The following is a 94,830-nucleotide window of genomic DNA, read 5'->3' on the forward strand; positions in this document are numbered from 1 at the left end:
CGACGATGTCGGGTCAGGTCGACTCGACGTTCGACACCGGTTGCGGCGGCGGACCGGGGGGCAGCAACAGTTGGCCGTTCTCGCTCGTGCGATGGTAGCCGCGTGAGACCTATAGGAGTCAGTCGATCATGAGGGCGACGGGCAGCGAGCACCATGGCTGACGCGAAGAAGCCGCCGCACGATTCGGCCACCTCCGACGAGGACGTGAAGGCGTTGCTCGAGGAGGCCGAGGCCGAAGCGGCCGAAGCCGAAGCGCTGGCCGCGGCGGCGCGCGCCCGCGCTCGTGCCGCCCGGCTCCGGCGGGAAGCGCAGGCTCAGGCGGCGAAGGCCGCTGCAGAAACCTCCGAAGCCGACGAGCATGCGGCCGACGACGAGCCGGCGGAGACCGACGATGAGGTCTCCGACAGCGTGGAAGCAACCGACGCCGACGACACGGAGACCACGCAAGCGGAGACCAAGGAGGCGGCCAAGGAAACCGAGCCCAACGAGGAAGCCGCCGAGGAAACCGCCGAGGACGCAGAATCGGAATCCAAGGCCCGCTCCCGGCGCCGCCTGCGGTTGCCGTCGTGGTCCGTGGCGTGGAAGGCGGCCGTCATCGCCCTCATCTGTGCCTTCGTCGCCGCCAGCGGATACATGATGTGGGAGCGCCATCAAACCACCGAGCGCAACCAGCGCATCGCGAACTTCCTGGCGGCTGCCCGGCAAGGGGTGGTCAACATGACGTCCCTGGACTTCAACAAGGCCAAGGAGGACGTCCAGCGGGTGATCGACAGCTCGACCGGCCAGTTCCGCGACGACTTCCAGCAGCGTGCAAAGGATTTCACCACCGTCGTCGAGCAGTCCAAGGTGGTCACCCAGGGCACCGTGAACGCGGCGGCCGTGCAATCCATCGACGGGAATTCCGCATTGGTGCTCGTCGCGGCGACATCACGGATCACCAACGCCGCCGGCGCCAAAGACGAGCCGCGCAACTGGCGGCTCAAGGTGACCGTCACCGACGAGGGCGGACAGTACAAGATGTCCAAACTGGAGTTCGTTCCATGAGCGAGGACAACCGCAGCAGGGACGCCGCCGACGACTCTGCTGACCGGCCCGAACCCGGTCGGCCCCGCGCGCGACGCAACGTGAAAGTTGTTCCGATCGTTCTGATTTCGCTTCTGCTGATTTCCGGCGCCGGGACGGCCTGGCTCTACTTCAAGGAGTACCTGCCGGACAAGCGCACTGACGCCCGGGTCGCGAGCGCGGTGGTCAATGCGGCGTCCGACGGAACGGTCGCGCTGCTGTCCTACTCGCCCGACACGCTCGACAAGGACTTCGCCGCCGCCAAGTCGCACCTGTCCGGAGATTTCCTGTCGTACTACAACCAATTCACCGAGCAGATCGTGGCTCCGGCCGCCAAGCAGAAATCGCTGAAAACCAACGCCCGGGTGTTGGGGGCCGCGGTTTCGGATCTACATCCGGACTCGGCCGTCGTGCTGGTGCTGGTCGACCAGAGCACCACCAGCAAGGACAACCCCGACCCGGCGATGGCGTCCAGCAGCGTGCTGGTGAGTCTGACCAAGGTCAACGGCAAGTGGCTCATCACCAAATTCGACCCGGTCTAGGCGCCCGGTGAATGCCGTTGCGCCGCCGGCGTTCACTGTGCGCTGACGGCGACGACACGCCGACAACGGCCGCCGTGGCGTGACAATCAACGCGGTGACTTCGCGCTGCGGCCCGCGGGCACCCAGACGGCCTCCAAGAATCCGTCAAGGATTCCGCGAGGCCGGCATTCGATCCTCTTCTCAGCCGAACCATCGATGCGCCGAGGAGGAATCGCCATGCCGAGCAACCACATTTCGCTGATGCATGGTTGGCTGCCGGTGGCGATCCAGGCCGTGGCCGGGATAACGCTGAGCCTGGCCGCCGGATGGCGGTCGCGTCGCTGGCGGCTGTTGTGGCTGCCGTCCGCCGCGGTTTTGGGCGTGGCGACGGCCGTCGGGGCGCACCGCTGCATCAGCACGCGGGCCCCGCAGGCGCTGTTCGTCTGGATCGCGTTGGCCGGCATGGCGATCGCGATCCTGCTCCTGGGCTGGCGCGGTGCGCGGTGGTGGCGACGCGGGCTGTCCATCCTGGCCGTGCCGCTGTGTCTGCTCTGCTCGCTGCTGGTGCTCAACCAGTGGGTCGGCTACTTCCAGACCGTGCAGAGTGCGTGGAGCCAGTTCACCTCCGGTCCGCTGCCCGACCAGACCGACAGGGCCACCGTCACCACGCTGGCGGCGCTGGGCGCCAAACCGCCGCACGGCAGCCTGGTGCCGGTGCAGATCCCCGAGGACGCCTCGCATTTCAAGCATCGCGAGGAGCTGGTGTACCTACCGCCGGCGTGGTTCGCGAGCTATCCGCCGCCGCAACTGCCGACGGTGCTGATGATCGGCGGCATGGTCAACACCCCCGCCGACTGGGTGCGCGCCGGCAATGCGGTGGACACCGTCGACGCGTTCGCGGCCGCCCACGGTGGCAACTCGCCGGTGCTGGTGTTCGCGGACCCGGGCGGCGCATTGGACAACGACACCGAATGCGTCAACGGCAGCCGCGGCAACGCCGCCGAGCACCTGACCAAAGATGTTGTGCCCTATATGATTTCGACTTTCGGCGTCAGTAAGGACCCGTCCCGCTGGGGCATCGTCGGCTGGTCCATGGGCGGGACCTGCTCGGTGGACCTGACCGTCATGCATCCGGCGCTGTTCAGCGCGTTCGTCGACATCGACGGCGACCTGACCCCCAACACCGGAACCAGGGAGCAGACCATCGCCGACCTGTTCGACGGCAGTGCCGACGCGTGGGCGACATTCGATCCGACGACGGTGATCGCCCGCCACGGCCGCTACACCGGCGTGTCCGGATGGTTCGCGGTCTCCTCGACCGGCTCGCCGTCACCGCGCCGCGACGTCGACGCCGTCGACACCTCCGCGATGGCGGTCGCGGGCCGGGCCGCCGCCGATCCGGGTGACCAGGCCGCCGCTGCCGCCTCGCTGTGCGCGCTGGGCCGGGCCAACGGCATCGACTGCGCGGTCGTCGCCCAGGGCGGGCACCACGACTGGCCGACCGCCGGCACGGCCTTCGCCACCGCGTTGCCGTGGCTGGCCGGCCAGCTGGGCACTCCGGGGGCGAGCCGGATTTCCTTGCCCGGCAACGCCTCTCGGCAAGCGCTGTGACGGCGCTAACCGCGCGGCAGGCCGAGCACCCGCTGGGCGATGATGTTGCGCTGGATCTCCGAGGTGCCCCCGGCGATGGTCCCGGAGAAGCTGCGCGCGTAGCGCTCGAACCAGCTGGCGAAGTAGTGGTCGAGGTTCATGTGCGCGTACGGCCCGGTCTGCCCGGGGTGCACGAGTCCGTCGGCGCCCGCGGAGGTGAGCGCCAGTTCCATGGCGCGCAGCTCGGCTTCCGAACCGAGCAGCTTGAGCACCGAGATGGCGGCGACGTCGTCTTCGCCGCGGGCGGCGCGGGCCAGCGCCGCCGAGCCGAGCAGCCGCAGCGCCTGTCTGTCCATGATCGTGCTGGCGTACTGGTCGCGCTCCACCTCGGTGCCGGGCTGGAAGTCGGCGAGCATGTTCTCCAGGCGGTCCGCGAACCCCAGCCACATCATGGTGCGCTCGTGACCCAGCGAACCGTTGGCCACCAGCCACCCTTGGTTGAGTTCACCGACCAGGTTCTCGGCCGGCACCCGCACGTCGGTGAAGAACACCTCGTTGAAGTCCTTGTCGTCGATCGAACAGATCGACGGGAACGGCCGACGGACCAGGCCCGGGGTGTCGGTGGGGATCACCAGGGCGCTGATTCCCTTGTGCTTGGGCGCATCTGGATCGGTTCGCACGAAGGTCAGCAGGACGTCGGCGTCATGCGCCCCGGAGGTCCACACCTTTTGCCCGTTGACCACGAAGTGGTCGCCGTCCAGCACCGCGCGGGTGCGCAGCGAGGCGAGATCCGAACCGGCGCTAGGCTCGCTCATGCCCAGCGACGCGGTGATCTCGGCGCGCAGGATCGGCACCGCCCAGCGCTGCTTTTGTTCGTCGCTGCCGAACGACAACAGCGACGCCGCAACGATATTCACGCCCTGCGGGTTGAAGCTGTGGTAGATCCGGCGGCGGCTGAGTTCCTCGAGATAGACGAACTGTTGCAGCACCGTGGCGTTGCGGCCGCCGTACTCCGGCGGCTGGCTGGGCAGCAGCCAGCCGTTGTCGAAGAGCAGCCGTTGCCAGCGGCGCGCCCACTGGGGCATGTGCGAGACCGATCGCGGACGTTCCAGGGTTTCGCTTGCCGGGGGCAGGTTTTCGTCCAGGAACGCCGCGAACTCGGCGCGGAACGCCTCGACGTCGGGATCAAAAGTCAGCTGCACGGTATTCCTCTGCGATCCGCGCCCGGTGCTCCGCCGCGCCGCCCAGCATCAGCTCACCCGCCTTGGCCCGCTTGAGCGCGAACTGCAGGTCGTTCTCCCAGGTGAATCCCATGGCGCCGTGCAGCTGCAGGCCGTGCCGGAAGGCCAGCGACTGGCACTCCCCCGCCGACGCCTTGGCCATTGCGGCGGCCAGCCGGCGCCGGGGATCATCGGCCGCGATCGTCAGCGCGGCGAAATAGGCCAGCGCGCGGGCCCGTTGCACGGCGACGTGCATGTCGGCGGCCTTGTGCTGCACGGCCTGGAACGAGCCGATCGGCACGCCGAACTGCTGACGGCTTTTGACGTGCTCGAGCACCAGATCGAGGATGCGCTGGCAGGCGCCGACCATGGTGATCGCCATGCCGGTCAGCGCCACATGGTGTGCGCGCTCGGGATCGACGCTCAGCCGGGCGCTGTCGGGCACCCGCACCTCGGCGAACGACAGGTCGGCCACGTGCAGCACCGGGTCGAACACCGCCGTGCGCCTTGCCGACACCTGATTGGCCGCCGTGATGAACACCCCGGCGTCGGTCACCACCGCGAGGCGGTCGACGCGGTCGCCGTCGAGCACGTGGCGCGCGGTGCCGTCCAACACCCAACCGTCGGCGTCCCGGTAGGCGCAGACCCCGCCGTATACGGCGGTCCCGGACTGGTGCGGATCGAAGTGCTCGCCCACCAGCGGCGCGAACTGGCTCATCGTCGCCAGGAAGGGTGTGGGGTCGGTGGCGTGGCCCAGCTCTTCGAGAACGATGGCCAGCTCGACGGTGCTCTCCGGGTCGTTGAGCTCCGTCCAGCCCTGGTCCACGTAGGACTTCCACAGCGGGCTGGGGTCGACGCCCTCCTCGGCCACGCTGCGCACCAGCGACGGCGGGCATTGCTTGGTGACGGCATCGCGCACCGTGCTCTGCCACAGCCGCTGATCAGCATCGAATTCCAACAGCATCGGCGCCGCCTCTCGTCGTGACCGTCCCGGCGAGAATAACATTCTCGGTTGCGGAAGTAATAATCTCGGAATCCGGGCATGGACTCACGCGACGGCGGTGGCGGGCCGGAATTCCCGTGCGTTAGAGGCCGCTGAGCAGGCCGTCGGCCGGGGCGTCCCAGCGGTCGAGGTTCACGAACTCGGCGAGCGGACGGCGGCGCAGCGGCCCGTGCTTGCCCTTGGGCCAGCCGACGACGATGTGACCGGCGATCATCCAGCCCTCGGGCACCCCGACGGCCTCACGCAGCAGTTGTTCCCCGCCATAGGACGCCCAGCTGGTCAGGCAGGCGCCGAGCCCCTGGGCGCGGGCGGCGAGCAGGAAGTTCTGCATGGCCGGGAAGATGGACCCGCCGAGCAGCAGCTCCGAGGCCGTCGGGTAGTGCGCCTGGGCGAACAGCACGGAGGTGAATTCGCCTGCGCGGTCGTGTAATTCGTAGGTGGCCCGGTAGGTGCGGGCGCGACGGCTGTGGTCGTCGGGGGCGGGTCGGCTCATTCCGTAGACCGGCTCGATCACTTCCAGCGCCTGGGCCGCGGCTTTGGCCACCACCGCCCGTTGTTCGGGAGAGCGCAGCACCACGAACCGCCAGCCCTGCGCGTTGGCGCCGGAGGGCGCCCACCTGGCGGCTCCGAGGCAGCGCGCCAGCGTCGCATCGTCCACCGGCTCGTCGGTGAAGCGCCGGATGGTGCGGGCGGTCGACATCACTTCCCAGACGTCAGCGGTTGCTTGAGCCACTGCCTCTCCTCACCTTTCCCCGGTCATCCGAAAACGTATTACCGTCCCTCACAAGCCAATTGGCCGTCAATGCGGCCCGGCAGTCCGCCACCGCGGACGGGGACGGTCCGTTTGACCCTCGACTGTAGACCTGCGGACCCGGGGCACGGTGTAAGACTGCGCTCAGGCAATCGGAGCCTCAGCGAAGGACCTCAGCGAAGGAGAAGTGCATTGGATCGCGAAAGATACGAGCGGGGGTTGCGAATTCGCTCCGACGTTCTGGGCGAGCAGTACGTCAACCGGGCGTTGGCCGACGCGGACGAGTTCACCCGGCCCCTGCAAGATCTCGTCACCGAATACTGCTGGGGTGCCGTGTGGGGCCGCGAGGAGCTGCCCCGCAAGACCCGCAGCATGCTCAACCTGGCGATGATCGCGGTGCTCAACCGGCCCCACGAATTGCGGATGCACATCACGGCGGCCCTGACCAACGGTGTGACCCGCGAGGAGATCCGCGAGGTGTTCCTGCAGGTGGCCATCTACGCCGGTGTGCCGGCGGCGGTTGACAGCTTCCGCATCGCCCGCGAGGCGTTCGCCGAACTCGATCGGGAGAACTCATGACGATCGGCTTCATCGGGCTGGGAAACATGGGGTTTCCCATGGCATCTCGGCTCATTCGCGAACAGCACGACGTCGTCGCCTTCGACAGCCGCCGCGAGGCCCTCGAACGCCTCGTCGCCGCCGGGGCGCGCCCCGCCTCGTCGCCAAAAGAGGTGGCCGACGGCGCCGAAACGGTGCTGGCCAGCCTTCCCACCCCGGGCGCGTCACTCGAGGTGGCCACCGGCACCGCGGGCGTGATCGACGGCGCGCGGGTGAAGCGCTATGTCGACCTGTCCACCGTCGGCAGCCGGACGGCGATGCGGATCCACGACCTGCTGGCGCGGCGGAACATCGTGGCCCTCGACAGCCCGGTCAGCGGCGGCGTCGGCGGCGCCGAGCAGGGCACGCTGGCGCTCATGGTGTCCGGCCCGCGCGGCGAATTCGACGTCATACGAACCACACTCGAAGCCCTGGGCCGACCCTTCTACGTCGGCGACAAACCGGGCGCGGCGCAGACGATGAAGCTGGCCAACAACATCCTGGCCGCCAACGTCTTGGCCGCCACGGCCGAGGTCGTCGTGATGGGGGTCAAAGCCGGGCTGGACCCCGCCGTGATGATCGAGGTGCTCAACGCCGGATCCGGCGCGACGAGCGCCAGCCGCGACAAGTTCCCCCGCGCGATCCTGCCGCGCAGCTTCGACTACGGCTTTGCCACCGGCCTGATGGTCAAGGATGTGCGCCTCTATCTCGACGAGGCGAGCGCGCTCGGCGTGCCCGCCGAGGTGGCCGAGACGATCGCGCGGCTGTGGGAGACCACGGCGCGCGAGGAAGGGCCGGAGGCCGATTTCACGACGGTGATCAAACCGCTGGAGCGGGCCGCCGGCGTCACGGTGGGCCGGTCCGCGCGGTAACCGCGACGGCTCGGCCGGCGGCGACGCACCGTTACTAATCCGTGCGAGAATGTTATTATCCTAATTGAAGAACCCAAGTGGCCCAGCCAGCCGATAAATGCCCTCTCACCAGGGAAGATGATTAGACGAAATGCTTACCGGAAACCCATTGATGCGGCGCCGACGAGAATGTTAGATTGCCTATCAGATGATCTTGCCCGGCTCGCTTCGGCTGCCGGAGCCGAAGGGTGGCTCTCGTGATCGAACACGCTGACGGAACACGTACGCCCGTCATCGATGCCAGCGTGCACATCTTCTTCCCGTCCAACAAGGACCTGCGTTCCTTCCTGCGCGAGCCGTTCAAGAGCCGCGGTTTCCCCGACTACGAAATGGACTGGTACGGCGCGCCGGGCAGCGAGTACGCGCCCAACACCGACGGGCCCGACGGCCAGTACCCCGGTTCCGACCCGGAATTCGTTGCCCACGAACTGTTTTCGAAACGCGGCGTCGACGTCGCCGTGCTGCATCCGATGGGGCGCGGCATCATGCCGGACCGGCATCTGGGCAGCGCGCTGCACGCCGCGCACAACGAGATGATGGTGTCGCGCTGGCTGGACTCACCGGAATTCGGCGAGAAGTTCCGCGGCACCATCCGGGTCAACCCCGACGACATCGCCGGCGCGCTGCGCGAGCTGGAGAGATGGCGGTCCCACCCGCGCGTCGTGCAGCTCGGCATCCCGCTGCAGTCGCGGGAACTGTACGGCAAACCGCAGTTCTGGCCGCTCTGGGAGGCCGCCGCCGACGCCAACCTGCCGGTGGCCGTGCACATCGAGACCGGAGAGGGCATCGGGTTTCCGCCCACCCCGTCCGGGCACACCCAGACCTACGAGCAGTACGTCAGCTTCATGGCGCTGAACTACCTGTACCACCTGATGAACATGATCGCCGAGGGTGTGTTCGAGCGGTTCCCCGCACTGAAATTCGTGTGGGCCGACGGCGCCGCCGACTTCCTGACGCCGTTCATGTGGCGGATGGACACCTTCGGCCGGCCGCACCTCGAGCAGACGCCGTGGGCTCCGCGCATTCCCAGCGATTACATCCCCGGGCACGTGTATTTCGTCCAGGGCAGCCTGGACGGGCCCGGCGACGCCGACTTCGCGGCGGAGTGGTTCGGCTTCACCGGCAAGGAAGACATGGTGATGTTCGGCTCCAGCTATCCGCACTGGCAGTGCGCCGACGTGCACAAGCTGCCCCCGGCGCTGTCCGCCGAGCAGCGCGAGAAGCTGTGCTGGCGCACCGCGGCGGATCTGTACGGGATCGACATTTCTGTCGACCTGGCCGCGAGCTAGTCGCAGAATAGGGAAAGGGATACGGAGGAGGTCGCCATGACGCTCACCCACATGCAGGAGCGGGTCCCCGCCGCCGAACGCATCGCCGTCCGGTGCGTGGACTCAGATGTGCACCCGGTGCCCAAGCGGGGCGAGATCACCCCGTACATCCCCGAGCGGTGGCGCAAATTCTTCTTCGAACACCGAGTCGGCGAACTCATCTACTACGACGCCCCCGACTATGCGCACGCCTTCGCGATGCGCACCGACACCTTCCCGCCGGACGGCGAGTTCCCCGGCAGCGACCCGGACATGGCCTTCCGCCAGCTGATCATGGAGGCGGGCTCCGATATCGCCATCCTCGAGCCCGCCGGGCGCACCCCGCGGATCGGCGAGGCGCACCAGGCGTACTGCAGCGCGCTCAACGACTGGCAGGCCAACCACTGGCTGGACAGCCGCAACAACTGGCACGAACGCTGGCGCGGCTCGATCTGCGCCGCCATCGAGGACCCCGAGGGCGCCGTCGAGCAGATCGAGAAGTGGGCCGGCCATCCCTACATGGCGCAGATCCTCATCAAGGCCGAACCGCGGCCGTCCTGGGGACACCCCAAGTACGACCCCATCTGGGCCGCGGCCACCAAGCACGACATCGTGGTCAGCTGCCACCTGTCGCGCAGCAATTACGAGATGCTGCCGACGCCTCCGGTCGGATTCCCCAGCTACAACCACGATTTCATGGTCACCTACTCGCTGCTGGCCGCCAACCAGGTGATGAGCCTGATCTTCGACGGGGTGTTCGACCGGTTCCCGACCCTGCGGATCGTGTTCGTCGAGCACGCGTTCACCTGGATCCTGCCGCTGATGTGGCGGATGGACGCGATCTACGAGGCCCGCAAGTCGCGGGTGGAGATCAAGCGCAAGCCAAGCGAATACGTCAAGGACCACATCAAATTCACCACCCAGCCGCTGGACTACCCCGAGGACAAGACCGAGCTGACCCGGGCGCTGGAATGGATGGAGTGCGACAAGATCCTGCTCTACTCCTCGGACTACCCGCACTGGACGTTCGACGACCCGCGCTGGCTGGTCAAGCACCTTCCCAAGGCGGCCCGCGACGCGGTGATGTACAAGAACGGCATCGCGACCTATCACCTGCCCGAGACGGTGCCGGTGCTCGAGGGTCAGGTCCGGGTGCTCTGAATTGGCATCCGAAACCGAGGGGGCCCAGACCAAGCGGCCCGAACCCCGACTCGCCCAGGGCCGCGAGCACGTCGTCGCCACGGTAGACGAAATCCCGCCGGGCACACACAAACTGGTGCCGATCGGTCGCCACGGCGTCGGCGTGTACAACGTCAACGGAACCTTTTACGCGATCGCGAACTACTGCCCACACCAGGGCGGCCCGCTGTGTTCGGGGCGGCCCCGGGGGCGCACCATCGTCGACGAGACCGCGCCCGGTGACTCGGTCATGGTGCGCGACCTGGAGTACATCTACTGCCCTTGGCACCAATGGGGTTTCGAGCTGGCGACCGGAACCACCGCGGTCAAGCCGGAGTGGAGTATCCGCACCTACCCGGTGCGGGTCGTCGGCAACGACGTCGTGGTGCAGGCCTAGCTACAGGAGAATCGGGTGCCTTCTATCGAGGTCAACGGCGGGAATGTGGTCTACGAAATCCTCGGTGACTCAGGTGATCTCATCGCGCTGACGCCGGGCGGACGGTTCAGCATGCAGATCCCCGGCCTGCGGCCGCTCGCCGATGCGCTGGTCGCCGGCGGCTATCGGGTGCTGCTGTGGGACCGGCCCAATTGCGGCGCTTCCGATGTGCAGTTCTACGGGCAAAGCGAATCGCACATGCGCGCCGAAACGCTGCACAAGCTGGTGACCGGGCTGGGCTTCGAGCGCTGCATCCTGGCCGGAGGCTCCGGTGGGGCAAGGGATTCCATGCTGACCACGATGCTCTACCCCGAGATGGTGACCAAACTTGTGGTGTGGAACATCGTCGGCGGCATCTACGGCACCTTTGTGCTCGGCTCCTTCTACATCATCCCCAGCATCCTCGCGGTGCGGGGCACCGGGATGGACGGCGTGATCAAGGTGCAGGAATGGCGCGAACGCATCGAGGAGAACCCGGCCAACAAGCAGCGGTTCCTCGATTTCGACTCCGGCGAGTTCCTCAAGGTGATGCTGCGCTGGCTCAACGCGTTCGTGTCCAAGCCGGGCCAGACCATCCCGGGCGTCGAGGACGAGATGTTCGACCGAATCACGGTGCCCACCTTGATCATTCGCGGCGGCGAGAACGACATGGATCACCCGAAACGGACGTCGCTGGAAGTCAGCTGCCTGATCAAGGGGTCCAAACTCATCGATCCGCCCTGGCCAGAGGACGCATGGGAGCGCGCGTCCGAGGACCGCGCCGCGGGCCGGGTGCAGCACTTCAACATGTTCGACACCTGGGTGCAGGCCGCACCCGCGATCCTGGAATTTTTGGGGTCGTGATGGCTTTACCGAGTGCGGATGTGGACTTCGCAGTTCAGCGACGCTTCCAGGGCGGTGTGGATGCGGCTTTCCGGAATCCGCTCCAGGTCCTGCTCGCGCAGCGTCACGTAGACGATGTCGAATCCCTCGTCCCCGGCGGTCCTTTCGATGTCCCCGGTGAGCCCGAACCCCGACAGCACCCCGTGCGCGTCGTCGTCGGTTCCCCGGCTGATGAAGGTGACCACCCCCGGCACCGGAGTGGACTGAAACGCTTTGGCGCACAGGGTGACAGCTACGTCCCTGGCCGCATCGCCGTGGTCGGCGGCGATGAGCAACTCCACCTCGCGGCGGCTCGCCGGCATGGCGGCCAGGTCGTTGTCGACGACGTCGGCGCCCGCCGCGCGCGCGAGCCCGAGGAGCGCTGCCATGCCGTCGCGTAGTTGTGCAGCCGTGCACTCACTCTTCGGGTCGACATTGACGCGCACCACCGCAGTTCGCATGTGCGCAAGCCTAACTAACACCTTGGCAGGCCAGCCGTGAACACCACACAGTCCACCACCGTCGTCACCGCAATCGCGCCGGGCTGCCGGCCGCGGTTGCTGACCGGACAGCCCGGGCGTGAAGACCTCGCCGCGTACCGCGGGCTCGGCGGCTATCGCCCGCTCGCTGCCGGCGAGCAGTTGCTCAGCGAGGTCGAGGCCAGTGGCCTGGTCGGACGCGGCGGCGCGGCGTTCCCGCTCGGGGTGAAGTTGCGCACCGTCCGCGACAACGGCCGCGCGGCGGCCGGGGCCGGCGGCACCGTCGTCGTCGCGAATGGCGAAGAGGGAGAACCGGCTTCGATCAAGGACCGTTGGCTGCTGCGCAACCGCCCGCACCTGGTGCTGGACGGGCTGCGGCTGGCGGCCGCGGTGGTCGGCGCCGAGCGTGGCTACGTGTACGTGTCCGACCCGGAAGCCGCGCACAGCGTCGAATCCGCGCTGGGCGAGCTGGATCCCGACACGCTCGGCGGTGTGACGGTCACGCTGTCGACGGTGCCGGCCGGATACGTGGCCGGCGAGGAGACCGCCGCCGTCCGCGCGCTCAACGGCGGTCCGGCCAAGCCGACCGACAAGCCGCCGCGTCCCTTCGAGGCCGGCGTCGGCGACCGGCCCACTCTGGTGAGCAATGTGGAAACCCTGGCCAACGTGCCCTTCCTGCAGTCCCACGGCGCATCCGCGTTCCGCGCGCAAGGCACCCCCCTGTCGCCGGGCACCTTCCTGGCCACCATCAGCGGGGCCGGCCGGCCACCGGTCCTCTACGAGCTCGCCCACGGCACGCCGTTCACCGAACTCCTTGCCCTGCATGGTGTCTCGGCCGACGCAGTGCGCGGCGCGTTGATGGGCGGCTACTTCGCCGGCCTACTGAATCGCTCCGTGCTGCAGACCACGCTGGACCACGAGACGATGCGGCGCTTCGGCAGTGGACTGGGCTGCGGTGCGATCTCGGTCCTCACCGACGACTGCCCCGTCGCGGTCGCGGCGTCGGTGCTGGCCTACTTCGATCGCGAAAACGCCGGCCAGTGCGGGTCGTGCTTCAACGGGACGGCGGCGATGGCCGCCGCCGGCGGTGCGCTGCGCGACGGCGCCGCGACGACCGAAGACGTCGACCGGTTACGGCGCTGGTCGGTGCTGCTGCGGGGCCGCGGCGCCTGCGCGACGCTGGACGCCGCCACCAATGTGGCCGCCAGCCTGCTCGACCAGTTCCCGGACGACGTCACGGCCCATCTCGACGGGTCGTGCCCGGACTGCACCCGCGGCGCGTTCCGCGCCGACCGTCCCTACCAGGCGGAAGTTGCGAGGCAGGCATGAGAATCCGGTTGGACCGCACCGTGTGCGACGGCTTCGGCATCTGCGCCAAGCACGCGCCGGGATACTTCTCGCTGGACGACTGGGGGTACGCGTCGCTGATCGGCGACGGCACGGTGGCCGAGGCGGATCGCGACGCGGTGATGCGCGCCCTGCTGGACTGCCCGGTGCACGCCATCGCCGAGGTCGGTGAGCGCACCGCCCCTTCCCACCGCCCACCGCTGGCCGAGGCGACGGATCCGGCCGAGCACCTGAAAACCGAAGAGAACGAAGCAGAGTGGGGCTTCACCCGCTGAGCCTCACAACGCCGGGCACACCGCCGACAGGAACTCGTGAGTGCGGCGCCGCGATTCGGCCCGCTCGCGCGCGTCGTTGCCCAGCGGCACGATCCGCGCCGCCAGGTCGGTAGCGCCCGCGTCGCGGTACCGCCGCAACCTGCGCAGCACGGCCGACTCGTCGCCGGCCGCCATGGTGTCGCCGACGTCTTCGGCGTCGCCGTGCTGCAGCAGCCGGACGTAATTCGGGGAGAACTCCGCGTGACCGAGCATCTCGCCGGCATAGGCTCGCGCATCGTCGATCTCGCTGTTCGAGCAGACTGCGACCGGAACCCCGGCGACGACTCGAGGCGCCGGCCGTCCGGCACCGCCGGCCGCCGCGGTGATCCGCGGCACCACATGCTCGCCGATCGCCCGCTCGTCGGCCATCCACAGTATGGTGCCGTCGGCGCGCTCGCCCGCCAGTTGCAGCATCGTCGGCCCCAGCGCCGACAACAGGATCGAGACACCGAATGAATCCGTGACGTCGACCGGCGAATGCACGCAATAACTTTCGTTGTCGACGTCGACGCTGCCCGGTCCGGCGAACGCCGCGCCGAGCACCTCCAGGTAGTTCCTCGTCAGGCGTGCCGGACGTTCATAGGGCAGTCCCAGTTGGCCGTTGACGATCCAGTGATGCGAGGGCCCGATGCCCAGCGTGAACCGCCCGCCGCAGGCGACCTGGGTGGTCAATGCCTGCTGCGCCAGGGCCATCGGGTGGCGGGTCTGGATCGGGACCACCGCCGTTCCGATCTCGATGCGCTCGGTGGCCTGCCCGATCAGCGCCACCGCGGTGAGCGCGTCGAGGTAGCCGGGCACCTGGGGCATCCAGAACGCGGTGAAACCGCCGCGTTCGGCGGCGGCCGCGTCGTCGACCAGCCCGGCCAGCCGCTCAGCACGCGAGCGCTCCTTGTCGGAGCCGACCATCAATCCGATTCGCACGCCGCCCCCCGGCTACGGGACATAGCGATCCCATTCGTAGGGCACCACCGCGAAAAACGGTGCGGCAAACAGGGGTTCGACGCCCGCGTCGGCCCAGCGCGCGGTCAGCGCCGGCCGCATCCGCCGGGCGGTCGCGACCGGGTCGTCGTCGACAAAGCAGTAGGTGATCGACTGGGCTTCTTGCGCGTTGCCGGAATCGGCGAAGATCCGCCGGGACGAGGCGGACCACGCCCCGGCGACGCCGTCGACCTCGACCAGCGGATCGACCGGCGCCGATCCCCGCTCGACCAGAAGCACCGCGCCGCGCACCGGCAGCCAGGGCAGCACATCGGCTCCGACCTTGACCCGCGGCGCGGCCACCTTGCGCCCCACGTCGTACACGCCGCGCTGCACCGGGGGCAGCAACGGGACCTTGCGGCCGGCGTCGCCCAGCGCGGTGGACAGTTCGTTGAAGCCGCGCAGCCCGGACGCGTCGGTGAAGAAGTACGTCATCACGTGATCGACCGCGTCCAGCGGCCCGTCGCCGACCGCGCGCGCCGCCCGGCAGGCTGGCGTGGACACCAGGCGCAGCGAGGCCCGCACCGCGGCCAGGCGATGCTGCTCCGGGCGGTGGTCAAGGGTGTGCCAGCGCAGGTAGTCGGCGTCGTTCCCGTCGGGATGGCGAGTCGCCATCGAGACGAACAATGTGGTGATCTCCCCCCGCCCGGTCGCGAGGACCTCGGCGACTTCGTCGGATGGCCTTCCGGAAAGTTGCATCGCAGCAGTCCTCAGGATGTTGCCGGATCGGCTTGGCGCAGTGTGATTTCCGGGTGACGGGCCTCGATCATGCGCCGAAATCCGTCGCGCCAGGGCACTTTCGTCCGGCCCAGCACTGCATGCATCCGGGTGACATCGGGCCACAGCGGCGTGTGCGCCCGCTCGGTGTACTCGAATCTCGGCTCCACACCGATCAATTGGCCCATGAATGTGCAGTACTCCTCCACGCTGACCGTTTCGCTTCCCGCCCAGTTCACCACGACCGGTGGCGTGGCGGCCACCTCCATGGCGCGGATGCCCAGCTCCACGTAGTCGTCTTCATAGATCGGGTTGTAGTTGTTCGGCTTGTCCGGGTGCAACCGAATGGGCTTGCCCGCCAGCATCGCTTCCAGACGATCGGCGGGCGCACCGCCCTGCGGCCCGTAGGTGGAACAGATCCGGATGATGGTCAGCGGAATCTGAAAATGCCGGGCGACCCAGGTGCACACCGCTTCGGCCGCCACCTTGGAGATGCTGTAGTTGGCCCGCAGCGGCACCCCCGGCGGGTCGGATTCGGTCAGCGGCCGGCGCCCCTGATAGGCGTACACCGAGCCGGTGGAGCAGAACACGAAACCCTTGGCGGCGCGGCAGTGGTAGAGCAGCTCGCCCGACCGCTGCGCGTTGGTTTCGAGGCAGCGGTTCCAGTCACCCGCGCCGGTGTCCACCGCGGCGTGCAAGACGTAGCTGAAATCCTCAGGGAGACCGGAGAAGTCGCCCGCGCCGACGTCCAGCGCGACAGGTTTGACACCGGCGGCGACGAGTTTCTCGCGGGCCGCGGGGTCTTTCAGCCGGGCCACGCCCCACACCTCGTTGCCGGCCGCGGCCAGGGCGCGCGCGATCGGAAAGGCGATCTTGCCCGTCGCCCCGGTGATCAGAATCTTCTCCGCCTCGAGCAACGGACCTCCCAATGTGAAGTACTTGATATCGCGGTTGGAGCATAACCCCGGCGCGACACGAAACGCCATGACAGCGCTCGGTGGTCGTGGCGTCGGCGAAACGAACCTGGTCGTCGCGGTGGCACCGGAATAAGCTGAGATTCCCAACGTCGTCGGGACGGCCCCACGGGAGGCCCACCATGAGATGGTTTGTCCGTCGTTCGAGGGTTGTCGTTGCGGTCGCGTTCATCGGTATGGCGGTAGCGGCGACAGCGACGCCGGGAGTCAGCTCCGCGGAGTGCGATCGCAACATGTCGTGGAATCGGACGACGGGTGAGTGCAGGGTGCCACCGGCGCCGCCGGACTGGTACCGGCCCCCGCCGCCATACGCGCCGTCGTTTGCCGGGCAGGACGTGCCGCCCCCGCCGCCGCGGCCCTGGTGGTCACCCAACGAACCCATGTGGAGTGTGCGCTTTCACCAATGGGGCACCTATATCGGCGGTGCCTGGGTGCCATTTTGATCCGGCACCTCGGTGCCGTCTTGACGGTGTCATTCAGCGCGTCCGCAAGTAGTGATAACGTGATTCTCCGAATCGTATAACGGTCCTACCGTGCTACTCGCGGAGGTGACGTGTCAGCATCCGGACGCCCACTGCCCCTGGTCACCGAGGAGAACGAGTTCTTCTGGACGTCGGGCGCCGACGGAAAGCTGCGCCTGCAGGAATGCCGGAGCTGCGCATCGCTGATCCACCCGCCCGCGCCGGTGTGCCGGTACTGCCGGTCCCGCGACATCGGGGTGCGGGCCGTCTCGGGCAGGGCGACGCTGGCCGGATTCACCGTCAACCACCGCTTCAGCCTGCCGGGAATGCCGGCGCCGTACGTGATCGCGCAGGTGGCGATCGCGGAGGACCCGCGGGTCCGGCTGACCACCAACATCGTGGAGTGCGATCCCGACCGGCTCGAGCTCGGCCAGGCCGTCGAGGTCCTCTTCGAACAGGCCGACGACGTGTGGTTCCCCCTGTTTCGGCCTAGCGCGGATGGTGAGCCGGGCCCGTTGCCGGCCGACGAAATCGCCCCCGAGCGGTACGGCGACCACGTCCGGCCCATGCTCACCACCGACAAGTTCGAGGACAAGGTCGCCCTCACCGGGATCGGCATGTCGCCGATCGGGCGCCGGTTGATGCAGCTGCCGCTGGCGCTGACCGTGCAGGCCTGCGAGGCGGCCATCGCCGACGCCGGCCTGACGTACGCCGACATCGACGGCCTGTCCACCTATCCCGGCGCGATCAATGTCGCCGGGATGGGCGAGGGCGGCGTCACCGCCCTGGAGGCCGCGCTGGGCATCCGGCCGACGTGGCACAACGGCGCCATGGAGACGTTCGGGCCCGGCGGCTCGGTGATCGCCGCAATGCTTGCTGTCGCAGGCGGTTTGGCGCGCCACGTGTTGTGCTTCCGCACGCTGTGGGAGGCCACCCACGCCGAGCTGATGAAGCAGGGCAAGATCGCCCCGTCGATGGGCCGGATGCAAGGCTGGCAGATGCCGTTCGGCGCCACCTCGGCGGCGCACACCCTGGCGATGAACGCCCAGCGGCACTTTCACCGCTACGGCACCACCAAGGAGACGCTGGGCTGGATCGCGTTGAACCAGCGGGCCAACGCCGAGCTCAACCCGACCGCGATCTACCGCTCGCCGATGACCATGGAGGACTACCTGGGCGCGCGGCCCATCACCACGCCCTTCGGCCTCTACGACTGCGACGTGCCCTGCGACGGCGCGATCGCCGTCATCGTCTCGGCCGTCGACGCCGCCCGCGATCTGGCCAAGCCGCCGGTGCTGGTGGAGGCGGTGGGCACCCAGATCATCGAGCGAACCGATTGGGACCAAAGCACTCTCACCCACGAGCCGCAGGTGTTGGGCCAGGCGGCACACGTGTGGACGCGCACATCGCTGCGCCCGTCGGACGTCGATGTGGCCGAGTTGTACGACGGGTTCTCGTTCAACTGCCTGTCCTGGATCGAGGCGCTGCGATTCTGCGGAATCGGTGAGGCGAAGGAGTTTTTGGACGGCGGCAAGAACATCGCCCGCGACGGCCAGCTACCGCTCAACACGCACGGCGGTCAGCTTTCGCACGGCCGCACCCACGGCATGGGCCTGCTGCACGAAGCCATCACCCAGCTGCGCGGCGAGGCGGGCGACCGCCAAGTCGCCGACGCCCGCGTCGGCGTCGTCAGCAGCGGCGGCCTGACCCCGAGCGGCGTGATCCTGCTGCGGGCCGACCGGTGAACGGCGCCGCGCCGCGTCCCCGACTCGTCATCGTGGACGGCGTGCCGATGTCGGCACTGGTGGCCGAGGCCGAGGATCCCAAGGCCGTGCTGGTGGCCATCCACGGCGGCGGCACCACCGCGGTCTATTTCGACTGCCCGGGCCACCCGTCGTTCTCGCTGCTGCGGGCCGGCGCCACAGCGGGATTCACCGTGGTGGCGCTCGACCGGCCGGGCTACGGCAGCTCGGCCCCCTATCCGGAGGCGATGACGCGGCCCGGGCAGCGCGTCGAGCTCGCCTACGGTGCGGTGGATCGCATCCTCGGGCAGCGGCCGCGCGGCGCCGGGCTGTTCTTGATGGGCCACTCCGGCGGATGCGAGCTTGTGCTGCGGATGGCGGCCGACGAGCGGGGGCGGACCTGCTCGGCATCGAGCTGGCCGGCACCGGTCGGCACTACCACCCCGCCGCCCGGGAGATCCTCAAGACCGCGACGCGCGAGCGTCGTCCCGCCGGACTGCGCGAACTGTTGTGGCACCCGGAAAACCTTTATCCGCCTGAGGTTCTCGGCGGTGCGACGGTCTCCCCGAGCGCCCCGTCCTACGAGGACCAGATGGTGTCGAACTGGGCCCGCCGGGATTTTCCGGCGCTCGCCCCGGCCGTGCGTGTCCCGGTGCACTTCAGCATCGCCGAACACGAAAAGGTCTGGCAGAACGACGCTTCGGCGATGGACGAGATCGCGGCGCTGTTCACCGGTGCGCCGGAGTTCACCGTGCACCGGCAACCCGGCGCCGGGCACAACATCAGCCTCGGGTACACGGCGGCCGACTATCACGCGACGGTGTTGTCCTTCGCGAACGCCTGCGCGGCGACCGGCCCGGCGCCGAACGTGAAATTAGCTTCACGCTCGGCGTCGAACGTGAAATTAGCTTCACGCTCGGCGGCCGACGGGGAGCCGGCGGCCGACGGGGAGCCGGCGGAGGACGGGGAGCAGGCGGCGCACGAAACGACGGCGGCGCAGGAGGAGGCGGGTTGATGCGCGTCGGATTCATCGGGTTGGGCAGCCAGGGCGGGCCGATGGCGCGCCGGATCGTCGAAGGCGGCTACCCCACCACGCTGTGGGCGCGCCGACCCGCGACGCTCGAGGCATTCGCCGACACCGACGCGAAGGTGGCCGGCTCTCCGGCCGAACTCGCCGCGGCCAGCGACCTGGTCTGCCTGTGCGTCATCGGCGACGCCGACATCGACGAACTCACCGACGGCGAGCATGGACTGCTGTCGGCGATGCAACCCGGCGGGGTCATCGCGGTGCACAGCACGGTGCACCCCGACACCTGCCGAAAACTTGCCAAACGGGCTGCGGCGCTCGGGGTTTCGGTCGTCGATGCGCCGGTCAGCGGCGGCGGTGGCGCGGCGGCCGAGGGCCGGCTGCTGGTGATGGCCGGCGGCGACGCCGACGTGGTCCAGCGCTGCCGTCCGGTGTTCGAAACCTACGCCGATCCGGTGGTTCACCTCGGTGAGCTGGGATCCGGGCAGACCACCAAGCTGCTCAACAACTTGCTGTTCACCGCGAATCTGGCCACCGCGGCCACGGCCCTGTCGCTGGCCGAGCAGCTCGGTGTCCGCCCCGAGCGGCTCACCGAAGTCGTCTCGCGCAGCAGCGGAAACAGCTTCGCGCTCAACGCGCTTGGCGGCATCGGAGGGCTGGATCAGCTGGCCGGCGTGGCCGGAGCGTTACTGCGCAAGGACGTCCGGCTGGTCGTCGACCTCGCCGAGCAGGCTGGGGCGGCCGGCGGCGCCGTGCTCGACGCGGCCGATGCGGCCCTGGCGCTGATGGGCCATCCCCGGTGATTCCCCGGCTGGGCCCGACCAAGCGGTTGACCGGGTGGGGCCGATGATCGCGAACAGGGTTTGAAATACCAGCGTTTTGGTCTTTTCGGTTCGTCATGAAGGTATTACCGTTACCGTTACAGTCAGGGACTCCGCTGTAAAGGTTTCAGCCCGACCTCGCCGCTGAGGAGGATTCAGTGACCAAACCGAAGCTCGTCTTCGATCCGTACTCCGAGGACTACTTCAACAACCCGTACGAGATCTATCGGCGGATGCGCGAGGAAGCGCCCCTGTATTACGACGAAAAAGAGGATTTCTACGCGCTGACCCGCCACGTGGACGTCGCGGCCGCGTTCAAGGACTACGAGACGTACTCCTCGGCACGCGGCTGCGACCTGGCGATGGTGCGCCGCGGCATCTCCCCGGAACAGAAGTCGATCATCTTCATGGACCCGCCCGAGCACCGCCACATGCGCAGCCTGCTCAACAAGGCGTTCACCCCGCGGGCGATCCAGTCGCAGCGCGAGACCATCATCGAGGTGGTCGACAAGTATCTGAGCGCCGCCGACCCCGACAACTTCGACGTGGTGCAGGACTTCTCCGGGCCGTTCCCGGTGGAGGTCATCACCCGGATGGCGGGCGTGCCTGAGGAATACCGCCAGCAGGTCCGCCACTGGATCGACACCAGCCTGCACCACGAGCCGGGGCAAATCGAGGTCAGCGAGGCCGGCATGCAGGCCAACATCGACACGGCGATGTACTACTTCGGCCTGGTCCAGGAGCGCCGCCAGAACCCGCAGGACGACATGATCAGCCGGCTGATCGCCGCCGAAATCCCCGGCGAAAACGGCCAGATGCGCAAGCTCGACGACATCGAGATCACCGGCTTCGCGACCCTGCTGGGCGGCGCGGGCGCCGAGACCGTCACCAAGCTGCTCGGCAACGCGGCGGTGATCTTCGCCCGCCACCCCGACCAGTGGCAGAAGCTGCAAGACGATCGCGACAAGATCCCCGGGGCGGTCGAAGAGCTACTGCGCTACGAGGGCCCGGTGCAATACAACGTCCGCTACACGCTGAAGGAGGCGCACGTCAGCGGGGGCGTGATCCCGGCGGGCAAGCCGGTGTTCCTGTGCGGTGCCGCGGCCAACCGCGACCCGGAGGCCTTCACCGACGCCGACACCTTCGACATCGAGCGGGACCAGACCGAGGCCCAGCACCTCGGCCTGGGATACGGCATCCACAGCTGCCTGGGTGCCGCGCTGGCCCGCCTGGAGAGCCGGATCGCGCTGGAGCGGCTGCTCGACTTCATGCCGCGCTACGAGGTCGACTGGGCGGGCTGCAGACGGGTGACCATGCAAAACGTGGCGGGCTGGAAGAACGTGCCCGTCAAGGTGCTTCGGTAAGGGGGTCACGGTGACGAAGAAGATCGAGGTCGATTGGGGGCTCTGCGAGAGCAACGGCGTCTGCATGGGCATCAACCCGGACATCTTCGAGCTCGGCGATGACGACATGCTGACCGTGCACCAGGAAGAAGTCACCCCGGAGAACGAACACGACGTGCGCGAGGCCGTCCGTCAATGCCCCCGGCAGGCGATCTCCATCGTCGGCGAGTAGCGCTCCGTTAGAAGCCGGCGAGGATGACCGCGTTGCAGTCGGCCGCCGCCTGGCGCAGCTTCGCGGCTTTCTGGTAGCCCTCGGACTCGTACCACGCCCGGGCCGCGTCCACCGATTCGAATTCCAGGACGACGGTCTGGTCGCCGTGCCAGGTGCCCTCGATGACGGTGGGCGCGGTGTCCACGGCAAGCACGGTGGCGCCGCTCATCGCCGACCCGGCGGCCTTCGCGTAGGCCTTCATGCCCTCCGGATCTTTGATGGCCTCGGTGAGGATGACATAGCCTTTTCGCCCGTCGGCCACTCGAATCTCCTTACTCGCGTTTACTTTTCGCTGATCGCCTGCTCGGGACAGCATTCGATGGCCTCTTGGGCGGCCGACTCCAATTCCGTTGGGACATCGGCATCTATCGCTTCGGCGTAGCCGTCGTCGGTCAGGCTGAACACCTCGGGGCACAGCGTCAGGCACATCCCGTGGCCGCGACAGCGCTGGTCGTCTACCCAAACCCTCATGCCAGCGTGAACTCCAGGTGCAATTCGGTCAGGCCGCGCAGGATGTAGGTCGGAACATATTGGTAGCGGCGGTCATTCGCCGGGCCGTGGATGTTCTCGTTGATCCTGATGTCGGTGGTGCGGTCGAGCAGCCGTTCGATGGCCACCCGGGTCTCGGCGCGCGCCAGCGGCGCGCCCGGGCAGCTGTGGATGCCGCGGCCGAAGGAGATGTGCTGGCGGGCGTTCTTGCGGGCCGGGTCGAAGGTGGCGGGGTCGTCGAACCGGCGCGGGTCCCGGTTGGCCGCCGCCTGCACCACCATCACCGTGGTCCCGGCGGGCAGGTCGACGCCGCCGACGGTGACCGGCCTTCGGTTCAACCGGAAGTCGCCCTTGACCGGGCTCTCGTGGCGCAGCGACTCCTCGATGAAGTTGGGAATCAGGCTGCGGTCCTTGCGCAACTGCGCCTGGATGTCCGGGCGCTCGCCGAGCGTCTGCAGCGCCGCCCCCAACAGCCGCACGGTGGTTTCTTGGCCCGCCGAGAAGACGTTGCTGGCGACCCGGGCCACGTCTTCGACCTCCGGGATGGAGCCGTCCGGATAGGTCGCGGTGGCCAGCCCGGTCAGCACGTCCTCGCGCGGTTGCCGACGGCGGTCGCGGACGTAGTCGGAGAACAGGCCGTAGAGGAATTCCAGCGGGCTGTGCGCCAGCGTTTCCTCGCCGGTGCCGCCGACCCCGCCGCCCGAGTGCTGGCGGATGCCCTTGACGAACTTGTCCCGGTCCTCCTCCGGCACACCGAGCAGATCGGCGATCACCAGCAGCGTGAACGGGCCGGCGAAGCCCTTGATGAACTCGCCGTGCCCCGGCGCCAGGAAGGTGTCCAGCGCCTGGTCGGCGAGCACCCACATGGCGTCCTCGTTCTCCTTGAGCCGCTTGGGGGTGATCAGCCGCATCAGCAGGGAGCGGTGGTTGGTGTGGGTGGGCGGGTCGAGGGTGGGCAGCTGGTCACTGAACGGCAGCTCGTCGCGGTGCCGCTCGATCAGCTCGGTGACGTCGTCACCTTCCAGCGGCACCGGAAAGCCGGGAAACGGGCCGGTGACCGAGATGCACGAGGACCACGTCTCGGCGTCGTTGAGCACCGCGCAGGCCTCGTCCCAGCCGGTGATCATGGTGACGTTGTGGTGGCTTTCCTTGGTGACGGGGCACCGCTGGCGCAGCGCCTCGTAGTAGGGGTACGGGTTCTCGATGAGCTCGCTGCCGCGGAAGAAGTCCAACTCGGAGAATTCGTTCGTCATCTCCTGCTCCTTGAATCTCGGCTAGTGAGAACGTGCCTCTCGCGAATGAGCATTACATTTCCATACGCCAAGGTGGTCGTCAACGCGGCCCCCGGCGCGGGAACCGGCCGGCGCCGGTCACAGCCAGGCCCGGCGCCGGATCAGCTGGCGGGCACCAGGTCGGCGGCCACCGACGGCCAGGCCAGCAACCCGCTGCGGAAGATCTCGACGCGATCGACGGCCACCTGCGGCGCCCCGTCGACGCCCGAGGCGGCCGCCAGGGCCTTGGCCTTGAACGTCTGCGCCGCCATGCTCAGCCGGTGCTGCACCAGACCGACGCTGTCGTCGAGTTCGGACGGCCAGGTCTCGCCCCACAGCGTGACTTCGGTGACGCCGTGGTCGAGGGCCTGCAGCACGCCCTGACGCACCCGTGCGTCGCAGCCGAACAGGTCGGCGCCGGCCGCCAGCGCCTGCGGACGGGGACGCGCCTGCACCGACGCGAGCGCCTCTTCCAGGTCGAGTACCTGGGCGCCGACGATCTGCAGCGGCCGGGGGTCGGGTTCCTCGGCGAGGTCCATCAGCAGCACCGTGACGTCCCATCCGGCCATCGACCGGTCAAAGATCCAGCCGCCGGCGAATCGCACCACGTCGACGGCGGTGGCGGCGACGACGTCGAGCCGGTATCTCATGTCGTCTCGGCCCTCTTCGGAGGCGCGAAGTCCCGCGCCAGTGTCTCGGCGTACTGCTTGAACACCTCGGGCAGCGGTATCGAAGGATCGAGCAACCATGTCGTTTCCATTCCGTGGACGAAGGCGAGAATCTCAACGGCCTTGACGGCGGGGTCTATGTCGGCGCGGTAGCGGCCATCGGCCTGGCCGCGGCGGATCAGGTCGGCGACGATGTCGGTCGCGGCCCGGTGCCTGGCCAGCATGCGGTCGTGCAGCGGCGCCTCGGGCAGGATGTTCTCCACCAGTAGCACCGTGAAGGTGCCCACCAGTTCGGGCGCCCGGTAAAACCGGTCGGCGACCGCGGCGATCTGGTCGAACAGGTCCCCGGTCCGGTCGGCGTGGGTGTCGTCGTCGAGGTCGCGGGCGTCGAGCACGGCGTGCAGCAGCTGCTCCTTCGATTCGAAGTGATGCAGCAGGCCCGCCGGGGTGACGCCGGCCTCCCCGGCGATCTGGGCGAGGGTGGTGTTGCGCCAGCCGTTGCGGGTGAGCAGGCGCTGCGCGACGTCGAGAATCCGCTGCTTGCGGTCCTCGCCCTTGGCCAGCAGCGTGTCGTAGCGCCGTGCGACGGGCAAATGCAACTCCTCGGGCCGGGTGACGTGGGAAAACCAACCTAGTGAACACACAGTAGGTTAGTTTGGCCGCTGTGACAAGGGTCACCCACCGGTGTTTTTCCGCGGTCAGCTCACCAGCTCGACCAGGGTGGCGTTGGCGGTGCCCCCGCCCTCGCACATGGTCTGCAGCCCGTAACGAATTCCGTTGTCGCGCATGTGATGTGCCATGCGCGTCATCAGCACGGCCCCGGACGCGCCCAGCGGGTGCCCCAGCGCGATGGCGCCGCCCAGCGGATTCGTCCGGGCCGCATCGGCCCCGGTCTCCGCCAGCCAGGCCAGCGGCACCGGCGCGAACGCCTCGTTGACCTCGAACACGCCCACATCCGACAGCGCGACGCCGGCCTTCTTCAACACCTTCTCGGTCGCCGGGATGGGGCCGGTGAGCATCAGCACCGGGTCGGCGCCGGTGACCGCGCCGGCCACATACCGCACGATCGGCGTCAGTCCCAGCTCGACGGCCATCTCGGCGGTGGTCACCAGCAGCGCGGCCGCACCGTCGGAGATCTGCGAGGAATTCCCGGCATGGATCACGCCGTCCTCGGCGAAGGCCGGTTTGAGCGCGGCCAGCTTCTCCACGCTGCTTCCCCGCCGCACGCCCTCGTCGGCGGCGACGACCTTGTTCTCGGCGTCCTCGACGAACACCGGGACGATCTGGTCGGTGAAGGCGCCGGCGTCCTGGGCGGCGGCCGCCCGCTCGTGCGACCGGACCGAGTACTCGTCGAGCTGGGTGCGCGAGAACCCCCACTTCTTGGCGATCATCTCCGCCGACAGGCCCTGGTTGAAGGAGAAGTCGTCATAGCGGGCAAGCACTTTGGGGCCGTACGGCATGCCGGTCGCCCGGGCCGCACCGAGCGGGACGCGGCTCATCACCTCCACCCCGCCGGCCACCACGACGTCCTGCTGACCCGACATCACCGCCTGCACGGCGAAGTCCAGCGCCTGCTGGCTGGAGCCGCAGGCCCGGTTGACGGTGGTCCCGGGAATGCTTTCCGGCCAGCCCGCGGCCAGCACCGCGTAGCGGCCGATGTTGCTGGACTGGTCGCCCACCTGGGAGACGCAGCCCCAGACCACGTCGTCGATGAGCTCGGGTCCGATGCCCGTGCGTTCGACGAGTTCGTTGAGCACGATCGCGGACAGGTCGGCGGCGTGCATGCCGGACAGCGCGCCGTTGCGTTTACCCACCGGGGTGCGCACGGCCTCGACGATGACTGTTTCACGCATAACTGTTACTCCGATTCCTCATGCCCGACCGTCCCATCATTGCCGAACGTGTACTGGTAGCGAAAAAATCGCCAAAAATCAGCCGTGAGTACACGTTCGAGGCCGGGCCTAGTAGCTGCGCGGCAACTTCAGCACGTTGGCGCCCAGGAAATTCAAGATCATCTCCTGGCTGACCGGCGCGATCTTCATCAGCCGGGCCTCGCGGAAGTAGCGGGTGATGTGGTACTCCTCGGCGTACCCCATGCCGCCGTGCGTCTGCAACGCCCGGTCGGCCGCGGTGAAGCCGGCGTCGGCGCACAGGTATTTGGCCGTATTCGCCTCGCGCCCACAGGGTTTGCCGTTGTCGTAGAGCCAGGTGGCCTTGCGCAGCATCAGTTCGGCCGCATCGAGGCGGGCCAGCGAATCGGCGAGCGGGAACTGCAGGCCCTGGTTCATGCCGATGGGACGGCCGAAGACCTCACGCTCGTTGCCGTATTTCACCGCCTTGTCCAGCGCCACCCGCCCGATGCCCAGCGCCTCGGCTGCGATCAGCATCCGCTCCGGGTTCAGGCCGTCGAGGATGTACTGGAATCCCTTGCCCTCCTCGCCGATTCGGTCCTCGACCGGCACCTCAAGATTGTCGATGAACAACTCGTTGGAGCTGACGGCGTTGCGGCCCATCTTGCGGATCGGGCGGATGTCGACCCGGCTGCGGTCCAGGTCGGTGATGAACAGCGTCATCCCGTCTGTCTTCTTGGTGACCTCGTCGTAGGCCTGGGTGCGGGTCAGCAACAGGATCTTGTCGGACTCCATCGCTTTGGAGATCCACACCTTGCGGCCGTTGACGATGTAACGGTCCCCATCCCGCTTGGCGAACGTGGTGATGCGTGAAGTGTCAAGTCCGGCACCGGGTTCGGTGACGCCGAAGCAGACGTGCACCTGACCGGTGGCGACGGCGGGCAGGGTACGGGCCTTGAGTTCGTCGGAGCCGTGCACCACCACCGGTTGCATGCCGAAGATGGACAGGTGGATCGAGCTGGCGGCGTTCATGGCGCCGCCGGACTTGGCGACCTCCTCCAGCAGAATGGTGGCTTCGGTGATGCCCAGGCCGTGACCGCCGTACTCGGTGGGAATGGTCATCCCCAACCAGCCGCCCTCGGCGATGGCGTTGTAGAACTCGGTCGGAAATTCGTGCGCCTGGTCCTTCTCCATCCAGTACTGGTCGTCGAATTTCCCGGCCAACTCCGCGACGGACCGGCGGATCAGCTCCTGGTCCTCGGTCAGCGCGAAATCCATGCCACGCCCCTTTCTCGAGCGCGAGCAGACACAAAAGCACCCGACACGCCGATGGATCGGGGGCTTTTGCGTCTGCTCGGCGACAGTACGGTGCTCAGTCCTTGTTGCCGGTGAGCGCTTTGGCATTGGCCGCGAACTCCGCGAACGACGAGCCGCCCCGGCTGTCCTTGTCGTGGCCCTGCGCCTTGATGGACACGTCGTGTCCCTCGGCGGCCTTGCGCAGCGCACCGACGGTGGCCTGTTCCCGCGAAATGTGGGTGAACGGGTCGAACGAATACCACCGCATGGCGTTCTGGTAGGTCATCTTGTTGATCTCGTCGTCGGGAACGTTGTTGATGGACAACACATCCCACAGCTCCTCGGGGGCGCCGGGCCACATCGAGTCGCTGTGCGGGTAGTCGGCCTCCCAGCAGATGTTGTCGATGCCGATCTCGTTGCGCAGCGCCACGCCGACCTTATCGCTGATGAAGCAGGTCAAAAAGTGCTCGCGGAAAACCTCGCTGGGCAGCTTGCCCTTGAAGTCCTGGTGCGTCCACGCGGAGTGCATCTCGAAGGTCCGGTCCGCGCGCTCCAGGAAGTAGGGAATCCAACCCGTCCCGCCCTCGGAGAGCGCGATCTTGAGGTCCGGGAACTCCTTGATCGGCCGCGACCACAACAGGTCAGCGGCGGCCTGCACGATGTTCATCGGCTGCAGCGTGATCATCACGTCCATCGGCGCATCGGGCGCGGTGATGGCCAACCGCCCCGAGGAACCGATGTGCACGTTCATCACGGTGTTGGTGTCCACCAACGCTTTCCACAGCGGGTTCCAGTACTCGTCGTGGAAGCTGGGATATCCCATCGCGGCCGGGTTCTCGGTGAAGGTCAGCGCGTGCACGCCCTTCTTGGACACCCGGCGCACCTCTTTGGCGCACTCCTCGGCATCCCAGATCACCGGGATCGCCATTGGGATGAAGCGCGCCGGGTAGGCCCCACACCACTCGTCGATGTGCCAGTCGTTGTAGGCCTGCACCAGCGCGATCGAGAAGTCGTTGTCCTCGGTGGCGAACAGCCGCCCGGCGAAGCCGGGGAACGACGGGAAGCAGATCGAGGCCAGGATGCCGCCGGCATTCATGTCCTTGACGCGCTCGTCGACGTTGTAGCAACCCGGCCGGATCTCGTCGAGCCCGGTCGGCTCGATGCCGTATTCCTCCTTCGGCCGGCCGGCGACCGCGTTGAGCGCCACGTTGGGGATGACGGTGTCGCGGAACTTCCACATGTCCGAGCCGTCCGGGTTGTGCACCAGCCGCGGCGCGTCGTCCAGATACTTCTTCGGCAGATGGTTCTTGAACATGTCGGGCGGCTCGACGGTGTGGTCGTCGACGCTGATCAGGATCATGTCCTCTTTGTTCATGGCCGTTGCCCTTCCGTTGGATCCGCCGGATCGATTACGGCCGCGGCGAATCGCTGTCCCGTGCCAAGATCACTAAAATGAAAACTATCTTCTCGCCAGGTGAGAATCAACATCCAGCGGTTGCCCCGGCCGCGCGCCGCCGCCTGACCAGGCCCTTGACCGCGAACCAAATTTCTGGCCCGCGACGGTCGACGCGCTGAGGCGCACGCCGAGCGCCGCGGGGCCGCCCCGCACGCCGGCATTGACCGAGCGCACGTTTCGTGCCAGTCTGTTAGTTGCAAATGAGAATCTGATTCTCTTCCACCGAGAGGACACTGCTAATGCGCTTGCAGCCGCTCCCCGCCGAGCAGTGGGACGAGGCGACCCGGCAGGCGCTCGCGGCGATGCGCGGAGCCGACACCAACAACGCGCTGTCCACGCTGGCCCACCACCCGGCGCTGGCCAAGGCGTTTCTTCGATTCAACGTCCACCTGCTGACGGCTTCCACGCTGCCGCCGCGGGTGCGCGAACTGGCCATCCTGCGGGTGGCCCATCGCCGGCAGTGCGCCTACGAGTGGTCCCATCACGTCAGCATGGCCAAGGACGAGGGAATCACGGACGAGCAGATCGCGGCGGTTCGCTGTTTTGCCGGCGACGGCGCCGGCCCATTCGACGCGTTCGACCACGCGGTGCTCGCCGGGGTCGACGAGCTCGACGAGAAATCGGAACTGTCCGACCGGACCTGGGCGGCGCTGGGCGAGCGCCTCGACGACCGGCAACGCATGGACTACGTCTTCACGGTGGGCTGCTACACCCTGCTGGCCATGGCCTTCAACACTTTTGGCATCCAGCTCGAACATGCCGAACAGCACTGAGAAAGAGGAGTAACAACGGTGCCTCACTTCCCCAAGCCAGCCGCAGGTAGCTGGACAGAAAACTACCCCGAACTCGGAACCGGCCCAGTCGATTACACCGACTCGATCGACCCGGCCTTCTTCGAAGCCGAACGCGAGGCGATCTTCAAGAAGACCTGGCTCAACGTCGGCCGCGTCAATCGACTGCCCCGCACCGGCAGCTACTTCACCCGGGAGCTCCCGTCGGCCGGCAAGGGCACCTCGGTGATCATCGTCAAGACCAAGGACGGGTCGGTCAAGGCGTACCACAACGTCTGCCGTCATCGCGGAAACAAGTTGGTGTGGAACGACTTTCCCAACGAGGAGACGTCCGGCACCTGCCGCCAGTTCACCTGCAAATACCACGCCTGGCGCTACAGCCTGGACGGCGACCTGACCTTCGTGCAACAGGAAGAGGAGTTCTTCGACCTCGACAAGAGCAACTACGGCCTGGCGCCGGTGCGTTGCGAGGTGTGGGAAGGCTTCATCTTCATCAACTTCGACGACAACGCGGCCCCGCTCACCGACTACCTCGGGCCGCTGGCCAAGAGCATCGAGGGCTACCCCTTCGGGGAGATGACCGAGACGTATTCCTACCGGGCCGAGGTGGGCAGCAACTGGAAGCTGTTCATCGACGCGTTCGTCGAGTTTTACCACGCGCCGATCCTGCACCAGGGGCAGTACACCAAGGAGGAAGCCGCCAAGATCCAGAAGTTCGGCTACGAGGCACTGCACTACGAGCTGGCCGGGCCGCACAGCCTGCAGTCGACCTGGGGTGGTCAGGCACCGCCCCCGGACATGTCCATGGTCAAGCCGATGGACCAGGTGTTGCGCAGCGGGTTGTTCGGTCCGTGGGACAAGCCGGAGATCATCGAAAAGCTGGACCTGCCACCGGGTGTCAACGTCAAGCGGGTGCCGCAGTGGGGCATCGACTCGTGGCTGTTCTACCCGAACTTCATGCTGCTGATCTGGGAGCCCGGCTGGTTTTTGACCTACCACTACTGGCCCACCGCGGTGGACCGGCACATCTTCGAGTCCACGCTGTATTTCGTGCCGCCGCGCAACGCGCGGGAACGCCTGGCCCAGGAGCTGGCCGCGGTGACGTTCAAGGAGTACGCACTGCAGGACGCCAACACCCTGGAAGCGACCCAGACCATGATCGGCACCCGGGCCGTCAAGGAGTTCCTGCTGTGCGACCAGGAAGTCCTGATCCGTCACCTGCACAAGACGACCGGCGATTACGTGAAGGAGTACCAGAACAATGGCCACGTCGCTGCCCGCTGAATTCGCCGATTTAGAGCCGTATTTGGAGTGGGACCTCGCCACCGAGCCCGAGCGCTATGCCAAGCGGCTGGCCTCGAGCATGAGCGAGATGCAGGCGTTCTACGACGCGGCCTTTCCGCGCCTCAACGACGTGATCGCCTACTGTGACCAGTACCCGCTCGACGACCTACCCGAGGACGCGAAGACGCTCATGCACATGATGCAGTCGTTGGTCATGGTGTCGTTTCCGATCGAGGCGTGGAAGCAGCCCCGCGTCCCCGACAGCGGGGCCGCGTGGGTGGAGCTGATCAGGGAGCCGGTGATCTGACGTTGCAGACGATCAAGGCCGCCGGGCTGTTCGACGTCGACGCCGGCGAGATCGTTCGGCCCGGCCTGCTGCGGGTCGACGGGGACCGGATCGTCGGAGTCGGGGACTCGGGCCCGACGGGCGCGGACGACAACGTGATCGACCTGGGTGAGGCGATCCTGTTGCCCGGGTTGATGGACATGGAGGTCAACCTGCTGATGGGCGGGCGCGGGGAGAAACCCGGTCTGTCTCAGGTGCAGGACGACCCGCCGACCCGGGTGCTGCGCGCGGTCGGCAATGCCCGGCGCACGCTGCGCGCCGGGTTCACCACGGTGCGCAACCTGGGCCTGTTCGTCAAGACCGGCGGATATCTACTGGACGTGGCGCTGGCCAAGGCCATCGACGCGGGCTGGATCGACGGGCCCCGGGTGGTGCCGGCCGGGCACGCCATCACCCCGACGGGCGGCCACCTGGACCCGACGATGTTCGCCGCGTTCGCGCCGCACGCCCTGGAACTCACCGTCGAGGAAGGCATCGCCAACGGCATCGACGAGATCCGCAAGGCGGTGCGCTACCAGATCAAGCACGGCGCCGAGCTGATCAAGGTGTGCTGCTCGGGTGGCGTCATGTCATTGACGGGACCGCCTGGCGCACAGCACTATTCGGACGAGGAGCTGCGCGCGATCGTCGATGAGGCGCATCGGCGCGGGATGCGCGTCGCCGCCCACACCCACGGCGCCGACGCGGTCAAGCACGCGGTCGCCGCCGGCATCGACTGCATCGAGCACGGTTTTCTGATCGACGACGAGGCGATCGCCAGCATGGTCGAGCACGGCACCTTCCTGGTGAGCACCCGTCGTCTGGCCGAGGGGATGGACGTCTCGCACGCCCCGCCCGAGCTGCAGGCCAAGGCCGCCCAGATGTTCCCGAAGTCGCGCACCTCGATCCTGGCCGCGCACCGGGCCGGGGTGAAGATCGCCGTCGGCACCGACGCGCCCGCAATCCCGCACGGCCGCAACGCCGATGAACTCGTCACGCTCGTCGAGTGGGGGCTGCCGCCGGTGGCGGTGCTGCGGGCCGCCACCGTCACCGCGGCCGAGTTGATCAACTCCAGCGACCGCGGCCGGCTGGCCGAGGGCTACCTCGCCGACGTCATCGCCGTTCCGGGAAATCCGTTGGAGGACATCACGGTAACCCAGCACGTCAGCTTCGTCATGAAAGGCGGCAAGGTCTATGTCCACAACCAGAACTGACGACCTGGTCGAGATCCAGCAGCTGCTCGCGCGCTACGCGGTCACCATCACCCAGGAAGACATCGACGGGCTGGTCGCCGTCTTCACGCCGGACGGAACCTACAGCGCCTTCGGCGAGACGTACAGCCTGAACCGATTCCCCGAATTGGTGGCGGCGGCCCCAAAGGGCTTGTTTCTCACCGGAACCGCGGTGGTCGACCTCGACGGCGACCAGGCGAGCGGCACCCAGCCGTTGTGCTTCATCGATCACGCCACGCACGACATGCGGATCGGCTACTACCGCGACACCTACGTGCGGACCCCCGACGGCTGGCGCCTCAAGACCCGCGCCATGACCTTCATCCGCCGCAGCGGTGTGCACGACTCCGGGCGCCCGCACGCCATCGGGCGTCCGGCCGGCGACTCCGCGGCCCAGGCAGCGACCTAAGGAGCCGACCCATCGACAGTGTGAATGTCGAGCAGTTCCGGGCCGACCTGCGCGCGTGGCTCGACGACAACGATCTGACCCCCGGGCCCGACCATTCCCTGCAGGGCCACATGAAGCAGTTCGCCCGGGTCAGCCGCGCGCTCTACGACGCCGACTGGATGCGGTACGGGTGGCCGGCCGAAGTCGGTGGCCTGGGCGGACCCGCGGTGCTGCGGGCGGTCGTCGGCGAGGAAGTGGTGGGTCGCCGGCTGGCCGAACCCGGACCCTACTCGATGCTCGAGGTGCTGGCTCCCACCATGATCGACTACGCCCCCGCCGAACTGGCCGCGGAGATGGTGCCGCGGCTGCTGCGCGGCGAAGAGCACTGGTGTCAAGGCTTTTCCGAGCCGGGGTCGGGCAGCGACCTGGCGTCGCTGACCACCCGCGCGACCCAGGACGGCGACCACTGGATCGTCAACGGGCAGAAGGTCTGGACCAGCTTCGCGCAGTTCTCCACCCGGTGCGTGCTGCTGACCCGCACCGCGCCCGGCTACGACGGGATCACCGCCTTCTTCGTCGACCTGGACACGCCGGGCATCACCATCCGGCCGCTGCGCACCATGCACGGCGTCGACGAATTCTGCGAGGTGTACTACGACGACGTGGCGATTCCGTCGAGCCGGATGCTCGGCCGGCCCGGCGACGGCTGGCGCCTGGCCATGGATCTGCTGCCGTATGAACGGTCCTCCTGCTTCTGGCAGCGCATCGCCTACCTCTACTCGCGTTTCGACGATCTGATCACCGAGGTCTCGGCGGCCGGGGAGCCCGACGAATCCTCGTTGGGTGCAGCCTATTTGGCGCTGCACACGTTGCGCTGCCGGTCGCGCGCCACCCAGCACCGGATGCGTGACGGGGCCCGGCTGGGGCCCGACACCTCGATCGACAAGGTGCTGCTGGCCACCGCCGAGCAGCGGCTCTACGACACCGTGCGCGACCTGTTGCCGGGCACCCTGGAGCTCGAAAACACGCCGTGGCGCTCGGAATACCTGTACTCGCGCGCGGCCACCATCTACGGCGGTACCGCCGAGATCCAGCGCAACATCATCGCCCGCCGGCTGCTCGACCTCGGGAAGGAGTGAACCGTGGCACCTTCGGCTGACGCCGAGTCGCTGCGCCTGCTGACCGACTCGCTGCGCACCACGATGAGCGCCGCCTCGGGAGCCAAGCTGGACGCCGCGCTGACCGATGTGGGCTGGCGCGACATGCTCGACGAAATGCCGGACATCGCAATCCCTTTGGTGTTCACACTGCTCGGCGAGACGGGAGCGCACGCCCCGCTGCTCAACGACGTGCTGCTGTGCGCGGCCGGCGAAGCCCCCGGGGGCACCCTGGCGTTGCCGTTCACCGGCGGGTCCTGGGTGCTGTGGGAGCGCCGCGACAGCTGCGACTCAGCCATCGACGAGCTGCTGCCGATACACCGTGTGCCGCAGGACGATCCATTGCCGGCCGCCGCGCTGCACGCGGGGTGGCGGGCGCTGGGCTGGTGGCTGGTCGGCACCAGCCGGGCCATGCTCACGCTGGCCCGCCGGCACGCCGTCGACCGCGTGCAGTTCGGTCGGCACATCAGCTCGTTCCAGGCGATCCGGCATCGGCTGGCCGAGGCCCTGGTAGCGGTCGAGGGCGCCGAGGCCACCCTGCAGGCCGCCGCGGAATGCGACGAGGACCCGGGCCTGGCCGCCCTGCTGGCCAAGGCCGCGGCCGGGCAGGCGGCGCTGACCACCGCACGCCACTGCCAGCAGGTGCTGGGCGGTATCGGGTTCACCGCCGAGCACCCGCTGCACCACCACATCAAGCGCTCGCTGATCCTGGACGGCTTGCTGGGCAGCGCCCGGGAATTGACCCGCCAAGCGGGAAAGACGCTGGTGACGACCGGATCGGCGCCGCGGCTCGCCCAGCTCTAGCACCCGGCCCGCCCCCTCACCGTGGCCGGCCGTGAGATGCTTCGCAGATGCGCGGAACCGCGAAGGTGAGAGGCGATGAGTGACCCGCAGCCGCCGCGAAACGAGTTCGGCGTCGCGTCGGTGCTGCTGGGTTTGGTCGGGCTCGTCACCTGCTGGCTGCTGCTGGGGGTGCCCTTCGGCATCGCGGCGGTGGTGACGGGCGACATCGCCCGGCGGCGAGTCGCCCGCGGCGAAGCGAGCAATCCCCGAACCGCGATGACGGGGATCGTGTTAGGGGCCGTCGCGATCCTCGCGGGGCTGGTGGCGATCAGCTACTACGCCCGCATGGATGCCCAAAACCGTTGACGCGCAGCTCAATTGCGCGGCAGCCCAAGGACGCGTTCGGCGATGATATTGCGCTGGATCTCCGACGTGCCACCGGCGATGGTGGCGGCGAAGGTGCGCGCGTAGCGGTCGAACCAGCTGCGGTAGTGGCTGTCCTGAAGCGCCCTGGGTTTCCCGGAGGCTCGGGCTATTGGATTCCGATCAAGGGTTGGTCGGTCCGGTATGCATCGTAGAACGCGGCTTCGAACTCCGTGGGTGGGATGTCGCCGAGGTAGCTGTGCAGGCGGCTGGTGTTGTGCCAGTGGACCCAACTGAGGGTGGCGAGTTCTACGTCCTCGACGGTCTTCCACGGTCTGCTTCGAGCCGGCCCGTAGATCAGCTCGGCCTTGTAGTAACCGTTGACTGTCTCCGCGAGAGCGTTATCGAAACTATCTCCAACGGTCCCAATTGACGGGACTGCGCCGATCTCAGCGAGCCGCTCGCCGTAGCGAATGGACGTGAATTGCGACCCGGCATCTGAGTGACATATCAAGTCCTGCAATGTAGTTCCGCGTGACCAACGCGCCATCTCCAACGCGTCGAGAACCATCGAGGTCCGCATGTGCGAAGCCACCCGCCACCCCACGATCATCCGCGAGTGTGCGTCAATGATGAAGCACACGTAGGCCACCCCGGCCCAGGTCGGCACGAATGTCAGGTCGGTCACCCAGAGCTGGTTCGGGGCAGCCGCGGCGAAGTTGCGGTGCACCAAGTCCGGGTGCCGCGCCGCGGCTGGGTCAGCTTTGGTGGTCCGCACCCGTTTGCCGCGCCGGACCCCCTCAATGCCTGCGGCCCGCATCAGCCGGGCCACCTGATCGCGACCGACGTCATGACCATCGCGACGAGCCGTTTTCCAGAGTTTGCGGGCCCCATAGACGCAGTAGTTGTCTTTCCAGAGCTGGCACAACGCCGGCCCGAGGACGGCGTCGCGCAGGGCCCGCGCCGATGGGACCCGGGCTTTGGCGTCGTAGTAGGTGCTCAGGGCCACCTGCAAGCCTGCGCTGCGCAGGACCGTGCAGATGGGCTCGACCCCGAACTCCCCGCGATTGTCGTCGATGAAATCGACTATTTCTTGTGTTGGCGGTCGAGCTCCGCCCCGAAGAAACTTGCCGCTCGCTTCAGAATCTCGTTGGCACGCTTGAGTTCTCGGATCTCCTGTTCGAGTTCCTTCACCTTCTTCGACTCCGAGGTCGTCACCCCAGGAGCCAGGCCTTCGTCGATGTCGACCTGACGGACCCAGGTGCGCACCGATTCCACTCCGTAGCCGAGCTGGCGAGCGACCCGCTGCACTGTGCCCTGCTCGGTGCCCAGCTCCGCGCGCAAGGTGCGGACCATCCGCACCGCGGCGGCCTTCTCCTCGGCACTGTATCGACGTGTCGTCGGCTTCCCGGGCGACTGTTCCTTCGGCATACCTGCATCCTCGTTTCCAAGGTCAGGAGCCTCCGGGATTTCCAGGGCGTTTCAGTCCAGATTCAGCGGCGCGACCTGCGCGGTCACCGCCCGGCGCACCAGCCCGGCGGACCCCGCCGCCTCCAGCGCGTCCTCGGACGCGCGTTGCAGCGCCTCGGAACCCAGCAGCTTGAGCACGGACTGGGCGGGCACGTCCTCTTCGCCGCGGGCGGCGGCGGCCAGCGCCGCCGATCCCAGCAACCGCAGGGCGTGCGCGTCCATCACCAGGGTGGCGTAGCGGTCCCGCTGCAGCGCATCGGCCGGACGGAAGTCGGCGCTCAATTCGTGCAGCAGATCGACATAACCCATCCACAGCATGACGCGTTCGTGTCCCAGCGAACCGGTGGCCACCCGCCAGCCCTCGTTGAGCTCGCCCACCAGGTTCTCCGCCGGCACCCGCGCGTCGGTGAAGAACACCTCGTTGAAATCGATTTCGTCGACATCGCACATCGACGCGAACGGGCGGCGCACCACGCCCGGAGTGTCGGTCGGGATCAGCAGCACGCTGATCCCCTTGTGCTTGGGCGCATTCGGATCGGTGCGCACAAATGTCAGCAGCACGTCGGCGTCGTGGGCGCCGGAGGTCCACACCTTCTGGCCGTTGACCACGAAGTGGTCGCCGTCGAGCACGGCGCGGGTTTTCAGTGACGCCAGGTCCGAACCCGCGCCCGGTTCGCTCATGCCCAGCGAGGCGGTCATCTCCGCGCGCAGAATCGGCACCGCCCAGCGCTGCTTTTGTTCGGGGGTGCCGAAGCTCAACAGCGACGCCGCGATGATCCCGACGCCCTGCGGATTGAAGCTCTGATAGATGCGCCGCCGCCCCAGCTCCTCGAAGTACACGTACTGCTGCAGCAACGTCGCGTTGCGGCCGCCGAACTCGGGCGGATTGCCGGGCAGCAACCAGCCGCTGTCGAACAGCAGTCGTTGCCAGCGGCGCGCCCACTCCGGTACGTGTGAGCTGGACCGCGGCCGCTCCAGCGCCTCGGCCTCGGCGGGCAGGTGCGCATCGAGGAAGGCGACGAATTCGGCCCGGAACGCCTCCACGTCGGCGTCAAACGTCAGTTGCACAGCACTTCCCCGGCTTCCCGAACTGGCCTCGCGCACCGTCGGTAGATCATGCTTTCCGCCGACGGCACGGTTCGCTCTTTGCGATTACGCTTCCCTACACACATCTAAGAGAATAGTATTCTCGTGGTAAGAAAGTTACAATCTCCGACACGTGATCCGTGAGGGGGTCGAGCGCAGCGATGTCACGGCGTTCTCCGGTAGAGTCCAATCATGTTCTCCCCTCGCGGCAATCACCCGAGTCGGCCGTGACCAATCCGAGCGAAGAGCCGGCCTGGAAGCAGCGCGCCGTCGAGCGCTCCATCAAAACGGCGAAATTGCGTGCGGCGCAACGCGTTCAGCGTTTCCTCGACGCGGCCCAGGCCATCATCATCGAAAAGGGCAGCACCGACTTTACCGTGCAGGAGGTGGTGGACCGCTCCCGTCAGTCGCTGCGCAGCTTCTACCTGCAGTTCGACGGCAAGCACGAGCTGTTGCTGGCGCTCTTCGAGGACGCGCTGAGCCGATCCGCCGACCAGATCCGGGCCGCTACCGAAAGCCACAGCGATCCGCTGGAGCGGCTCCAAGTCGCCGTTCAGCTGCTGTACGAGGCGTCCCGCCCGGACCCGACCGCCAAGCGGCCGCTGTTCACCGACTTCGCACCGCGTTTGCTGGTGACACACCCCGCTGAGGTCAAGGTCGCGCATGCGCCCTTGCTCGCGTTGCTGACGGAGCTGATGGAGGCGGCCGGCGAGGCCGGCAAGCTGCGCGCCACCATCAACCCGAAGCGGGTGGCCGCGATGACCATGCAAACGGTCATGTTCATCGCGCAATCCAGCGGCGGTCCCGACGACGCGACCACCCACCCCATCACCGCCGAAGAGGTGTGGGACTTCTGCTCGCGCGGCTTCGTCGCCTAGCTTCCCGACCGGACCCGTCCCGCGCGCTCCCCGGGTTGAGCAAATACCGCACGCTGTTTGCCGGTGAGAATGAGATTCTCTAATATCTAGAATCACGAATAGCCGAAACGGATTCGTCGTTGACACCCGTGTTGGCTGAATGACAGAGTTCAAAGTCGGCAAGACCCGCGGTCCGGGGAAGCGTGTGTGTTCTCCGCTGAGGCGCGCCGATCCGATCAAGTCAGGAGTTGAGGTAGCCATGACCGGACGTGTTGAGGGCAAAGTCGCTTTCGTCACCGGGGCGGCACGCGGTCAGGGCCGCAGCCACGCGGTGCGGTTGGCCCAGGAGGGCGCCGACATCATCGCCGTCGACATCTGCAAGCCCATCCGGGCGGGCGTGGTGGACACCGCCATCCCGGCCTCCACGCCCGAGGACCTGGCCGAGACCGCCGATCTGGTCAAGGGGCACAACCGCAGAATCGTCACCGCCGAGGTCGACGTGCGCGACTACGACGCGCTCAAAGCCGCGGTCGACAGCGGCGTCGAGCAGCTGGGCCGGCTGGACATCATCGTGGCCAACGCCGGAATCGGCAACGGCGGCGACACTTTGGACAAGACCAGCGAAGAAGACTGGACCGAGATGATCGACATCAACCTGGCCGGGGTGTGGAAAACCGTGAAAGCCGGTGTGCCGCATATGATCGCCGGCGGCCGCGGCGGATCCATCATCCTGACCAGCTCGGTCGGCGGGCTCAAGGCCTACCCGCACACCGGCCACTACGTCGCGGCCAAGCACGGCGTGGTCGGGCTGATGCGCGCCTTCGGAGTCGAGTTGGGACAGCACATGATTCGCGTCAATTCGGTACACCCGACGCACGTCAAGACCCCGATGCTGCACAACGAGGGCACCTTCAAGATGTTCCGTCCGGATCTGGAGAACCCGGGTCCCGACGACATGGCGCCGATCTGCCAGATGTTCCACACGCTGCCCATCCCGTGGGTCGAGCCGATCGACATCAGCAACGCGGTGCTGTTCTTCGCCTCGGACGAAGCCCGCTACATCACCGGCGTGACCCTGCCCATCGATGCGGGTAGCTGCCTGAAATAGAGTTCCGTCCCATGGACGGATTCCTGTCTGGTTTCGACGGCCGCGCGGCGGTGGTCACCGGCGGCGCCAGCGGCATCGGATTGGCCACCGCCACCGAATTCGCCCGCCGGGGGGCGCGTCTGGTGCTCTCCGACGTCGACCAGCCGGCGCTGGAACAGGCGGTCAACGGGCTGCGCGGCCAGGGGTTCGACGCGCACGGCGTGGTGTGCGACGTCCGGCATCTCGACGAAATGGTCCGTCTCGCCGATGAGGCCTTCCGGCTGCTGGGCGGCGTCGACGTCGTCTTCAGCAACGCCGGCATCGTCGTCGCGGGCCCGCTGGCCCAGATGAACCATGACGACTGGCGCTGGGTGATCGACATCGACCTGTGGGGCTCCATCCATGCCGTCGAGGCGTTCCTGCCCAGGCTGCTCGAGCAGGGCACCGGCGGGCACATCGCGTTCACCGCGTCCTTCGCCGGTCTGGTGCCCAACGCCGGCCTCGGCACCTACGGCGTTGCTAAGTACGGGGTCGTCGGGCTCGCCGAAACGTTGGCGCGCGAAGTCAAGCCCAACGGCATCGGCGTATCGGTGTTGTGCCCGATGGTGGTGGAGACCAAGCTGGTCTCCAACTCGGAACGGATTCGCGGCGCCGACTATGGGATGTCGGCGACGCCGGAGGGGGCCTTCGGGCCGCTGCCCACCCAGGACGAGAGCGTCAGCGCCGACGACGTCGCGCGGCTCACCGCCGACGCGATCCTGGCCAATCGGCTCTACATCCTGCCGCACGCGGCCGCCCGGGAGTCGATCCGCCGCCGGTTCGAACGCATCGACCGGACCTTCGACGAGCAGGCCGCCGAGGGCTGGACGCACTAGATAAATGGGGCCGGCCCCTCGGGGCTGTTGCGGCGGCGTCGGTGAGCTAACCGGCCGGGCCCAGTCGGTAGTCGCCGGTCCGCGGATCGTGATACCACCCGCTGGAGGCCTGGGTGCCGCCGTCGACGTGCAGCGTCTGCCCCGTCAGGTACCCCGACATGTCGGAAGCCAAAAAGACTGCGGCACTGGCGATTTCGTCGACGTGACCGGGACGGCCCAGCGGAACGATGTTCCCCATCGCGGTGGTGGCGGCCTCACCGCCCAGCTGTTCCAGCCCTTCGGTGAGCGTGATGTCGGGCGCGATCGCGTTGACCCGGATGCCGTGCGGCGCCAGTTCCAGCGCCGCGGTCTTGGTGTAGTTGATGACGCCGGCCTTGGCTGCCGCGTAGGCGGCATAGCCCGGTGCCGCGCGCACGCCTTCGATGGAGGTCAGCGAGATGATGCTGCCGCCGGCGCCCACCGACACCAGCTGCCGGGCGATCCGCTGGGTGCACAGCAGCACGTGCCGAAGATTGGCGCGGTACAGCGCATCCCAGCCGTTCTCGCTGGTTTCCAGCAGCGGCGAGGAGAACACCCCGCCGGCATTGTTCACCAGGATGGTGGGCGTGCCCAGTTCGGTGATGGTGCGCTGCAGCGCGGTGTCGACCTGGCCGCTGTCCCGCACGTCGGTGACGATGCCCAGTCCTCCGATGGATTCGGCTGCCCGCGTGCAGGTTTGCGCGTCGCGCTCCCAGATCGCCACCCGCGCGCCGAATGCGGCCAGCCCGGCGGCGATGCCGCGGCCGATGCCCGCCCCCGCCCCGGTCACCACCGCGACCCGGTCGGTGAGCAGGATGTCCGAGGGATCGATGGCCATCGCCGGTCAGCCCGCCGGGTGCATGGCCGGCGCGCTGCCGATGACACCTTCGGCCCGCAGCGTCGCGATGTCCGCGTCGGACAAGCCCAGCCCGGACAGCAGTTCCTGGTTGTGCTGCCCGAGCAGCGGCGCGGGCGCGGTGTGGAACCGATCGGGGCCGGCGGAGGATCTCATCGGCACGGTGCTGAGCCTAGCCGGGCCGTTGACCGGGTGGTCGACCTCTTCGAAAAAGCCCCGGAACGTCAGCTGTTCCAGCTCGGATTGCCGGTGGGGTTGCATGACCTTGGCCACCGGCACCCCGGCGTCCCAGAGGGTGGCGACGATGTCGTCGCGGCCGCGGCACTCGCACCACGCCGCGAGCTGCTTGTCGATGAAATCCTGATGCGTGCGCCGGCCCGAAGCGGTCAACAGCTCGGGATCCATTGCCCACGAGGGGGATCCGAGTGCGCGGCACAATCGGTGCCACTGGTCGTCGGTGGCCACGGCGATGGCGACCCAGCTGTCGAGCCGGCCGAATTCGTCGACGTCGGCGCTGAGGTAGAGGTTCTGCGGGGCGGCGGTGGGCCCCCGGTTGCCGGCCCGCTCGAGCAGCGCGCCGTAGGCCGAGTACTCGATGACCTGCTCGGCGGCGATGCTCAGCGCGGCATCGACCATCGCCGCCTCGACGAACACCCCCTCGCCGGTGCGGCGCCGGTGCTCGAGCGCCAGCAGTATCGCGTTGAGGGCGTGCACCCCCGCGCACGGGTCGCCGATCGAGTACGGGTCGTAGGGGGTGCGATCCGGGTAGCCGGTGAGCCAACTCAACCCGGACGCGGATTCGATGACGTAGGCGAATGCCGGGTTGTCCCGCCACGGCCCGGTGAGCCCGAAGCCGGGCATCCGCACCATGACCGCGTCGGCGCGAATCGATTGCACGGTGGCGAAATCCAGTCCGATCGCATCCAGCACCCGCGGGGTGAAGTTCTCCACGATCACGTCGCAGGTGGCGATGAGCCGCCGCAACACGTCCCGGCCGCGTGGGCTCTGCAGGTCCAGGGTCAGGCCCTTCTTGTTGGTGTTCAGGGCCTCGAAGATGGGGGACTTCTCCCACCACCGGTCCTCGCTGACGGGCACCCCGGCGATCAGCCGGGTGCCGTCGGGACGGCGGGTGGACTCCACGTGGATGACCTCGGCGCCGAGCATGGCCATAAAGTGGGTGCAGCAGGGGCCCGCCCAGAATGTGGTGAGGTCCAACACCCGAAGGCCGTTGAACGGCAACGCTGCTCGACCTCCGACGGGTGCGGTCCGTGGCGTCAGTTCCGCGCCGCGGTAGCCCTCGGTGTGCTCACCGAGGCGCGGCGCAGGATGCGGCGCGCGTAGCTGCGCCGGGTGCATCCGGTAGGGGTGTCCCGGCTGCAGGAAGCCGTCGCGCGGATTGCGCACGAAGGACCCGCGCTCACGGAACTGATCGAACGACGTGACATTCGCCCCGTTGGCCACCGGGGCGTACGGGATGCGGAAGGCCGTTGCCAGTTCCCGGATTTCGTCGACGGGAGTGCGGGCCATCCAGGCGAAGATCTCGTCGGCGTAGATGTTGGCCAGCTCGGTGATCGACAGCGGCGAGTCCTCGTCGATCCACTCCGGGTGACCCACCATGGCGCACAGGTCGAACCACTGCTGGGCGGTGCCGCAGCCGACGTCCACCAGGCCGTCCTTGGCCTGCGCCACGCCCGGCACGGTCGGCCGCCGGGTGTCACGCCAGGGCCGGCCGAGCACCTCGAAGTAGGTGACCGGGTAGTAGGTGAGGCACAGGATCTGTGTCTCCAGCATGGATAGGTCCAGCAATTCTCCTGGGCCGCCGTGGATTCGGCGCCAGCGCGACGCCAGGGTGGCCGCGCTGGCATAGGCCCCGGCCAGATATTCGCCGACCTGGCCGCCGACGAAGACGGGCGGGCGGTGCTGCTCGCCGCGGCCGAGGCCGATGATTCCTCCCGACCAGGCCTGCAGGGTGAACTCGGTGGCCGCCCGGTCCCGCCAGGGGCCTTCCAGCCCGAACGGGGTGATCGAGGTGACGGTGAGATGGGGGTGGCGGGCGTGGATCGCCCGCGGCGTGAAGTCGTGGTGCTCGGCCACCGTGGACCCGCCCGACCAGACCACCGCGTCCGCCGCGGCCAGTAACCGGTGCACCAGCGCGGTGTCGTCCTCGTTGGCGGGGTCGGCGACGACGCTGTGTTTGGCGCCGGCCAGGAAGCTGAACAGGGCGCCGTCACCGCCGGCCGGGACGGGGGCACCGGAGGCCGACCAGGTGCGCAGCGGATCGCCTTGCGGCGGTTCGACTTTGACCACGGCGGCGCCGCCGTCGGCCAGTAGCTTGGTGCAGTAGGCTCCGGCGATGCCGGTGGACAGATCGATCACCGTGTAGCCGGCCAGCGGGGTTCGCGTCACTGCTTCGTTCGCTTCGCCGGGGCGGGGCATGGTCAGGGCTGCCAGAACGGGCTCGCCGTGAGCACTTCGGGTCCGTCGGCGGTGATCAGGACCGCTTCCCGGCCGAACACCGCGCCGACTCCTTCCTCCCATACGTATCCCGTCACGGCGAGCACCATCCCCGGCTCCAGCCGTTCGCCGGCGGCGGTCGCGGGCAGGTGCTGGGAGACCACCGGCGGGTCGAAACCCATACCCAGTCCGCGGGCCACCGGCATCGGCGGTGCCGGCTCCCCGCGGCCCGGTAGGCCGTCATCAGCTCGTCCGCCCCCACGCCCGGATGGCAGGCCGCGATCAGCTTGTCCCACAAGGCGCCCCAGCGCCGGTGCAGGGCCTCGGCGCCGCTGGGGGCGTGCTTCTTGTCGGCCGGCCAGGTGCGTCCCACTTCCCCGACGTAGCCGCCGGCCAGCACGCCGGCGGAGAATGCCACCAGGTCGCCGTCCTGGATACGACCGTCACCGTCGGCGCGCCGCCACGGATGGCTGCGCGAGGTCGCCCACGCCACATCCTGATTCGACGGGGTGCTCACTCCGCCCGCCGCGGAGGCCTCCAGGAGGACGCCGGCCAGCGCCTGCTCGCTGACCCCGGGGCGCAACTCCGAGACCGCGGCCGCCAGCGCCGACTCGGCGACCGCGATGGATTCCCGCAGCGCCACGATCTCCTCGGCGGTCTTGACGCGGCGGGCGGCCCGCATGGCCAGTTCTCCGTCGACCAGTTGCGCGTTGGGGAACACGGTGGGCAGCAGCTGCGCGAAAACCGGTGAGAGTGCGTCGGTTCCGACGCGCCGGGCGGTTTGGGTGCCGTCGATGCGGCGCAGCGCCGCCACGGTGTTGGCCGGGTTCCACGAGATGCCGTAGAGGTTTTCGTGCGGGATGTCCTCGGGCACGCCCTCGTCCCAGGTGCTGAGCAGGTGAACCGCGCCGGTCTCGCGCACCAGCACGCAGGTCGGGCCGAACGGCCGGGTGCCCGCGACCCACAGTTGCGGCGCCCCGGAGACGTAGCGAACGTTGGCCTGCCGACCGAGCACCAGCACGTCGAGGTCGTGGGCGGCCATCTGGTCCAGCGCCCGCCGGCGGCGCCCCGAGCGCAGCGTGCGCTCGTCGGGGCAGACTTCAACTGACATGACGGCCATACGGGTCATAGGGGTAGTCGGTCAAGCGGATCCAGCCCTCCTCGGTGATCACCAGAACCTCTTCGCTGCGGTAGCCGCCGGTGCCGTCCTCCCACACCACCGGCTCCAGCACCAGCACCATCCCGGCTTGCAGGACGAAGTTCTCGTCGAACTCCTGGCCGAGATCGGTTCCGATCATGGGCATTTCGGCGGCGTTGACGCCGATGCCGTGGCCCAGGTAGAAGTGCGGCAGCCACGGCTTCGCACCGCCGTTGGCCCCGATCGCGGCCCTGCCCAGATCGGCCGCGGTGGCGCCGGCCTTGGCGACGTCCAGGACCGCGGTCATGATTTCGAACCACTTGTCGAACTGGGCTTGTTGGCGCGGCGACGGGTCCCGCCCGACGATCCAGGTGCGGCCGAAGTCCGAGCAGTAGCCCTGGTAGGTAATGCTGACGTCGGTCCACAGCACGTCGCCTTCGTCGAGCTCGCGCGCGGTGGACAGCAGCGGCAGCGCCAGGTCGCCGTGCGTGGTCCATACCCCCTCGGCCTTGCTCGGCGGCATCACCTGCCAGATCGGTTCCAGCATGCTGGCCGTGGCGCCCAGCTCGAAGGCGCGCCGCAAAAAGCTTGCCGACAAGTCGATTTGGCGGATACCGGGGGCCAGCCGCTTCTGTACCTCGACCATCGCCTCGTCGGTGATCCGGATCGCGGTGCGGATGCACGACAACTCGTCCGGTGTCTTGACCGCCTTGGCGGCGCCGACGATGGCCGCCGCGTCGACGGGGGCGCCGCGGGGGAACAGCGTCGCGGCCGCGCGGGACATTGCGCCGGTGCATTCGTCGACCGCGATCACGGCGTTGGCCGGAATCAGGTCGGCGACCGTGCGCGCGAAAGCCGCGACGCCTTCGTCGAATTCGAGATAGACCGGCCCGTGCAGATGGTCGGCGGGCAGGTCCGACTCGTGTGCGGCGCCCTCGCGGAACGGCAGGAACAGGTGCGGCCATTCGTCGTCGGCGAGCACCACGGCCACCGGCCGCTCGACATAGGACAGCCCGGCGTCGCCGAGTGGCCAACTGGCGCCGGTGGCATAGACGACGGCGTTGTTGCCGAGCAGGATCATCGCGTCGACGCCGCGCTCGGCCATCGCCGCCCGGAGCCGGGTTCCGGTGTCGCGGCGCAGCCGGGTCAAGTCCGGTGTCTCCGGAATCACCAGCCCTTCACCGGTTTTGGTGTCCAGATGCGCGAGTGTCGTCACTACAAACCCAGGAATTTCGTCACATTGCCGCTGACGATCTGCGCCGCGTTCGCCGGCCCGACGGCGTCGACGACGGCCTTCAGCGACTTCTCGGAATAGCCGTAGGTGCTCTCGTTGTGCGGGTAGTCGCTGGACCACATCACCTTGTCCACCCCGATCTGGTCGATCAGCCGCAGGCCGAGCGGGTCGACCATGAACGAGGCGCTCATGTGGGTGTCCCAGTAGTAGCGCACGTCGTGCTGCAGCGGCCGGTTGAACATGTGCTGGTAGGACGCGACCAGGTGCTCGGCGTCCTGCAGCGCCCACGGCACCCAGGAGATGCCGCCCTCGAACCAGCCGATCCGCAGCCCGGGGTGATCGTCGAGGATGCCGCCGAAGATGTATTTGGAGAACGTCTCCCGGAATCCGTCGATGTTGATCATCATCCCGACGACGACGCTGTTGAACTCGGTCGGGCTCTTCGGCGGCGTTTCCCCGATGTGGTGCGTGACGGGCAGGCCCGCGGCCTCGATCTCGTCCCAGACCGGTCTCATGGCGGTGCTGGAGTAGTCGATCATGTTGCCGTCGTCGTCCTTGCCGGGATTGAGCGGCATCAGGAAAGTCTTGAGCCCCAATGCTTTCAGCTCGTCCAGGGTCTTTCTGGTGCCCTGCGCGTCCCACCAGTTGATCAGCCCGGCGCCGTAGAAGTGCCCGTTCGAGCGCTCCTGCAGCTCGGCGATGTATTCGTTGTAGATGCGGAAGGCGAGCTCGCGAAGTGTCTTGTCGGGGTAGTGGAACAGCGCCAGCACCGCGTTGGGGAAGGCCAGTTCCTTTTCCACCCCGTCCTCGTGCAACTCCTGAATCCGCGCCTCGATGTTGGTGCTCGCCGCACCGGGGAGGTCGTCGTACTGCATCAGCACGGCGCTGAAGTCGCCGGGCAGGAAAGACTGTCCCTTGCGCCCGACCTGGTAGGCGCCGTCTTCGTACCAGATCCGCGGCGCCTTATCCTTCAGGTCGTCCGGAAAGCGTTGGTAGAAGATGTCATCGGCCAGCGAGATGTGGTTATCCGCCGAGAAGACCACCGTGCCCTCCGGCAGGCCGACGTCGCTGCCCACGGCGTGACCGCGCCGGTTCTTGGGGGCGCCGTATCCTCCGGGCGGGTACAGCGAAACGGGGCTTGTTTGAGTCGTCATCATTGACCCTCCATTCGGATCCGCAATCTTTCGTGGGCTACCAGGTCACCGGGAGTTCGTAGACGCCGTAGGCGAGGCGGTCGTCCTTGAACGGAACCTCCTCGATCGGAATCGCAAGTTGCAGTGTGGGAATGCGGCGTACCAGGGTGTGGAACACGATCTGCAGCTCGGCGCGCGCCAGCTGCTGGCCCACGCATTGATGGCGGCCGTAGCCGAACGCGACGTTGCGGTCGGCGCCGGAGCGATGCAGGTAGAGCCGGTCGGGTTCGGGGAAGACGCGCGCATCCCAGTTCGCCGGGGCCAGGTCGATGATGATCCCCTCACCGGCCCGGATGGTCTCCCCGGCGATGTGGATGTCTTCGAGCGCGACGCGGCGCTGGCCGTTCTGAATGATGCTGAGGTAGCGCAGCAATTCCTCGACTGCGCTGGCGATCACCTTGGGGTCTTCGGCGTCCCGGATGACGGCCAGCTGGTCGGGGTTTTCCAGCAGGGCGAGCACGCCGAGACCGATCATGTTCGAGGTGGTTTCGTGCCCGGCGATCAGCAGGCCGGTGCCCAGCTGCGCGGCCTCCTTCACGCTGAGCTCCCCGGCCTTGACCCGCTCGGCCAGATCGGACACCGCGTCCTCGGCGGGGTTCTCCATCTTGGCCTCGACCAGTTGGGCGAGGTATTTGTTCAGGCTCATCGCGCCTTTGACGGTGTCCTCACCGGTGGCGTAGCGCGCGAGGCCGACGTTGGCGTGGTGCTGGAACATGTCGGCGTCCTCGTAGGGGACCCCGAGCAGCTGGCTGATCACCAGCGAGGGCACCGGCAGGGCCAGCGCGCTGACGATGTCGGCGGGTTTCGGTCCGGCCAGTATCGCGTCGATGTGCTCGTCGGTGATCTGCTGGATGGTCGGGCGTAAACCCTCGACACGCTTGAACGTGAAGGGTTTTGACAGCATGCGCCGGAACCGGGTGTGTTCTTCGCCGTCGGCGGTGAAGACCGACCGCGGACGCTTGTGCACCGTGGACAGCATGCCCGCGTTCCAGTGCGGGAAGCCGGGCAGCCGGTCGTCGACGCTGACCCGCGAGTCCGAAAACAGTTCGCGCACTTGCTCATAGCCTGTGATGAGCCACGGTGTGCTGCCGTCCCAGATCCGCACCCGCGACAACGGCTTCTCGTGGGCCAGCGCCATGACGTCCGGTGGCGGCGCGAACGGGCAGCCGGCCTGCCGCGGCATCGGGTAGTCCGGAATGTCGGCGGTCTGTTCGGTCGCGGTGCTCGTCAGGGTGTCTGACATGGTGTTGTTCCTCGCCGTGTCGTCATTCTTCAACGCGGATGGCCAGGGCGGGGCAAGCCGCCGCCGCGCGGCGCGCGCCTTGCGCCTGCTCGGCCGTGGGATGGGGGTTGAGCAGGACGACGACGCCGTCGTCGTCGCGCTGGTCGAACACCTCGGGGGCATTCATCACGCAGTTCCCCGACGATGCGCAAAGGTCTTGGTCGACGGTCACTTTCATCTGCCCAGTCCTTCACTCGTACGGCGTCACGGGCGCCAGCCACAGGCCCACGATCGCGTCGATGAGGCCGGATGCCGCGGCCCGCCAGGAACGATGGGAGGTCGACGTGCCCGCGGCGAGCGCACGTTCACGGTCGGCGCAGGTGTGCATCAACAGGTTTCGAGCCATGATGTTGCGTTCGAAGTGCACTTCGGCCGGCAGGTCGGGCAGGCAGCGGTTGATGCCCTCGACGACCTGCACCAGCGACGGCGAGCTGAGCGCGCCCTTGACGATGATGTTGTAGTAGGCGGGATCGGTCATCGCCTGCGCCGCGAACCGCGCATACCAGGTCGGATTTCCCAGCTCCTCGAGGTGGTCGGTGAGGGGGCGCACCAAACAGGCCACCCAGCTGCGCAATTCGGCGTCCCGGCCGCCCCCGGTGCCGGACTCCAGCAGCTCGGCGACCATCTGCTCGCGCAGCTGCTCGACGGGCCCGCGGTGCTTGTGCTCGATGGCGCGCACCAAATCGGCCTTGGTGCCGAAGTGGTAACCGACCGCGGCGTTGTTGCCCTGTCCGGCGGCCTCGCTGACCTGTCGATTGGAGACGGCGAACATGCCGTGCTCGGCATAGAGCCGCTCGGCGGCCACCAGGATCGCCTCCTGGGTGGAGCTGGCCCGCTCGGTGCGCACGGGCCGTCCGATGGTGGTCATTGCGCTAGTCAACCGCGCCCGCGCCTTTAAGTCAAGCGATTGATTTAAAATTTCGGCGGGTGTCATCCCTGCCGCTTCGAGCGCATCGCCTTGCCGGCCGAGGTCCCGCCGTCCACCGGCAGCACCGTCCCGGTGACGTAGCGCGAGCGGTCGGTGGCGAAATACAGCGCCGCCTCCGCGACGTCGTCGGGTGTGCCCTCCCGCTTGAGCGGCCGGTCCTCGCGCATTCCCTCGCGGATCCGCGCCTCGAACCGCTCCCGCTGCTCGGGGTCCATGTCGCCCGCCGACTTCCCGAGAATCGGCGTCGGTATGTTGCCGGGCGCGATGGCGTTGACGCGAATGTCATAGCGCGCCAGCTCAATTGCCGCGGCCTTGGTGAACTGGATGACCGCTGCCTTGGAGGCGCGGTAGGTCATCACTCCCCCGCCGGCCTGGATCCCGCCGATCGAGGTCAGGTTGATGATCGCCCCGCCGCCGTTGTCGGCCATGTGGCGCGCCGCGTCTCGGGTACCGGCCATCACGCCCAGCACGTTGACGCCCATCACCCGGTGGAAGTCGGCGAGGTCGTCGTCGAGCAGCCGGCGCAACGGGCTGGAGATTCCGGCGTTGTTCACCATCACGTGCAGCCCGCCGAATTTCTCGACGGCGGCCGCGACCAGAGCCCCGACCTGTTCGATGTCGGAGACGTCGGTGCGGCGGAACACGGCCTCACCGCCCAGCTCGGCGGCCAGCCGCTCTCCCCGCTCGGTCTCGATGTCGGCGATGACGACCCGCGCCCCTTCGGCCACAAAACGTTCCACGATTCCGCGACCGATGCCGGACGCCCCGCCGGTGACGATGGCAACCTTGCCAGCCAGTTCGTTGACCACACGACGAGTTAATCGGCGGCAACGGTGTTAAGTCAAGCAACTGATTTAAGGGTGGCCGGGAATGCGGCGGCCGATCGGTCGGACCCGACCCGTGCGACACGGCCGGAATCGATGACGGCGCTTGCATTCCGGCCGACACACGAGCACGGTATTAGGGCGCCCGAGGCCCACTCGACGAAGACGGGGAGCGACCAATGCCTGTGCCGCCGGCCGGTGATACGCCGTCGGAACGAAGGCGGCTCAGCAGGCGCGGTTTCATGGCCGCCGGTATGGCCGGCGGATTGGCGCTCGCGGGCTGCGGCCAGTCCAAGCCGGACCCGTCGCGCAACACGCGGATGGCCGCCGCCATCGCCACGGCCGAGGCCGCCCGGCCGCACAGCGGCCGCACCGTAACCGCGCACCTGACACCGCAACCGGTGCAGATCGATTTGGGCGGACCCGTCGTGCGCACGCTGGCCTTCGGCGACTCCATCCCCGGGCCGGTGATCCGCGCCGCCATCGGCGACGAGGTCGCGGTGACGGTGGCGAACCGGCTTGACCATCCGACATCGGTGCATTGGCACGGCATCTCGCTGCGCAACGACATGGACGGCGCCGAGCCCGCCACCCCCAACATCGCGGCCGGACACGACTTCACCTACCGGTTCTCGGTGCCCAATCCCGGTACCTACTGGGCACATCCGCACACCGGCCTGGACGAGGACACGGGTCTTTATCTGCCGGTCATCGTCGACGACCCGGCCGAGGCCGACTACGACGCCGAGTGGATCGTCGTGCTCGACGACTGGACCGACGGCGTCGGCAAGAGCCCGGCCCAGTTGTACGGCGAATTGAGCAATCCGAACAAGCCGCCACGCAACCCGCCCGAGACGACGACGTCGACCACCCCCACCACGACCGAGACATCCCCGGCCACGACGACCGAGACCACGTCGACCACCCCGACGACGGCCGCCGCGGCTCCGCCCGGCGTGGGCAGCAGCGAGCTGCTCGGCGGCGACGCCGGCGACATCGCCTACCCCTACTATCTGGTCAACGGTCGAATTGCGGCTTCCCCCAAGATATTCAACGCCAAGCCCGGCCAGCGGATACGGATTCGTCTGATCAACACGGCCTCGGACACCGCGTTCCGGGTCGCACTGGCCGGGCACTCGATGACGGTGACGCACACCGACGGCTATCCCGTGGTGCCCGCTCAGGTCGATGCCCTGCTGATCGGCATGGCCGAACGCTACGACGTCACGGTGACCGCGGGCGACGGTGTCTTCCCACTGGTCGCCGTCGCCGAAGGCAAGAACGCGCTGGGGCGGGCCCTGCTGTCCACCGCCGCGGGCAGCACACCCGACCCGCAGTTCCAGCCGGGCGAACTCACCAAACGGGTGGGCACGGTGGAGATGTTCACCGCCACCACGCCGGTCAACCTGGGCCGCCCCGATCCCGGTCTCGACCTGCCGATCGTGTTAGGCGGCAACATGATCCAGTACAACTGGACGATCAACGGCGAGCCGTACAGCAAGACGAATCCGCTGCTCGTGCACGAGGACCAACGGCCCACCCTCTCTTTCGAGAACACCACGATGATGTATCACCCGATTCACCTGCACGGGCACACATTCCAGGTGACAAAGCCCGACGGCAGCCCGGGCGCCCGCAAGGACACCGTCATGGTGCTGCCCAAGCAGAAACTCGCCGCTGTCCTGTCCGCCGACAACCCCGGCACCTGGGTGATGCACTGCCACAACACCTATCACCAGGTCGCCGGAATGGAGACCCGGCTGGACTACGTTCTGTGACGCCACCTGGTTGCGCTCAGGCGGTCGCCAGAAAATCCATCAGCAACTGGTTGACCACGGACGGCTGCTCGATCTGCGGACAGTGCCCGGCATCGTCCACCACGACCGAGCGCGCGCCGTCGATCTGCTTGGCGATCTGAGCCGACCAGCCGGCGGGAAGGAGTTTGTCGCCTCCGCCCTCCACGACAAGCGTTGGCACACGAATGCGTTCGTAGGCCCGGGCGCTCGACGGCGTCGGGGACGGCGTGGCACCCGGCCGCCGGAACCTGGCCGCGGCGATGGCCTCCCACGCCCCCGGCGCGGTGCTGGACTCGTGCCGGCGGCGCACGTAGTCGTCGTCGGCGGGATAGGCCGGGTCGAAGAACAGCGCTTCGACGATGCGGCGCATCGCGGGCAGCGTGGCGTCGTAGTTCTGCAGCGCCTCGAAATACTCGTTCTGCTGGATTTCGCCGCCGCCGCAGATGATCACGGCGCTGCGGACCGGCCACAGCGGGCTGTCCGACGTGGCGTCGGTGAGCAGATTGATGGCGCCCATAGAATTGCCGACGAAGTGCGCCGACTCGACGCCGAGCAGTTCGCAGAACCGGGCCACGTGCCGGATCCGCATGCCGCGACCGTCGACGAAGTCGATGACCTTGGCGGACCCGCCGAAGCCCAACTGGTCGGGCGCCAACACCCGGTAGCGCGCGGCGAGTGCGGCGATGTTGCGTTCCCAGCCGAGCTCGGCGCTGGCCCCGAACTCCCCGCCGTGCAGCAACACCACCGGGTCGCCCTCGCCCGCCTCAAGGTAGCTGGTGACCAGGCCATCGACCGACATCGTTTTGCGATGAATCTCCATCGCCCGCCTTCTCTATTTGATCGCGATCGGGTTCACCGGCGAACCCACTGCCCCCACAAACCTCAACGGCGGTGCGACAAGCTGGAATTCGTAGACGCCGTCGGCCGCGCAATCGGCCGACAGCGCGCTGAGGTCCCAGTACTCGCCGAGCATCAGCCCCATGTCGCGCAGGGTCAGCAGGTGGAAGGGCAAAAACACCCCGTCGACGCCGGACACCGGGTCTTCGACCTGCAGGTTGTCCGAGGCGACCGCGGCGACCTCGTGGTCATGCAGCCACTGGGCGCATCGCCAGTCCAGCCCGGAATACGGTTCGGTCTTGTTCCCTGTTTCCAAATATCTTGTCCACCAACCGGTCCGGATGAGCAGGATGTCGCCGCGCTCGATCGTCACGCCCTGGGCGCGCACGACGTCATCCAATTCCTGTGGGGTGACCGGGTTTCCGTGCTCCAAGAAGACCTCCGCGCCGCGATGGCGCACCAGATCCAGCAGCACCCCGCGCGACGTGATGCCCTTGCCGTCCACCTTCTCGATGCCCAAGCGGCGGGCGCCCAGGCTGGTCACCGAGCCGGCGGGGACGCCGTTGTAGAGCAGGTCGTCGTAGTAGACGTGCGACAGCGCATCCCATTGGGTGGCCGCCTGCAGCGGCATGATGATCATGTCGTCGTTGAACCGGAACAGGTTGTCGACGAAGTAGGGGCCCATCTGCGCCGCCGTCGGGTTGCGGTCCCAGCCGGGTCCGTACTGGGCCAGCGTGGCGGCGTCGCCGCCGTCCACGGTCATCACGTGGATCGGGTTGTGCCGAAAACCGAAGGCGCCCTGCGGTCCTGACGAGCCGAAGTCTACACCCAGCGGAAACACTTTTCCGTGCTGTACCAGGCTGGCGGCCTGGGCGATCTTTTCCTCGGTGATGAAGTTCAGTGTGCCGAGCTCGTCGTCATCGCCCCAGCGGCCCCAGTTGCTGACGTCGCGGGCGGCCCGGCGGAAGTCGGTCACACTGGCCACGGAGTACGCCCTTCCTCGAGTTCGCGAGCGATCGCGGCGCCCACGTTTCCGCCGTCGACCCACACCACCTGGCCCGAAATATAGCTGGCCGCATCGCTATTGAGGAACAGCAGCACGGCTGCTTGCTCGGCGGGCCGGCTGACCCGGCCCAGCGGTTTGGGGATGTCGTCCAGGAAGCCCTGCCCGTAGGCGGTGCGCAGCTGATCCAAGATCGGCGTCTCGGTGACCCCGGGGCCGGTGCAGTTGATGCGGATACCACGAGCACCCAGCGGGGTGACGCTGCGCATGGTGTAGAGAATCAGGGCTTCCTTGGACAGTTGATAGCCGGTGCCCAGCTCTTCGGGATGGCTTGTGCACCAGTCGATACCCTCCCGCATGGTGGCGGTGTCCAGCAGCGGCGCCACCTGCCGCAGGTGCTCGCGGTACCCGGCGGCGGCGAGCGAGGACACGCTCACGATGGACGACCCGGCCACCATCTTCGGGATCAGCGCCTCGGTGAGTTGGCGCGTGCCCAGGAAGTTGACGGTCACCACCAGCGGCGGGTTGCCGATCCCCGAGGACACGCCCGCGATGTTGAACAGCGCGTCGACGGGGCCGTCGATGCCGGCCGCGGCGCGGTCGATGGACTCGGGATCGGCCAGGTCCACCTCGTGGAACTCGCCGAGTGCGCAGCCGGGCCGGCGCTGGTCCAACCCGATCACGTCGGCGCCGAGTTGGCCGAGCTGGCGCACCACCTGCTCGCCGATGCCCGACGCGCATCCGGTCACCACCGCGCGGCGGCCGTCATAGCGCCACAGCGCGTCGATCTCTGCCACGTTTCGCCCCGAAATCCGTTGAGAACTACTTCTTCTGCTGCTGTTGTTCCTTCGCCCGCTGCGCGGCCTGGACCCGGCCTTCGTTGATCTCCGCCATGGCCTCGGGGATCTCGCTGGCGGTGAACTTACCGCCCCGGCCGGTGGGCAGTCCACCGAACGAGTAATTCTCGTCGAACTGCGGCGCGGTCGACTTCGGCCGGCGCGCCTCCACCTTTTCGATCACCGGCGCCAGCCTGGTGGCCTTGTCGGCCACGGCTTTTGCGTCCCGCTCGATGAATTCGGGGAGCACCTCTTTGCCCATCAGTTCGATCGATTCCATGGTGCCCTCGTGGCTGCGCGGGTTGAGCAGCAGGATGATCTCGTCGACGCCGCTTTCCTCGTAGCCGCGCAGGAACTCGCGCACCGTGGCCGGCGATCCGATCGCGCCCCGCCCGGGGCCGTAGGCCAGCGTCGGATCCTTTTCCACCTCTTCGAGATACCGCTTCCACACACCCGTCCGCCCGGGCGTGTGCACGCCGGTCATGTAGTAGTGCATGATCCCGAACGAGAAGAAGCCGCCGCCCTTGCCGAGCCGCTGCAGCGCCTCCTCGTCGGTCTTTGCCACCATCATCGACAGGTCACCGCCGATGGCCAGGATGTTCGGGTTGATCGCCGGCGTGACGGGCACGCCGTTCTCCTCGAACTCCTTGTAGTAGCCGTTGACGCGCTCGGTCAGCGGGCCGGGGCCGGTGTAGGCGAAACTCAAGGCGCCGATTGCCTTTTGGGCGGCCATCTGTACGCTGGCCGGCCGCGTGCAGGCCACCCACACCGGTGGGTGCGGCTTTTGCAGCGGCTTGGGAATGACGTTGCGCGCCGGCATCTGGACGTGCTCGCCGTTGAATCCGCTGAACGGTTCCTCGATCATGCAGCGGATCGCGACCTCGAGGGCCTCCTCCCACTGGGCCCGCTTGTCGGCGGGGTCGATGTTGAACCCGCCGAGCTCACCGACCGACGACGATTCGCCGGTGCCGAACTCGACGCGGCCGTTGGACAGCAGGTCCAGGGTGGCGATGCGTTCGGCGACCCGGGCGGGGTGGTTGACCGCCGGCGGCAGATGCATGATGCCGAAACCGAGCCGGATGTTCTTGGTCCGCTGACTGGCGGCGGCCAGGAAGATCTCCGGCGCCGTGGAGTGACAGTACTCCTCGAGGAAGTGGTGCTCGGTCAGCCAGACGGTGGAGAAACCCGCCTTGTCGGCCGCCTCCACCTCGTCCAGGCATTCCTGCAGCAGGACGTGCTCGTCGTCGGGGGCCCAGGGCCGCGGCAGGGCGAATTCGTAGAACAGCGAGATTTTCATGTGCTACCTCCTATGAGTATTAGCGGCTCGGTTGGCGACTTGGGCCGCAACGTGTTTCGCCGCGACGTAGCCGAAGGTCATGGCGGGGCCGATGGTGGCCCCCGCACCGGCATAGCTGCGGCCCATCACCGGCGCGGAGGTGTTACCCACCGCGTAGAGTCCCGGCACCACGGTGTCGTCGGCCCGCAGCACGCGGGCGTGTTCGTCGGTGCGCAGGCCGCCCGAGGTTCCGAGGTCCCCGAGCACGATTCGGAAGGCGTAATACGGCGGATCGCCCAGCGGATACAGGTTGGGGTTGGGCAAGGTCGGGTCGCCGTAGTAGTTGTCGTAGACGCTGTCGCCGCGGTTGAAATCGTCGTCGTGGCCCTTGCGGGCGAGTTCGTTGAACCGTCGCGCGGTTTCGGCGAGCTCCCCGGCGGGCACCCCGATCTGCGCCGCCATCTCGTCCCACGTCATTGCGGCCTTGACGACACCCGATTCCAGCCAGGCCGGCGGGATCTTGCGGCCGGTGGGCACCGGCGCCCCGGGGATCTTCGGCAGCGGCAGGTGCCCGCCGATGACATAGCGGTTCCACGACCTGTGGTCGGTGATCAGCCAGCACGGGATGTGGGTGACACCGGATCGCTGGCCCTCGATCATGGCGTGGCCGAAGTCCATGTACGGGGCCGCCTCGTTGATGAACCGGCGGCCGGCGCCATTGACGATGAACTGCGCCGGCATCATCCGCTCGTTGAGCATGAATTGCATGCGCCCGTCCGGCCATTGGATGGCCGGGAACCACCACGCCTCATCGAGCAAGTCCGTTGCGGCGCCCACGCTTTGGCCGGCCCGGATGCCGTCCCCCATCGCGGCCGGGTTGCCGAAGCTCCAGTCCTGGTCCACCTCGGGCAGCAGCTCCTTGCGCCAGGCGAGGTCGTGGTCGAAGCCACCGGAGGCCAGGATCACGCCGAACCGTGCGCCGATGCGCTGCGGCTTGCCTTCGCGTTCCACCACCGCGCCGCTGACAGCTCCCTGCGGGTCGGTGAGCAACCGCACCATCGGCGAGTCCAGCCACAGCGGGACACCGCGGTCGCGCAGCGCCAGCCGCATCCGGGCGGCCAGCGACTGCCCGATCGCGGCCATCCGCTCGCCGAACACCCGCGCCCTGACCATCCGGGCGATCAGCTTGAGCAGCACGGCTTTGCCCGCCCAGGACTGCCGGATCCGGTAGAAGGTGCGTAACTCCTTGGGGCCCAGCCAGATTCCCTTGGGGGCCAGGGCCAGCGGCTGCAGCAGCTTGTGCTCGTCGGGCCCGAGCTTGCGCAGGTCGATGGGTGGCACGTTGATGGTGCTGCCGAGTTCGGAGCCGCCGGGCAGCTCCGGATAGTAGTCGGCATATCCGGGCTTCCAGACGAATTCGAACCATCCGGAGAGGTTTTCCAAGAATGCCAGCATCTGCGGCGCGGTCTCGACGTATTGCCGTATCCGCGCCTCGCTGACCAGCCCGTCGGTGATGTTTTTGAGGTATTCCACCACCCCTTCCGGCGAGGGCGAGTAGCCCTCCCGCCGCTGCGCGGGCGCGCCGGGCACCCAGATGCCGCCTCCGGACAGCGCGGTGGAACCCCCGAAGTGGGAGGACTTTTCGACGATCAGCGCATCCAGCCCGGCGGCCTGGGCGGTGAGCGCGGCCGTCATCCCGCCGCCGCCCGAGCCGACGATGAGTACGTCGACGACGTGGTCGAAATCGGTCATTTCGGTCTTGCCGTTCTGATGGCGAATCCGGCGATCAGTTCGGGGGCGGGCTTGTAGTAGCGCATGGTCGTCTCGTAGGGACCGGCCGCCTGCAGTGCCGCGAATGCGGCCACCCAGGTGCGGATTTCGTGCGCGGAGCCGCCGCCCTCGTGCGTCACGAACGAATTCGACCAGCGGTCCAATTCGCTCAGCGAGCCGCGGTCGATGATTTCCAGGAACCGGTGATCCCAGGTCGGGTTGAGCGGCTGCAGTGCACTGTCGCCGGCGGCGAAGCTCCTGGCCGCGTCGATCACCGCGGCCTGCCGGGCCTGGCGCTGCTCGGCCGTCATCGGCGCGCCGTGCACGATCCGCTGCAGCACGGGCTCGGGTGCGGTGGCCAGGGTGGGTACCGGCGGACTGTGCGAGAGCCCACCGGATCCCATCACCAGCACCCGCTTGTCCAGCGTGGCCACATAGGTGCCGACGGCGGCGCCCAGCGCCCGGCACCGGTGCATCGGCCCCAGCGGCACTCCGATCGCGTTGACGAAGACCGGTATCACCGGACGCGAAATGGCCGTGCCGAACAGCTTTTCCAGCGGTTGGACGGTCCCGTGGTCGACGTCCATGCTGGCTGACACGGCGATGTCTACCCCGGCGTCGAGGACGGCTTGCGCGCAGTCGACCGCCAGCTTCTCCGGGACGTCCAGCGGTCCGGCGTGGGTGCCGTAATCGCCGACGCCGCTGGCGCTGGTGCCGATGCAGAAGGGCGGCATCACCTTGTAGAAGAACCCGTTGTAGTGGTCCGGTGAAAAGATGACCACGAGCTGCGGGTCGTAGTCTTCGACGAAGCCTCGCACCCGGGCGATGGCGGCGTCGATGTCGTCAAGCAGGTCCCGCGACGGCCCCGGAAGATTCAGGAGCGGGCTGTGCGACATACAGCACAGAGCCAGTGCCACTTTGCGGATCACCTCCTCGCGGCGTGAGCGTCAGCGCGTCGAACAGCGCCGCGCTCAGGTCGGGCGCGCGCTGTGCGATGCAGGCGCCGGCGATGCATCGATCGGGACGCAGGAACAGCACCGATTCAGCGTGGGTGTCGAACCAGGATTTGAGGTCACCGCGCCGGTCGCCGACGACCACGACGTCGGGATCGTCGTGCCCGGTCCAGTGCAACTGTGTGGCCGGACGCAGTGCAAAGAAGCGGGCGCCCAAGGCTTTCCAGTTCGCGAACGCCGTCTCGCCGAGGATCTTGCGCGGGTTGTTGTTCCAGCACAGCACGGCGAACCAGGGGCCCAGCACGTCGTCGAGCAGCACGTCCTGCTGGTCGCGGGTGTCCACCCGCGGCTGGATGAACAGCGTGCCCACCGGGGAGTCGGCCCGGCCGGGGTTGGCGTGCACGACGGCGCCGTGCTCGTAACGCGGCATGGGCTTGAACCGCATCTCCAGCACGTACCGCTTGAGCGTCGGCACGATCGACGCCGAGCGCACCAGCAGGTCGCGGGCGCCGGCCACCCGGCGGTTGGTGGGTGAGATGACCCGGCCCACTATGGTGGACAGGTCGATCATCGCGCGGGCATGCTTGCGGCGCTCCATGTCGTAGGTGTCCAGCAGCTTGTCGCCGGCCCGCCCGCTCACCACCGCGGCGAGCTTCCAGCCCAGGTTCGCCGCGTCGCGGATCCCGCTGTTGTAGCCCTGTCCCTGCCAGACCGGCATCAGGTGCGCGGCGTCGCCGGCCAGCAGCAGCCGGCCTCGGCGGAACTCGCCGGCGATCCGCGAATGGTGGGTGTACACCCGGCGCCGGATCACGTCGACCCGGTCGGGGTGCGGCACCATCCGGGCCAGCATCCGCGTCAGGAATTCCGGGTCTTCGGCCTGTTCGTCGGACTCGTCGGCGTGAATCATGAACTCGAAGCGGCGAATTCCGTGCGCGATCGAGATCGAGGCGTACGGACGTTCGGGGTCGGCGCCGACCTCACTGTTGGGATGCCCGAGCGGGTCGTTGGCGATGTCGACCACCAGCCACCGCGTCGACGACGTCGTGCCGTCGAAGGACACCCCCATCACCCGCCGGGTCATGCTGCGCCCGCCGTCGCAACCGACGACGTAGCGGGCGCGCAGCCGGGCGGGGTGGCCGTCACCGCCGCCATCGCCGACATTGCCGCCGTCGCCGCCGAGTTCGACGTTCACCCCGTCGGCGTCTTCCCGGCAGCCCGTCATCGGGCTGCCCCAGCGCACCTGAACGTGCGCGAACCGGTCCAGTCCGGCCAGCAGTTCGGCGTCGACGAGCGGTTGCACGAATCCGTTTCGCTTCGGCCAGCCGAAACGCGCGTCGGGCGGGGCCATTTCGGCGAGCACCCGGCGTTTGGCGTCCATGAACCGCAGGATCTGGTTGGGCACGGTGTGCGGCAGCACCCGCTCGACAAGCCCGATCGACTGGAAGGTGCGCAGCGCCTCGTCGTCCAGGCCCACCCCGCGCGGGTAGTCGATCAGGGTGTCCCGCTCCTCGACCACCACGGTGCGGATGCCTTGCAGGCCAAGGATATTGGCGAGCGTCAGGCCGACCGGACCCGCACCCACCACCAGGACGTCGGTGTCGTGGTCGGTTGCCCGTGGCCCCGGCGCGACCATCAGCGGCCCAGCAGGAAATCGAGATGCAGCCGATTGAACGTCTTGGCGTCCTCGTACTGCGGCCAATGACCGCAGCCGGGCATCACTTCGAAACGCGCGCCCGGAATCATCGACGCGATGCGGCGGCCCTCGCTGACATCGGCGGTCGGGTCGTCGCTCGTCCACAACACCAGCGTCGGCGCGATGATCGAGCCGTATTCGGCCGGGCCCAGAATGTTGCGCGCCCGAATCTCGGGGTCCTGCAACGCCATGATGTCGCGCATGGCGGCGACGAACCCCGGTTGGCGGTAGACGCGCTGGCGGCTGGCGACCAGGTCGTCGTAGTCGCGGGACTTGTCGGCCATCAGCCATTTGATCCGCGCTTGCACCGTCTCCCAGGTGGGGTTTTCGGCGGCGGCCATCGACAGCGCGATAATCCGTTGCATCACAACGGGATCTGCCTGCGACCCGCCGGCGGTGTTGAGGACCAGCCGGTCTACCACGTCGGGATGGTCGATGGCCGCGCGGGCGGCCACCCAGCCGCCCAGGGATTCGCCGCTGATGCTGGCGCGCTCGACACCGATGGTGCGCAGCACGGTCATCAGGTGCTCGACGTAGTGGCGGACCTCCAGCGGATGGCCGGGCTTATCGGTGTAGCCGTGGCCCAGCATGTCGATCGACCAGGTCCAGAAATGGTCGGCGTGCGCGGCCAGGTTGCGGACGTACGCCTCGGCGTGACCGCCGGACCCGTGCAACAGGACCAGCACCGGCTTGCCGGGATCGCCGGCGCGCAGGTAGCGGGTCCGGATGCCGCCGGCATCGAGGTAGCCCTGCTCGAACGCGACGCCCTGGAGGTCACTCCATATGCTCTCGAACTCCGCCACGGTTCCGTCCGGCCTCCAGATCGGGGAAATCTCGTTCTCGTTTTCGACCTACGTGTGTGCTAATATCGCACAGTGACGTGCGCTATATATAGAGCTTCGCTCTCACGGGAAGGTCTGTCAAGGCTGTGACGGGTTCTGGGACCGGTTCGCAGACCCTGGCCAGGGGTCTGACCGCGCTGCAGATGGTGGCGGATGCCCCCGCCGGACTCACGGTGCAGCAGCTTGCCGATCAGGTCGGCGTGCATCGCACGATCGCCTACCGGTTGCTGACGACGTTGGCGGAGTTCCGGCTGGTGGCCAAGGGCGAGGACGGCCGCTACCGCCCCGCGGCCGGTCTGGCCGTGCTCGGCGCGTCCTTCGACCGCAACGTGCGGCAGCTGTGCCTGCCGACGCTGCGCGCGCTGGCCGACGAGCTGGGCACCACGGTGTCCCTGCTCGTTGCCGAGGGCGACCAGCAAGTGGCGATCGCGGTGATCGTCCCCAGCCACGTCGCCTACCAGCTGTCCTTTCACGAAGGCAGCCGGTACCCGCTCGACCGCGGCGCCGCCGGCATCGCCCTGCTCGCGTGCATGCCGCCGCGGCCGGGGGAACGTGAGCTGGTGTCGCGGGCACGCGAGCGTGGTTGGGTGACGACGTACGGCGAGATCGAACCGAACACCTACGGCCTGGCCGTCGGTGTGCGCCGCCCGGCGCCGTCCCCACCCACCTGTATCAACCTCATCTCGCACCGCGAAGACGTCGTGATGCGCGGCAAGGATGCGGTCATGCGGGCCGCGGAGCAGTTATCAAAGCTGTTGAGCTGAAGGGATTGCAGTCCATGTCATGGGACCACGAAGTCGACGTCGTCGTGCTCGGCAGTGGCGGCGCCGGTCTCACCGCCGCGCTGACCGCGGCCGTGGCGGGCGCTTCGGTGCAGGTTTACGAGAAGGCACCGACCGTCGGCGGCACCACCGCCGTGTCCGGCGGCATCGTGTGGATACCGGCCCACAACCGTTGTCCCGACGGGGAATTGACGGCCGCCGACGCGTTGAAGTATCTGCGCGCGCAGTCCCTCGGTTCGATGGACGACGAGTTGGTCGAGACGTTCGTGCGCACCGGCCCGGCGATGCTCGACTTCATCGAGGCGCACAGCGGCCTTCACTTCGAGATCGCGACCGGCTTCCCCGACTACCGGCCCGAGCTCCCGGGAGGACGGCCCAGGGGTGGCCGATCGCTGAGCGCGGTGCCCTTCGACCTTGCCCAACTGGGCGAATGGGCAACGCGGATAACGTCTTTCCCTGCCGACTGGTCCAACGTCGGGTTCGACGCCGAGACCCGGGCGCGGCTGCACGCCGCGATCGACGAACGAACAGGTCACCTGTGCGTGGCCGGCACCGCGCTGATCGCCGGCCTCCTCAAGGGCCTGCTGGACCTCGGGGTGACGCCGCGGGTGAACGCGCGGGCCGAAGAGCTCGTCGCCGAGGACGGGGAGATCACCGGGGTGCGCATCGCCTCGGCCGATGGCCGCATCGGCGTTCGCGCGCGGCGCGGAGTCATCCTGGGCACGGGCGGTTTCGAGTGGGATACCGTTCTGGTGCAGGCGTTTCTGCGCGGCCCCATGCATGGCGCGGTCTCGCCACCCAACAACACCGGGGACGGGCTGCGGATGGCGATGGCGCACGGCGCGGATCTGGCCAACATGGGCGAAGCGTGGTGGGTGCCCATCGTCCAGATCCCGGGCGACACCATCGACGGCAAGCCGCGCAGCCGCAGTGTGCGGCTGGAAAGGACGCGGCCGCGCAGCATCATCGTCAACGCGGCGGGCCGGCGCTTCGTCAACGAGGCGTGCGACTACAACTCGATGGCCGGCGCGTTCCACTACCTGGATCCGCGCGGCGGATACGTCAACGACCGCGGGTGGATGGTGTTCGACTCGGTTCACCTGCAGCGCTACGGATTCCTGGGTGTCGAACCGGGACAACCGGTTCCGGACTGGTTCTGCGAGTCGGCAGACCTCGCCGAGCTGGCCGCCAAGACCGGCATCGACGCCGACGGTCTGGCCCGCACCGTCGAGAACTGGAACCGGTATGTGGCGGCCGGCGTCGACCCCGACTTCGGCCGCGGCTCCAGTGCCTACGACGGCTACTGGGGCGACGACAGCGCGACCACTCAGGCGGGCAAGACGCTCGGGCCGATCGACACCGCCCCGTATTACGCGGTGCCGGTGAGCATCGGCGCGATGGGCACCAAGGGCGGCCCGCGCACCGATCGCGACACGCGCGTGCTGCATGTGGGCGGTGAGCCGATCCGGGGCCTCTTCGCCGCGGGCAACGCGATGGGCGGGGTGACCGGACGCGCGTACGGCGGCGCCGGCGGAACACTTGGCCCGGCAATGGTTTTCGGGTACCGCGCCGGCCACGCCGCGGCCACCGGCAAATCGGTCGACTTGCAATAGCGGCGGCTTGGGCGCTTCGCGCCCCCGCTTCGCGCCGAGCGAGTGGGCCCGGTTTCGCACCCCCGCTTCGCGCCGAGCGTGGGCCTTACGTCCCGAAACTGCCGGCTGGACGACCATAGGCCCCACGCTCGACGGGGAATCGCGGTGCGGTGAGCGGCAACCGATAGCGCCGGTGCTAGCGCAATCCAAACTCACTTCATGCCAGCCAAACTGGTGCGCACGTGACCAATGTGACCCGCAGCAGCGATCGGCGCCGTTAGTTTCTCAGAGGCACCTCGACGCACACGTGCGTGCCCACCGGAACATCCAGGAATACCAGCTCTCCCCCGGCGGCCTCCACCCGGGCGCGATGCGAGGCCAGCCCGATGTGCCCCTCGCCCAAGCGGCGCGCCACCGTCTCCTGGTTGAAGCCCACGCCGTCGTCGACGACGTGCAGGACGCACGTCCCGTCGGTGCGGCCGAGCATGATCGCCGCGGTGCGGGCCCGCGAATGCCGCACAACGTTGGACAGCAGCTCGCGCACCACGCCGAACACCACCGCGTCGATGGCGCTGCGCCCCGGATAGTCGATGTCGGTGGAGATTTCGATCCCGGACCGCTGCGCGGTGAATTCGGCCAGCTGCTGCACGGCAGCACCCAGCCCGACCTGTTCGAGCACCGCGGGATGCAGCTCGAACGTCGCCTGCCGCAACCGCTCCGAGGCCAGCTGCAGACCGGCCAGCCCCCGGCCGATACGTTCGTCATCGGGCACGGCCGCATCCAGCTCGACGAGCTCTTGGCGCACCGCCAGGATGTCTTGCAGCGGCCCGTCGTGAATGAACTCCGAGATCCTGCGCTGGGACACATCCGACGCGTTCATGGTCTGGGCGAGCAATTCCTCCCGCAACGCGCTGAGCCCGGCCACCGAGCGGGTATGGCGCTCCTCGATGCGCACCACCAAGAAGGCGGCACAACAGAGAAAGCCGTAGAGCAGGAACCGAAAACCCGCCTCCGGCAGGCGCACCGAGCTCGACATCACCGGATCTTGCAGCACGGCAATCGCGAACCCGAGCATGGAGAAGATCAGCACCACGGCCGCCCGGCGGGAGGAGACGTCGAGTCCCAGCAGGACCGGCAGCATGGCCATGATGAGCAGCGGATAGATCCCGTTGGTGGACAGCAACTGAAAGATCGTCAACGCCAGGATGTCGACGACGGTGAACGCGAACGGCTCCAGCCGGCCGACCCCGGCCAATCTGCCGATCCCGATCCAGCGGCGAAACGGCGCGAACGCCAGCGCCACAGCACCGAGGGCGATGATTCCGTACAGCAGGATCAACACGCTTTCCTGCGGCCACTCGGATCGGGCGGTGCCGATGATCATCGCCGCGACCATCAGGCCCACCACGCCGACCCGCAGCACCGAGCCGATTCGGTACGAGCGCATTTGGTGAACCGCACGTACCCGCTCCAGCTCTGCGTCCCCGGCTACCGCCACCCGATCACCGTACTCATCCGCGCCGGTCGACCCCAAGCAAACGAGAAGACGACTCATCGGGCCGCCCAATCGTGGCGAACGCCGTTGTTCGGCAAAGAGCTACACTGTCGGCCATGGCTGACCCGGCTACCCGCGAGACGGTGCGGGTGGTCGTCGCCGACGACCACCCGCTGTTTCGCGAAGGTGTGGTGCGCGCGCTGGTGTCGAGCGGCGCGGTGAACGTGGTCGGCGAGGCGGAAGACGGTTCTGCGGCACTGGAATTGATCAAGTCGCACCAGCCCGACGTCGCGCTGCTCGACTACCGGATGCCCGGCATGGACGGCGCCCAGGTGGCCGCGGCGGTACGCGCCGACGGGCTGGCGACCCGGGTGTTGCTGATCTCGGCGCACGACGAATCGGCGATCGTCTACCAGGCGCTGCAGCAGGGTGCGGCCGGGTTCGTGTTGAAGGACTCGACGCGCAGCGAGATCGTCAAGGCCGTGCTCGACTGCGCGCAGGGCCGCGACGTCGTGGCACCCGCGCTCGTCGGCGGTCTTGCCGCCGAGATCCGCCAGCGCGCGGAACCGACGGGGCCGGTGCTGAGCGCGCGCGAGCGCGAGGTGCTCCACCGGATCGCGCGCGGTCAAAGCATCCCCGCCATCGCGGGCGAACTCTACGTGGCGCCGTCGACGGTCAAGACCCACGTGCAACGCCTCTACGAGAAGCTGGGGGTCAGCGACCGCGCGGCCGCCGTCGCCGAGGCAATGCGCCAAGGTCTGCTCAGCTAGCAGCCGACCAGCGGTCGGGTGCGCTCACCGCATCGGACCGGCGCGCTCGCACCAGCGCTTTCGCGCACGCCATCGCCTCGGCCACCAGATGCCGGGCTCCGCGTTCGACCTCCACGAGCCGGTCGGGGTCGACCCCGTCGGCCATCAGCCGCCGTCGCGCCAGGACCAGCGGGTCGATGGCGACGGGGTGGTTCGTCCGGTAGGTGATCGCCTCGACCAGGCTTGGCCCGTCGCCGGCGCTGGCGCGCCGTACCGCTTGGCCCACCGAATCACCCACGGCCACAACGTCTCTGCCGTCGACCAACGCCATGGGCATCGTCTCGGACCGGTAGGCGCACCGCCGGGCATCCGGGCCGCCGCGGACATTCTGCACGACGAACACCACCGGCAACCGCCACGACGCGGCGATCTTTGCGGCCGTGGCGAACTCGACGGAGTGCGTGTCACTACCCGCGATGGCACACAGCGTGACCCTGCCGTCACCGGCCATCCGCTGCGCGTTGGCGTCGCCGAGCGCAAACAGGGTCGATTGCCCCAACGCGCTTTCGTTGGCCAGCGCCTGCTTCCAGTCAGCCGCACCGCTTTTCCGCGATCCGCCGGTGCCCCCGCGCGTGGTTCCGAGCAACTCCGCGATCGCCGGGCCCAGCGGCAGGCCCAGGCCGATCTGCTGGGCGTGCCGGAATCGGGGGGTGGTCGCGTTGACCAGGTCTCCCGGTCGAAGTGCGGCGACGGCCCCGACGGCGACCGCCTCCTGCCCGAAGTCCACCGGCGCGTCGTCGTCGATCGCGGCGCCGACGGCTGATTCGTCCAGCGCCATGTCGAGCAGCCGCAGGACCCACATCCGGCGGTAGGGCTCCAGCCGGTCGTCGTGTTCGGGTGCTGTCATGTGCCGGACCTCCTGAGTCGCAAGCGATTTGCTTGGCCCTCAAGGTAGGGGGATGGCCCGCGGCGCGCCTCCGCCGATCGGTCCGCAAACGTGATGAATGCCGGTTCCCCCGATTGGGGGACACGGCCGGCGGTCAGTCCGTCTCGGTCCTCGACGGCGAGAGCAGCCGGTCGGCGGCGGTGTAGGGATCCTGGGTGCCGTCGACGACGGCCTCGGCGAGCCGGTCGAGGGCCGGCTGGGTGCGCAGCCGGGTCTGCGCCAGCGACAGGATCTGGGCCCGGGCGCGCGCCAGTCGACGGGCGCGGCTGTCGGTGCGGCGATGGTCCTCGATGGCCGCCATCAGGTCCTCGATGCCCTCGCCCCGGGCGGCGATCAACGACACGATGGGGGCGCTGGTTTCGGCACGAAGATCCCGGACCGTCTGCTCGGCGCCGTCGCGGTCCGCCTTGTTGACGGCCACGATGTCGGCGACCTCCAACACCCCCGCCTTGGCGGCCTGGACCGCGTCGCCGGCACCGGGATTGAGGATGACGACGGTCGGGTCGGCCACGGCGGCGATCTCGATCTCGGACTGGCCCACCCCGACCGTCTCGAGCAGGACGACGTCGTAGCCGATCGCCGCCAACAGCCGGATGGCCGCCGGAACCGCGGCGGCCAGGCCGCCGAGATGGCCGCGGGTCGCCACGGAGCGGATCAGCACGTCGGAGTCGTTGATATGCGCGGCCATTCGGATCCGGTCGCCCAGCAGCGCGCCCCCGCTGAACGGCGACGACGGGTCCACCGCCAGCACCGCCACCCGGCATCCCCGTCGGCGGTAGGCGCCGACCAGGGCGGCCACCGTCGTCGACTTCCCCGCACCCGGCGGTCCGGTGATGCCGATCACCGGGCCCGTGTCGCGGGGCGCGGGACCGATCGCCGTCAAGACCTCGTCGCGCTGCTCGCCCTCCACGAGGCTGAGCAGCCGACCGGCCGCCCGGGGAGATCCGTTGCGCGCCCGGTCGATCAGCTCTCCGATGGTCATGTGCGCATTATTCGCCCGCGACCTCGATCACCGTCGCCGAACCCATGCCCCCGCCCGCGCACATCGCCGCGACGCCGATACCGCCGCCGCGGCGGCGCAATTCGTGCACCAGGGTGACCAGCATCCGGGCCCCGGTCGCCGCCACGGGATGACCCAGCGAGCAGCCGCTGCCGCTGACGTTGACCTTGTCCGGGTCGAGTTCGAGCAGCTTGACCGTGGCCACACACATCGCCGCGAAGGCCTCGTTGATCTCGAAAAGGTCCACATCGGAGATCGAAAGCCCAGCGCGTCCAAGGGCTTTCGGTATCGCCTCCACCGGCGCCAGGCCGGTGATCGCCGGGTCGACCCCGACCGACGCCCAGGACCGGATGGTGGCCAACGGCCGCAGCCCGAGCCGGTCGCTGGCGATCGTCAGCACCGCGGCACCGTCGTTGGCGCCGCAGGCGTTGCCGGCGGTGATGGAGAAGCCCTCGATTTCCGGATGTAACGGCTTGAGCGCGGCCAACTTCTCCATGCTGGTGTCGCGGCGCGGGTGTTCGTCGACCGAGAACAGCCCGTGCGGGGTGTCGATGGGCACGATCTCCTCTTTGAAGCGGCCCTCGTCGATGGCGGCGATGGCGTTGCGGTGCGACCGCAGCGCCCAGGCGTCCATCTCCTCGCGGCTCACCCCGGCTTTGACGGCAGCGTTCCAGCCGACGGTGATCGACATGTCCATGTTCGGGGCGTCGGGCCGGTCCGGGTGGGTCGGCGGGAACCAGTCGACCCACTCGCCGTCGACCTGCATCCGCGATCGCGGCGACGTGGAAGCCGAGTTGACGCCGCCGGCGATGACCAGTTGGTCCATTCCGGCGCGCACGCTGGCCGCGGCGCTCTGTACGGCCGCCTGACCCGCCGCGCAGTGCCGGTTGTTGGCCAGGCCGGGCACCTGGGTCAGCCCCGCCGTGATGGCCGCGTGGCGGGCCAGCACGCCGCCGCCGTAGAGGCCCTCGCCCAGGATCACGTCGTCGACCTGGGTCGGGTCGATATCTTTCACCGCTTCGCTGACGACGTGGTGGGCCAGGTCGAATGCGCTGGTGTCGCGCAGGGTGCCCTTGCGGGCGGTTCCGATGGGTGTGCGCAGCGCGGACACGATGACGGCTTCAGCCACAGTCTTCTCCAGTTCAACCAGCAGGTGCAGCGCCCGTGCGCCATCCGCACCTCACGAGAATATTATTCTCGCAGCAGGAGAGCGTCAGTTGCAACCAGCGCGGTGTGGCGGCCGGCGGGTCAGTTGGTGCGGTCGGACCATCCCCGCGGGAGGTCGCCGGGAGCGGTGTCGATGACGGTCTCGTCGTCGGTGCCGACGTATTCGAACAGGGTGATGTAGGCGAACTCGGGGACTTCGTAGATCGGGTAGGTCGGGCCGCGGTCGCGGTAGGCCCGCATCTCGTCGAGGTGTTCGTTCTGGAAGCAGACCGTGCGCTCGCCATGCTGGCGAATCCACTGCGGGAAGAAGATGACGCCGTGAATGCGGCGTTTGGACGGCAGGACGTTGACCGCGACGCAGGTGCCGGTGGGCTCGGTCCACGAGATCTTGTAACTGTCGTCGTCGAGCTGGACGAGGTTGACCTCCTGGCCTTTGACCCAGCGCCCGCCGACATGCCCCGAGTGGATGCGGTAGTCGATGGTGGTGGCGTTCTTGACATACATTTCGTACTGCCAACCGTTGGCGTAGGTGTAGATGAAGCGGTGTCCGGCGATCCCCGAGAAGTCTTGCGGGGGAATCGGGTTCGCGACGCTGGTCATGGTCGTGCCTCCCATCTCGGTCCGGCCGCGCGGGCCGCGCTCAGGGGAGATCTTGCCAGAACCGCACTCCCCCGGGAGCTGCGGGAATCGGTCCGATTTGGGATGGTGGGTGGATGACTGAGGGAATGGTCGCGGTCCCCGGTGGCCAGGTGTGGTTCCAGCGCACCGGCGGCGGCGCCAGGCTTCCGCTGCTCGTCATCCACGGCGGGCCGGGTCTACCGCACGACTACCTGCGGTCGCTGCGGCGGTTGGCCACCGACCGCGAGGTCATCTTCTGGGATCAGCTCGGCTGCGGCAACTCCAAATGCCCACCGAACCCCGGCCTTTGGACCATGGAACGCTCGGTGGCCGAGGTGGATGCCGTGGTGCGCGCCCTGCGGCTGGACCGCTTCCATCTGTTCGGAAATTCCTGGGGCGGGATGCTAGCCCAGCAGTACGTTCTGGACGCGGCTCCGGCCGGCGCCGCCAGCCTCACCATCTCCAACAGCATTGCCTCCATCCCGCAGTTCGCGAAGATGGTGGCGCGCTTGAAGTCTGAGCTGGACCCCGCCACACAGGCGGCCATCAACCGTCACGAGGCCGCCGGCACCACGCATGACCCCGAATACCAGGCCGCGATACGCACCTGGAATGAAACCTACCTGTGCCGGGTGCGGCCCTGGCCGCGCGACCTCGAGGACGCGTTCCGCAAAATGAGCGCCGAGGTCTTCGAGACGATGTTCGGCGCCAGCGACTTTCACATCGTCGGCACGGTGCGGGACTGGGACGTCTTCGACCGGCTGGGCGAAATCGCCGTGCCCACACTGGTACTCGCGGGCCGCTACGACGAATGCGTGCCGGAGCACATGTGGGAGATGCATCGGCGCATACCGGGCTCGCGCTTCGAGCTGTTCGAGTCCAGCGCCCACATGCCGTTCATCGAGGAACCGGAGAAGTTCGACGCGGTGATGCGTGACTTCTTACGGCTGCACGACTGATCGATTCAGTTCTTGTCCGCCAGTTTGGTGACGATCGACCGGAAATCCTCGGTGACGAACGACTGGCTCTCGGCCGACAACGCATAGTCCAGACTGGCCAGCACGGCCCGCTCCAGATGGATGTTGAGCACCCGCTTGGTGCTTTCCACCGCCTGCTGCGGCAGCTCCAAAATCTTTTTGGCGCAGGCGATTGCCTCGGCGACGGGATCGTCGGCCACGTGATTGGCCAACCCGAGCTCGACGGCGCGCTGCGCGCTGATCCGGGTGCCGGTCAGCGCGTACTCCTTGGCCAGCAACAGGCTGATGTGCAGCGGCCAGGTCAACGGCCCACCGTCGGCGGCCACCAGACCCACCTGCACATGCGGGTCGGCCAGGTAGGCGTTCTCGGCGATGTAGACGATGTCGCTCAGCGCCACCAGGCTGCAGCCCAGCCCTACCGCGGGGCCATTGACGGCCGCTACCACCGGAATCCGGCAGCGCGCCATGCCCAGCACGATCTCGCGCCCGTCCCGGATGGTCTTGGCGCGCAGGTCGGCGTCGGCGGACAACTCCTTGAGATACCCGAAATCGCCGCCCGCCGAAAAAGCCCGGCCGGCACCGGTGATCACGGCGGCACGCGCGGTGGGGTCATCGGTCAACCGCTGCCACAGCCGCGCCAGCCCCACGTGCAGGTCGTCGTTGACCGAGTTGAGCGAGTCCGGCCGGTTCAGCGTGATGATGCGCAGCGCACCGTCGGCCCGGACATCGATTTCGGTAGGCATGTCGTACACGTCAGACTCCTTTAGATGGTCGTGACCCGCTTCACCCGGGCTTCGCCCGCGCTCGCGATCACTCCTACAATCCCAAGATCCGTGAAGCGATGATGTTCTTCTGTATTTGTGATGTCCCGCCCATGACGCTTTGCGCCCGGCTGTACAGGTAGGCGCTGAGCAGATCGGGGTCCCGGGTGCCCGCGACGGCCAGCGCGGCATGGCCGACGGATTGTTCGACCCAGGTCATCAGCAGCTTGTCAAGCGATCCCTCGGGCCCGTGCGACACGCCGTCCAGCTGCTCGGACAGCCGTCGCCGGACGTGATGCGTGAGCATCTCCGATTGCACTGCCGCCCAAGCCAATTCCTCGCACACCGGGCCGTCGGTGCGCGCGTAAAGGCTGCGGACGATCTTGCCGTAGCGAGCCGCATACCCCAGCGTGGAGGGCTCGCGTTCGTGCCCGACCACCGTCATGGCCACCGCCCACCCGTCCCCGGGGGCACCGACCATCCGGTCCGCGGGAACCTTGGCGCCGTCGAAGAACACCTGACCGAATTCGTTGGTCACCCCGTTGATCATGCGGAGCGGACGCTGTTGTACGCCAGGCTGTTTCATCTCGAGGATGAACGCCGACAGGCCGCGGTGACGCTTGGCCTGCGGATCGGTGCGGGCCAGCAGCAGACACCAGTCGGCGACATCGGAGTAACTGGTCCAGATCTTGTGCCCGTCGACGACGTAGGTGTCGCCCTCCAGCCGGGCGGTGGTGGTCAGCGACGCCAGGTCCGAACCGGCGCCCGGCTCGCTGAAGCCCTGACACCAGCGCTCGGTGCCATTGATGATGCCGGGCAGGAAGCGCCGGCGCAGTTCGTCGCTGGCGTGCCGGCCGATGCCGTAGATCAGATAGCCCACGCTGGGCCGCGGCGGCGCCCCGGCCCGGGCCAGTTCCTCGTCCACGATGACGTCGTACACCGGCGCCAGCTCCTGGCCGCCGTACTCGCGGGGCCACGACAGCCCAAAGAAGCCCTCGCGGTACAGGGCCTGGTGCCACTCGGCCTGCCGGGCCCAGTAGTCGTCACCGGAACTGGCAAACTCCTTGGCGTGCAACGAAAGCCAAGAGCGCAGCCGCTCCCGGAAGGCGGCCTCGTCGGGTGAATCACGAAAGTCCAAGATCGATCTCCTTCAACGCGACCGGCCACAGCTCGGTCGAGGTCAGGGCCCGGCGCAGGTAGACGTGCGCCGCGCACTCCCAGGTGTTGCCGATACCGCCGTGCACCTGAATCGCCGTCTCACAGACCGTTCGGGCGGCACGCGCACAGTAGACCTTGGCAATCTGGGCCGCCCGGATGGCCTCGGCGGGTGCCAGCGCGTCCACCGCCCACCCGGCGTGCCGGGCCACGCTGATCGAACCCTCGATCAGCGCAAGGCTTTCCGCCAGCAGGTGCGCGATGGCTTGATACGACCCGATCGGATTACCGTACTGCTCACGGATTTTCGCGTAGTCGCAGGCCAGCGCGTGCGCGCCCCGGGCGACGCCGACCAGGTCGGCCGTCGTGGTGACCAGCGCCAGCGCCCGCCACTGCCCGGCCACGTCGGAACCCACATCCCCCAGCGTCTCCGGAGAGCCCACCGTCGTCGCGTCGGCCCGGGTCAGGTCGACGTTGTCCGGCGCGGGCCGCACATCGGCGGCCAGGACCGCGCCACCCGACAGGGAGACGGCGCGCCGAGCGCCCCGGGCATCGACCGCCCGATCGTCGACGGCCACCGTCGTCGCCGCCGCGTCGGCGCCGACGTGGCGGAGCAGGTCGTCGGCGAGCACCGGACCCAGAAACGGCGTGTCGACCAGCCGGCGGCCGAATTCCTCGGCGACGATGGCCACTTCGACACCCGAGGCGCCGTCGGAGCGCAACGACCGCCAGCCGGACATCTCGATCTGCTTGTCCAGCCGGCTGATTCGGCCCTGGTCGTCGAGATCCTGCACCGTTGCCGGGCCGAGGTCGTCGGCCAGCTTGGCGGCGGCATCACGCAATTGCTGTTGTTCAGCTGTCAGACGTACATCCATGGCGCTCCTTCAGCACTCGGCGCAGCACCTTGCCCGAAGGCAGGCGGGGGATTTCGGGCACGACCACCACTCGGCTCAGATGTTTGTAGGACGCCAGCTTTTGGCGCACCAGGGCGGTCAACTCGGTCACGTCCACCGGTGCGGACACCGCGACCGCGGCGACGACGGCTTCGCCGTTGAGCCCGTCGGGCACGCCGAACACCGCGCAGTCCGCGACGGCGGGATGCCCCTGCAGCACCGCCTCGATCTCGGCCGGCGCCACCTGGAAGCCGCGCACCTTGATCATCTCCTTGAGACGGTCGGTAATGCGCAGCCACCCGCCGGTGTCCAGCCAGCCGGCGTCTCCGGTCCGGTACCACCCGTCGCGGATCGCCTCGCCCGTCGCCTCGCCCGGCAGATAGCCGGCCATCAGCGACGCCGACCGGGCCTGTATCTCACCGACCTCGCCCGCTCCGGCCGGCTCGCCGCTCGCGAGCGAGACGACCCGCACCTCGACGCCGGGCACCGGCCGTCCGACGGTGTCCAGCCGCGCGTCCTCGATCGGATTACACGCGATCACCGGCAATTCCGTGGTCCCGTAGGCGGGCAGCCAACCCACCCCGGTGCGCCGGGTCACCGTCTGGGCGACCTCAGCGTTGACGGGCGTTGCCCCCCACACGATGTAGCGCAGCGAGGACAGGTCATAGGACTCGAGATCCGGATGGGAGGCGATGGCCAGTGCGATCGGCGCCACCGCCATTTCGACTGTGACGCGGTCACTTTCGATGTGGTGCAACACCTTGTCGATGTCGAAGCGGGGGTGCAGCCGCACGCAGGCGCCGGTCTTGAGCGCGGTCAGCAGATTCAGCAGGCCCAGGATGTGCGACGGCGGCGTCGCCACCTGGATTCGGTCGCGGCGTGTCAGCCGCAGCGCCTCGCGCCAGTGCCGCACCGCCTCGTCGAGCGAGGCGTGGGTGTGCCGGACGGCCTTCGGCAGGCCGGTGGTGCCGGAGCTGAACACCAGCACCGCGTCGCCGGCGCGCGGCGGCGCACCGGCCGTCGGCTGCGCGGGCGGGACCGGCTCGTCCAGGTGCAGCATCGGCATCAGGCCGGCCAGCACCGGATGGTCCCCGACGGCGTGCCCGGGATCGGTCAACGCGAGCGCATGCTCGACCTCGTCGCGCTTCCACGCCGGGCTGATGAGCACGGCCGTGGCGGCCAACCGCCAGATGGCGAGCAGCACGGCCAGGAATTCGGGCCGGTTGGAGGTCATCACTGCGACCCGTCGACCGGCCGTGACACCGTCCTTGGCCAGCGCGGCGGCCCAGCCGTCGGCCAATGCGTCGAGTTCGGGCACGCTCAATCGCCGTTCCTCGAACACGAGCGCTGCCGGCTCGGTCACGTCCCGTCCTTCCCTGACAGGCCGGGCAGACCCGACATCCATACAGTCTTGAGAAGATGCTATCGCTCCGTGAGAATAGTATTCTCTATACTGAAGAATGCAAGTACGGGAGGGGGCGGTCAAAGTGACGGTCACCCGGATCATCGAGGAGACCCCACGGGTGACAGATCCGGCAACCAACGGCTCGAGCGCCGGAACGGTGACGATTCATCTGGACCGCAAGAAGGTCTCGGTGCCCATGGTGCCCGGCGAGACCCTGCTGGAGACCGCGCGGCGGGCCGGGCTGGAACCGCCGTTCAGCTGCGAGGCCGGCAACTGCGGCACGTGTATGGCCAAGCTCGAAGAGGGCCACGCGACCATGCGGGCCAACGACGCGCTGGAACCCGACGAAGTCGCCGAGGGCTACATTCTGACGTGCCAGGGCGTTCCGGACACGGACTCGGTCACGGTGCGCTACGAGTAGCCAGAGAGGTGGCGGCAATGGCCAAGGGCATCATCCTCGTGGAGAGTCGACCCAGTTCGCCTGAGCGAGAACAGGAATACAACACCTGGTACGACGAGGTGCACCTGGGTGAGCTGGTGGCCCTGGACGGATTCGTCTCCGCGCGCCGGCTGCGGCCGGTGGACGGCGACGGCCCCTACGTCGCCATCTACGAGATCGAGGGCGACGACCTGCAGGCGATTCTGGACAACATGATCGCCAGCGCCGGGCAGCTGCACATGTCGGATGCCCTGCAGCTGGATCCGGCGCCGATCCCACGACTGCTCGAAGTGACCACCGAGTGCGGAGGCTAGCCCATGAAGGCCGATGACCTGATCCTGGTGAGCATCGACGACCACGTCGTCGAGCCGCCGGACATGTTCCTGCGGCACGTGCCCGCCAAATACCGGGACGAGGCCCCGATCGTCGTCACCGACGACAAGGGCGTCGACCAGTGGATGTACCAGGGCAGGCCGCAGGGCGTCAGCGGACTGAACGCCGTGGTGTCGTGGCCGGCCGAGGAGTGGGGCCGCGACCCGGCCGGGTTCGCCGAGATGCGGCCCGGCGTCTACGACGTCCACGAGCGGGTGCGGGACATGAACCGCAACGGCATCCTGGCGTCGATGTGTTTCCCGACGTTCACCGGCTTCTCGGCCCGGCACCTGAACATGCACCGCGAAGAGGTGACGCTGGTGATGGTGTCGGCCTACAACGATTGGCACATCGACGAGTGGGCGGGTTCCTATCCCGACCGGTTCATCCCGATCGCCATCCTGCCGACGTGGAATCCCGAGGCGATGTGCGCCGAGATCCGCCGGGTGGCGGCCAAGGGCTGCCGGGCGGTCACCATGCCGGAATTGCCGCATTTGGAAGGACTTCCGAGCTATCACGACGAGGACTATTGGGGTCCGGTGTTTCGCACCCTGTCCGAAGAGAACGTGGTGATGTGCCTGCACATCGGCACCGGGTTCGGGGCGATCAGCATGGCCCCCAACGCGCCGATCGACAACATGATCATCCTGGCCACCCAGGTCTCGGCGATGTGCGCCCAGGACCTGCTGTGGGGTCCGGCCATGCGCAACTACCCCGACCTGAAATTCGCCTTCTCCGAAGGTGGTATCGGCTGGATTCCGTTCTACTTGGACCGCAGCGACCGGCACTACACCAACCAGAAATGGCTGCGCCGCGACTTCGGCTCTCAACTGCCCAGCGAGGTGTTCCGGGAGCACTCGCTGGCCTGCTACGTGACCGACAAGACGTCGCTGAAGCTGCGCCACGAGATCGGCATCGACATCATCGCCTGGGAGTGCGACTACCCGCATTCGGACTGCTTCTGGCCGGATGCGCCCGAGCAGGTGCTGGCCGAACTGACCGCCGCCGGCGCCGATGACGCCGACATCAACAAGATCACCTGGGCGAATGCCTGCCGGTTCTTCAGCTGGGACCCGTTCGCCCGCACGCCCCGCGATCAAGCGACCGTCAAAGCGTTGCGCGCCAGGGCTCTTGACGTCGACGTGTCCATCCGGTCGCGCGCCGAGTGGGCGCGGCGCTACCACGAGAAGCAGCTGGCGGGCAGACGTAGGCGAGGCGGCGCAGCCGCCGCGGGCGCAGCCGCCGCGGGCGCAGCCGCCGCGGCGCAGCCGCCGCGGGCGCAGCCGCCGCGCGAGCGTGCACTTAGTTTCACGCTGGGCGCCGAGCGTGAAACTAGTTTCACGCTCGGCGGCGTGATGCCCTACGACTGCGGCAGCTGGGGCGGCGGACGGTACTCGGGCTGGTATCCCGACACGTGGATCGGGCTGCCGACCAGACGGAATTCCCCCGCGGTCACAACGACTTCCGGAGTGGCCTCGAGCGCCTCGGGCAGTGTTCTGACCGCCGCCGCCGGCACCCCGAGCGGACGCAGCCGCCGTTCCCACCCGGCGGCGCTGTCGGTGGCCAGCATCGCGGTGACGACGGCGAGCACCTCGTCGCGCCGGGCCACCCGCTCCGCCATGGTTTCAAACCCCCCGATACCCGCCTCCGCCGCGAACGACTTCCAGAAGCCGTCGTGGGTGATGAACAGCGCCAGATACCCTTCGGCGGTCGGAAATAGCTGCGCCGGAACGTAATAGGAGTGCGCCCCGTGTGGGCGGCGCTGCGGCTCGACGCCGCTGTTGAGGTACGCCGACGCGTGGTAGTTCAGCTGCGACAGCATGACGTCGCGCAGCGACACGTCCACCTGGCCGCCGGTGCCCGAGATGATCTTGGCCAGCAACCCCAGTGCCGCGCACATCCCGGTGGAGTTGTCGGCCGACGAATAGCCGGGCAGCGTCGGCGGGCCATCCGGGTCGCCGGTCAGCGCGGCGGTGCCCACGCCCGCCTGCACCACGTAGTCGAAGGCCGGATCGTCGCCGCCGTACAGCCCGAAACCGGTGATGGCGACGCAGACGATCTTCTCGTTGTGCCGCCGCAGGTCGTCGTAGGTGAGCCGGAGCCGGCGGATCGCGGACGGTTTCAGATTCACCAGCAGCGCATGGGATTCCGCGGCGAGCTCACCCAGCCGCCGTTGTCCCGCATCGGAATTGAGGTCCAGGCAGATGCTGGACTTGTTGCGGTTGAGGCTGGCGAAGTAGGTGGCGCCGACGCTGCGGGAGATCTCGCCGCCGGCGGGTTCGATCTTGGTGACCTCGGCGCCGAGATCGGCGAGCAGCATGGTGGAGTACGGACCCGCCAGCATGGTGCCGACCTCGAGAATACGGATCCCCGCCAACGGCCCGGTGTTGTTGCCGCTCAACGCAACTCCGCGGCAAGTGAGGCGATCATCTCGCGGGTCCGGCGCTTGGAGGCCACCAGCTCGTCGCGGTTGTCGCCGATGGGCAGCAGCCGCACCGACAGATCGGTGACGCCGGCGTCGGCGAAGCGTCGCATCCGGGCCAGAATCTGTTCGGGTTCGCCGGCCGCGCACAGGTCGCCGACGTCGCGGGCATCGCCGCGTTCGAGCAGCCGCTGATAGTTGGGCGACACCTCGGCCTCGCCCAGGATGCGGTTGGCCCGCTCCTTGGCCTCGTCGACCTGGCTTGGCGCGCACAGGCATACCGGGATGCCGGCGACGATCCGCGGCGCGGGGCGGCCGGCGTCGGCGGCGGCCTTGGTGATCTTCGGCGCGATGTGCTCGCCGATCGCGCGCTCGTCGGCCATCCACAGCACGGTGCCATCGGCGAGTTCACCGGCGATCTGCAGCATCACCGGCCCCAGTGCGGCCACCAGTACCGGCATCGGGGTGTCGGCCCCGATCACCATGGGATTGTGGACGGTGAACGAATCGTTCTCGACGTCAACCGGTCCCGGCCCGGCGATGGCGGCGTTGAGCACCTGCAGGTAGTCGCGGGTGTAGGCGGCCGGTTTCTGGTACGGCAGGCCGAGCATGTCCCGGATGATCCAGTGGTGCGACGGCCCGACACCCAGCGCCAGCCGGCCACGGGCCACCGCGTGCGTCGAAAGCGCTTGACGGGCAAGGGCGATCGGATGCTGGGCCTGCAACGGCACCACCGCGGTGCCCAGCTCGATGCGGGAGCTGTGCGCGGCCATCAGCGACACCATGGTCAGGCAGTCGAAGTCGTTGGGCACCTGCGGCATCCACGCCGTGTCCAGTCCCGCCGACTCGGCCCATTCGATGTCGGAGACCAGCTTGTCCACCTTGCGGGCCATGTCGCCGCGCTCGGCGCCGATCATCACTCCGACGCGCACTGTTCCTCCGTGATCGCTTCCTTGTCGTCCGGCTCCCCGGTGCCGGTCAGTGCGCGGATCTCACGCACCAGTTTGTCCAGCGGCGTGCCGGTGGGGAATACGGCCGCGGCACCCGCCGCGAGCAGCTTGGGGACGTCGGCGTGCGGGATGGTTCCGCCGACGACGACGGCGATGTCAGCGGCGTCGCAGGCGCGCAGCGCCTCGACGGTGCGCGCGGTGAGCGCCAGGTGGGCGCCGGACAGGATGCTCAGGCCGACCACCGCCACGTCCTCCTGGACGGCGATCGAGGCGATGTCCTCGATACGCTGCCGGATGCCGGTGTAGATGACCTCGAATCCGGCGTCCCGCAAGGTGCGGGCCACGATCTTGGCGCCCCGGTCGTGTCCGTCCAACCCGGGTTTGGCAACCAGAATCCGGACGGCCACTAGAACACCACCGGTTGCTGGAATTCGCCCCACACCGCCTTGAGCGCGGAGACCATCTCCCCGACCGTGCAGTACGCGTTGGCGCAGTCGATGAGCTTGTGCATCAGGTTGTCGTCTCCTTCGGCGGCACGCGACAGCGCCGCGAGACTGGATTTCACTGCGGCCGAATCCCTTTCGGCCTTCACCTTCGACAGCCGTTTGAGTTGCAGGTCGCGCCCTTCGGCGTCGAGCTCATAGGTGACCACATCGTGTTCGGGCTCCTCGGTCACGAACCGGTTGACGCCGACGACGGGACGGGTCCCGGCTTCGATGTCTTGATGCAGCCGGAACGCTTCGTCGGCGATCAGCCCCTGCAGGTAGCCGTCCTCGATCGCGGACACCATGCCGCCATGGCGGTCGAGGTCGGCCATGATCTCGATGATGCGGGCCTCGGTCTCGTCGGTGAGCGCCTCGACGAAGTAGGAGCCGCCCAGCGGGTCGGCGACACTGGCCACCCCGGTTTCGTAGGCCAGGATCTGCTGGGTGCGCAGCGCCAGGGTGGTGGTTTCCTCGGTGGGCAGCGCGAACGGCTCGTCCCAAGCGGCGGTGAACATCGACTGCACGCCGCCGAGCACCGCGGCCATCGCCTCGTAGGCCACCCGGACGATGTTGTTGTGGGCCTGCGGCGCATACAGGGAGGCGCCGCCGCAGACGCAGCCGAACCGGAACATCGATGCCTTGGCCGTCGTCGCACCGTACCGCTCCCGCACGATCGTCGCCCAACGCCGCCGTCCCGCACGGTATTTGGCGATCTCCTCGAAGAAATCCCCGTGGGTGTAGAAGAAGAACGAGATCTGCGGGGCGAACTGGTCGATCGTCATCCGGCCCCGCTCCACCACCGTGTCGCAGTAGGTCACTCCATCGGCCAGCGTGAACGCCATCTCCTGCACCGCGTTGGCGCCGGCATCGCGGAAATGCGCGCCGGCCACCGAGATCGCATTGAACTTGGGCACCTCGGCCGCGCAGAACTCGATGGTGTCGGCGATCAGCCGCAGCGACGGCTCCGGCGGCCAGATCCACGTCCCGCGCGAGGCGTACTCCTTGAGGATGTCGTTCTGGATGGTGCCGGTGAGCTTGGCCCGCGGTATGCCCTTCTTTTCCGCCGCGGCGACGTAGAAAGCCAGCAGGATCGCCGCCGTTCCGTTGATCGTCATGCTGGTGCTGAGCTTGTCCAGCGGAATGCCGTCGAACAAGATCTCGAAGTCGGCCAGGGTGTCCACCGCGACGCCGACCCGGCCGACCTCCTCGCCGAACTCGGGATCGTCGGAGTCGTAGCCGCACTGGGTCGGCAGGTCCAGCGCCACCGACAGCCCGGTCCCGCCCTGCTCGAGCAGGTAGCGGTAGCGGCGGTTGGACTCCTCGGCGGTGCCGAATCCCGAATATTGGCGGAAGGTCCAGAGCTTGCCGCGATAGCCGGAGGCGAAGTTACCCCTGGTGAAGGGGAACTCGCCCGGTTGCGGGGGCTCAGCGCTTCGGTCCGCCGGCCCGTAGACGGGCTGCAGCGGAATGCCAGACGGAGTGTGGGCCGTATTATCCATCGATGAATAACGTACTTGCAAAAAAAGAGAATGCCAATACCACTTGTTTGACCTGGTCAAGCGGGTGGCTTGACCAGGTCAAAGGAGACAGATGGCTGACAACTCGCTCACCGACCGCACGGTGGTGATCTCCGGCGGCAGCCGCGGCATCGGCCTCGCCATCGGTATCGCCGCCGCCCGGCGGGGCGCCAACGTGGTGCTGCTGGCCAAGACCGACACCCCGCACCCACGCCTGCCCGGGACGGTGCACACCGCCGCCGCCGACGTGGAGGCCGCCGGCGGGAAGGCGCTCGCGGTGGTCGGGGACGTGCGCCGCGAAGAGGACGTGCGGCGCGCGGTCGAGGCCGCGGTGCAGCGGTTCGGCGGCGTCGACGTGTGCGTGAACAACGCCAGCGCCATCGCGGTGGAGCCGACGGCGGAGCTGTCGGCCAAGAAGTTCGACCTGATGCAGGAGGTGAACATCCGCGGCACCTTCCTGCTCACCAAGGCGTGCCTGCCGTACCTGCGCCGGGCCGCCAACCCGCATGTGCTCACCATTTCGCCGCCGATCAACATGAACCCGCGCTGGCTGGGCGCCCACCCGGCCTACACGCTGTCCAAGTATGGGATGACGCTGTTGTCGCTGGGTTGGGCGGCCGAGTTCGCCGACGACGGCATCGGCGTGAATTGCCTTTGGCCCCAGACCTATATCGCGACGGCCGCGGTGGCCAACATGGCCGACGGCGACAAGCTGGCCGAGTCGTCGCGCAGCCCGGAGATCATGGCCGACGCGGCCGTCGAGATCGTCTCCCGCCCCGCGCGGGAAGCCACCGGCGACTGCTACATCGACGCGGAGGTGTTGCACTCTGCCGGGGTCGACGACCTGTCTGTCTACGGCGGCGGCGAGCAACCGATTCCGGACCTGTTCCTCGACTGAAGGCCTATGCGCGGCAGATGATTTCGCCGTGCGGGATGGCGATCCAGCCATCCGGGGCGGCGGCCCATTCTCGCCAGGCGGCGGAGATCTCCTCGAGCTGTTCGCGGGCGGCCAGCCCGAGGCTCACCAAGTCGCGGGCCACGGTGGAATGCAGGATGCGGTCGGCCCACATTCCGCCCCACCAGTTGCGCGTCTCGGGTGTCGCATAGCACCACAGGCTGCCGGTGGGCGTGATGTCGTCGAAGCCCGCCTGCCGCGCCCAGGACAGCAGCCGCCGGCCGGCGTCCGGTTCGCCGCGGTTGGCGCGCGCGACCCGTCGGTAGAGGTCTCGCCACAGGTCGAGCGCCGGCAGTTCGGGATACCAGATGAACCCCGCGTAGTCGGCGTCGCGCACCGCCACGATGCCGCCCGGCCTGCACACGCGCCGCATCTCGCGCAGGGCGGCGACCGGATCGGACAGGTGCTGGAGCACCTGATGGGCGTGGACGACATCGAACGTGTCGTCGGCGAAGTCGAGACGCTGCACGTCGGCGGTGCCGAACGAGACGTTGGACAGATTCCGTTGCTCGGCTTCGGCGCGGGCCACTTCCAGGACGTCCGCCGCCTGGTCGACGGCGGTGACCTGCCCGGGCGCGACCCGCGCGGCCAGGTCGGCGGTGATGGTGCCGGGACCGCAACCGACGTCGAGCACCGACAGGCCCGGTGTCAGGTGCGCCAGCAGGTAACCCGCGGAGTCCTCGGCAGTACGCCGCCGGTGACTGCGCAGCACCGACTCGTGGTGCCCGTGCGTATACGTCGCTCGATGTTGGTCGTTCACTGTGGCCCCTCGGCTCGCGCGTCCTTGTTCGGCCAGGCTACCGACGGTGCGCCATATAATGAAACTCTCGTCTCGGAATATGACACACCTAGTCGACGGGGACGTTGAGGATCGGTTGGTCCACACCGGCCCCCGGGCCGTCGAAATGCCACCACTCCCCCGAGTACACCTTCAATCCGCCGTAATTCATGGCGTTGCGCAGCGCGGCCCGGTTCGCCACCGCGTCGGCACTGATGCCCTGCGTGTTGAAAGCCGTTGCCCTCGAGGTGAAGTCGTCGAAGTCAGTGCCCATGTCGGCCAGACACAGCCCGCCGGCGTGCAACCCGGACGAGCAAGGCTGCTGTGCTGTCGTGAAGGTCACGTCCACCGAACGCCCCGACTCGTGGCTGCGGGCATACGCGCCCGGGCGGGCCACCCAGGCGGGGTCGGGGACCAGGCTGAACATCTTTACCTGGACGTCATGCGGGCGATAGCAGTCCCAGAACACCAGCAGGTGACCCTGTGGGCGCAGCGCACCGGCGGCCGCGGCAAGGCCGGGAGCCATCGATTGGTGCACAAGGCATCTGGCGTCGGAGGGATAAAGCTGCGTATGGGTGAAATTGTTCGACGTCGCATAGCGCAGGTCGAGCACCGCATCGGGAATGACGCTGCGGATATCCACGAAGCCGGCCGCTTTCGCGGCGTCACTGACCGGCGGGACATCCGGGCTGGCCTCGGCGGTGCGCGTCCCGCCCGCCGCGACCAACGACACCGCAATCGTCAGTCGCAGCACCCACGCGAGACGCATGCGGTCATTATCCCGGTTGGTCGGCCGCGACGGGGTCAGCCGCCGGGTGTTGTCGCCACCGGCCGTTCAGAGATCGGAAAAACCAGTGGGGCTGGTGCGAAGTCAATCGCACCAGCCCCACCGTGACGTTTGTGACGTTCTCAGACGGTGCTGACTCCTACCGCCTGGGGTCCCTTGGCTCCCTGCTCAACGTCGAACTGAACACGCTGGTTCTCGTCGAGCGAGCGATAGCCGCTTCCCTGGATCTCGGAGTAGTGGACGAAGAGGTCCTTCGTGCCGTCGTCAGGGGTGATGAAGCCGAAGCCCTTTTCACCGTTGAACCATTTCACAGTTCCCTGTGCCATTTACTTACTTCTCTCATCAAATGCGGATGTACCAATCACATCCGTGCGGGTTCAGGGTAGCATGAGACCGACCATATATTGAAAATAGTTGCCTCACTTGCCGATTCATTAGCTGTACACCTGGACTGCGGCGACCCCGGGCTCCGTCTCACCCGACACGCCAGGCGCGGCTCGGGCTGCCTGTAGAGTGGAGTGGAACCGCATTCTTACGGTCACCGCGAATCGCCGACGAACCACGAATCAGACCGCCGTGCGATTCGATCGTCGTCCGACGCCAAGCAGCGATGCGTATCGGCCGAACTCTTCATCCGGAAGGACAACCCATGGACCAGTCGAACCTGTTTTCCCATCCCGAGGAGCCGAAGTATGTCGCTTCGGGGGAAACCTCCGCGAAACCGGTCGAGTACCCGACGTTTTCCGATCGGCCCGACACCGGCGGATCCACACATCAACGGCGCTGATCGGCTTGAAGCGCCCGGGCGTCAGGACGCCTTGGCGTACCTGCGGACCAATTCGCCTTCTCCGAAGGTACTGGTTCGCTGCTGACCGTTGTCGTCTCGACTGAAAAATGTCCACTGGCCGGGACCGCTCTGCGGACCGCTGATCATCCGGACCGTCAGCCGCAATTCGGTGGGACGCCGCGTGCCGATGATGTCGCCGACCCGTATCTGCGATGGGTGAATCTCGACCGCGTCGCACCAGTTCTGTATTGCCATGGAATCCGTTCCTCGCCGTTGCCGCCACCCTACCCGCCCTCCCGCGCGAAGGGGCGGATACCGCGCATCGTCTCCAAATCCGTTGCACTACAAGGGAATTGTCGTGGTGTGCGAAGACCGGGTTCAGCTGCCGGGCTCATTCGCAGGCGCCGTCAGCCGGCCTGGGTGAACTCGATGTGCAGCTCGGTCAGCCCCCGCAGCAAGAACGTCGACTCGTAGCGGTATTGGCGGCTGGACGCCGGCCCGTGCTTGGCCTCATTGATCCTGAGCTCGCTGGTGCGGTCCAGCAGCCGGTTGATGGTGATCTGGCCCTCGACCCGGGCCAGCGGCGCGCCGGCGCAGGTGTGGATCCCGCGGCCGAAGGCGATGTGTTCGCGGACATTCTTCCGGTCGATACGAAACTCGTTGGGGTTCTCGAATTTTCGCGGGTCGCGGTTGGCCGCCCCGAGACACAGCATGATGACCGTGCCGGCCGGGATGTGCACCCCGCCCAGGGTGGTGGTCTTGCGCGCCAGCCGGAAGTCCACCTTGGTCGGGCTTTGCATGCGAAGCGCTTCTTCGATGAACGGGCCGATCAGGCCGCGGTCGGCGCGTAGCCGCGCCTGCAGCTCCGGCTGGTCGCCGAGCACCTGCACGGCGGCGCTGAGCAGCTTGGTCACCGTCTCCTGCCCTGCGGCGAACAAGAAGGTGGCCGGTCTGACCACCTCCAACAACGGCGGGGTGGAGCCGTCGGGGTAGGTGGCGGTCGCCAGCCCGGTCAGCACGTCGTCGCGGGGACGCTCGCGCCGGTCGGCGATGTAGCCGCTGAACAGGTCGTCGAGGTACTGCAGCGGGTTGCTGCCCACCGGTTCGTGATCCAGCGCGCCCACCCGGGCGCCCGGCGCGTTACCGGCGCCCAGATTGCGACGGATCTGTGGCCGGTCCTCGTCGGGCACCCCCAACAGGTCGGCGATCGCCAGTGTCGCGAACGGCTTGGCGTACTCGCTGAGGAACTCGCAGTGACCGTTGGCGATGAACTCGTCGAACTGCCGGTCGGCCAATTGCCAGATGTAATCCTTGTTTTCCTGCAGTCGGCGCGGTGTGAGCAGGCGACCGAGCAGCGACCGCGCCTTGTCGTGCTCGGGTGGGTCCATGACCACCATGTGCTCGAAGATCGGGAACTCGTGGCGATGCGCCTCGATCAGTTCGCTGATGTCGTCACCTTCCGGGGTGAACGGCAGCGGCGGGAACGGGCCGCCGATCGCGTTGACCGCGGAGAAGGATTCGACGTCTTTGAACGCGGCCTGGACTTCCTGGTAGCCCGTGACGGCCACCACGCCGTAATGCGGCTCACGGAACACCGGCCCCTGCTCGCGCAGATAATCCCAGTAGTCATAGGGATCCTGGGCGACGTCGGCGTCGGTGAAGTAGTCGACCTGGGCGAGATCGGTCATGAGCTCAATTTCCTTCGTCGGGCGCGTACGGCGGTTGTTCGGTCAGCACGCTGATGGCTTGGCGTGGACAAGCCGCCACCGCCGCCTGCACGCTGTGGCGCAACGATTCGGCCGGGTCGTCCGCGCAGCTCGCCGTGTCGTCGTCCAGCCGGAAAACCTCCGGGGCGATCTCCACGCACAGGGCATGGGCCTCACACAGCCGCGGATCCACCCGAACGCGCATGTCTTGACCCCCTTCACCCTCCGAACCGCCTGCGATACTGATCGATCGACCAAATTGTTAGGATGCGGTATGCCTACCACGGACCGCGCAGGCCGGTCAAGCAAAACGGGCGCGGCCACCCGGCGCTCCCGGCGGAATACCGACGCGGGAGCGCGCACCAAATTGATCGAGGCCACCGCCCGGCTGATGCGCGAAGAAGGCTATGCCGCGGCGACGTCGCGGCGGGTGGCCGCCGAGGCGGGCGTCAAGCAGGCGCTGGTCTATTACTACTTCCCGACCATGGACGACCTTTTCGTGGAGGTGCTGCGGGCGGGGGCCGAGAGCGCGCTGACCCGGATGCGGGCGCTACTGACCGAGGACGATCCGCTGCAAGCGCTGTGGCTGATGAACAGCGACACGGCGCTGACCGCGCTGAACGCCGAGTTCATGGCGTTGGCCAACCACCGCAAGGCAATTGGCGCCGAACTCAAGGCATACGCGGAGCGGGTCCGCGACATCGAGACCGCGGCGGCGACCATGGTGCTGCGCGCCAACGGCATCGACCTCGAGGAGTATCCCCCGGTCGCGATCTCGATGCTGATCGCGCAGGCCGCGCGCAGCCTGTGCAACGAGAAGGCCGTCGGCGTCACCCAGGGACACGACGAATTGCGCGTATTCGTGCAACGCCAGCTGAGTCGGCTCACCGCACCCGCGGCCGCGTCGACCACCAGCGGCTAGCACCGGCATCTGTTGACACTGTGGCCAAACGGTGCCACCCTCCTGATCGATCGACAAATAATTTCTCGTCGACCAACAGGTGCGCGCCGGGCCATCGTCATCCCGGCCTCTGAAATCAGTGAGGACAATCATGGGCGGAAGAGTCGAGGGCAAGGTCGCATTCATCACCGGGGCGGCGCGGGGCCAGGGCCGCAGTCACGCGGTACGGCTGGCGCAGGAGGGCGCCGACATCATCGCCGTCGACATCTGCGCCCCGATCAGCAGCAACAGCCAGATCCCGCCCTCGACGCCGGACGACCTGGCCGAGACAGCCGACCTCATCAAGGGCCTCGACCGGCGCATCGTGACCGCCGAGGTCGACGTCCGTGACTACGACGCGCTGAAAGCGGCGGTGGACAGCGGCGTCGAACAGCTCGGACGGCTGGACATCATCTGCGCCAACGCCGGAATCGGCAACGGCGGCCAGACCCTGGACAAAACCAGCGAAGACGACTGGCGAGACATGATCGACGTCAACCTTTCCGGTGTCTGGAAGACCGTCAAAGCCGGTGTGCCGCATCTGATTTCGCAAGGGCACGGCGGATCGATCATCTTGACCAGCTCGGTCGGCGGACTCAAGGCCTACCCGCACACCGGCCATTACATCGCCGCCAAACACGCTGTCGTCGGGTTGATGCGGACGTTCGCCGTCGAGCTCGGCCAGCACTTCATCCGGGTGAATTCCGTGCACCCCACCAACGTGAACACACCGATGTTCATGAACGAGGGGACGATGAGGCTGTTCCGGCCGGACCTGAAGAACCCCGGCCCGGACGACCTGAAGGTCGCCGCGCAGTTCATGCATGTGCTGCCGGTCGGCTGGGTGGAGCCGGTGGACATCAGCAACGCCGTGCTGTTCCTGGCCTCCGACGAATCGCGTTACATCACAGGTCTTCCGGTCACCGTCGACGCCGGCAGCATGCTCAAGTAGCTGCGCCGGCATCTCGCTCACCGGCGGTGAGGATCATCCCGGTGGCCAGGGGCGGGATCGAACCGCCGACCTTCCGCTTTTCAGGCGGAGTTCTGGCCTACACCAATGTGTTTCAGCCGGTCAGACCAGAAGCGCAACCGGCATTCGGACGTGTTGGATCAGTCGGTCTGGCTCGTTGGCCCCATGTTGGCCCCATGAGATAACCCAATCTGCGTGGCAAGCCGATCGGGTTACTTGGTCGGTAGAAGCGGACTTGGGCGAAGTCTTAGTGCGATGGTTTTCGCTTACCGAACAGAGCGCGGCGGTCCCGGCGGATCTCATAGAGACGCCAACTGAACTATCGACCGCAACTGAAAGGCTGGATGCAGTCCAATTTGCTTGCGTGTGGTCCGATGGGCACCACCGCGCGCATCCCAATCTAGAGCAGTTTCACCGGCGCTGGCTCAAGCACTAGGCCCCACGGCGTGGTGACGTTGAGGAGCGGTTCGGGCGGCGGGTCGGTGAGCGCGATGGGGTCTCCGGCCAAGCTCGCGGTGCCGCGCCCCTCGAAGAGTGCGACGCAAGCGTTGCCGTCCAGGCGGGACGGGAACCGGACGGCGCCGGCGCCTCGGTCAAAAAGGTCCGCGGCGATCGTCTGCGTGATGGCGCGGCGACTGGTGGTGATCTCGCGCAGATCGAGGTGCTGCAGGTCGTGCTCGAGCAGCAGTTCGACGTGGCGATCCTCGATCTCCTGGCGTGTGGGCACGTCGGTGAGATCGATCAAGGGGCCATCGAGCTTCAGGACTGTGGGAACGAGGGCGTGCTGTATGCGCCACTGCGCAGTGACCGGCTTCTCAGTGAAGTCTTGGGCAGCCTCAGGTCCGTAGCGCTCAACATGGCGGCGCAGCGCGCCGAGGTTCGGCCGGAAGTCGGCTAGCACCTCGCGAAGACACGTTTCCGCCAAGTCAGCACAATAGAGCGTGCGGAACCGGCGGTAGACGTCGTCGAAACGGTGACTGAACTGGTACAGCTCCAGCGGAGTGAAGCCGAGCGGGTCAGCGTAATAGCCGACCCGCCACAGGGTTCGCCCCTGCTCGGGCGCCGCGATCACGACTGGAAGCTGGCGACCTGCCGTGCAGCCCGGACAACCATCGCGAACTCCGCGGTGTCGACCGCCGCACCGAGCACCTCGATCGGCGCGCGATCGTCCAAGCGCGTGTTGGTGCCAAACAGCCACGCCCGCGCCGTCTTGTCGTCGTAAGCATCGACGAGCATCCTGACGACCTTGTAGCCCTCACGTAACCGGCGCTCGGTCGCGCCGTGAGGTTCCGGGCCGCCCTTGCGCGCGTAGCGGCCGATTTGCTTGGCGTCAGCCAAGCCCGCCATCGCCGCCGCGACGCGCTGGCCGACGGCCTCTTGCAGATACGCGGCGATCTCGCGGATCGAAAGCGTCGCTGCCTCATCATCAAGCCGCTGCGCCGCAGAGACGGTCAAGACTGGCATATCGCACCTCCACGTTGATCTACCTGAGACGCTACCACATAAACACCTGAGAACACACCCTGAAGCTACACCTGATAGCCACCAGGCCTGGCCTACGGTTCGCGGTTGGAGCCGTTGAATCAGCATGTTCGCGCAAAAATGCCGCCAACGACGCCGCTCACTGGCCACGATTCGACCTCTAAGGTATGAGCTAACCGGTCACCGTCTCCTCCAGTGCGCACGGTCTCATAGCTGCACGTCAGCGAGGTTCAGCCGTTCCCGCTGTGACGCTCCGTCCCTCTTGTTCGCATCGGTTCCACCGTGTTCTGTGGCCAAATCCGTGGCCATTCCAACAGCCATAAGTGGGCCCATGCGCAACCCGCGGCGCGAGCCGTCGCGGGTGACACGATTACAGATAAGCCGCGAACGTCACCACGAGAAGATCGGCGAGCGCGTCCGAGCCACCTAGGCGTAGAGACTCATCCACCGTGCGATGGTCGGCTCCATGCGCTCGGGCACGAGCGAATCCGCGTCCCGTTGATCCCGCCGTACGTTCCTGTCGGGGTCGCTGAGCAACCAGATGGTTCGCGCCGATGTCTCCATCGCCGAACGGCATAGTTGCATTATGGACGACGCGTAGAGGTTCCTCGTCGTCGTCCGTTGATCTACGAGCAACGCGGCCGCGTACAGGTTCTCCGTGGCGCTCATCATCGGAATCAAACACTCCTCGGTGACCGCTGTCCGTTATAACCGGATCTGGGGCATTCTCAATGAAGGCGAGGTCAACGCACTATCTGAACGATATCGTGATAGCATCGCTCTGTGGCGCAGATTCTCATCCGTCAACTTGAGGACGACACCAAGGCCAAATTGCAGCGACTAGCCCGTCAACACGGTCGCAGCACCGAGGAGGAGGTGCGCGAGATCTTACGGAACGCAGTCCGGCACGTCGATAATCCGCCTGGGCGGCTCGGGTCTCGTATCGCGTCACGCTTCAAAGGCGTGGGCCTGACCGAGGACATACCCGAACTGCGGGGACAGCCCGTCCAGCCGGCACAGTTCAACGAATCATGATCGTGCTGGACACCAATGTGCTCTCCGCGTTGATGCGGGACACACCCGATCCGGCCGTCGTGGAATGGCTCGATAATCAGCCCACCGAATCAATCTGGACGACATCGGTAACAGTATTCGAGATACGCACTGGTATTGAACTTTTGACGCCAAGCCGCCGACGCAAGCGGCTCGACGAGATCTTTTCTCAACTCCTCGACGAAGACCTTGATGGTCGTGTGCAATCCTTCGACCTGACGGCTGCGTTTGCCGCTGGGACCATCGCCGCCACCCAACAACGAGGTGGGCGTGCGGTGGAAATTCGTGATGTGCAGATCGCCGGCATCGCCGCGTCCCGGCACGCAACTGTGGCTACCCGCAATACTCGCCACTTCGACGGAACGGGCGTCGACCTGGTCAACCCCTGGGACTGACGTCGTGCCCCAGATTCATTGAGAATGCCCCAGATCCAGTGATAACGGACAACCGCCGCATCCCCCGCCGGCACTAAGGGATACGCCTCCTTAAAAGCGGCGTCGTCGCCGACAAACGGGCTCCCCGGCTCAGGATGGTGCGGGTGCAGTCCCCACTGCCGCAATTCCGCGCACGCCCGACTTTTATCAGGCTAGTGCGCACGTAGGCTGTGGATGTTTGCGAGGACCCGACTTTTATCAGGCTAGTGCGCACGTAGGCTGTGGATGTTTGCGAGGATTTCGGCGAGGTCGGGTGGTGGCGGTTCAGCAGCGGTCAGGGTGTGCTTGCCGGCTTGGATAGTGACGGTACGGTAGCGGCGTGCGGTGCGAACGAATTTCTTAATGCTCCAACCGGTTTGGTGCTCGATCCAGTGCGATACCGCCATCGCGGCGAAGACAACGCTGAGGTGGGCTTCGATGGAGTCGCGGGTGCGGTGATAGATCGGGCGGGCTTGCAGGTCGTGCTTGGACATCCGGAACGCCTTTTCAATGCGCCACAACTGGTGATACGCCTCGATGACGAAAGTGGCCGGTTGGCTCACCAGGTTGGTGGTGTATCCCTTCCACCCGGCCAACGCCCGGGCCTTGGCCTCCAGTGTGCGATTCACGCTCTTGGTAGCCCCGGTGAGCTGGATGTAGCGGTTACGTTTGACCGGGGCATGCCCGTCAACAGCACGTTCGGCCTTGGCCACCTGCTCATCGATCCCCCGCAGCGTGCGCCGGGCCCGGTCATGGCGGTACTGGTAGTGGATGATCCGGTCCGGGATGCCGCGGGTTTTCTCGCCGCTGGTTGATGGCCAGGGCTGGGTGAGCACCAGGCCGTCGGGGATCGCCTCATCGGAGTGCTTGTCGCGCCACTCGCGCACCACATCAGGTAAAAACGGAATCCTCGCGCCGAGAATGTAGGACAGCCCTGCCGCGTGCAGGGCGACCTGGTTGGCTTCCGAGATCATCCCGGCATCAGCGACGACCGTGACGTCGGTGAGTTGGTGAGCGGCCTTGAACGCGTTGATCACCGGCAGCATGGTCGCGGTCTCTGCCTTATTGCCCTCAAAGGCCGCCACCGTCAACGGGAACCCGCCAGCATCGGTCAACAACCCCAGGGTGATCTGCGGGTCCAACCGTCTTTCCTTGGAGAATCCGGGCTCCCGGAACCCATCACCAGCATCGGTCTCGAAGTGCAGCGTCGACACGTCATAGAGCACCAGACTGGCCGGACCCAATTGCGCGTGGGCAGCGCATGCGGTCGAAAGCGCTTGCCGGAAAGCGGGTTTGGCGAACACCGGCAGACGGCGGTTCAGCGTCGGATACGACACCGGGACGACCCCAGTCTCCTCGACGACCCGAAGTGAATCGGCCTTGCTGGTCGGTTCGATGATCCGGGCCAACACCAACTGACGAAACGCCTCATCCCCATCGGCGACGTTGGCGAACCCGACCTTGTCATAAGCAGCGCACAATGCTTCCCACAGCAGCGCCGACTTCGAGGACGTGATCGGCAACGGCTCGGCCGCCGAACGTTCGGCCAAGCCAAGGTCGAGTTGCGCTTGGCCGGCGGCCAGTCGCTGCGCCGCGGCAGCCTTCAAAGCGGCCACCCCGGCCTCGTCATGCGCCGAACCCAGATGCTCGATCCGGCGTGACCCGCGCCGCGAGGACCACACGACCTGCACAGCCATCGCCCCCGAGGATGTCTTCACCGTGCGCACATAGGCCACGCAGGCACCCTACGGCCCACCGGCTAGTGCACAAATCCGCACCAGGCCACAACCGAAGACACAGGTCACAGCCCTACACAACCGCCGGATCGCCGACAGTGATAAAAGTCAGGTTCGACGGAACGGGCGTCGACCTGGTCAACCCCTGGGACTGACGTCGTGCCCCAGATTCATTGAGAATGCCCCAGATCCAGTGATAACGGACAACCGCCGCATCCCCCGCCGGCACTAAGGGATACGCCTCCTTAAAAGCGGCGTCGTCGCCGACAAACGGGCTCCCCGGCTCAGGATGGTGCGGGTGCAGTCCCCACTGCCGCAATTCCGCGCACGCTTGGCACGGTTGCCGATGCGGTCCAGCACGCCGTTCGTCGCCAAATTGACCAGTGCTTCTATCATCTGCTGATCCGGCTGCATAACGAGTCTCCTATTACAACACCAAACACGCCCTGGCTGCGCGGTACGTTCACAATGCACCTGTCCAACGACAAGTCCGGGGTGTTCAAGGGCGCGCCGGCCATTGAGTAACAATTGCGACGTTGCATTTCGTAAGGCGGACGCCCGCGTTGGAGTCTGGGACCTAAGGGGACAATCGGCTTCCCACGCAGCGACTTCCACGTCAGGCAGCGGATTATCGAAGGTGTCGGAAACTGAGAGATTCTGTAGCTGGCCGAATTGACGCGGTGTGTTTGTTGAAGCTTGCATATCGGGCGGCGGTGGCTCGTCCCAAGCCTTCGCCATCAACGTCGGATCGTCGAGGTCTCGGCAAGCGTCGGCTGCTCGGCGGAGCTGTTCCGCTGTCATCCGTTCTGCAGGCTTGTGCCGCGGTGCCTTATCGGACATTGGTGACCCTGAAGATCTCTGATCGTAAGCGGATGGGCGTAGGTTGAACTCTATCTTGGTGGTCAATTCGTCACGGTGCCAGTTCTCCCCAGTTGCGTCCAGCAGAGTGGTGTACGAGCCGGTGATGACCGGCGTGTCGTAGCCGGATGAATGAAGGTCATCGCGTGATTCTTCGAGGGACCGACCAAAGTCACTCGAGCAAAGGAATCAACGCGATGACCATTGCCCACGATATCGACCTGTCTGCCGTGCTGGCCGAACGACTCACCACCACGCACCCTGATGTGCTGCGCGAGTTGTTGGCCGCCTTCATTCACGCCCTGATGGGCGCCGAAGCCGACGCGGTGTGCGGTGCCGGCTACGGCCAGCGCAGCAGCGAGCGCACCAATTCCCGCAACGGGTATCGGCACCGCGAGTTTGACACCCGCGCAGGCACATTGGATCTGGCGATTCCCAAGCTAAGGCAAGGTTCGTACTTCCCGGACTGGCTGCTGGAACGGCGCAAACGCGCCGAGCGGGCCCTGACCACGGTGGTGGCTACCTGCTACCTGCTGGGCGTTTCGACGCGGCGGATGGACAAACTCGTCGAGACTCTGGGCATCACCAGCTTGTCGAAGTCCCAGGTCAGCGTGATGCCAAAGAGCTCGACGCCGCGGTCGAGGCGTTCCGGACCCGGCCACTGGATGCAGGCCCGTACACGTTCATGGCTGCTGACGCCCTGGTGCTCAAGGTTCGCGAAGCAGGCCGGGTGGTCAACGTGCACGCGCTGATCGCCACCGGGGTCAACGCCGAGGGCTACCGCGAAATCCTGGGCATCGACGTCACCACCGCCGAGGACGGGGCCGGCTGGCTGACCTTCCTGCGGTCGCTGACCGCCCGCGGCCTATCAGGGGTCCGTCTGGTCACTTCCGACGCCCACGCCGGTCTGGTGGCCGCGATCGGCGCCACCCTGCCTGGGGCATCGTGGCAACGGTGTCGCACCCACTACGCCACCAACCTGATGGCCATCACTCCGAAATCATCGTGGCCGTGGGTACGCACACTACTGCATTCGGTCTTCGATCAACCTGACGCCGGTTCCGTTG

96 protein-coding genes, 1 tRNA gene, 4 pseudogenes and 1 other annotated feature (1 of these 102 running past the window's edge) are annotated in these 94,830 nt (G+C 67.6%); of the genes and pseudogenes, 42 read left to right on the plus strand and 59 right to left on the minus strand.

From position 1 onward, the window contains the following. The 4 genes from NF20_RS17760 to NF20_RS17775 form a co-directional block, all read left to right on the plus strand. Positions 1-98 carry the final stretch of a hypothetical protein gene (locus NF20_RS17760; protein ID WP_019734423.1) on the plus strand. It extends 349 nt beyond the left edge of the window, so only the last 98 of its 447 coding nucleotides appear in the window; its start codon lies beyond the left edge, outside the window; the stop codon is at positions 96-98. 55 nt (positions 99-153) lie between these two features. Beyond that, positions 154-1,044, plus strand: coding sequence for a hypothetical protein (locus NF20_RS17765; protein WP_019734422.1), 891 nt, complete (start codon positions 154-156; stop codon positions 1,042-1,044). After that, a complete protein-coding gene (locus tag NF20_RS17770) occupies positions 1,041-1,604 on the plus strand; it encodes a hypothetical protein (protein ID WP_019734421.1) in 564 nt (187 codons plus the stop codon). Before NF20_RS17765 ends, NF20_RS17770 begins: the two co-directional genes overlap by 4 nt. A gap of 216 nt (positions 1,605-1,820) precedes the next feature. Further along, positions 1,821-3,194: an alpha/beta hydrolase gene (locus tag NF20_RS17775; RefSeq protein ID WP_033713127.1), complete on the plus strand. Its 1,374-nt coding sequence runs from the start codon at positions 1,821-1,823 to the stop codon at positions 3,192-3,194. A 5-nt stretch (positions 3,195-3,199) separates the two neighbouring features. On the opposite strand, the gene NF20_RS17780 is transcribed toward NF20_RS17775, so the two are convergent. From NF20_RS17780 to NF20_RS17790, 3 genes are all read right to left on the minus strand, one after another. Next, positions 3,200-4,375 (minus strand): acyl-CoA dehydrogenase family protein, encoded by a 1,176-nt coding sequence (locus NF20_RS17780; RefSeq protein WP_019732670.1) that lies wholly within the window; start codon positions 4,373-4,375, stop codon positions 3,200-3,202. After that, the gene (locus NF20_RS17785) at positions 4,359-5,357 is read right to left on the minus strand and encodes an acyl-CoA dehydrogenase family protein (protein ID WP_019732669.1); all 999 of its coding nucleotides are present in this window, start codon (positions 5,355-5,357) and stop codon (positions 4,359-4,361) included. The genes NF20_RS17780 and NF20_RS17785 overlap by 17 nt, the downstream gene beginning before the upstream one ends. Before the next feature lie 121 nt (positions 5,358-5,478). Further along, positions 5,479-6,096 (minus strand): nitroreductase family protein, encoded by a 618-nt coding sequence (locus NF20_RS17790; protein ID WP_003877272.1) that lies wholly within the window; start codon positions 6,094-6,096, stop codon positions 5,479-5,481. A gap of 243 nt (positions 6,097-6,339) precedes the next feature. Here NF20_RS17790 and NF20_RS17795 point away from each other — a divergent pair, with 243 nt between their 5' ends. The 6 genes from NF20_RS17795 (at position 6,340) to NF20_RS17820 (ending at position 11,420) form a co-directional block, all read left to right on the plus strand. Further along, a complete protein-coding gene (locus NF20_RS17795) occupies positions 6,340-6,726 on the plus strand; it encodes a carboxymuconolactone decarboxylase family protein (RefSeq protein WP_023866499.1) in 387 nt (128 codons plus the stop codon). Further along, the gene (locus NF20_RS17800) at positions 6,723-7,616 is read left to right on the plus strand and encodes an NAD(P)-dependent oxidoreductase (RefSeq protein ID WP_019732667.1); all 894 of its coding nucleotides are present in this window, start codon (positions 6,723-6,725) and stop codon (positions 7,614-7,616) included. Before NF20_RS17795 ends, NF20_RS17800 begins: the two co-directional genes overlap by 4 nt. Positions 7,617-7,852: 236 nt before the next feature. After that, complete coding sequence (locus NF20_RS17805; RefSeq protein WP_019732666.1) at positions 7,853-8,944, plus strand: amidohydrolase family protein; 1,092 nt, start codon at positions 7,853-7,855, stop codon at positions 8,942-8,944. Between the two features lie 36 nt (positions 8,945-8,980). Then, positions 8,981-10,123, plus strand: a complete 1,143-nt coding sequence (locus tag NF20_RS17810) for an amidohydrolase family protein (protein WP_003872994.1) — start codon at positions 8,981-8,983, stop codon at positions 10,121-10,123. Position 10,124: 1 nt separating this feature from the next. Beyond that, a complete protein-coding gene (locus tag NF20_RS17815) occupies positions 10,125-10,538 on the plus strand; it encodes a Rieske (2Fe-2S) protein (RefSeq protein ID WP_003872995.1) in 414 nt (137 codons plus the stop codon). A 15-nt stretch (positions 10,539-10,553) separates the two neighbouring features. Then, positions 10,554-11,420, plus strand: a complete 867-nt coding sequence (locus tag NF20_RS17820) for an alpha/beta fold hydrolase (protein ID WP_010948952.1) — start codon at positions 10,554-10,556, stop codon at positions 11,418-11,420. 5 nt (positions 11,421-11,425) lie between these two features. On the opposite strand, the gene NF20_RS17825 is transcribed toward NF20_RS17820, so the two are convergent. Beyond that, positions 11,426-11,899, minus strand: a complete 474-nt coding sequence (locus tag NF20_RS17825; RefSeq protein ID WP_003872997.1) for a hypothetical protein — start codon at positions 11,897-11,899, stop codon at positions 11,426-11,428. 36 nt (positions 11,900-11,935) lie between these two features. On the opposite strand from NF20_RS17825, the gene NF20_RS17830 reads away from it, so the two are divergent. Both NF20_RS17830 and NF20_RS17835 read left to right on the plus strand, forming a co-directional pair. After that, positions 11,936-13,246: an NADH-ubiquinone oxidoreductase-F iron-sulfur binding region domain-containing protein gene (locus tag NF20_RS17830; RefSeq protein WP_033713122.1), complete on the plus strand. Its 1,311-nt coding sequence runs from the start codon at positions 11,936-11,938 to the stop codon at positions 13,244-13,246. Beyond that, positions 13,243-13,539 (plus strand): ferredoxin, encoded by a 297-nt coding sequence (locus tag NF20_RS17835; protein ID WP_019733961.1) that lies wholly within the window; start codon positions 13,243-13,245, stop codon positions 13,537-13,539. The genes NF20_RS17830 and NF20_RS17835 overlap by 4 nt, the downstream gene beginning before the upstream one ends. Before the next feature lie 3 nt (positions 13,540-13,542). Here NF20_RS17835 and NF20_RS17840 read toward each other — a convergent pair whose 3' ends face one another. Genes NF20_RS17840 through NF20_RS17850 form a run of 3 tightly spaced genes read right to left on the minus strand, consistent with a single transcriptional unit; the run spans position 13,543 to position 16,259 of the window. Then, the gene (locus NF20_RS17840; RefSeq protein ID WP_019733960.1) at positions 13,543-14,499 is read right to left on the minus strand and encodes an LLM class F420-dependent oxidoreductase; all 957 of its coding nucleotides are present in this window, start codon (positions 14,497-14,499) and stop codon (positions 13,543-13,545) included. Positions 14,500-14,511: 12 nt separating this feature from the next. Continuing rightward, positions 14,512-15,255 carry a hypothetical protein gene (locus NF20_RS17845; RefSeq protein ID WP_019733959.1) on the minus strand — a complete coding sequence of 248 codons (744 nt, stop codon included), beginning with the start codon at positions 15,253-15,255 and terminating at the stop codon, positions 14,512-14,514. A gap of 11 nt (positions 15,256-15,266) precedes the next feature. After that, positions 15,267-16,259, minus strand: a complete 993-nt coding sequence (locus NF20_RS17850) for an NAD-dependent epimerase/dehydratase family protein (protein ID WP_019733958.1) — start codon at positions 16,257-16,259, stop codon at positions 15,267-15,269. Between the two features lie 541 nt (positions 16,260-16,800). On the opposite strand from NF20_RS17850, the gene NF20_RS17855 reads away from it, so the two are divergent. The 5 genes from NF20_RS17855 to NF20_RS17875 all read left to right on the plus strand — a co-directional run bounded on the left by NF20_RS17855 (position 16,801) and on the right by NF20_RS17875 (position 21,873). Continuing rightward, complete coding sequence (locus NF20_RS17855; protein ID WP_033713120.1) at positions 16,801-18,453, plus strand: thiolase C-terminal domain-containing protein; 1,653 nt, start codon at positions 16,801-16,803, stop codon at positions 18,451-18,453. A 47-nt stretch (positions 18,454-18,500) separates the two neighbouring features. Next, complete coding sequence (locus tag NF20_RS17860; RefSeq protein WP_415622250.1) at positions 18,501-19,322, plus strand: alpha/beta hydrolase; 822 nt, start codon at positions 18,501-18,503, stop codon at positions 19,320-19,322. A gap of 142 nt (positions 19,323-19,464) precedes the next feature. Beyond that, positions 19,465-20,280 (plus strand): NAD(P)-dependent oxidoreductase, encoded by an 816-nt coding sequence (locus NF20_RS17865; protein ID WP_019733280.1) that lies wholly within the window; start codon positions 19,465-19,467, stop codon positions 20,278-20,280. Between the two features lie 176 nt (positions 20,281-20,456). Then, positions 20,457-21,662, plus strand: a complete 1,206-nt coding sequence (locus NF20_RS17870; RefSeq protein WP_009975032.1) for a cytochrome P450 — start codon at positions 20,457-20,459, stop codon at positions 21,660-21,662. 10 nt (positions 21,663-21,672) lie between these two features. Beyond that, positions 21,673-21,873, plus strand: a complete 201-nt coding sequence (locus NF20_RS17875) for a ferredoxin (RefSeq protein ID WP_003873007.1) — start codon at positions 21,673-21,675, stop codon at positions 21,871-21,873. Between the two features lie 7 nt (positions 21,874-21,880). Here the strand turns inward: NF20_RS17875 and NF20_RS17880 are convergent, their stop codons facing one another. The 8 genes from NF20_RS17880 to NF20_RS17915 all read right to left on the minus strand — a co-directional run bounded on the left by NF20_RS17880 (position 21,881) and on the right by NF20_RS17915 (position 28,861). Further along, on the minus strand, positions 21,881-22,174 hold the full coding sequence (locus NF20_RS17880) for a DUF1330 domain-containing protein (RefSeq protein WP_009975031.1): 294 nt from the start codon (positions 22,172-22,174) through the stop codon (positions 21,881-21,883). A 20-nt stretch (positions 22,175-22,194) separates the two neighbouring features. Further along, positions 22,195-22,383: a ferredoxin gene (locus tag NF20_RS17885; protein ID WP_003873009.1), complete on the minus strand. Its 189-nt coding sequence runs from the start codon at positions 22,381-22,383 to the stop codon at positions 22,195-22,197. After that, on the minus strand, positions 22,380-23,654 hold the full coding sequence (locus NF20_RS17890) for a cytochrome P450 (protein WP_003873010.1): 1,275 nt from the start codon (positions 23,652-23,654) through the stop codon (positions 22,380-22,382). Before NF20_RS17890 ends, NF20_RS17885 begins: the two co-directional genes overlap by 4 nt. A 140-nt stretch (positions 23,655-23,794) precedes the next feature. Continuing rightward, positions 23,795-24,322, minus strand: a complete 528-nt coding sequence (locus NF20_RS17895; protein WP_019733281.1) for a hypothetical protein — start codon at positions 24,320-24,322, stop codon at positions 23,795-23,797. After that, complete coding sequence (locus tag NF20_RS17900; protein WP_003873012.1) at positions 24,319-24,933, minus strand: TetR/AcrR family transcriptional regulator; 615 nt, start codon at positions 24,931-24,933, stop codon at positions 24,319-24,321. The genes NF20_RS17895 and NF20_RS17900 overlap by 4 nt, the downstream gene beginning before the upstream one ends. A 105-nt stretch (positions 24,934-25,038) precedes the next feature. Further along, entirely contained in the window at positions 25,039-26,193 is a 1,155-nt protein-coding gene (locus NF20_RS17905) for a thiolase family protein (RefSeq protein ID WP_019733282.1), read from the minus strand. A gap of 108 nt (positions 26,194-26,301) precedes the next feature. Next, positions 26,302-27,468: an acyl-CoA dehydrogenase family protein gene (locus tag NF20_RS17910; RefSeq protein WP_003873014.1), complete on the minus strand. Its 1,167-nt coding sequence runs from the start codon at positions 27,466-27,468 to the stop codon at positions 26,302-26,304. A gap of 94 nt (positions 27,469-27,562) precedes the next feature. Further along, the gene (locus NF20_RS17915) at positions 27,563-28,861 is read right to left on the minus strand and encodes an amidohydrolase family protein (RefSeq protein ID WP_003873015.1); all 1,299 of its coding nucleotides are present in this window, start codon (positions 28,859-28,861) and stop codon (positions 27,563-27,565) included. A 320-nt stretch (positions 28,862-29,181) separates the two neighbouring features. On the opposite strand from NF20_RS17915, the gene NF20_RS17920 reads away from it, so the two are divergent. The 8 genes from NF20_RS17920 to NF20_RS17955 all read left to right on the plus strand — a co-directional run bounded on the left by NF20_RS17920 (position 29,182) and on the right by NF20_RS17955 (position 35,268). Next, positions 29,182-29,715, plus strand: a complete 534-nt coding sequence (locus NF20_RS17920; protein ID WP_003873016.1) for a carboxymuconolactone decarboxylase family protein — start codon at positions 29,182-29,184, stop codon at positions 29,713-29,715. Between the two features lie 18 nt (positions 29,716-29,733). Beyond that, complete coding sequence (locus NF20_RS17925; protein ID WP_009975024.1) at positions 29,734-31,017, plus strand: aromatic ring-hydroxylating oxygenase subunit alpha; 1,284 nt, start codon at positions 29,734-29,736, stop codon at positions 31,015-31,017. After that, positions 30,995-31,324, plus strand: coding sequence for a hypothetical protein (locus tag NF20_RS17930; RefSeq protein WP_003873018.1), 330 nt, complete (start codon positions 30,995-30,997; stop codon positions 31,322-31,324). The genes NF20_RS17925 and NF20_RS17930 overlap by 23 nt, the downstream gene beginning before the upstream one ends. A 2-nt stretch (positions 31,325-31,326) precedes the next feature. Beyond that, positions 31,327-32,556 (plus strand): metal-dependent hydrolase family protein, encoded by a 1,230-nt coding sequence (locus tag NF20_RS17935; protein WP_019733283.1) that lies wholly within the window; start codon positions 31,327-31,329, stop codon positions 32,554-32,556. Continuing rightward, positions 32,537-32,983 carry a nuclear transport factor 2 family protein gene (locus NF20_RS17940; RefSeq protein WP_003877248.1) on the plus strand — a complete coding sequence of 149 codons (447 nt, stop codon included), beginning with the start codon at positions 32,537-32,539 and terminating at the stop codon, positions 32,981-32,983. Before NF20_RS17935 ends, NF20_RS17940 begins: the two co-directional genes overlap by 20 nt. 20 nt (positions 32,984-33,003) lie before the next feature. Beyond that, on the plus strand, positions 33,004-34,101 hold the full coding sequence (locus NF20_RS17945; protein ID WP_023900237.1) for an acyl-CoA dehydrogenase family protein: 1,098 nt from the start codon (positions 33,004-33,006) through the stop codon (positions 34,099-34,101). A 3-nt stretch (positions 34,102-34,104) separates the two neighbouring features. Further along, positions 34,105-34,923, plus strand: coding sequence for an acyl-CoA dehydrogenase family protein (locus tag NF20_RS17950; RefSeq protein ID WP_019732845.1), 819 nt, complete (start codon positions 34,105-34,107; stop codon positions 34,921-34,923). A gap of 75 nt (positions 34,924-34,998) precedes the next feature. Beyond that, positions 34,999-35,268, plus strand: coding sequence for a DUF4190 domain-containing protein (locus tag NF20_RS17955; protein ID WP_003873023.1), 270 nt, complete (start codon positions 34,999-35,001; stop codon positions 35,266-35,268). 8 nt (positions 35,269-35,276) lie between these two features. Here the strand turns inward: NF20_RS17955 and NF20_RS28965 are convergent. The 3 genes and pseudogenes from NF20_RS28965 to NF20_RS17970 form a co-directional block, all read right to left on the minus strand. Continuing rightward, positions 35,277-35,357 (minus strand): annotated as a pseudogene (locus NF20_RS28965) (acyl-CoA dehydrogenase family protein); the annotation flags it as partial. Between the two features lie 77 nt (positions 35,358-35,434). Beyond that, positions 35,435-36,696, minus strand: a protein-coding gene (locus tag NF20_RS17960) for an IS3 family transposase (RefSeq protein ID WP_085989547.1) whose coding sequence is annotated in 2 segments (ribosomal slippage) — positions 35,435-36,393 and positions 36,393-36,696 — 1,263 coding nt in all. Because the reading frame shifts where the segments join, the coding sequence is not laid out codon by codon here. Continuing rightward, positions 36,266-36,397: a sequence feature (AL1L pseudoknot), on the minus strand. (Overlaps the previous gene by 132 nt.) Positions 36,697-36,747: 51 nt before the next feature. Next, positions 36,748-37,803, minus strand: coding sequence for an acyl-CoA dehydrogenase family protein (locus tag NF20_RS17970; RefSeq protein WP_033711026.1), 1,056 nt, complete (start codon positions 37,801-37,803; stop codon positions 36,748-36,750). 245 nt (positions 37,804-38,048) lie between these two features. Here NF20_RS17970 and NF20_RS17975 point away from each other — a divergent pair, with 245 nt between their 5' ends. The 3 genes from NF20_RS17975 to NF20_RS17985 all read left to right on the plus strand — a co-directional run bounded on the left by NF20_RS17975 (position 38,049) and on the right by NF20_RS17985 (position 40,640). Further along, positions 38,049-38,699, plus strand: a complete 651-nt coding sequence (locus tag NF20_RS17975) for a TetR/AcrR family transcriptional regulator (RefSeq protein WP_019732843.1) — start codon at positions 38,049-38,051, stop codon at positions 38,697-38,699. Positions 38,700-38,937: 238 nt separating this feature from the next. Continuing rightward, complete coding sequence (locus tag NF20_RS17980; RefSeq protein ID WP_003873026.1) at positions 38,938-39,786, plus strand: mycofactocin-coupled SDR family oxidoreductase; 849 nt, start codon at positions 38,938-38,940, stop codon at positions 39,784-39,786. A 23-nt stretch (positions 39,787-39,809) separates the two neighbouring features. Beyond that, a complete protein-coding gene (locus NF20_RS17985) occupies positions 39,810-40,640 on the plus strand; it encodes an SDR family NAD(P)-dependent oxidoreductase (RefSeq protein WP_024637094.1) in 831 nt (276 codons plus the stop codon). Positions 40,641-40,686: 46 nt separating this feature from the next. Here the strand turns inward: NF20_RS17985 and NF20_RS17990 are convergent, their stop codons facing one another. The 9 genes and pseudogenes from NF20_RS17990 to NF20_RS18030 form a co-directional block, all read right to left on the minus strand. Beyond that, on the minus strand, positions 40,687-41,496 hold the full coding sequence (locus NF20_RS17990) for an SDR family NAD(P)-dependent oxidoreductase (protein ID WP_019732842.1): 810 nt from the start codon (positions 41,494-41,496) through the stop codon (positions 40,687-40,689). Positions 41,497-41,502: 6 nt separating this feature from the next. Next, a complete protein-coding gene (locus NF20_RS17995; RefSeq protein WP_023900963.1) occupies positions 41,503-43,950 on the minus strand; it encodes a CaiB/BaiF CoA transferase family protein in 2,448 nt (815 codons plus the stop codon). Between the two features lie 2 nt (positions 43,951-43,952). Then, positions 43,953-45,079 (minus strand): annotated as a pseudogene (locus NF20_RS18000) (M24 family metallopeptidase). Next, entirely contained in the window at positions 45,069-46,322 is a 1,254-nt protein-coding gene (locus NF20_RS18005; RefSeq protein WP_003873031.1) for a M24 family metallopeptidase, read from the minus strand. Before NF20_RS18005 ends, NF20_RS18000 begins: the two are co-directional and overlap by 11 nt. Then, positions 46,322-47,383, minus strand: coding sequence for an amidohydrolase family protein (locus NF20_RS18010; RefSeq protein WP_170945433.1), 1,062 nt, complete (start codon positions 47,381-47,383; stop codon positions 46,322-46,324). Before NF20_RS18010 ends, NF20_RS18005 begins: the two co-directional genes overlap by 1 nt. Positions 47,384-47,531: 148 nt before the next feature. Then, positions 47,532-48,776, minus strand: coding sequence for a cytochrome P450 (locus NF20_RS18015; RefSeq protein ID WP_019732837.1), 1,245 nt, complete (start codon positions 48,774-48,776; stop codon positions 47,532-47,534). A 22-nt stretch (positions 48,777-48,798) separates the two neighbouring features. Beyond that, positions 48,799-48,993, minus strand: a complete 195-nt coding sequence (locus NF20_RS18020; RefSeq protein WP_003873034.1) for a ferredoxin — start codon at positions 48,991-48,993, stop codon at positions 48,799-48,801. Between the two features lie 12 nt (positions 48,994-49,005). Further along, positions 49,006-49,683 carry a TetR family transcriptional regulator gene (locus NF20_RS18025; RefSeq protein WP_019732836.1) on the minus strand — a complete coding sequence of 226 codons (678 nt, stop codon included), beginning with the start codon at positions 49,681-49,683 and terminating at the stop codon, positions 49,006-49,008. Positions 49,684-49,745: 62 nt separating this feature from the next. Next, positions 49,746-50,552: an SDR family NAD(P)-dependent oxidoreductase gene (locus NF20_RS18030; protein ID WP_019732835.1), complete on the minus strand. Its 807-nt coding sequence runs from the start codon at positions 50,550-50,552 to the stop codon at positions 49,746-49,748. A 194-nt stretch (positions 50,553-50,746) separates the two neighbouring features. Between NF20_RS18030 and NF20_RS18035 the strand changes: the two genes are divergently transcribed. Further along, positions 50,747-52,345, plus strand: a complete 1,599-nt coding sequence (locus tag NF20_RS18035; protein ID WP_033711024.1) for a multicopper oxidase family protein — start codon at positions 50,747-50,749, stop codon at positions 52,343-52,345. Between the two features lie 16 nt (positions 52,346-52,361). Here the strand turns inward: NF20_RS18035 and NF20_RS18040 are convergent, their stop codons facing one another. The 8 genes from NF20_RS18040 to NF20_RS18075 are packed head-to-tail and all read right to left on the minus strand — an operon-like array spanning position 52,362 to position 61,534. Then, entirely contained in the window at positions 52,362-53,183 is an 822-nt protein-coding gene (locus tag NF20_RS18040; RefSeq protein ID WP_019731918.1) for an alpha/beta fold hydrolase, read from the minus strand. Between the two features lie 12 nt (positions 53,184-53,195). Continuing rightward, on the minus strand, positions 53,196-54,185 hold the full coding sequence (locus tag NF20_RS18045) for a cyclase family protein (protein ID WP_019731919.1): 990 nt from the start codon (positions 54,183-54,185) through the stop codon (positions 53,196-53,198). Then, complete coding sequence (locus NF20_RS18050) at positions 54,173-55,000, minus strand: coniferyl-alcohol dehydrogenase (RefSeq protein WP_009975001.1); 828 nt, start codon at positions 54,998-55,000, stop codon at positions 54,173-54,175. The genes NF20_RS18045 and NF20_RS18050 overlap by 13 nt, the downstream gene beginning before the upstream one ends. Before the next feature lie 25 nt (positions 55,001-55,025). Continuing rightward, positions 55,026-56,336: an LLM class flavin-dependent oxidoreductase gene (locus NF20_RS18055; protein WP_019731920.1), complete on the minus strand. Its 1,311-nt coding sequence runs from the start codon at positions 56,334-56,336 to the stop codon at positions 55,026-55,028. A 3-nt stretch (positions 56,337-56,339) separates the two neighbouring features. Continuing rightward, entirely contained in the window at positions 56,340-58,067 is a 1,728-nt protein-coding gene (locus tag NF20_RS18060) for an FAD-binding protein (RefSeq protein WP_023900245.1), read from the minus strand. After that, positions 58,064-58,981, minus strand: coding sequence for a 3-carboxyethylcatechol 2,3-dioxygenase (locus tag NF20_RS18065; protein WP_023900246.1), 918 nt, complete (start codon positions 58,979-58,981; stop codon positions 58,064-58,066). The genes NF20_RS18060 and NF20_RS18065 overlap by 4 nt, the downstream gene beginning before the upstream one ends. Then, the gene (locus tag NF20_RS18070) at positions 58,929-60,671 is read right to left on the minus strand and encodes a bifunctional 3-(3-hydroxy-phenyl)propionate/3-hydroxycinnamic acid hydroxylase (protein ID WP_033711023.1); all 1,743 of its coding nucleotides are present in this window, start codon (positions 60,669-60,671) and stop codon (positions 58,929-58,931) included. The genes NF20_RS18065 and NF20_RS18070 overlap by 53 nt, the downstream gene beginning before the upstream one ends. Beyond that, the gene (locus tag NF20_RS18075) at positions 60,671-61,534 is read right to left on the minus strand and encodes an alpha/beta fold hydrolase (protein ID WP_003873045.1); all 864 of its coding nucleotides are present in this window, start codon (positions 61,532-61,534) and stop codon (positions 60,671-60,673) included. Before NF20_RS18075 ends, NF20_RS18070 begins: the two co-directional genes overlap by 1 nt. A gap of 125 nt (positions 61,535-61,659) precedes the next feature. Here NF20_RS18075 and NF20_RS18080 point away from each other — a divergent pair, with 125 nt between their 5' ends. Beyond that, positions 61,660-62,337, plus strand: a complete 678-nt coding sequence (locus tag NF20_RS18080; RefSeq protein WP_003877233.1) for an IclR family transcriptional regulator — start codon at positions 61,660-61,662, stop codon at positions 62,335-62,337. A 14-nt stretch (positions 62,338-62,351) separates the two neighbouring features. Then, on the plus strand, positions 62,352-63,968 hold the full coding sequence (locus NF20_RS18085; protein ID WP_023900248.1) for an FAD-dependent oxidoreductase: 1,617 nt from the start codon (positions 62,352-62,354) through the stop codon (positions 63,966-63,968). A gap of 256 nt (positions 63,969-64,224) precedes the next feature. On the opposite strand, the gene NF20_RS18090 is transcribed toward NF20_RS18085, so the two are convergent. Then, complete coding sequence (locus NF20_RS18090) at positions 64,225-65,445, minus strand: sensor histidine kinase (RefSeq protein ID WP_033711021.1); 1,221 nt, start codon at positions 65,443-65,445, stop codon at positions 64,225-64,227. Positions 65,446-65,558: 113 nt separating this feature from the next. On the opposite strand from NF20_RS18090, the gene NF20_RS18095 reads away from it, so the two are divergent. Further along, positions 65,559-66,212: a response regulator gene (locus tag NF20_RS18095; RefSeq protein WP_003873049.1), complete on the plus strand. Its 654-nt coding sequence runs from the start codon at positions 65,559-65,561 to the stop codon at positions 66,210-66,212. Here NF20_RS18095 and NF20_RS18100 read toward each other — a convergent pair. The 4 genes from NF20_RS18100 to NF20_RS18115 all read right to left on the minus strand — a co-directional run bounded on the left by NF20_RS18100 (position 66,205) and on the right by NF20_RS18115 (position 69,904). Next, complete coding sequence (locus tag NF20_RS18100; RefSeq protein ID WP_033711019.1) at positions 66,205-67,098, minus strand: thiamine pyrophosphate-dependent enzyme; 894 nt, start codon at positions 67,096-67,098, stop codon at positions 66,205-66,207. The genes NF20_RS18095 and NF20_RS18100 overlap by 8 nt on opposite strands. Before the next feature lie 133 nt (positions 67,099-67,231). Then, complete coding sequence (gene meaB, locus NF20_RS18105) at positions 67,232-68,119, minus strand: methylmalonyl Co-A mutase-associated GTPase MeaB (RefSeq protein WP_009974990.1); 888 nt, start codon at positions 68,117-68,119, stop codon at positions 67,232-67,234. 7 nt (positions 68,120-68,126) lie between these two features. Then, positions 68,127-69,266, minus strand: a complete 1,140-nt coding sequence (locus tag NF20_RS18110; protein ID WP_003873052.1) for a thiolase family protein — start codon at positions 69,264-69,266, stop codon at positions 68,127-68,129. 119 nt (positions 69,267-69,385) lie between these two features. Continuing rightward, positions 69,386-69,904 (minus strand): phenolic acid decarboxylase, encoded by a 519-nt coding sequence (locus NF20_RS18115; protein WP_033711017.1) that lies wholly within the window; start codon positions 69,902-69,904, stop codon positions 69,386-69,388. Positions 69,905-70,029: 125 nt separating this feature from the next. Between NF20_RS18115 and NF20_RS18120 the strand changes: the two genes are divergently transcribed. Continuing rightward, on the plus strand, positions 70,030-70,881 hold the full coding sequence (locus NF20_RS18120; protein WP_033711015.1) for a proline iminopeptidase-family hydrolase: 852 nt from the start codon (positions 70,030-70,032) through the stop codon (positions 70,879-70,881). Positions 70,882-70,886: 5 nt separating this feature from the next. Here NF20_RS18120 and NF20_RS18125 read toward each other — a convergent pair whose 3' ends face one another. The 4 genes from NF20_RS18125 to NF20_RS18140 all read right to left on the minus strand — a co-directional run bounded on the left by NF20_RS18125 (position 70,887) and on the right by NF20_RS18140 (position 75,071). Then, positions 70,887-71,651 carry an enoyl-CoA hydratase/isomerase family protein gene (locus NF20_RS18125; protein WP_003873055.1) on the minus strand — a complete coding sequence of 255 codons (765 nt, stop codon included), beginning with the start codon at positions 71,649-71,651 and terminating at the stop codon, positions 70,887-70,889. A gap of 64 nt (positions 71,652-71,715) precedes the next feature. Then, positions 71,716-72,798, minus strand: coding sequence for an acyl-CoA dehydrogenase family protein (locus tag NF20_RS18130; protein ID WP_003873056.1), 1,083 nt, complete (start codon positions 72,796-72,798; stop codon positions 71,716-71,718). Continuing rightward, entirely contained in the window at positions 72,785-73,690 is a 906-nt protein-coding gene (locus tag NF20_RS18135) for an acyl-CoA dehydrogenase family protein (protein ID WP_033711027.1), read from the minus strand. Before NF20_RS18135 ends, NF20_RS18130 begins: the two co-directional genes overlap by 14 nt. Continuing rightward, entirely contained in the window at positions 73,668-75,071 is a 1,404-nt protein-coding gene (locus NF20_RS18140) for a class I adenylate-forming enzyme family protein (protein ID WP_033717365.1), read from the minus strand. The genes NF20_RS18135 and NF20_RS18140 overlap by 23 nt, the downstream gene beginning before the upstream one ends. Positions 75,072-75,195: 124 nt before the next feature. On the opposite strand from NF20_RS18140, the gene NF20_RS18145 reads away from it, so the two are divergent. From NF20_RS18145 to NF20_RS18155, 3 genes and pseudogenes are all read left to right on the plus strand, one after another. Beyond that, positions 75,196-75,534 (plus strand): 2Fe-2S iron-sulfur cluster-binding protein, encoded by a 339-nt coding sequence (locus NF20_RS18145; protein ID WP_003877228.1) that lies wholly within the window; start codon positions 75,196-75,198, stop codon positions 75,532-75,534. A 17-nt stretch (positions 75,535-75,551) separates the two neighbouring features. Next, positions 75,552-75,866, plus strand: coding sequence for a DUF4286 family protein (locus NF20_RS18150; RefSeq protein ID WP_003877227.1), 315 nt, complete (start codon positions 75,552-75,554; stop codon positions 75,864-75,866). Positions 75,867-75,869: 3 nt separating this feature from the next. Next, positions 75,870-77,129 (plus strand): annotated as a pseudogene (locus NF20_RS18155) (amidohydrolase family protein); the annotation flags it as partial. Between the two features lie 155 nt (positions 77,130-77,284). On the opposite strand, the gene NF20_RS26560 reads toward NF20_RS18155, so the two are convergent. The 4 genes from NF20_RS26560 to NF20_RS18170 are packed head-to-tail and all read right to left on the minus strand — an operon-like array spanning position 77,285 to position 81,280. Continuing rightward, positions 77,285-78,325 (minus strand): CaiB/BaiF CoA transferase family protein, encoded by a 1,041-nt coding sequence (locus NF20_RS26560; protein WP_023900255.1) that lies wholly within the window; start codon positions 78,323-78,325, stop codon positions 77,285-77,287. Further along, on the minus strand, positions 78,322-79,278 hold the full coding sequence (locus NF20_RS18160) for an LLM class F420-dependent oxidoreductase (protein WP_033711114.1): 957 nt from the start codon (positions 79,276-79,278) through the stop codon (positions 78,322-78,324). The genes NF20_RS26560 and NF20_RS18160 overlap by 4 nt, the downstream gene beginning before the upstream one ends. Continuing rightward, on the minus strand, positions 79,263-79,703 hold the full coding sequence (locus NF20_RS18165; protein ID WP_009974980.1) for a cobalamin B12-binding domain-containing protein: 441 nt from the start codon (positions 79,701-79,703) through the stop codon (positions 79,263-79,265). Before NF20_RS18165 ends, NF20_RS18160 begins: the two co-directional genes overlap by 16 nt. Continuing rightward, on the minus strand, positions 79,703-81,280 hold the full coding sequence (locus NF20_RS18170; protein ID WP_003873066.1) for a methylmalonyl-CoA mutase family protein: 1,578 nt from the start codon (positions 81,278-81,280) through the stop codon (positions 79,703-79,705). Before NF20_RS18170 ends, NF20_RS18165 begins: the two co-directional genes overlap by 1 nt. A 91-nt stretch (positions 81,281-81,371) precedes the next feature. On the opposite strand from NF20_RS18170, the gene NF20_RS18175 reads away from it, so the two are divergent. Further along, positions 81,372-82,196: an SDR family oxidoreductase gene (locus tag NF20_RS18175; protein ID WP_019733080.1), complete on the plus strand. Its 825-nt coding sequence runs from the start codon at positions 81,372-81,374 to the stop codon at positions 82,194-82,196. A 4-nt stretch (positions 82,197-82,200) separates the two neighbouring features. Here NF20_RS18175 and NF20_RS18180 read toward each other — a convergent pair whose 3' ends face one another. The 6 genes from NF20_RS18180 to NF20_RS18205 all read right to left on the minus strand — a co-directional run bounded on the left by NF20_RS18180 (position 82,201) and on the right by NF20_RS18205 (position 86,516). Continuing rightward, positions 82,201-83,013, minus strand: coding sequence for a methyltransferase domain-containing protein (locus NF20_RS18180; RefSeq protein WP_033711115.1), 813 nt, complete (start codon positions 83,011-83,013; stop codon positions 82,201-82,203). 88 nt (positions 83,014-83,101) lie between these two features. Further along, positions 83,102-83,800: a M15 family metallopeptidase gene (locus NF20_RS18185; RefSeq protein WP_023900261.1), complete on the minus strand. Its 699-nt coding sequence runs from the start codon at positions 83,798-83,800 to the stop codon at positions 83,102-83,104. A 140-nt stretch (positions 83,801-83,940) separates the two neighbouring features. Beyond that, positions 83,941-84,144: a cold-shock protein gene (locus NF20_RS18190; protein WP_003873070.1), complete on the minus strand. Its 204-nt coding sequence runs from the start codon at positions 84,142-84,144 to the stop codon at positions 83,941-83,943. Positions 84,145-84,626: 482 nt separating this feature from the next. After that, positions 84,627-84,860, minus strand: a complete 234-nt coding sequence (locus NF20_RS18195) for a hypothetical protein (RefSeq protein ID WP_009974975.1) — start codon at positions 84,858-84,860, stop codon at positions 84,627-84,629. A 152-nt stretch (positions 84,861-85,012) separates the two neighbouring features. After that, a complete protein-coding gene (locus NF20_RS18200; protein WP_023866540.1) occupies positions 85,013-86,293 on the minus strand; it encodes a cytochrome P450 in 1,281 nt (426 codons plus the stop codon). Between the two features lie 4 nt (positions 86,294-86,297). Continuing rightward, positions 86,298-86,516 (minus strand): ferredoxin, encoded by a 219-nt coding sequence (locus NF20_RS18205; RefSeq protein ID WP_003873074.1) that lies wholly within the window; start codon positions 86,514-86,516, stop codon positions 86,298-86,300. A gap of 162 nt (positions 86,517-86,678) precedes the next feature. Between NF20_RS18205 and NF20_RS18210 the strand changes: the two genes are divergently transcribed. Both NF20_RS18210 and NF20_RS18215 read left to right on the plus strand, forming a co-directional pair. Beyond that, on the plus strand, positions 86,679-87,233 hold the full coding sequence (locus NF20_RS18210) for a TetR/AcrR family transcriptional regulator (protein ID WP_019733075.1): 555 nt from the start codon (positions 86,679-86,681) through the stop codon (positions 87,231-87,233). Between the two features lie 130 nt (positions 87,234-87,363). After that, positions 87,364-88,203: a mycofactocin-coupled SDR family oxidoreductase gene (locus NF20_RS18215; RefSeq protein ID WP_019733074.1), complete on the plus strand. Its 840-nt coding sequence runs from the start codon at positions 87,364-87,366 to the stop codon at positions 88,201-88,203. Positions 88,204-88,245: 42 nt separating this feature from the next. On the opposite strand, the gene NF20_RS27315 is transcribed toward NF20_RS18215, so the two are convergent. From NF20_RS27315 to NF20_RS18225, 3 genes are all read right to left on the minus strand, one after another. Continuing rightward, positions 88,246-88,304, minus strand: a tRNA-OTHER gene (locus NF20_RS27315). A gap of 317 nt (positions 88,305-88,621) precedes the next feature. Next, positions 88,622-89,293 (minus strand): RES family NAD+ phosphorylase, encoded by a 672-nt coding sequence (locus NF20_RS18220; RefSeq protein ID WP_007168496.1) that lies wholly within the window; start codon positions 89,291-89,293, stop codon positions 88,622-88,624. Next, the gene (locus tag NF20_RS18225; protein WP_007168495.1) at positions 89,290-89,685 is read right to left on the minus strand and encodes a hypothetical protein; all 396 of its coding nucleotides are present in this window, start codon (positions 89,683-89,685) and stop codon (positions 89,290-89,292) included. Before NF20_RS18225 ends, NF20_RS18220 begins: the two co-directional genes overlap by 4 nt. 801 nt (positions 89,686-90,486) lie before the next feature. Between NF20_RS18225 and NF20_RS26565 the strand changes: the two genes are divergently transcribed. Next, positions 90,487-90,738, plus strand: a complete 252-nt coding sequence (locus NF20_RS26565; protein ID WP_007168493.1) for a FitA-like ribbon-helix-helix domain-containing protein — start codon at positions 90,487-90,489, stop codon at positions 90,736-90,738. Continuing rightward, positions 90,735-91,151: a type II toxin-antitoxin system VapC family toxin gene (locus NF20_RS18235; protein ID WP_007168492.1), complete on the plus strand. Its 417-nt coding sequence runs from the start codon at positions 90,735-90,737 to the stop codon at positions 91,149-91,151. The genes NF20_RS26565 and NF20_RS18235 overlap by 4 nt, the downstream gene beginning before the upstream one ends. Before the next feature lie 242 nt (positions 91,152-91,393). On the opposite strand, the gene NF20_RS18240 is transcribed toward NF20_RS18235, so the two are convergent. Both NF20_RS18240 and NF20_RS27320 read right to left on the minus strand, forming a co-directional pair. After that, positions 91,394-92,860 (minus strand): IS1634 family transposase, encoded by a 1,467-nt coding sequence (locus tag NF20_RS18240; RefSeq protein WP_019733492.1) that lies wholly within the window; start codon positions 92,858-92,860, stop codon positions 91,394-91,396. A gap of 273 nt (positions 92,861-93,133) precedes the next feature. Continuing rightward, positions 93,134-93,319, minus strand: coding sequence for a hypothetical protein (locus tag NF20_RS27320; protein WP_132160383.1), 186 nt, complete (start codon positions 93,317-93,319; stop codon positions 93,134-93,136). A 641-nt stretch (positions 93,320-93,960) separates the two neighbouring features. On the opposite strand from NF20_RS27320, the pseudogene NF20_RS18245 reads away from it, so the two are divergent. Continuing rightward, a pseudogene (locus NF20_RS18245) lies at positions 93,961-94,830 on the plus strand (IS256-like element IS1511 family transposase); the annotation flags it as partial.

It is taken from the genome of Mycobacterium sp. MAC_080597_8934 (assembly GCF_000523975.1).
Classification (GTDB): domain Bacteria; phylum Actinomycetota; class Actinomycetes; order Mycobacteriales; family Mycobacteriaceae; genus Mycobacterium; species Mycobacterium avium.

Coding starts and splice junctions, on each gene's coding strand:
- NF20_RS17765 (WP_019734422.1), top strand. CDS start 154: ATGGCTGACGCGAAGAAGCCGCCGCACGATTCGGCCACCTCCGACGAG.
- NF20_RS17770 (WP_019734421.1), top strand. CDS start 1,041: ATGAGCGAGGACAACCGCAGCAGGGACGCCGCCGACGACTCTGCTGAC.
- NF20_RS17775 (WP_033713127.1), top strand. CDS start 1,821: ATGCCGAGCAACCACATTTCGCTGATGCATGGTTGGCTGCCGGTGGCG.
- NF20_RS17785 (WP_019732669.1), bottom strand. CDS start 5,357: ATGCTGTTGGAATTCGATGCTGATCAGCGGCTGTGGCAGAGCACGGTG.
- NF20_RS17790 (WP_003877272.1), bottom strand. CDS start 6,096: ATGTCGACCGCCCGCACCATCCGGCGCTTCACCGACGAGCCGGTGGAC.
- NF20_RS17800 (WP_019732667.1), top strand. CDS start 6,723: ATGACGATCGGCTTCATCGGGCTGGGAAACATGGGGTTTCCCATGGCA.
- NF20_RS17810 (WP_003872994.1), top strand. CDS start 8,981: ATGACGCTCACCCACATGCAGGAGCGGGTCCCCGCCGCCGAACGCATC.
- NF20_RS17825 (WP_003872997.1), bottom strand. CDS start 11,899: ATGCGAACTGCGGTGGTGCGCGTCAATGTCGACCCGAAGAGTGAGTGC.
- NF20_RS17835 (WP_019733961.1), top strand. CDS start 13,243: ATGAGAATCCGGTTGGACCGCACCGTGTGCGACGGCTTCGGCATCTGC.
- NF20_RS17845 (WP_019733959.1), bottom strand. CDS start 15,255: ATGCAACTTTCCGGAAGGCCATCCGACGAAGTCGCCGAGGTCCTCGCG.
- NF20_RS17850 (WP_019733958.1), bottom strand. CDS start 16,259: ATGGCGTTTCGTGTCGCGCCGGGGTTATGCTCCAACCGCGATATCAAG.
- NF20_RS17860 (WP_415622250.1), top strand. CDS start 18,501: ATGTCGGCACTGGTGGCCGAGGCCGAGGATCCCAAGGCCGTGCTGGTG.
- NF20_RS17865 (WP_019733280.1), top strand. CDS start 19,465: ATGCGCGTCGGATTCATCGGGTTGGGCAGCCAGGGCGGGCCGATGGCG.
- NF20_RS17885 (WP_003873009.1), bottom strand. CDS start 22,383: ATGAGGGTTTGGGTAGACGACCAGCGCTGTCGCGGCCACGGGATGTGC.
- NF20_RS17890 (WP_003873010.1), bottom strand. CDS start 23,654: ATGACGAACGAATTCTCCGAGTTGGACTTCTTCCGCGGCAGCGAGCTC.
- NF20_RS17895 (WP_019733281.1), bottom strand. CDS start 24,322: ATGAGATACCGGCTCGACGTCGTCGCCGCCACCGCCGTCGACGTGGTG.
- NF20_RS17905 (WP_019733282.1), bottom strand. CDS start 26,193: ATGCGTGAAACAGTCATCGTCGAGGCCGTGCGCACCCCGGTGGGTAAA.
- NF20_RS17910 (WP_003873014.1), bottom strand. CDS start 27,468: ATGGATTTCGCGCTGACCGAGGACCAGGAGCTGATCCGCCGGTCCGTC.
- NF20_RS17915 (WP_003873015.1), bottom strand. CDS start 28,861: ATGAACAAAGAGGACATGATCCTGATCAGCGTCGACGACCACACCGTC.
- NF20_RS17920 (WP_003873016.1), top strand. CDS start 29,182: ATGCGCTTGCAGCCGCTCCCCGCCGAGCAGTGGGACGAGGCGACCCGG.
- NF20_RS17930 (WP_003873018.1), top strand. CDS start 30,995: ATGGCCACGTCGCTGCCCGCTGAATTCGCCGATTTAGAGCCGTATTTG.
- NF20_RS17940 (WP_003877248.1), top strand. CDS start 32,537: ATGTCCACAACCAGAACTGACGACCTGGTCGAGATCCAGCAGCTGCTC.
- NF20_RS17955 (WP_003873023.1), top strand. CDS start 34,999: ATGAGTGACCCGCAGCCGCCGCGAAACGAGTTCGGCGTCGCGTCGGTG.
- NF20_RS17980 (WP_003873026.1), top strand. CDS start 38,938: ATGACCGGACGTGTTGAGGGCAAAGTCGCTTTCGTCACCGGGGCGGCA.
- NF20_RS17990 (WP_019732842.1), bottom strand. CDS start 41,496: ATGGCCATCGATCCCTCGGACATCCTGCTCACCGACCGGGTCGCGGTG.
- NF20_RS17995 (WP_023900963.1), bottom strand. CDS start 43,950: ATGCCCCGCCCCGGCGAAGCGAACGAAGCAGTGACGCGAACCCCGCTG.
- NF20_RS18015 (WP_019732837.1), bottom strand. CDS start 48,776: ATGTCAGACACCCTGACGAGCACCGCGACCGAACAGACCGCCGACATT.
- NF20_RS18020 (WP_003873034.1), bottom strand. CDS start 48,993: ATGAAAGTGACCGTCGACCAAGACCTTTGCGCATCGTCGGGGAACTGC.
- NF20_RS18025 (WP_019732836.1), bottom strand. CDS start 49,683: ATGACCACCATCGGACGGCCCGTGCGCACCGAGCGGGCCAGCTCCACC.
- NF20_RS18035 (WP_033711024.1), top strand. CDS start 50,747: ATGCCTGTGCCGCCGGCCGGTGATACGCCGTCGGAACGAAGGCGGCTC.
- NF20_RS18040 (WP_019731918.1), bottom strand. CDS start 53,183: ATGGAGATTCATCGCAAAACGATGTCGGTCGATGGCCTGGTCACCAGC.
- NF20_RS18055 (WP_019731920.1), bottom strand. CDS start 56,336: ATGAAAATCTCGCTGTTCTACGAATTCGCCCTGCCGCGGCCCTGGGCC.
- NF20_RS18060 (WP_023900245.1), bottom strand. CDS start 58,067: ATGACCGATTTCGACCACGTCGTCGACGTACTCATCGTCGGCTCGGGC.
- NF20_RS18065 (WP_023900246.1), bottom strand. CDS start 58,981: ATGTCGCACAGCCCGCTCCTGAATCTTCCGGGGCCGTCGCGGGACCTG.
- NF20_RS18070 (WP_033711023.1), bottom strand. CDS start 60,671: ATGGTCGCGCCGGGGCCACGGGCAACCGACCACGACACCGACGTCCTG.
- NF20_RS18085 (WP_023900248.1), top strand. CDS start 62,352: ATGTCATGGGACCACGAAGTCGACGTCGTCGTGCTCGGCAGTGGCGGC.
- NF20_RS18095 (WP_003873049.1), top strand. CDS start 65,559: ATGGCTGACCCGGCTACCCGCGAGACGGTGCGGGTGGTCGTCGCCGAC.
- NF20_RS18100 (WP_033711019.1), bottom strand. CDS start 67,098: ATGACAGCACCCGAACACGACGACCGGCTGGAGCCCTACCGCCGGATG.
- meaB (WP_009974990.1), bottom strand. CDS start 68,119: ATGACCATCGGAGAGCTGATCGACCGGGCGCGCAACGGATCTCCCCGG.
- NF20_RS18115 (WP_033711017.1), bottom strand. CDS start 69,904: ATGACCAGCGTCGCGAACCCGATTCCCCCGCAAGACTTCTCGGGGATC.
- NF20_RS18120 (WP_033711015.1), top strand. CDS start 70,030: ATGGTCGCGGTCCCCGGTGGCCAGGTGTGGTTCCAGCGCACCGGCGGC.
- NF20_RS18135 (WP_033711027.1), bottom strand. CDS start 73,690: ATGGATGTACGTCTGACAGCTGAACAACAGCAATTGCGTGATGCCGCC.
- NF20_RS18150 (WP_003877227.1), top strand. CDS start 75,552: ATGGCCAAGGGCATCATCCTCGTGGAGAGTCGACCCAGTTCGCCTGAG.
- NF20_RS18170 (WP_003873066.1), bottom strand. CDS start 81,280: ATGGATAATACGGCCCACACTCCGTCTGGCATTCCGCTGCAGCCCGTC.
- NF20_RS18175 (WP_019733080.1), top strand. CDS start 81,372: ATGGCTGACAACTCGCTCACCGACCGCACGGTGGTGATCTCCGGCGGC.
- NF20_RS18185 (WP_023900261.1), bottom strand. CDS start 83,800: ATGCGTCTCGCGTGGGTGCTGCGACTGACGATTGCGGTGTCGTTGGTC.
- NF20_RS18190 (WP_003873070.1), bottom strand. CDS start 84,144: ATGGCACAGGGAACTGTGAAATGGTTCAACGGTGAAAAGGGCTTCGGC.
- NF20_RS18195 (WP_009974975.1), bottom strand. CDS start 84,860: ATGGCAATACAGAACTGGTGCGACGCGGTCGAGATTCACCCATCGCAG.
- NF20_RS18200 (WP_023866540.1), bottom strand. CDS start 86,293: ATGACCGATCTCGCCCAGGTCGACTACTTCACCGACGCCGACGTCGCC.
- NF20_RS18205 (WP_003873074.1), bottom strand. CDS start 86,516: ATGCGCGTTCGGGTGGATCCGCGGCTGTGTGAGGCCCATGCCCTGTGC.
- NF20_RS18215 (WP_019733074.1), top strand. CDS start 87,364: ATGGGCGGAAGAGTCGAGGGCAAGGTCGCATTCATCACCGGGGCGGCG.
- NF20_RS18225 (WP_007168495.1), bottom strand. CDS start 89,685: ATGCCAGTCTTGACCGTCTCTGCGGCGCAGCGGCTTGATGATGAGGCA.
- NF20_RS18235 (WP_007168492.1), top strand. CDS start 90,735: ATGATCGTGCTGGACACCAATGTGCTCTCCGCGTTGATGCGGGACACA.
- NF20_RS27320 (WP_132160383.1), bottom strand. CDS start 93,319: ATGCAGCCGGATCAGCAGATGATAGAAGCACTGGTCAATTTGGCGACG.